At 50.4% G+C, this 110,869-nt stretch carries 97 protein-coding genes, 1 tRNA gene, 1 rRNA gene, 2 pseudogenes and 1 riboswitch (1 of these 102 running past the window's edge); of the genes and pseudogenes, 87 read left to right on the top strand and 14 right to left on the bottom strand.

What is annotated here, in order from left to right:
• The 6 genes from D3P08_RS21015 to D3P08_RS20995 form a co-directional block, all read left to right on the top strand.
• Positions 1-175 (top strand): 23S ribosomal RNA (locus tag D3P08_RS21015); the annotation flags it as partial.
• Between the two features lie 355 nt (positions 176-530).
• Positions 531-2,048: a spore germination protein gene (locus D3P08_RS21010; RefSeq protein WP_240647687.1), complete on the top strand. Its 1,518-nt coding sequence runs from the start codon at positions 531-533 to the stop codon at positions 2,046-2,048.
• A 6-nt stretch (positions 2,049-2,054) separates the two neighbouring features.
• Positions 2,055-3,227 (top strand): Ger(x)C family spore germination protein, encoded by a 1,173-nt coding sequence (locus tag D3P08_RS21005; protein WP_119602078.1) that lies wholly within the window; start codon positions 2,055-2,057, stop codon positions 3,225-3,227.
• Positions 3,224-3,466, top strand: coding sequence for a hypothetical protein (locus tag D3P08_RS27405; RefSeq protein ID WP_162848556.1), 243 nt, complete (start codon positions 3,224-3,226; stop codon positions 3,464-3,466). Before D3P08_RS21005 ends, D3P08_RS27405 begins: the two co-directional genes overlap by 4 nt.
• A 7-nt stretch (positions 3,467-3,473) precedes the next feature.
• Complete coding sequence (locus D3P08_RS21000; RefSeq protein WP_162848555.1) at positions 3,474-4,565, top strand: GerAB/ArcD/ProY family transporter; 1,092 nt, start codon at positions 3,474-3,476, stop codon at positions 4,563-4,565.
• Positions 4,566-4,672: 107 nt separating this feature from the next.
• Positions 4,673-4,763, top strand: a tRNA-Ser gene (locus D3P08_RS20995).
• 53 nt (positions 4,764-4,816) lie between these two features.
• On the opposite strand, the gene D3P08_RS20990 is transcribed toward D3P08_RS20995, so the two are convergent.
• Complete coding sequence (locus tag D3P08_RS20990) at positions 4,817-4,984, bottom strand: DUF4025 domain-containing protein (RefSeq protein WP_162848554.1); 168 nt, start codon at positions 4,982-4,984, stop codon at positions 4,817-4,819.
• A 136-nt stretch (positions 4,985-5,120) separates the two neighbouring features.
• Between D3P08_RS20990 and D3P08_RS20985 the strand changes: the two genes are divergently transcribed.
• Positions 5,121-5,336 carry a hypothetical protein gene (locus D3P08_RS20985; protein WP_119602075.1) on the top strand — a complete coding sequence of 72 codons (216 nt, stop codon included), beginning with the start codon at positions 5,121-5,123 and terminating at the stop codon, positions 5,334-5,336.
• Between the two features lie 58 nt (positions 5,337-5,394).
• On the opposite strand, the gene D3P08_RS20980 is transcribed toward D3P08_RS20985, so the two are convergent.
• The gene (locus tag D3P08_RS20980) at positions 5,395-6,687 is read right to left on the bottom strand and encodes an MFS transporter (protein ID WP_119602074.1); all 1,293 of its coding nucleotides are present in this window, start codon (positions 6,685-6,687) and stop codon (positions 5,395-5,397) included.
• A 310-nt stretch (positions 6,688-6,997) separates the two neighbouring features.
• Here D3P08_RS20980 and D3P08_RS20975 point away from each other — a divergent pair, with 310 nt between their 5' ends.
• From D3P08_RS20975 to metE, 10 genes are all read left to right on the top strand, one after another.
• Complete coding sequence (locus tag D3P08_RS20975; protein WP_119602073.1) at positions 6,998-7,372, top strand: hypothetical protein; 375 nt, start codon at positions 6,998-7,000, stop codon at positions 7,370-7,372.
• 199 nt (positions 7,373-7,571) lie between these two features.
• A complete protein-coding gene (locus D3P08_RS20970; RefSeq protein WP_119602090.1) occupies positions 7,572-8,804 on the top strand; it encodes an MFS transporter in 1,233 nt (410 codons plus the stop codon).
• A 36-nt stretch (positions 8,805-8,840) separates the two neighbouring features.
• The gene (locus D3P08_RS20965; RefSeq protein ID WP_119602072.1) at positions 8,841-9,335 is read left to right on the top strand and encodes a GNAT family N-acetyltransferase; all 495 of its coding nucleotides are present in this window, start codon (positions 8,841-8,843) and stop codon (positions 9,333-9,335) included.
• Positions 9,329-9,787 (top strand): SRPBCC family protein, encoded by a 459-nt coding sequence (locus D3P08_RS20960; RefSeq protein WP_119602071.1) that lies wholly within the window; start codon positions 9,329-9,331, stop codon positions 9,785-9,787. Before D3P08_RS20965 ends, D3P08_RS20960 begins: the two co-directional genes overlap by 7 nt.
• 47 nt (positions 9,788-9,834) lie before the next feature.
• On the top strand, positions 9,835-10,434 hold the full coding sequence (locus D3P08_RS20955; protein ID WP_119602070.1) for a rhomboid family intramembrane serine protease: 600 nt from the start codon (positions 9,835-9,837) through the stop codon (positions 10,432-10,434).
• 77 nt (positions 10,435-10,511) lie between these two features.
• Positions 10,512-11,501, top strand: a complete 990-nt coding sequence (locus D3P08_RS20950) for a diaminopimelate dehydrogenase (RefSeq protein ID WP_119602069.1) — start codon at positions 10,512-10,514, stop codon at positions 11,499-11,501.
• A gap of 281 nt (positions 11,502-11,782) precedes the next feature.
• The gene (gene gdhA, locus D3P08_RS20945; RefSeq protein WP_119602068.1) at positions 11,783-13,156 is read left to right on the top strand and encodes an NADP-specific glutamate dehydrogenase; all 1,374 of its coding nucleotides are present in this window, start codon (positions 11,783-11,785) and stop codon (positions 13,154-13,156) included.
• A 174-nt stretch (positions 13,157-13,330) separates the two neighbouring features.
• Positions 13,331-13,537: a cold-inducible protein YdjO-related protein gene (locus D3P08_RS20940; protein ID WP_338068733.1), complete on the top strand. Its 207-nt coding sequence runs from the start codon at positions 13,331-13,333 to the stop codon at positions 13,535-13,537.
• A gap of 31 nt (positions 13,538-13,568) precedes the next feature.
• Positions 13,569-14,471 (top strand): LysR family transcriptional regulator, encoded by a 903-nt coding sequence (locus D3P08_RS20935; RefSeq protein WP_119602067.1) that lies wholly within the window; start codon positions 13,569-13,571, stop codon positions 14,469-14,471.
• Positions 14,472-14,582: 111 nt separating this feature from the next.
• Complete coding sequence (metE, locus tag D3P08_RS20930; RefSeq protein ID WP_119602066.1) at positions 14,583-16,871, top strand: 5-methyltetrahydropteroyltriglutamate--homocysteine S-methyltransferase; 2,289 nt, start codon at positions 14,583-14,585, stop codon at positions 16,869-16,871.
• Positions 16,872-16,946: 75 nt separating this feature from the next.
• On the opposite strand, the gene pdxR is transcribed toward metE, so the two are convergent.
• The gene (pdxR, locus tag D3P08_RS20925; protein WP_119602065.1) at positions 16,947-18,371 is read right to left on the bottom strand and encodes a MocR-like pyridoxine biosynthesis transcription factor PdxR; all 1,425 of its coding nucleotides are present in this window, start codon (positions 18,369-18,371) and stop codon (positions 16,947-16,949) included.
• 114 nt (positions 18,372-18,485) lie between these two features.
• Here pdxR and D3P08_RS20920 point away from each other — a divergent pair, with 114 nt between their 5' ends.
• The 6 genes from D3P08_RS20920 to D3P08_RS20895 all read left to right on the top strand — a co-directional run bounded on the left by D3P08_RS20920 (position 18,486) and on the right by D3P08_RS20895 (position 27,300).
• Positions 18,486-19,478, top strand: coding sequence for an aldo/keto reductase (locus D3P08_RS20920; protein WP_119602064.1), 993 nt, complete (start codon positions 18,486-18,488; stop codon positions 19,476-19,478).
• 175 nt (positions 19,479-19,653) lie between these two features.
• Positions 19,654-20,541, top strand: coding sequence for an ABC transporter permease subunit (locus tag D3P08_RS20915; RefSeq protein WP_119602063.1), 888 nt, complete (start codon positions 19,654-19,656; stop codon positions 20,539-20,541).
• Positions 20,538-21,458 (top strand): ABC transporter permease, encoded by a 921-nt coding sequence (locus tag D3P08_RS20910; protein ID WP_119602062.1) that lies wholly within the window; start codon positions 20,538-20,540, stop codon positions 21,456-21,458. Before D3P08_RS20915 ends, D3P08_RS20910 begins: the two co-directional genes overlap by 4 nt.
• Positions 21,459-21,542: 84 nt before the next feature.
• Positions 21,543-22,808 carry an erythromycin esterase family protein gene (locus D3P08_RS20905; protein WP_119602061.1) on the top strand — a complete coding sequence of 422 codons (1,266 nt, stop codon included), beginning with the start codon at positions 21,543-21,545 and terminating at the stop codon, positions 22,806-22,808.
• Between the two features lie 199 nt (positions 22,809-23,007).
• Positions 23,008-25,392: a polyprenyl synthetase family protein gene (locus D3P08_RS20900; protein ID WP_119602088.1), complete on the top strand. Its 2,385-nt coding sequence runs from the start codon at positions 23,008-23,010 to the stop codon at positions 25,390-25,392.
• A gap of 552 nt (positions 25,393-25,944) precedes the next feature.
• Complete coding sequence (locus tag D3P08_RS20895; RefSeq protein WP_119602060.1) at positions 25,945-27,300, top strand: lytic polysaccharide monooxygenase; 1,356 nt, start codon at positions 25,945-25,947, stop codon at positions 27,298-27,300.
• Positions 27,301-27,432: 132 nt separating this feature from the next.
• On the opposite strand, the gene D3P08_RS20890 is transcribed toward D3P08_RS20895, so the two are convergent.
• The gene (locus D3P08_RS20890; protein ID WP_119602059.1) at positions 27,433-29,256 is read right to left on the bottom strand and encodes an APC family permease; all 1,824 of its coding nucleotides are present in this window, start codon (positions 29,254-29,256) and stop codon (positions 27,433-27,435) included.
• Positions 29,257-29,404: 148 nt separating this feature from the next.
• Positions 29,405-29,564, bottom strand: a riboswitch (cyclic di-AMP (ydaO/yuaA leader).
• A gap of 281 nt (positions 29,565-29,845) precedes the next feature.
• Here D3P08_RS20890 and D3P08_RS20885 point away from each other — a divergent pair.
• The 4 genes from D3P08_RS20885 to D3P08_RS20870 all read left to right on the top strand — a co-directional run bounded on the left by D3P08_RS20885 (position 29,846) and on the right by D3P08_RS20870 (position 33,466).
• Positions 29,846-30,700 (top strand): manganese catalase family protein, encoded by an 855-nt coding sequence (locus D3P08_RS20885; RefSeq protein WP_119602058.1) that lies wholly within the window; start codon positions 29,846-29,848, stop codon positions 30,698-30,700.
• Positions 30,701-30,876: 176 nt separating this feature from the next.
• Entirely contained in the window at positions 30,877-31,980 is a 1,104-nt protein-coding gene (locus D3P08_RS20880) for a glycosyltransferase (protein WP_119602057.1), read from the top strand.
• Entirely contained in the window at positions 31,977-32,570 is a 594-nt protein-coding gene (locus D3P08_RS20875) for a glycerol-3-phosphate acyltransferase (protein WP_119602056.1), read from the top strand. Before D3P08_RS20880 ends, D3P08_RS20875 begins: the two co-directional genes overlap by 4 nt.
• Positions 32,571-32,623: 53 nt before the next feature.
• Positions 32,624-33,466, top strand: coding sequence for a fumarylacetoacetate hydrolase family protein (locus D3P08_RS20870; RefSeq protein WP_240647684.1), 843 nt, complete (start codon positions 32,624-32,626; stop codon positions 33,464-33,466).
• Positions 33,467-33,510: 44 nt separating this feature from the next.
• On the opposite strand, the gene D3P08_RS27400 is transcribed toward D3P08_RS20870, so the two are convergent.
• Positions 33,511-33,687, bottom strand: a complete 177-nt coding sequence (locus D3P08_RS27400; RefSeq protein ID WP_162848553.1) for a hypothetical protein — start codon at positions 33,685-33,687, stop codon at positions 33,511-33,513.
• 401 nt (positions 33,688-34,088) lie between these two features.
• Between D3P08_RS27400 and D3P08_RS20865 the strand changes: the two genes are divergently transcribed.
• The 5 genes and pseudogenes from D3P08_RS20865 to D3P08_RS20845 all read left to right on the top strand — a co-directional run bounded on the left by D3P08_RS20865 (position 34,089) and on the right by D3P08_RS20845 (position 39,730).
• Positions 34,089-35,570, top strand: a complete 1,482-nt coding sequence (locus D3P08_RS20865; RefSeq protein WP_119602055.1) for an Lsa family ABC-F type ribosomal protection protein — start codon at positions 34,089-34,091, stop codon at positions 35,568-35,570.
• A 32-nt stretch (positions 35,571-35,602) separates the two neighbouring features.
• Positions 35,603-36,828, top strand: a pseudogene (locus tag D3P08_RS20860) (winged helix-turn-helix domain-containing protein).
• Between the two features lie 74 nt (positions 36,829-36,902).
• Positions 36,903-38,393 (top strand): aminoacyl-histidine dipeptidase, encoded by a 1,491-nt coding sequence (locus tag D3P08_RS20855; protein ID WP_119602054.1) that lies wholly within the window; start codon positions 36,903-36,905, stop codon positions 38,391-38,393.
• Between the two features lie 69 nt (positions 38,394-38,462).
• The gene (locus tag D3P08_RS20850) at positions 38,463-39,041 is read left to right on the top strand and encodes a hypothetical protein (protein ID WP_119602053.1); all 579 of its coding nucleotides are present in this window, start codon (positions 38,463-38,465) and stop codon (positions 39,039-39,041) included.
• A gap of 32 nt (positions 39,042-39,073) precedes the next feature.
• Positions 39,074-39,730, top strand: coding sequence for a hypothetical protein (locus tag D3P08_RS20845; RefSeq protein ID WP_119602052.1), 657 nt, complete (start codon positions 39,074-39,076; stop codon positions 39,728-39,730).
• 116 nt (positions 39,731-39,846) lie between these two features.
• Here the strand turns inward: D3P08_RS20845 and D3P08_RS20840 are convergent, their stop codons facing one another.
• Positions 39,847-40,686: a helix-turn-helix transcriptional regulator gene (locus D3P08_RS20840; protein ID WP_119602051.1), complete on the bottom strand. Its 840-nt coding sequence runs from the start codon at positions 40,684-40,686 to the stop codon at positions 39,847-39,849.
• 118 nt (positions 40,687-40,804) lie between these two features.
• Between D3P08_RS20840 and fabF the strand changes: the two genes are divergently transcribed.
• Positions 40,805-42,046: a beta-ketoacyl-ACP synthase II gene (gene fabF, locus D3P08_RS20835; RefSeq protein WP_119602050.1), complete on the top strand. Its 1,242-nt coding sequence runs from the start codon at positions 40,805-40,807 to the stop codon at positions 42,044-42,046.
• Positions 42,047-42,107: 61 nt separating this feature from the next.
• Positions 42,108-42,683 (top strand): DNA-3-methyladenine glycosylase I, encoded by a 576-nt coding sequence (locus tag D3P08_RS20830; protein ID WP_119602049.1) that lies wholly within the window; start codon positions 42,108-42,110, stop codon positions 42,681-42,683.
• A 38-nt stretch (positions 42,684-42,721) separates the two neighbouring features.
• Here the strand turns inward: D3P08_RS20830 and D3P08_RS20825 are convergent, their stop codons facing one another.
• On the bottom strand, positions 42,722-43,210 hold the full coding sequence (locus D3P08_RS20825; RefSeq protein WP_119602048.1) for a nucleoside deaminase: 489 nt from the start codon (positions 43,208-43,210) through the stop codon (positions 42,722-42,724).
• A gap of 185 nt (positions 43,211-43,395) precedes the next feature.
• Between D3P08_RS20825 and D3P08_RS20820 the strand changes: the two genes are divergently transcribed.
• The 3 genes from D3P08_RS20820 (at position 43,396) to D3P08_RS20810 (ending at position 45,430) form a co-directional block, all read left to right on the top strand.
• The gene (locus tag D3P08_RS20820) at positions 43,396-43,878 is read left to right on the top strand and encodes a hypothetical protein (RefSeq protein ID WP_119602047.1); all 483 of its coding nucleotides are present in this window, start codon (positions 43,396-43,398) and stop codon (positions 43,876-43,878) included.
• A 27-nt stretch (positions 43,879-43,905) separates the two neighbouring features.
• Complete coding sequence (locus D3P08_RS20815) at positions 43,906-44,571, top strand: PspA/IM30 family protein (protein WP_119602046.1); 666 nt, start codon at positions 43,906-43,908, stop codon at positions 44,569-44,571.
• Between the two features lie 151 nt (positions 44,572-44,722).
• Positions 44,723-45,430 carry a GDSL-type esterase/lipase family protein gene (locus D3P08_RS20810; RefSeq protein ID WP_240647681.1) on the top strand — a complete coding sequence of 236 codons (708 nt, stop codon included), beginning with the start codon at positions 44,723-44,725 and terminating at the stop codon, positions 45,428-45,430.
• A gap of 54 nt (positions 45,431-45,484) precedes the next feature.
• On the opposite strand, the gene D3P08_RS20805 is transcribed toward D3P08_RS20810, so the two are convergent.
• Together D3P08_RS20805 and D3P08_RS20800 are read right to left on the bottom strand one after the other, a co-directional pair.
• On the bottom strand, positions 45,485-47,959 hold the full coding sequence (locus D3P08_RS20805; RefSeq protein WP_119602044.1) for an FAD-dependent oxidoreductase: 2,475 nt from the start codon (positions 47,957-47,959) through the stop codon (positions 45,485-45,487).
• Between the two features lie 2 nt (positions 47,960-47,961).
• Complete coding sequence (locus D3P08_RS20800; protein WP_119602043.1) at positions 47,962-48,246, bottom strand: ArsR/SmtB family transcription factor; 285 nt, start codon at positions 48,244-48,246, stop codon at positions 47,962-47,964.
• A 232-nt stretch (positions 48,247-48,478) separates the two neighbouring features.
• On the opposite strand from D3P08_RS20800, the gene D3P08_RS20795 reads away from it, so the two are divergent.
• From D3P08_RS20795 to D3P08_RS20740, 12 genes are all read left to right on the top strand, one after another.
• Complete coding sequence (locus D3P08_RS20795; RefSeq protein WP_119602042.1) at positions 48,479-50,017, top strand: malate:quinone oxidoreductase; 1,539 nt, start codon at positions 48,479-48,481, stop codon at positions 50,015-50,017.
• Between the two features lie 85 nt (positions 50,018-50,102).
• Positions 50,103-50,894: an alpha/beta hydrolase gene (locus tag D3P08_RS20790; RefSeq protein ID WP_119602041.1), complete on the top strand. Its 792-nt coding sequence runs from the start codon at positions 50,103-50,105 to the stop codon at positions 50,892-50,894.
• Between the two features lie 38 nt (positions 50,895-50,932).
• On the top strand, positions 50,933-51,505 hold the full coding sequence (locus tag D3P08_RS20785) for an HAD-IIIA family hydrolase (RefSeq protein ID WP_119602040.1): 573 nt from the start codon (positions 50,933-50,935) through the stop codon (positions 51,503-51,505).
• 50 nt (positions 51,506-51,555) lie between these two features.
• Entirely contained in the window at positions 51,556-53,118 is a 1,563-nt protein-coding gene (locus D3P08_RS20780; protein WP_240647680.1) for an ABC transporter substrate-binding protein, read from the top strand.
• Positions 53,119-53,121: 3 nt separating this feature from the next.
• Positions 53,122-54,642, top strand: a complete 1,521-nt coding sequence (locus tag D3P08_RS20775; protein ID WP_119602039.1) for a response regulator — start codon at positions 53,122-53,124, stop codon at positions 54,640-54,642.
• Positions 54,639-56,399, top strand: a complete 1,761-nt coding sequence (locus D3P08_RS20770) for a sensor histidine kinase (RefSeq protein ID WP_119602038.1) — start codon at positions 54,639-54,641, stop codon at positions 56,397-56,399. The genes D3P08_RS20775 and D3P08_RS20770 overlap by 4 nt, the downstream gene beginning before the upstream one ends.
• A 206-nt stretch (positions 56,400-56,605) precedes the next feature.
• Positions 56,606-57,502, top strand: coding sequence for an AraC family transcriptional regulator (locus D3P08_RS20765; RefSeq protein WP_119602037.1), 897 nt, complete (start codon positions 56,606-56,608; stop codon positions 57,500-57,502).
• Positions 57,503-57,746: 244 nt separating this feature from the next.
• Positions 57,747-64,748, top strand: a complete 7,002-nt coding sequence (locus tag D3P08_RS20760) for a LamG-like jellyroll fold domain-containing protein (RefSeq protein ID WP_119602036.1) — start codon at positions 57,747-57,749, stop codon at positions 64,746-64,748.
• A 146-nt stretch (positions 64,749-64,894) separates the two neighbouring features.
• A complete protein-coding gene (locus tag D3P08_RS20755; protein ID WP_338068732.1) occupies positions 64,895-65,218 on the top strand; it encodes a PadR family transcriptional regulator in 324 nt (107 codons plus the stop codon).
• Positions 65,219-65,230: 12 nt separating this feature from the next.
• Entirely contained in the window at positions 65,231-65,875 is a 645-nt protein-coding gene (locus D3P08_RS20750; protein WP_119602034.1) for a hypothetical protein, read from the top strand.
• A gap of 23 nt (positions 65,876-65,898) precedes the next feature.
• The gene (locus D3P08_RS20745) at positions 65,899-66,519 is read left to right on the top strand and encodes a DedA family protein (RefSeq protein ID WP_119602033.1); all 621 of its coding nucleotides are present in this window, start codon (positions 65,899-65,901) and stop codon (positions 66,517-66,519) included.
• A gap of 95 nt (positions 66,520-66,614) precedes the next feature.
• Positions 66,615-66,923 carry a hypothetical protein gene (locus D3P08_RS20740; RefSeq protein ID WP_119602032.1) on the top strand — a complete coding sequence of 103 codons (309 nt, stop codon included), beginning with the start codon at positions 66,615-66,617 and terminating at the stop codon, positions 66,921-66,923.
• A 57-nt stretch (positions 66,924-66,980) separates the two neighbouring features.
• Here D3P08_RS20740 and D3P08_RS20735 read toward each other — a convergent pair whose 3' ends face one another.
• On the bottom strand, positions 66,981-67,577 hold the full coding sequence (locus D3P08_RS20735; RefSeq protein WP_119602031.1) for a TetR/AcrR family transcriptional regulator: 597 nt from the start codon (positions 67,575-67,577) through the stop codon (positions 66,981-66,983).
• Between the two features lie 130 nt (positions 67,578-67,707).
• Between D3P08_RS20735 and D3P08_RS20730 the strand changes: the two genes are divergently transcribed.
• Together D3P08_RS20730 and D3P08_RS20725 are read left to right on the top strand one after the other, a co-directional pair.
• A complete protein-coding gene (locus tag D3P08_RS20730; protein ID WP_119602030.1) occupies positions 67,708-68,358 on the top strand; it encodes a peroxiredoxin-like family protein in 651 nt (216 codons plus the stop codon).
• 66 nt (positions 68,359-68,424) lie between these two features.
• Positions 68,425-69,000 carry a histidine phosphatase family protein gene (locus D3P08_RS20725; protein ID WP_119602029.1) on the top strand — a complete coding sequence of 192 codons (576 nt, stop codon included), beginning with the start codon at positions 68,425-68,427 and terminating at the stop codon, positions 68,998-69,000.
• Between the two features lie 165 nt (positions 69,001-69,165).
• Here D3P08_RS20725 and D3P08_RS20720 read toward each other — a convergent pair whose 3' ends face one another.
• Positions 69,166-70,050: an AraC family transcriptional regulator gene (locus tag D3P08_RS20720; protein ID WP_119602028.1), complete on the bottom strand. Its 885-nt coding sequence runs from the start codon at positions 70,048-70,050 to the stop codon at positions 69,166-69,168.
• Positions 70,051-70,190: 140 nt separating this feature from the next.
• Between D3P08_RS20720 and D3P08_RS20715 the strand changes: the two genes are divergently transcribed.
• The 7 genes from D3P08_RS20715 (at position 70,191) to D3P08_RS20685 (ending at position 78,368) form a co-directional block, all read left to right on the top strand.
• Positions 70,191-71,573 (top strand): MATE family efflux transporter, encoded by a 1,383-nt coding sequence (locus tag D3P08_RS20715; RefSeq protein ID WP_240647679.1) that lies wholly within the window; start codon positions 70,191-70,193, stop codon positions 71,571-71,573.
• 153 nt (positions 71,574-71,726) lie between these two features.
• Complete coding sequence (locus D3P08_RS20710) at positions 71,727-73,859, top strand: methyl-accepting chemotaxis protein (protein ID WP_119602026.1); 2,133 nt, start codon at positions 71,727-71,729, stop codon at positions 73,857-73,859.
• A 126-nt stretch (positions 73,860-73,985) separates the two neighbouring features.
• Positions 73,986-74,837, top strand: a complete 852-nt coding sequence (locus D3P08_RS20705) for a DUF4358 domain-containing protein (RefSeq protein ID WP_119602025.1) — start codon at positions 73,986-73,988, stop codon at positions 74,835-74,837.
• A gap of 188 nt (positions 74,838-75,025) precedes the next feature.
• Positions 75,026-75,736 (top strand): FHA domain-containing protein, encoded by a 711-nt coding sequence (locus D3P08_RS20700; protein ID WP_240647678.1) that lies wholly within the window; start codon positions 75,026-75,028, stop codon positions 75,734-75,736.
• Positions 75,737-75,753: 17 nt separating this feature from the next.
• On the top strand, positions 75,754-77,046 hold the full coding sequence (gene murA / locus D3P08_RS20695) for a UDP-N-acetylglucosamine 1-carboxyvinyltransferase (RefSeq protein WP_119602024.1): 1,293 nt from the start codon (positions 75,754-75,756) through the stop codon (positions 77,044-77,046).
• Between the two features lie 51 nt (positions 77,047-77,097).
• Positions 77,098-77,502, top strand: a complete 405-nt coding sequence (locus tag D3P08_RS20690; protein WP_119602023.1) for an NUDIX hydrolase — start codon at positions 77,098-77,100, stop codon at positions 77,500-77,502.
• 35 nt (positions 77,503-77,537) lie between these two features.
• On the top strand, positions 77,538-78,368 hold the full coding sequence (locus D3P08_RS20685) for a class I SAM-dependent methyltransferase (protein ID WP_119602022.1): 831 nt from the start codon (positions 77,538-77,540) through the stop codon (positions 78,366-78,368).
• Between the two features lie 47 nt (positions 78,369-78,415).
• Here D3P08_RS20685 and D3P08_RS20680 read toward each other — a convergent pair whose 3' ends face one another.
• Complete coding sequence (locus D3P08_RS20680; RefSeq protein ID WP_119602021.1) at positions 78,416-79,627, bottom strand: MFS transporter; 1,212 nt, start codon at positions 79,625-79,627, stop codon at positions 78,416-78,418.
• A gap of 114 nt (positions 79,628-79,741) precedes the next feature.
• Between D3P08_RS20680 and D3P08_RS20675 the strand changes: the two genes are divergently transcribed.
• From D3P08_RS20675 to D3P08_RS20580, 22 genes and pseudogenes are all read left to right on the top strand, one after another.
• Positions 79,742-80,545, top strand: a complete 804-nt coding sequence (locus D3P08_RS20675) for an AraC family transcriptional regulator (RefSeq protein WP_119602020.1) — start codon at positions 79,742-79,744, stop codon at positions 80,543-80,545.
• Positions 80,546-80,822: 277 nt separating this feature from the next.
• Entirely contained in the window at positions 80,823-81,476 is a 654-nt protein-coding gene (locus tag D3P08_RS20670; RefSeq protein ID WP_119602019.1) for a FusB/FusC family EF-G-binding protein, read from the top strand.
• A 235-nt stretch (positions 81,477-81,711) separates the two neighbouring features.
• Entirely contained in the window at positions 81,712-83,211 is a 1,500-nt protein-coding gene (locus D3P08_RS20665; protein ID WP_240647677.1) for a glycoside hydrolase family 43 protein, read from the top strand.
• An 82-nt stretch (positions 83,212-83,293) separates the two neighbouring features.
• Positions 83,294-84,031, top strand: coding sequence for a WecB/TagA/CpsF family glycosyltransferase (locus D3P08_RS20660; RefSeq protein ID WP_119602084.1), 738 nt, complete (start codon positions 83,294-83,296; stop codon positions 84,029-84,031).
• Between the two features lie 62 nt (positions 84,032-84,093).
• On the top strand, positions 84,094-85,305 hold the full coding sequence (locus D3P08_RS20655; protein WP_162848552.1) for a phosphotransferase: 1,212 nt from the start codon (positions 84,094-84,096) through the stop codon (positions 85,303-85,305).
• 97 nt (positions 85,306-85,402) lie between these two features.
• Entirely contained in the window at positions 85,403-86,491 is a 1,089-nt protein-coding gene (locus D3P08_RS20650; RefSeq protein ID WP_119602016.1) for a DUF5667 domain-containing protein, read from the top strand.
• 139 nt (positions 86,492-86,630) lie between these two features.
• On the top strand, positions 86,631-87,479 hold the full coding sequence (locus D3P08_RS20645; protein WP_240647676.1) for a sugar phosphate isomerase/epimerase family protein: 849 nt from the start codon (positions 86,631-86,633) through the stop codon (positions 87,477-87,479).
• Between the two features lie 46 nt (positions 87,480-87,525).
• Positions 87,526-88,014 carry a tetratricopeptide repeat protein gene (locus D3P08_RS20640; protein WP_119602015.1) on the top strand — a complete coding sequence of 163 codons (489 nt, stop codon included), beginning with the start codon at positions 87,526-87,528 and terminating at the stop codon, positions 88,012-88,014.
• A 136-nt stretch (positions 88,015-88,150) separates the two neighbouring features.
• Positions 88,151-88,321: a hypothetical protein gene (locus tag D3P08_RS27395; RefSeq protein WP_162848551.1), complete on the top strand. Its 171-nt coding sequence runs from the start codon at positions 88,151-88,153 to the stop codon at positions 88,319-88,321.
• A 242-nt stretch (positions 88,322-88,563) separates the two neighbouring features.
• Complete coding sequence (locus D3P08_RS20635) at positions 88,564-90,591, top strand: serine hydrolase domain-containing protein (protein ID WP_147381834.1); 2,028 nt, start codon at positions 88,564-88,566, stop codon at positions 90,589-90,591.
• A gap of 90 nt (positions 90,592-90,681) precedes the next feature.
• Complete coding sequence (locus D3P08_RS20630) at positions 90,682-91,452, top strand: DUF695 domain-containing protein (protein ID WP_119602013.1); 771 nt, start codon at positions 90,682-90,684, stop codon at positions 91,450-91,452.
• Between the two features lie 187 nt (positions 91,453-91,639).
• Positions 91,640-92,119: a DUF2975 domain-containing protein gene (locus D3P08_RS20625; protein WP_119602012.1), complete on the top strand. Its 480-nt coding sequence runs from the start codon at positions 91,640-91,642 to the stop codon at positions 92,117-92,119.
• Positions 92,120-92,125: 6 nt separating this feature from the next.
• Positions 92,126-92,893, top strand: a complete 768-nt coding sequence (locus tag D3P08_RS20620; RefSeq protein WP_119602011.1) for a DUF817 domain-containing protein — start codon at positions 92,126-92,128, stop codon at positions 92,891-92,893.
• A gap of 63 nt (positions 92,894-92,956) precedes the next feature.
• On the top strand, positions 92,957-93,571 hold the full coding sequence (locus D3P08_RS20615; protein WP_119602010.1) for a LysE/ArgO family amino acid transporter: 615 nt from the start codon (positions 92,957-92,959) through the stop codon (positions 93,569-93,571).
• A 119-nt stretch (positions 93,572-93,690) separates the two neighbouring features.
• Positions 93,691-94,233: a sigma-70 family RNA polymerase sigma factor gene (locus D3P08_RS20610; protein ID WP_119602009.1), complete on the top strand. Its 543-nt coding sequence runs from the start codon at positions 93,691-93,693 to the stop codon at positions 94,231-94,233.
• A complete protein-coding gene (locus tag D3P08_RS20605; protein ID WP_162848549.1) occupies positions 94,209-95,468 on the top strand; it encodes a DUF4179 domain-containing protein in 1,260 nt (419 codons plus the stop codon). Before D3P08_RS20610 ends, D3P08_RS20605 begins: the two co-directional genes overlap by 25 nt.
• A gap of 199 nt (positions 95,469-95,667) precedes the next feature.
• A complete protein-coding gene (locus D3P08_RS20600; RefSeq protein ID WP_206098989.1) occupies positions 95,668-96,099 on the top strand; it encodes a DUF2975 domain-containing protein in 432 nt (143 codons plus the stop codon).
• Positions 96,100-96,109: 10 nt separating this feature from the next.
• Complete coding sequence (locus D3P08_RS20595) at positions 96,110-96,331, top strand: helix-turn-helix domain-containing protein (RefSeq protein ID WP_119602006.1); 222 nt, start codon at positions 96,110-96,112, stop codon at positions 96,329-96,331.
• Positions 96,332-96,503: 172 nt separating this feature from the next.
• Entirely contained in the window at positions 96,504-97,064 is a 561-nt protein-coding gene (locus D3P08_RS20590) for a GNAT family N-acetyltransferase (protein ID WP_162848548.1), read from the top strand.
• Positions 97,065-97,121: 57 nt separating this feature from the next.
• A pseudogene (locus tag D3P08_RS27760) lies at positions 97,122-97,541 on the top strand (GNAT family N-acetyltransferase); the annotation flags it as partial.
• A 39-nt stretch (positions 97,542-97,580) separates the two neighbouring features.
• Positions 97,581-98,756 carry an NAD(P)/FAD-dependent oxidoreductase gene (locus tag D3P08_RS20585; protein WP_170160267.1) on the top strand — a complete coding sequence of 392 codons (1,176 nt, stop codon included), beginning with the start codon at positions 97,581-97,583 and terminating at the stop codon, positions 98,754-98,756.
• Positions 98,757-98,855: 99 nt separating this feature from the next.
• Positions 98,856-100,256 (top strand): VWA domain-containing protein, encoded by a 1,401-nt coding sequence (locus tag D3P08_RS20580; RefSeq protein WP_119602003.1) that lies wholly within the window; start codon positions 98,856-98,858, stop codon positions 100,254-100,256.
• Between the two features lie 102 nt (positions 100,257-100,358).
• On the opposite strand, the gene D3P08_RS20575 is transcribed toward D3P08_RS20580, so the two are convergent.
• Positions 100,359-101,411: an oxidoreductase gene (locus D3P08_RS20575; protein ID WP_119602002.1), complete on the bottom strand. Its 1,053-nt coding sequence runs from the start codon at positions 101,409-101,411 to the stop codon at positions 100,359-100,361.
• A 155-nt stretch (positions 101,412-101,566) separates the two neighbouring features.
• Here D3P08_RS20575 and D3P08_RS20570 point away from each other — a divergent pair, with 155 nt between their 5' ends.
• The 3 genes from D3P08_RS20570 (at position 101,567) to D3P08_RS20560 (ending at position 105,888) form a co-directional block, all read left to right on the top strand.
• On the top strand, positions 101,567-101,995 hold the full coding sequence (locus D3P08_RS20570; RefSeq protein ID WP_119602001.1) for an Lrp/AsnC family transcriptional regulator: 429 nt from the start codon (positions 101,567-101,569) through the stop codon (positions 101,993-101,995).
• Between the two features lie 62 nt (positions 101,996-102,057).
• A complete protein-coding gene (locus tag D3P08_RS20565; protein WP_162848547.1) occupies positions 102,058-103,632 on the top strand; it encodes a DUF5050 domain-containing protein in 1,575 nt (524 codons plus the stop codon).
• Positions 103,633-103,806: 174 nt separating this feature from the next.
• Complete coding sequence (locus D3P08_RS20560) at positions 103,807-105,888, top strand: Ig-like domain-containing protein (RefSeq protein ID WP_119601999.1); 2,082 nt, start codon at positions 103,807-103,809, stop codon at positions 105,886-105,888.
• Between the two features lie 65 nt (positions 105,889-105,953).
• On the opposite strand, the gene D3P08_RS20555 is transcribed toward D3P08_RS20560, so the two are convergent.
• A complete protein-coding gene (locus tag D3P08_RS20555; RefSeq protein WP_119601998.1) occupies positions 105,954-106,310 on the bottom strand; it encodes a hypothetical protein in 357 nt (118 codons plus the stop codon).
• A gap of 194 nt (positions 106,311-106,504) precedes the next feature.
• Between D3P08_RS20555 and D3P08_RS20550 the strand changes: the two genes are divergently transcribed.
• The 4 genes from D3P08_RS20550 to D3P08_RS20535 all read left to right on the top strand — a co-directional run.
• A complete protein-coding gene (locus D3P08_RS20550) occupies positions 106,505-107,794 on the top strand; it encodes a LamG-like jellyroll fold domain-containing protein (protein ID WP_338068734.1) in 1,290 nt (429 codons plus the stop codon).
• A 165-nt stretch (positions 107,795-107,959) separates the two neighbouring features.
• On the top strand, positions 107,960-109,195 hold the full coding sequence (locus D3P08_RS20545) for an MFS transporter (protein ID WP_119601996.1): 1,236 nt from the start codon (positions 107,960-107,962) through the stop codon (positions 109,193-109,195).
• A gap of 487 nt (positions 109,196-109,682) precedes the next feature.
• Positions 109,683-110,501 (top strand): sugar phosphate isomerase/epimerase family protein, encoded by an 819-nt coding sequence (locus tag D3P08_RS20540; RefSeq protein WP_119601995.1) that lies wholly within the window; start codon positions 109,683-109,685, stop codon positions 110,499-110,501.
• A 16-nt stretch (positions 110,502-110,517) separates the two neighbouring features.
• Positions 110,518-110,869, top strand: the beginning of a protein-coding gene (locus D3P08_RS20535) for an FAD-dependent oxidoreductase (protein ID WP_119601994.1). Its footprint extends 1,223 nt past the window's final position; the window shows 352 of its 1,575 coding nt (coding positions 1-352); it begins with the start codon at positions 110,518-110,520; its stop codon lies beyond the right edge, outside the window.

Here is a 110,869-nt window from a genome sequence, read left to right as displayed (position 1 = left end):
GGGTAGCCAAGTACGGACGGGATAAGCGCTGAAAGCATCTAAGCGTGAAGCCCCCCTCAAGATGAGATTTCCCAATTCGTAAGACCCCTTGAAGACGACGAGGTTGATAGGTTCGGGGTGGAAGCACGGCAACGTGTGGAGCTGACGAATACTAATCGGTCGAGGGCTTATCCTAAGAAACCCCACAAAGTGAAGCGAATGCTTCGAGGATTATTCCTGATACTTTGCGGGGACCCCAATTACAAGCTAAAGTTCAGCAAACTTTCGTATCCAGTTTTCAAGGCGCAAATATCGCGATTTCTAGAAGCTTACCATAGAACGATATGGTAGGCTTTTTTGTTTTGAAATCAGGCAGTAATGTAACACTTCAGGCTGCATTTTCTAATAGTTCGGGGCATTATGGATACACTAAAAAAATGGCAATCGCACATGTCTGGAGGTGAAATGATTAGGTCATGAAACGATTTTGGAGAGAGCTTCATCCAAAACGCGGACAAGATGCGTCAGGCAGCGATACGGATTCTTTGAAAATGCTGCGCGAGGAGAAGGAACCGTTGTCTGTAAAATTAGAGGACAATAAAAGCAGGCTGGAGCATATCTTCACCGGGTGTTCCGATATTGTGTTCCGTCCGATCAAGTTAAACGCCGATACGGATGCCTTAATTGTCTACACGGAAGGAATCGTAGAGTCACAGCTAATAAATGACCATGTCCTACACCCTCTAATGCATTATTTCCAGGCTAAAGACATGTCAGCGGAGCCCAAAACGCTAGATCAGGCATGGATATCGTTGTCACAGGCCGAGCTCACTAGCCAATTAGGCGATGTGGTGTACGCCGTCCTGACTTCTAGCGCAGTAGTGCTGATTGAAGGCTACGCGCAAGCTGCGATGTACAGCGTGAAGGGCGGAACTAGACGCGGGGTCGAGGAACCGACAACGGAAGCGGTCGTCAGAGGCCCGAGAGAGGGATTTACGGAAAATCTGAGGGTGAATACGGCATTGCTGCGTTTTAAGATCAAATCGCCCGATTTGAAGACCGTCAGCTTTACAAAAGGCGAGCGGACACAAACGAGCATCGTATTATCCTATATCGACGGAATTATCGATCCCAAAATCGTGGAAGAGGTAACAAAAAGGCTTGAAGCTATCCAAATCGACGCTGTTCTGGAAAGCGGGTATATTGAAGAACTGATCGAGGACAGCCCGTATTCGCCTTTCCCGCAAATGCAGTACAGCGAGCGTCCCGATACGATTGCCGCGCAGCTCCTCGAGGGGAGATTTGCCATCTTCGTTGACGGCACCCCATTCGTGCTGGTAGCTCCCATCACCTTATGGCAGATGCTTCAGGCGAGTGAGGACTATTACGAGCGATATTATATATCGAACCTCCTTCGTTGGCTTCGAATCGTGTTTTTGTTCTTGGCGTTGTTCCTGCCGGGTTTGTACATAGCGGTGATTACGTTTCATCAAGACATGCTGCCGACCACTTTAATATTGAGCATTGCGGCGGCAAGGGAGTCGATCCCTTTTCCTGCGCTGGTCGAAGTGCTGATTATGGAATTATCCTTCGAGGCGCTGCGAGAGGCCGGTATTCGATTGCCCAAAACCGTAGGACAAGCGGTGAGCATACTTGGCGCGCTTGTCATTGGCCAAGCGGCCGTGGAAGCCGGAATCGTCTCCGCGCCGATGGTTATTATTGTCGCGGTTACCGGTGTCGCTTCCTTCACGATTCCACGGTTTAATCTGGCCATTTCAGTGCGACTGCTGCGATTTCCGATCTTTATTATGGCCGCCTTATTCGGCTTATTCGGCATGATCATCGCAAGCGTATGGATACTTGCGCATTTGTGTCATTTACGTTCCTTCGGCGTGCCATACTTGTCCGGAGTGACCCCTTACTCCAAGGATGACCAGAAGGATATCTTCATTCGACAGCCTTGGTGGAGAATGGTTCTACGGCCGGATTCGATTTCGAGTAAGGGGCGAAACGGCCGAAGGCGAATGAATGCTAGAGTCAAACCTAAAGACCCGAAAGAAAGCTGGTGAGCATCTATGCGCGTAAGTGTAATCGGCTGTCTGCTTCTCATCCTCATGCTTCTGACTGGCTGCTGGGATCGGATAGAAGTGAACGACGTTGCGTTTGTCATGGGCTCGGCGATTGATAAAGAAGGGGATAAATATAGAGCCACCATTCAAATCGCTCTCCCGGGTCAACTTGGGGGAAGCAAAGGCGGAGGAGGAGGCACTTCCGGCAAAGAGGGATGGTACATCGACTCGAGGACAGCGAAGACGGTTCGCCAAGCGAACAGCCTTCAGCAAAAAGGGATTTCACGCAGACTCAATTTTTCGCATCGACGAACGATCCTAGTCGGAGAGGAATTGGCACGTGAAGGAATCGAGCCCATCATGGATGTGCTTGCCCGCATTCCCCAAAACCGCTTAACGTCGCTCGTTATTGTAAGTAGAGGACCTGCAGTTCATGTGCTCGGAACAAAGACTTCGATCGAGATGTTCTCTTCCGAAAGTCTTCGGGAGTTAGCCATCGTATCAATGAAAGTTCCTCGTACGTTAAAAAACACGATCAACGTGATGCTAATGGAAGGTGTTGATCTGGTTCTTCCAGCAGTGAATGTTACGAAAACAAACACAGCACAAGGGGTCAAGTCTCAGCAAACGATTCGAATGGACGGCATAGCCGTATTTTCGGATAACAAGCTTGCCGGTTTTTTAGATGGAGAGGAAGCCGATGGCGTGCTGTGGGCTATGGGCCAGGCGAAAGAGCCGGAGGTGAGCATCCAGGCTCCGGACGGATCTGGGGAAATAACCGCGCAGTTCCTTCATTACCGCACCATTCTAGAGCCCCGTATTCAAGGCGATACCATCAGCTTTCGCATCATTGTGCATGCAATCGGAACGATTCTTGAGAATGAATCCAAGTACGAGCTTTCTAATCATTCCCATATCGAGGCATTTGAAGCTAAAATGAAGCAAAAAATCGAAAAGGATATCAAGAGCGGCATCCAAAAGATGCAGAAGCTTAAATCGGATGGGGTAGGCTTTGGTCGAATGCTGCATACAAAAAGGCCGGCCGTATGGAAAGCGTATAAGTCCAAATGGAGACAGCTGTACCCTGAAATAAGTATCGAAGCACATGCAGAAGTCGATATTGAAAATATTGGTTCGGTTACGAAGCCGTTCGCGCGAAAGGAGAAGGAAATAAAATGAATGTCGGACAACTGGCATCCTTTATTCTCTGCATCATGTGTTACCTGCTGATCGAGAGAAGGAATTTTGCGAAGACGAATACCGTCAACAAATATTTGGGGATTGGTATTTGCTCTGCAGCCTTCCTCATCTGGGCTTATCTCTCTTCATTCTTGCCGACCGTCTATCCAAGCGCTCTATTGGAGCAATTGGAGCCATTGGTTCCATTTGAGCCGATCAACGTATTTAGAGAGGGCTGAGATTTCTTTGCAGAAAATTACAAGTCGGCAAATTGTCATTATCGGCACCATCTATACGCTCGTTACGACGCTCATTACCGTTCCAACCCAAATGGTATATTATGCAAGGCAGCACGTGGGAATATCGCTTATCGTTTCAGCAGCAGTTGTTCTGTTTGGAATCTGGATGATAACAAAGGTTCTTGGACGATTTCCGAAGCAAGACTTGTTTCAAGCTTTGATCAATCGCTACCCAGTTGGAGGCAGGATAACGAGCGCCCTGTATGTCCTCTTTTTCTTCTATGTAGCGGTACGCGATCTTCGCTTAGTAACCGATTTTACAAATGTCGTGTTACTGCCTACGACGCCGCTTGGCGTTATTGCATTTCTCGTCATGATCTCCGCCGTATTTCTTGTATACGGCGGAGTGGAGGTGCTAGGGAGGGCAACAGAAATATACGGAATCCTGCTGCTCTTATTACTGTTGTCCATACCGTTTGTGCTTTTCGGTGAGTACGATATACAGTTTGCCAGGCCCTTTCTGGAATTTAATACGCCCGGGATATTAATCGGGAGCTGGTTCGTCCTTCCTTATCTCGGCGAAATTATTGGAATTGCGTTTATGTTCACGAACGGCAAGCTGCGTTTCAAACATGCCTCTCTTGGACTTTTGCTCGGAACGCTGGCAATGCTAACCCTTCTCGTGCAGTCTGTGCTCATTCTGGGCATTCCCATCATGTCCCGAATGCTGTATCCTACATATGAGCTAGTCCGTCAAATTAGGGTCACTGACTTTCTTGACCGGTTCGACCTGCCGATTGTTGGAATATGGTACCCGGCCATGATCGCAAAAATAGGCTATAGTATATTTATCGTCTGCAACGGCATCAAGCGGGTGGTGCCAGAATCGTCGGGACAACGTCTGGTTTACCCAGTCGGATTATTGATCTTTGTCTGCTCGATCTGGTTCTTCGAGAGCTCCATTCAGCTTTTTAATCTAAACCGTGTATGGCCAATGGTTGCTGTATGCTTCCTGCTTCTCATTCCAGCTGTATTGCTTGTTGCAATGAGGCCAAAGGAACTAACAAGCGGGGAAGATCATGAAAAAGGAGCCGGTTAGGCTCCTTGTTTCCGAAGGATGAAGTTAAGCATTTCCTCTGGATTTTATTTTATAATCGTGTTATATTATAAATCCGGCCGCAAAGAGACAAGCGGTTCGATCATCATAGAGAGGTGTCCGAGTGGTCGAAGGAGCACGATTGGAAATCGTGTATACGTTAACCGCGTATCGAGGGTTCGAATCCCTTCCTCTCTGCCAGAATACATATCGTATGATGAATCCCCCATGGAGAATGGGGGATTTTTGTTTTATTACTCCGAATAAGGTTCATTTTCGATTTTAATTTGTTTATCTGCCAGCTGGTGAATGCCGTCGCTTGTTCCTGCCGTATAGACATCCGAAAACTGCTCATGCGTCAGTTCGCTGCCTTGCAGCTGCTCTGCTTTATTCTCGCTTTGATTGGTTGCATTGGGTTCCACAAGGTTCACCTCCGTTTCAGTTTATTATGCCAATCCGCAAGGAAATTATCTTACGATTGACGTACCAATTCAGGGGAATAGCAACAGGATGACCGGTAAACAATAAGGGGTACATGAAAATGAAAGGAGCAGCAGGATGAGCCGCTTGCATGAAATTATTGATAACCACCAAAACTTGGACCAGCTGTTTGCGATCATGAAGCACTACGGGGTCAACGCGGAATTTATCTCCTCCGCGCTTGTCACGCAATTTGAAGAGACCATGGAGCAAAACAGCGATGACTCGGAAGAAACCGCAACGTACTCCCAAGCATTAGTCGATGATTTGAAGCAGTTCAATGCCCGATTCTAAATCCCATAGCTCAAAAGGCGCATTTACGGGCTCGCCTGCCCGGAAATGCGCCTTTGTGTTAGCTGACCTTTTGCGGCGGCTTGATTAAGAAAAACACCAGTCCGAGCGTCAGCAGCGATAAAGAGGAAACGGATATAAACACTAAGCGGTCCGATTGATCCATCATCCAGCCGAATAAAGGCGGACCGAATGCTACGCCTAAAAACCGCAAGCTATTATACAGCGAAGTAATCATACCGCGCTCGCTTTTCTTTACGGAGCCGGTAATCATCGTATTTAAGCAGGGGAGCAGCAGGCCTGTGCCGATGCTGCTTAACGTTAACAATCCGATAAAGACATAAATATTTTTAAAGAAAAAAATCGTTGCGGCAAGAGAGACGGTCATTGCGACTAACCCGATGTTCATCAGCAGCCTGATCAACCGGCCATTTTTTTTGATTAAGCTTCCCGTCGTATAGGAAGTGATCACCATTCCAAGCAGGGGAATGGACAATATCAAGCCTTTTATAACACCGTCAATCGAATAAGGTTCCTTCTCCAATATATTGGACAAATAGAACAGGACCCCGAATAAAATAAAAAGCCCAAGCGAGCCGGCAAAAAACGAGGTAATCAGCCAGCGTCCTTTTTCTTTAAAAATGATACCGATTTTATGGAGATAATCCTTCAGCTTCTGCTTGTGGTCATGCTTCGGCTCCTTAATTAAAAACATGACGGCCAGTAAGGATAACGCGCAGAAAACCGGAAAAGCAAAAAAGGATGCGTACCATACGATCAAAGCGAGGAGGGAGCCGATGATCGGACTTAGCACCTTCCCGGTTCCATTCGAGGCTTCGGTTAATCCAAGCGCTTTGCTCTCTGTCCCGCCGTCATACATATCTCCGACAAGCGCCATCGCGATCGGCGCGGTTCCTGCGGCCGCGATGCCTTGTATCGCCCTTGCGATAATGATGATCGTATAGGAATCCCAAATGGCCCCCATTCCGGCCAGAACGCCAGCGCCGCCGTAAATAATAAGCGCGGGTATAATGATGATTTTCCTGCCGAGCTGATCGGACAAGTAGCCAATGACCGGGATACAGACGCCTGCCGCCAGCGAAAAGATCGAAATGATCAAGCTGCTTTGGAATTTCGTGATGCCGAGCGCTTTTTGCATTTCGGGCAGCACTGGAACGAGCATGGAGTTGCCGAACACAAGCACCATGGGGATGGTGGCAATTGCGATGAATTCCCAAAGATGTCCCTTGGAGCTGCCTTTAGACTTTGTTTTTTGAGTAGACGTTTTAACTTCCCGAAGCTCCAGATCGCTTTGGAACGAGATATTCAGCTTTCGTGATTTGGTTTTTTCCACAAGCAAGAGCACCTCTTATCCATTAGGAAATGAAAACAGTGAACTGGCTTCTTCATTATTCGTCAACCGCCGCTAACGTATTCATTACAACAATGAGGCAGAAGAGGCTGCCACATATTTCGATCGCGATGAGGGGAAAATGGAATGAACGCAAACCGGTAAGGAAGGAGGCAGGCTCGTTATGTCGACTAACGAATCAGTGAAGCGTAAGGGCAATCCCGGCAATAATAAAGATTCAGAAGTAGCGGAATCCAAAAAAGGCAACAAGTAGGCTGCAGCCATCAAGTAATGGAAGAAAGGACAGCGTGACATGGCGGAAAAAAACATAATCGCCTTTTTTAAAAGGCGGGATGAGGCGGAGCAGGCCCTGAAACAAATCGAAGCGATCGGAGGCGTCGTTGACAGCTCGATTACGAATGTTGACGGTTATCCTGGCGATGGGGTAGATGAATCCTTTAATCCGTTAACAGGCGATTTCCCAGGTCTCGGGTTCTTGACGCTTGGAGGGGATTTTCAGAAGGATGCCGGCGTGCTTGCGGCGACAAGCGTAAGCGCAAGCGGACTTAGCTCGGGAGGTCCCGAAAATAAAGTGACGGGTTATAATTTTTGTCTGACGGTAGTCCTCGACGAACAAAGCTTTCATCAAGCGTTACAAATTGTGGAGACTGCAGGAGCAATCGTATAACACGGAATGATCAATCGAGGGACGCTCTTACTAGTTACCCGACTAGGAAAGCAGCGTTCTTTTTTTATTTGACAGCGCGTAATGGCGGGCGTACGATTACGAGTATCATTCATTATTACAATCATTAGGGGGGATAATATTGACCAATCATGCGCAGCTTCAAACGGCGGGGAGTAGGCTAGAAACGTTTGGCTATTTAATGGAGCAGAGAGATCGCGCGTATAAACGCACACTATGGACGGTTGTCTTCTCGCAATTATTCGGCGGAGCCGGACTGGCCGCCGGCGTCACGGTCGGGGCGCTGCTTGCGCAAGAAATGCTGGGCACCGAACGGTATGCCGGGCTCCCTGCGGCGTTGATTACGCTTGGCTCAGCTCTTACATCCTTCCTTGTCGGCCGTTTGTCGGGGAAGTTCGGGAGACGCAGCGGTCTTGCTGGAGGTTTTTTTGCCGGCGGCATTGGAGCTGCGGGCGTTGTATTATCCGCAGTAACGAATCATGCGATATTACTATTCTTATCGCTTCTCTTGTACGGGGCCGGCACGGCTTCCAATATGATCGCCAGATACGCCGGGACGGATCTGGCGAAACCGCATCAGCGGGCGACGGCGGTTAGTATCGCGATGGTATCGACAACGTTCGGGGCGGTGGCGGGGCCTAATCTCGTGGAGGTGACGGGAAGCTTTGCGGAATCGATCCATATCCCAACGTTAGCAGGGCCATTTCTGCTCGCTTCCGCCGCTTTCCTGCTGGCGGGAAGCATCCTGCTCTTGCTGCTCCGACCGGACCCGCTGTTCCTCGCAAAGCAAATTGCGGAGGCGGATCTTCAGCAAGCGCAGCGATCTGCGGCAGCGTTACCTCAAGCGGAATCGTCGAAAAGAGGTATCGTCTTAGGCGCTGCTGTCATGATTCTTACCCAAATCGTTATGGTCGCTATTATGACGATGACTCCCGTTCATATGAAGCATCATGGTCACGGACTTACAGAGGTTGGGCTCGTTATCGGGATTCATATCGGGGCGATGTATTTGCCATCGCTCGTAACCGGAATACTCATTGATAAGCTCGGTCGATTGGCAATGTCATGCGCAGCGGGCGTTATTTTGTTAGCAGCCGGGCTCTTGGCCGCGTTTGGACCTGCAGATTCAATGGTTTCCCTTATTACGGCCCTAGCGCTGCTTGGTCTAGGGTGGAATTTGGGCTTAATTAGCGGAACAGCCCTTATCGTCGATGCAACAACGCAAGCGACGCGAGCCAAAACGCAAGGCACGATAGATGTCCTGATTGCCTTGGCGGGGGCGTCAGGAGGGGCGATGTCCGGCGTTATCGCCGCAAATGCCAGTTATGAGGCGCTGGCTCTCATCGGCGGAACGATGTCGCTGCTATTAATCCCTGTCGTGATCTGGTCGACCTTTCGCAAACATTCTGTATAATAAGAAGCAGACTAGCATCTGGAGGGATAGGCAGCCGTGTTTATTAGACTACTGAAGTTCGCAGACAATGCGGCAATTGAGAACGTGATTAGAGAGTGCCTGATTGAATTTGGCGGCAATCGGGAGGGGCTGGCGTGGGCCGATGAAAGCATGAGCGATCTGTATGCTTATTATAATCAGCCAGGAAGGGCTTACTGGGTAATTGAACATGGCGGGGAAGTTGTCGGCGGATGCGGAATCGCGCCATTTGCGGATCTGGAAGACGTGTGCGAGCTTCAAAAAATGTATCTGCTGAAGGCGGTCAGAGGAAGCGGCATAGCGGCGAAGCTCTTGGATACGGCGCTAAGCTTCGCAGCGAAGCATTACGGCAAGTGCTACATAGAGACGTTATCGAATATGCATGCGGCTAACCGTTTTTATGTGAAACACGGTTTTGAGTCTTTACCTACACCGCTTGCAGGCTCTGAGCATTACGCATGCGATGTTTGGTATATCAAATCTTTAGGAAAGAGTGAAGCTACGCCATGTTAACGATGAAGGAAAGGCCTGTTGTGAAAGCGGAAATGTTGATAAGAAAGCCTGTTCAGCAAGTATTCGAAGCCTTTATCGATCCCGAAGTAACGACAAAGTTCTGGTTTACGAAAAGCAGCGGCAGACTTGAGGCAGGAAGCAAGGTTCGATGGGATTGGGAAATGTACGGCGTTCACGATGAGATTTTCGTGAAAGCTATAGAACCGAATAGAAGCATCCATGTCGAATTCTCCGATGGGACAACGGCGGAATGGAGCTTTAGGTCCATTGGAGAAATCGGTACGCATGTAACAATTACGAGCCAAGGATTTTCCGGCGACGGGGATTCAATTGTCAGTCAAGCGATTGACTCGATGGGCGGTTATACGATCGTGTTATGCGGTCTGAAGGCGCTTCTTGAGCATCAGGTTCAATTGAATCTCGTTGCGGATAAAGCGATGCCGTCCTTATAAACAAAAGAAACTTAACCCGGCGGGCAGACAGACAGGAGGACTTTTTTATGTTTTCGCGGAAAGAAAGCTTGGCGCAGTACATTCGGTTGTTCCCGGTCGTGAGCGTCATTCTTGTGATCAATATTTTATTATTTATTGCAATGGAGCTCTACGGTTCCTCTTCGGATGTATTGACGCTTCTGCGATTCGGCGCAATGACCAACTTTCCCGACAAGCCGGAATTATGGCATTATGTGAGCGCCGTTTTCCTGCATATCGGATTTATGCATCTGCTGATGAATGGAGCAGCCTTATATGTGTTTGGCGCTTCGCTTGAGAGGATTTTGGGGAAGTGGCGTTTTATTGCGTTATATTTAGTCTCCGGCGTTGCGGGAAACCTCGTAAGCGTAAATGCTCACCAAGAGCCTTATATCGGGGCTGGGGCATCCGGAGCAATCTACGGGGTTTATGCGGCTTATGTTTACTTTTCCATCTTTCATAAAACCGCATTCGGCGTTCATAATGCCAGAACGATTCAAACGATTGTTGTAATCGGTGTTATTCATTCGCTAATCGTTCCGAATGTTGACCTATCCGCCCATATAGGCGGTTTTTTCGGGGGGTTCATCATGACGACGCTTTTCTCGCTCTTTAACCGGAGAGAATAAAGCATTAGCTTGTATGTAACAAGGTATGTTAGCTATAATGGTTAAGGATTAAACACTTTTAGCTGGAGGAATCATCCATGACGCAATCGATCAAAGTCGGAATTGTAGGTTACGGTAATCTTGGACGCGGGGTTGTTCAAGCATTGCGCCAAAACAAGGATATGGAACTGGTCGCGATATTCACACGACGCGAGCCGGAGCAAATGAAAGGGGAAGCCGGAGACAATCTGCGCTTCGAACATATTTCTACGGTTGAACAATTTAAAGGCAGCATTGATGTCATGATCTTATGCGGCGGATCTGCGACCGATTTACCGGAGCAGACACCGTTCATCGCATCCATGTTTAATACGGTGGACAGCTTTGACACGCATGCCAAAATTCCAGAGTTTTTTGAATCGGTTCATGCAGCAGCGAAGAAAGCGGATACGCTCAGCGTTATTTCTACAGGCTGGGACCCGGGGTTATTCTCGCTGAACAGACTGCTTTCGGAAGCGATTCTGCCGGAGGGGAAAGAATATACGTTTTGGGGAAAAGGCGTCAGCCAAGGTCACTCGGACGCGATCAGACGCGTTCCTGGCGTAAAGGCCGGCGTTCAGTATACAGTACCGGTAGAAAGCGTGATCAATCGTATCCGGTCAGGCGAAACGCCTGAGCTTCAAACGAGAGAGAAGCATTTGCGCCAATGTTTTGTCGTTGCCGAAGAAGGCGCGAACCGGGATGAAATTACGCAAACGATCGTAAACATGCCGAATTATTTCGCCGATTACGACACAACCGTAACGTTTATTACCGAAGAAGAATTGAAAACCCAGCATCACGGCATGCCGCACGGCGGTTTCGTTATTCGCAGCGGCGTGACAGGTGAAGGGACGAAGCAAATTATCGAATTCGGGCTTAAGCTGGAGAGCAATCCTGAATTCACGGCTAGCGTTCTAGTCGCGTATGCAAGAGCTGCGTACAGACTTAAGAAGGATGGCTTGAGCGGAGCCAAAACCGTATTTGACATCCCGCTTGGCTATCTTTCGCCGAAGTCGGCAGACGAGCTTCGCAAAGAGCTGCTGTAATCGTACAAGAACAGATAGACCTCGCCATTGGCGGGGTCTTTTTGGCATGCAGCGAGATTACGAAGCAAGGCTGCTGCAAGGGTTCCAGGGCCTAGCAGCTTAATCGAATCTTTAATCTGTCATTCCATGTAAGGGTCGATAAAAGGTTTTAATCGGCTCTCTCGAAAAAATTTATTAGATTTCTTTATCGCTTTAAAGTACACTATAAAACATCCTTAGTGTAAAAAGTACAAACAATTGGGCGTTTTGTACAAATTAAAAATTGGAAGGAGATCATTGCTATGGAGTCTACATTAGCAAGCAGAGAAATTGATGCCGCGGAGTACGTGCAGCGTGTCTATGAATCTGTTGTCATGAAAAATCAGCACGAGACGGAATATCTTCAAGCGGTAAAAGAAATTCTCGACACGCTTTCGCCAATTCTTGCTGCGCATCCGGAGTATATTGAGAGCGGAATACTTGAGAGGATCGTAGAACCTGAACGCGTAGTGATGTTCCGTGTTCCTTGGGTCGACGACGCTGGACGCGTACAAGTGAACCGCGGCTATCGCGTTCAGTTTAACAGTGCGCTTGGACCTTATAAAGGCGGCCTTCGTTTCCACCCGTCCGTAAGCGCAAGCATCATCAAATTTTTGGGCTTCGAGCAAATCTTCAAAAATTCGTTGACAGGACAGCCGATCGGGGGAGGCAAAGGCGGCTCCGACTTCGATCCGAAGGGCAAATCCGATCAAGAGATTATGCGGTTTACTCAAAGCTTTATGACCGAGCTTTATAAATACTTGGGTCAGGACACGGATGTTCCGGCGGGGGATATCGGTGTTGGCGCCCGTGAGATCGGCTATATGTTCGGTCAATACAAACGGATCAGAGGGGCGCATGAAGCCGGCGTTCTGACAGGCAAAGGCATCGGGTACGGGGGAAGCCTGGCCCGTAAGGAAGCGACTGGATACGGCTGCGTATACTTTGTCAATGAGATGCTGCAAGCCAAAGGCTTAAGCTTCGAAGACAAAACCGTGATCGTGTCGGGATCGGGCAACGTGTCGATCTATGCCATGAAAAAGGCGCAGGAATTTGGCGCTCGCGTTGTGGCCTGCAGCGATTCCAACGGCTACATTTACGATCCGGAAGGCATTCAGCTGGATACGGTCATTCAACTCAAGGAAGTGGAGCGCAGACGGATCAGCGATTACGTGAAATTCCATCCGCATGCCGTATATACGGAAGGCTGCTCCGGCATCTGGTCGATCCCTTGCGACATTGCCCTTCCTTGCGCGACGCAAAACGAAATCGATGAGCAAGCGGCAAAGGTGCTGGTTCAAAACGGAGTAAAGGCGATCGGGGAAGGCGCAAACATGCCGTCTACGCTCGAAGCGATTCATATTTTCCATACGAACGGCGTTCTGTTCGGGCCTGCTAAAGCGGCAAATGCCGGAGGGGTTGCCGTGTCGTCCTTGGAAATGTCGCAAAACAGCATGCGGTTGGCATGGACCTTTGAAGAGGTGGACGCTAAGCTGCATATGATTATGAAAAACATTTACGAGAGCTGCGAAGCAGCAGCGAAGGAGTACGGGCATGAGGGCAACCTTCTAGTCGGCGCGAATATCGCGGGCTTTAAGAAGGTAGCGGATGCCATGATGGCGCAAGGCATCGTATAGGTCATTCGAATTCATTGACACTTCTGTCTTTCCATGATATGGTCGAGTCAAGGCATTCCGCTTTTGCGGGATGCCTTGATGCTTATCAATCCTATTTTGGCAGAAAAAAGGAGGATGCAACGATGGTAACAATTAGAAAGACCACAAAATTGCATACAAGGAGCTGGATCTACGATGAACCGTAGCATGTGGAACAGAATGACGTCTTATTCCGAAAGTCAGTTGACCGAAACCCCCGTATGGGAGTGCAGTAAACCGGATTGTCCCTGCTGGATGCGCAAGTCGCTTACCTTTGTCCGGCAGCCGAAGTGTCCGGCTTGCGGATCTGAAATGACGGAGAATAAGAGAATGCTGCCAAAGCTCCAAAATAATCCAAAATAGCGAGCCTAGCAGGAGGAAGGAGTTGTAGCCTTTGACGCTTCAGCAGCTGAAATACGTCATTGAAGTCGCGAATCGGGGGTCAATGAACGAGGCGGCCAAACGGCTGTTCATCTCTCAACCGAGCCTATCGAACGCGATTAAGGATCTGGAAGCCGAGATGCAAATTACGATCTTCGAGCGAACGAATAAAGGCATTACCTTATCCAAAGAAGGCGTCGAATTCCTCAGCTACGCCCGGCAGGTTGTCGAGCAAGCCGAGCTGCTCGAAAGCCGATACTTAAACGCGAAGCCGTCGATGCAGCATTTCTCCGTCTCCACCCAGCACTACGCGTTTGCGGTGAACGCGTTCGTGAAGCTGGTGAACGAGCATGGGCATGAAGAATACGAGCTTGCGCTGCGCGAGACGAAGACCTATGAAATCATCGAAGACGTAAAAAACATGCGAAGCGAAATCGGCATTCTCTATGTAAATGAATTCAACGGGAAGGTCATTCATAAGCTGCTGAAATCAGCCAATTTGCAATTCAACAGCTTATTTACGGCGAAACCGCATATTTTTATCAGCATCAAAAATCCGCTCGCCAAGCAGTCCGTCGTTACAATCGACCAGCTGCAGGATTATCCGTATCTATCCTTCGATCAAGGCGAATATAATTCGTTTCATTTCTCGGAGGAGATTTTAAGCACCCTGACGCATAAGAAGAGCATTCGGGTGAACGACCGCGCGACCTTGTTCAATCTTTTAATCGGCTTGAACGGCTACACGATTTCGACGGGCGTGCTAAGCGCCGACCTGAACGGCAACGAAATTATACCTGTGCCTCTCGCGATAGAAGAAGAGATTCACGTCGGCTGGATCTCGCACCGCAGCGTGCCGTTATCGTTGCTGGGGGCGGCATACATCGAAGCGCTGAAGGAAGCGATTGGCGAATAATTTCCTTATTATAGCTTTTGGCTATATCCAGATATAGTTATTTCGAGTTACGCTATACCTTCAAAACCGTGTTATCTTTCTTGTAACCATTCATATAAGGAGTGTTGCAAGATGGCAATTAGCGGTGTATTAGGGTATCCGCGTATCGGCGCGAATCGGGAATGGAAGAAAGCCCTTGAAGCGTTCTGGGCAGGCAAGCTTGATCAAACGGCGTTTCGCCAGACGTTGCGGGAGATTCGAATCCAACATCTGCGCAAGCAGCAGGAGAAAGGAATCGACGTCATACCGGTTAACGATTTCAGCTATTATGATCACATCCTGGATACCGCGGCGATGTTCGGCTTGATTCCGAAGCGGTTTGGATATGAGGGCGGTCCGGTGCCGCTTCATGTCTATTACGGAATGGCGCGGGGCACAAAGGATGCGGCGGCATGCGAAATGACGAAATGGTTCAACACGAACTACCATTATATCGTTCCCGAGCTGAACGGCGTCTCTCCGGCAGTTACGGAGAATAAACCGTTAATCGCGTACCGAGAAGCGAAGGCGGAGCTCGGCATCGAAGGAAGGCCGGTCATCGTTGGTCCGCTTACCTTCCTGAAGCTGTCCAAAGGTTATAAGCCGGAAGAAACCGATGAGTGGCTGAACCGGCTGCTTCCGCTTTATGTCCAGATTTTGAAGGAGCTCGCTCAAGAAGGAGTCGAGTGGGTTCAGATCGACGAGCCGATTCTCGTCACGAATGTAGATGCGGAGGATAGGAAAAGGCTTCAGCTTATTTACAATACGTTTAAGGCATCAGCGCCGGGCTTGAAAATCATGCTGCAAACGTACTTCGAATCCGCAGAAGATTATACGGATTTGGTTCGGCTGCCTGTCGATGGAATTGGCCTTGATTTTGTTCACGGATACGCGGGCAATATTCAGGCGATTCGATTGTTCGGCTTCCCCGCAGACAAGGTGCTTGGCGCCGGTGTCATCGACGGACGAGGCATTTGGAAGGCTTCCTTGCAAGAAAAGCTGGAGCTGCTGAAGGAGCTGGAAGGCCACGCCGCAAGCGACCAGTTGATCGTGCAAACCTCCTGCAGTCTGCTGCATGTCCCTGTTACAGTAATCGAGGAGAGACAGCTGCTGCCGGAGCTGAAGGGCGCTCTTGCGTTCGCGGACGAGAAGCTGGATGAGCTCGTTGTGCTGGTAAAGGGGTTGACGGCAGGTGAAGCTTCAATCGCTTCCGAGCTGGAAGCATGCGAGAAGTCGCTAAACGCATTGCGTCTTTCGGACGAACGGAACCGGACAGCCGTTCATCAAGCTGTTGCCGCTATAAACGCGCAAGAAGCAAGGCGCAAGCTTCCGTTCCAGGAGCGTTACTCCCTTCAACAGAAAACATGGCGTCTGCCGCTGCTCCCAACGACAACAATCGGGAGCTTCCCGCAGTCGGCCGAGGTGCGAAAGGCTCGTCAGCTATGGCGCAAGGGCGAGTGGAGCGGGGAGCGTTATACGGCGTTTATTCAAGAGCAGATCGACACGTGGATCAGGCTTCAGGAGGAAATCGGGCTGGATGTGCTGGTTCACGGTGAATTCGAGCGTACGGACATGGTGGAATTTTTCGGGGAAAAGCTGTCCGGATTTGCATTTACTCAGTTCGGATGGGTGCAGTCCTACGGCTCGCGCTGCGTGAAGCCTCCGATTATTTACGGAGACGTCGCGTTCGAAGCGCCGATGACGGTGAACGAGACCGCCTACGCGCAGTCGAAGACGGTACGTCCAGTGAAGGGTATGCTTACCGGACCGATCACCATTATGAACTGGTCGTTCGTTCGGGATGATCTGCCTCGCGAGCAAATCGCTTATCAGCTTGCGTACGCGCTGAGACAAGAGGTGGAGGCGCTTGAGCAAGCCGGTATCGGGATGATCCAAGTCGATGAGCCGGCAGTCCGCGAAGGGCTGCCGCTTAAAAAGTCGGACCAAGCGGATTACTTGGCGTGGGCGGTCAAAGCGTTCCGAATGACCACTTGCACGGTGAAGGATTCGACCCAAATTCACACGCATATGTGTTATTGCGAGTTCCATGACATGATCGCGTCCATTGAAGCAATGGATGCGGACGTTATCTCCATCGAGACCTCGCGAAGCCACGGCGAGCTGATCAGCAGCTTTGAGCATAATACGTATAAGCTAGGGATTGGGCTTGGCGTCTACGATATTCATAGTCCGCGCGTTCCCGAAATAGAGGAGATGACGGGCATGATCGATCGCGCTTTGCGCGTGCTCGATCCGAAGCTGTTCTGGATTAACCCGGATTGCGGACTGAAAACGCGAGGTTATGAAGAAACCGCCGCCTCGCTTCGGAATATGGTGGATGCGACGCGGATCGCTCGCCAGAAATATACGTTATTGGTTTGAGAGAAAGAATGTCGCTCTGCACCTCCAATGTTAGGACACCGCTAGCATTGGAGGTGCTTTTTTTATTTAATCTGTTCATTCGATTGAAGCGGCGAACGCTCGAATCCTTTGCACGCCTTCTTCGATCTGTTGCTCGGTTAAGTTGCCGTATCCTAATACAATCCCTTTTGTCTCAACAGGGAAAGGGGACGGCAGCTGGTAATCATCCGTCGTCTCAACAAGGAACCCGTAGTCCGCGGTTTCTTTCCACGGAAGCTGGGCGAGCCGCGCATCCGTGAATTGAACGAGCACATGCATGCCCGCCTCGTCCCCTAGAACAGAAATATGGGATCCAAATGCATCATAAAGCCGGTCTTTTAGCAGCATTCTTCGTTTTTTATACACTTTTTTCATCGCCAATACATGCCGCTCGAATTGACCGTCCGCGATGAAGCGGGCTAATGCTTTTTGAAGAACAAGCGGGGTATAGAGATTCAGCCTTTCTTTCATATCGGCGATATGCCTCGTCAGACCCGCAGGGATAATAAGAAATCCGGTTCTTAGGCTGGGCATCAGCGTTTTGCTGAAGGTCCCCGCATAGATGACCCGGGCAGGGGACAGCGTGTGCATAGGCGGAACGGGTATCCCACGCAATCGAAACTCGCTGTCATAATCATCCTCGATCAAGTAAGTATCCGCCTCTTCAGCCATGTGAATCGCCTTCTGCCGACGTTTTATGGAAAGAAGGCTGCCTGTCGGAAATTGATGCGAGGGTGTGATAAGCGCCAGATGGCCGGAAGCGAATCGGCTCAAGCGGTCTACATTCATTCCGTTCCGGTCGACCTCTACGGGGACGAGATTGTAACGCTGCTGCTGAAAGATGTCGCGCGTAAAGCCAATCGTCGGATTCTCAATATAAATGGAATGAAAACGGGAAGAAAGCGACTGTGCAAGAAGGGAGACGCCTTCCGTAGTGCCTGATACGACAAAGATTTGGTCTTCCGAGCATTGGATGCCTTTGGCGCGAAACAGATAATCCCTTAGCGCGGAGCGCAAGGCTTGATCGCCTCGGATATCCCCATAGCTCGAATGTTCCTCATTGATCGCTTCGCCCGCCGCTTTCAACGCTCTTGCCCAAGCGGAGGCCGGAAATAAGGTCTGATCCGGAATACCCGTCGCAAAATCAATGACAGACGTTTGCGGAGAAGCATTTGATTTCCCGTCCTCCCGCTTGGCAAGCTCCAGACGCGATTCAGCTGATGGAGCTGCTGAGACTACAAGCCCCTCCGCCACATACGTGCCTGAACCGACGCGCCCTTCCAAATAGCCTTCAGCCGTCAGCTGTTCATAGACTTCGACCACAACATTTCTGGCGATCCCCCATTCCTTCGCCAGCACGCGGGTAGGAAGAAGCCGCGTTCCGGCTTCCAGCCGCCCCGCCTGAATCATGGCCCGCAGCTGATCACAGAGCTGTCTTGTTGCGGATTGCGAAGACTGTCTGTCTATGGATATACCGTACATCATTCAGCCTCCAATACGAATTGGTTCTTAAAATCTAATCATTATTGGATCTAATCGAAGACCATTAATGACATTATAATGAAATCGAACCGATAAGAACAAGGAGGAAAGAGAATGAAGAAAACATTGGGACGAACGGATATTGAGGTAAGCGCGCTTGGGCTGGGCTGTTGGGCGATTGGCGGCCCCTTTACATTAGACGGCTTGCAGGACGGCTGGGGTCAGGTGGATGACCGGGAATCGATAGCTTCGATCCATGCCGCGATTGATGGAGGCGTCAACTTCTTCGATACGGCGGACGCTTACGGAACCGGTCACAGTGAAGAAGTGCTTGGTGAAGCCGTGCAAGGCCGAAGGCATAAAGTCGTGATTGCGACGAAATTCGGTTTTACAAACAATAAGGCGACGAAGGAAGTGTTCGGCCGTCACGACGTGTCGCCCGCTTACGTACGCGAAGCGCTAAGGCGTTCACTCCGCAGGCTTCGCACCGATTATATCGACCTCTATCAAATTCATGCCGGATCGCTTAGCTTCGAAGAATTGGAATCCGTAATCGATACGCTGAACAGCTTGCAGCAGGAAGGATGGATTCGCTCTTACGGTTGGAGCACCTACGACGCGCATCGCGCCGAGTTGTTTGCCGAAAAATCGGAAGGAGCGGCGATTCAACATGCGATGAACGTGCTGAGGGATGACCCGAAAATGGTGTCCGTCTACGAACGGCATGGATTAAGCGGCATTATTAATTCACCGCTCGCGATGGGCCTGCTAAGCGGCAAATTTAATCGGGACTCCTTCTTCGCCTCCGACGATGTCAGAGGAAGCGGGCATGAGTGGGTAGCCTACTTCAAGGACGGGCGTCCTGTCCCTCAGCTGCTAGAGAAGCTCGACGCCGTCAAAGAGATACTGACTGCCGATAATCGCAGCTTGGTCCAGGGGGCGCTAGCTTGGCTATGGGGCAGAAGCGAAGCGGCCATTCCGATTCCGGGGTTCAAAAACATTAAGCAAGTCAAAGAGTTGATAGGCGCAATTCCGCAAGGCCCCTTGTCTAAAGCGCAAATGGAAGAGATTAAGGAGCTTCTTAGCCTGGAAGCAACAGCGCAATAAGCAAGGTATCAGGCGAAGGAAGAGAAACGATCATAACCTTTAATCGAATTGACTGCCGAATGAGGCAGTCAATTTTGCTTTAATAAAATTGTAAAAATCTGGTCTTTTGAATCATTAAGGTTACCGCTATAATAGATTCATCCATTTCATAGAAAAACAGGAAAGGAAGCTTCTTATGCCGAAAGCCGCTCAACTGACTTTCATTGTTCCAGCCATCATCCTATTCATCTTCTTATTCGCCGTTATGCCCGTACTGCTTCATACCGACCCTGTAAGCGGCTCGTTCCAGCTTTCATGGAAAGCGGCGGCCGGTACGTTCACCGGCTATTTCTCAGGCATAGAGAACGGCGAATCATTCCGCTTCTATGCGGGTGAGAATGAATACTCCTTCTGGGAGTGGATCGGACCATTCTTTCTGAATTCCTTTTATTATGTTTCGGCGGCGGGGATTGCCGGAACGGCAATCGGCATATTTGCCGGTATCTATTTCGCTGTGTCAAAAGCCGGCTGGATGAAAGGGATTGTCGATTTTATCGGTTCGCTGCCGGATTTTGTTGTTGTGCTGCTGCTCCAATTCGGCATTGTTCTGATCGCCAGAGAAACAGGCGTGGTGCTGTTCGAAGTGGCTACGCTGAATTCCGATGAGCCGGCGGTTATGCTGCCGCTGATCGCGATGATAATCATCCCCGCCAATTATATGATTCGGAATGTCGCGATGCAGATGAGCCTTACACTGAAGGAGGATTACATCGGCAACGCCAAGGCGAGAGGACTCGGGCGAATGTACATTATATTTTTCCATGCGCTCCCGAACGTGCTTCCTTATATAAAAGGCGATTTGCATAAGCTGATGGGAATAATAATGGGCAATCTTTTTATCGTCGAATATTTGTTCAACAACAACGGCATCTCGATGTTAATTTTCACGAATGCGTTCAGCGGACATGGCTATCAATATGATATTGTCGTGAATGGCTTGCTGGCGTTTCTCGTGCTGTACGGCATCGGATATGCCATCATTCGAGCGTTCCTATTTGCTCTAGGGAAGGTGTTTCTGCGATGAACAAAACCTTGATTGCCGGTCTGTTACTAACAGGCGTTATGATTCTGGTCGCTTTGATTGGACCGCTGTTCGCGCCGTATGAGCTTGACGATCAAGTCAAAATCGAATATATCGTGGATGAGAACGGAGAAGGCTATGTAATCGCGCCGCCGGTTGCCCCGAGCGCCAAATATCCGCTTGGAACCGACCAAAACGGATACGATCTATTAACCAAGCTTCTGAACGGCGCTAAATATTCCATCTTCCTTTCAATCGGCATCGCGCTTGCGAGAGTGTTGATTGGCGGACTGATCGGCATGCTGCTCGGGTATTTCAGCAAAGAAAGCGCCCAAGCCAAGGGCGGTTCTTCCATTTGGTCGGTATTGAACGGTATCCCGATCTTCCTCATCGTATGGCTGATCATGATTGGCATATCCATTAACCCTCATGCTTCAGCTTTTGAAATGTCGATCATACTGGCAGCGGTGCTTCTCATTGTCGGCGTGCCTTCCGTCGCTACGACGGTCAAAGCCAAAACGATGGTCATTCGCGAGAAACAATTTGTAACCGCTTCGCAATCGCTTGGCGCCAGCGGCTGGAAGATCATTCGTTCCCATTTGTTCCCGCAAATGAAAGAAAGCTTTCTCATTCTTTTCGTGCAGGAGGTTATCCTTACATTGACGCTGTTCGGCCAATTGGCCCTCTTCCATATTTTTGTAGGCGGGACCACCATGTACCCCGATCCGACGGAGTATCACAGCCGCTCGAACGAATGGGCGGGGCTTATCGGCAGCGGGCGCATGAATTTCTATGTCAACACGTGGATTTTTTATATCCCGCTGGCCGCATACGCGTCTCTTATTATTGGCTTCCACCTCGTATCGAAAGGTTTGGAGAAGCGGTACGGCAAGATGTTCGCCAAATATTCGCATCTGTAATTCATCGCATAGAGAACGGCGTTTCGGGCAAACTGCATGTGTTGCGTAAGGCAATAAATGTCAGTCGTGAGGAGACGTCAGTGAATGGAAAGCAAGGTGCTGCAAACGATTAAGCACGCGGCGAAGCCGTATAAGGGACCGGATAGCGCGGAGGCTATTCTGAAGAAGGCTGGCAAGGCGAGATTTGTCCTGTTAGGAGAAGCCTCGCATGGCACATCGGAATATTATGTCGACCGCGCGGCATGGTCCAAACGGTTAATAACCGAATATGGATTTCGATTTATAGCGGTCGAAGGCGATTGGCCTTCCTGCTACACCTTAAATCGCTATGTCAAAGGGTATACCGATCCGGGAATCGGCGCGCGGGAAGCGTTACAAGATTTCGCGAGATGGCCGGCATGGATGTGGGCGAATCGAGAAGTGATGGAGCTCGCGGAATGGCTTCGTCAATATAATAAGGATAAGCCTGACGATGAGAAGGTTGGCTTCTACGGCATTGATGTATACAGCTTATGGGAATCCATGGAGGAGATTCTGAAGTACCTTGAAGCCAAGCCGGGCTCCGATATCGAAGCCGCAAAGCGCGCGTTTGAATGCTTTGAGCCGCATGGGCGGGATGAGCAGCGGTATGGGATTTCGGCTTCCTTCTACGGCGAAGGCTGCGAGGATGAAGTGGTCGAGCTGCTTCGGAAGCTGCAGGACAAATGGAAGGAAGCGGCCGCGAATGACCGGGAGGATGCGCTTAGCGCGGAGATGAATGCCCTTGCGGTGAAGGGCGGCGAAACCTACTACCGTACGATGATTAGGCATGATGCCGAATCGTGGAATGTCCGGGACCGCCATATGGTGGAAGCGCTGGAGAAGCTGATCGCTTTCCACGGAGAAGATGCGCAGGCCATTGTGTGGGAGCACAATACGCATATTGGCGATGCGAGATGGACGGACATGGTGGCGGAGGACATGGTGAATGTCGGCCAGCTGCTTCGGGAGAAATATGACGGCGAAGTGTTCGCGGTTGGATATGGCACGTACCATGGCAGCGTCATAGCGGGCAGAGCTTGGGGAAGCCCCGCAGAAGAAATGACAGTGCCGGAAGCGATCAAAAATAGCTGGGAAGAGCTGCTTCACCGTGACGGCGCGGAGAACAAGTGGCTACTGTTCGGTGATGACACGTCTGCTCTCGACGAGTTAACGCTTGGACATCGGGCGATCGGTGTCGTCTACCATCCGGAGTGGGAGCAGGGCAACTACGTGCCGACCGTCGTGTCGAAGCGTTATGATGCGTTTATCTACTTTGACCGGACGCGCGCCGTTACTCCGCTAAGGGAAGCGGCTGCCGCAAGATCTTAACGTCATAGGGCTGTTCGTCTATTTAACCTCATAAATGATTAATGCCGCGAAATGTTGGATAAGTCATTCGCGGCTTTTTCTTATTTATTTCCCGCAAAACAGTAACGGTCTGGCCGTTTTCACGTATAAAACAGGTGATCGAATTCCGGTTTTGATGTACGATGAACATATAAAAGAAGAATTTGAGGGAACCCATCTTATGACGAACACATTACAAATTAACGCGGATACATGGTATAGGCAAGCGGAACAAAAGGCGTCAAGCTATTATTCCTCGTTATATGCGCAGGTATCGGATAAGCGGTACATCGACTCCCTGACGACCGATATCAAGCAATGGGGGAAAGGCCGTTCCCGGAGTCAATCGTGGTTTTCCTTCTTGACACGCGGCGGGAGCAGACCGGATACGTTGCAATACCGCAAATATATCCGCTGGCTGAGCGAGCATGGCAAGCTGGACAATTATTTGGAACGAAGCGTTTCCTACATTTATATGAGAGACTTGGGTAAAGCGCTTGATACTCCCGCTACGCAAGCCCGCATTCGCCATATCGTAACGGACTTGAAGCGTAAGCTGAATCGTTCGCCTGAAGCGTCTGAGAAAGACCACCCTGAGTTTATGAGTCTTTCCGGCGTTTACCGATGGGCACAGAAGGAGGGCGTCGAAACCGCGATTATTTGGCTGATTCATAAGCTCAAAACCGTTTCGGCCGCTATTCCGGATGGAATGAGCGCGGAGCACGCTGTGCGCAAGCTGATTAAAATCATCGTGGGCGTTATCCTTCATGTTATGGAGGAAATGGACGATGCGGTATTGTCTGCGGAGCGTTCGCGCAGGTTGGACGAGGCGATCAGACTAGGCTATTCCTATGGTTTAACCTACCCTTTTATCGACGACTTGCTCGATTCGAACGTGCTGAAGCAGGAGGAGAAGGACCGTTATTCCGCGATGATTCGCGAGACGCTGCTGCATGGCGCCGTACCGGAGCTTCGCGAGTGGACCGGCTCGAACTTTGAACTGATGCGTTTTGTGCATGCGGAGCTTCGGGAAGCTTTCGAGTATATGAAAAAATATCAGCGTCCCGATACGCTGGAGACCTTCTGCGAGCAATCGTATGTATTCTTTCATTCCCAGCATTTGGACCGGATTAAACAGCTCTCCAATACGAGCTATTCAAACGAAGAGCTGTACTTGCCTATTATTCTGAAATCTTCTTCTTCCCGGATGATTGTGCGCTCCGTCATAAGCGCAGGAACGGACGAAGGTTTTGATCAGCATACGTTTTACTACGGCATCTACAATCAGCTTGCCGATGATTTTGCGGATCTGTTCGACGACTTGGAAGAAGGGGCTGTGACGCCTTACACGTATTATTTAACGTATCATCGCGAACGGAAGGACTTGATTAACCCGTTTGAAATGTATTGGGCCGTCATTTCTCACTTAATCCACGCCGTCTACCGTTCCGACGCCAAAACGCGAGACGTTATTCTAGACCGCGCGATCAATGGATTGAAACGATGCAAGCTTCGGCTTGGCGCCGATCAGTATAACGAATTGATGGGGATATTTGCGTCCGGCTTGTCGGATTTCAATCTGCTGATTCAACAAATGGTTCAAAAGGCGGATGATGTCGATTTCCTCGATAAACTGCTGCGCGACCAGATGGTCCATGCGCTTCGGAATGACCGACGCGAGAAGGAACAATTCTCGGAGACGCTCCGAACGGTTCAACAACAAATCAACGAACTGCTTCAGATTCCAACGCCAGTTGGAAGTCCGCCCATGAAGGCATCATTGATTGATGCCGCAAATTACAGTCTCGATGGCTCGGGCAAACGGCTGAGGCCGGTATTGGCTTGGGTTATGGGGGTAAAGGAATACGGTCTGTCGCCGTCCGGAATCGCACCGCTCCTTCGTTCCTTGGAGTATATGCATACCGCATCATTAATTTTCGACGATCTTCCGTCACAGGATAACGCCTCGACCCGAAGAGGGCGTCCAACCTTGCATCAGGTGCATAATAGCGCGACCGCAGAGCTTACCGGACTTTATTTGATCCAGAAGGCGTTCGGCGAACAGGCGTCGCTAGAATCCTTCGAACCGAAAGCCGTGCTGGCACTCATGCGGTACTCATCCCAAATTGCAGCGGATATGTGCGCGGGTCAAGCGATGGATTTGGAAGCAAGGGGAAAGGCACTAACGTTGGAAGAGATGAACACGATCTGCTATTACAAAACCGGGATGGCGTTCGAAGCTTCTCTTGTCATGCCGGCGATTCTTGCCCAGGTGAAGGAAGCGGAGATCGAAGCCTTGAAGAAGTTTGCGTATCATGCGGGCATCGCTTTTCAAATTAAGGATGACCTGCTTGACTCCACAGGAGATTCGGAGCTCCTCGGCAAGCCGGTCCGGCAGGACGTGGACAATAATAACTCGACATTTGTTACGATCCTTGGGCAGGAAGAGGCCGCTAAAGCGATGTGGGAGCATTACTGCATGGCAACCGAGGCATTAAAGCCGCTCCCTCGCGATACCGCCTTTCTTCAGCATTTATTGGACTACATGGTAAGCAGAGACCGATAAAAAGCGTCCTAATCGTACATGCTGTTTCGACATCGTTTTCCCGGCGCTCTTCAGCTCGCCGGGACTTTTTTCTTTAGCGGCAGACATAAATGAAGAGTTAGGCAATACACTTAGGACGTTGGGTACTGGGCCACGGACCCACTAAACTGACTGTCGAGAATGCTACTAATATCGTATATACAATGCTAGGCGCTTTCCCTTATGGTAGAATTACAATATTTTCCTCACATAAAATCCGAACCAGGATTCCCATCCGCCGCTAATCGTCCGGCTGCCGGACCGATTCATCACAGCGCCGTCCGCAACTCTTCCAGCTACTTTGAACCGCCTCATTACGTATGCATCACTTTTCGCTTCTCCGTTTTCAGCGTATATAAGCTCTTCCTGGAGTTTATATAAATCTATGACAGAAGGAGCTGGTGTTTATAGAGGGTAAACGTTGAGGGTTTCATGGACCAGTCGAAGAGAGGAGACACTTGTACTAACACTCCGCATAAGGGTAGGAGAAGGAGAACCAACTGCCAATTCCTATAAAATGGAGGTTATGTAAAGATGAATCAGCTCCGTATCGATTCCCGTATGTTTTACCGTATTATGCTTGCTAGCGGCGGTCTGCTGCTTATACTCGCTTGTATGTTTGCCTTTGCAAAGTCCGTATCTGCGCACGGCTATATCGATTCGCCGGCCAGCCGGGCCATATTATGTAAGAACGGGGTAAATACGAACTGCGGCAATATCGTCTATGAGCCGCAAAGCCTTGAAGGACTGAAAGGCTTCCCAGCCGCCGGGCCAGCCGACGGCAAAATCGCTAGCGCGGGACTTGCGGCATTCGCGCCTCTCGACGCTCAAACCTCCACACGCTGGAGCAAAGTGAACATGAGCAGCGGAACCAATACGTTTACATGGAAGTTCACGGCACGCCATGCCACAACAAGCTATCGTTACTTTATTACAAAACCAACCTGGAACCCTGACGCGCCGCTATCCCGCGCGCAATTCGATCTTACGCCGTTCTGTACGGTCCAGGGCAATGGACAGCAGCCGCCTGAGACGCTGTCTCACAGCTGCAATGTTCCTGCGAGATCCGGCTATCATGTCATTCTCGGCGTATGGGATATCGCCGATACGCAGAACGCTTGGTATATCGTCATCGACGCCCAATTCAGCGGCTCGAATCCTCCAGGCGATACGACGGCTCCATCCGCGCCTGCGAACGTAAGATCCAGCAATGTGGGCACGACTTCTCTCACGCTGGCCTGGAATGCTTCGACCGACAATATCGGCGTTACGGGCTATGAAGTATTCTCCGGGTCCAGCTCAACGCCAATCGCAACAACATCCGGCACAAGCGTTAACTTGACGAATCTGAATGCCGGAACGGCTTATAGCTTCACGGTAAAGGCTTACGATGCGGCAGGCAATCGATCGGCCGCCAGCGCAAGCCATCAAGTAACGACCAGTCCGCTGCCGACGAATGATACGACAGCGCCTTCCGCGCCAACAAACCTTCACGTCATGGGAACGCCAACTTCAAGCTCCGTCTCCCTGATGTGGAACCCGTCGACGGACAATGTCGGCGTTGCCGGCTACCGCATTTATCAAGGCTCGACCCTGGTCGCGACAGTCACGGGCACCGATCGTGTCGTAACCGGACTTAGCCCGAGCACGCAGTATACGTTCACCGTGCGCGCCTTTGACGCAGCCGGCAATGTCTCAGCCAACAGCAATGCCGTAACCGTGACGACGGCAGCGGGTCAGACCGGAGCAACGCCTTGGGCTCCGAATACCGCCTATGCGGTAGGGGATCTCGTCACTTATAACGGCGCGACATATAAGTGCCGCCAGGCGCACACTTCATTGACGGGGTGGGAGCCTAGCATCGTTCCCGCATTGTGGGAGCTGCAATAATGACGGTTCATTAAGTTGAAAAAGGGCTTTGCCAATAGGCAATAAGTAATTTGATTAGCTCCTCGATATCGTTTCAGGAAAAAGGACCTCATTTTCCGCTTTGCAGTGGAATTTGAGGTCCTTTCGCGTGCTTTATTTTTTCAGATGGTAGGGGACGGTTGTAATGATAATGTCCTTGCGGTAAAGCAAGTAAGTGCGAATCAAAAAGCTGGTCTGGTTGTGAAGCAAGTTATGCCAGCCTTTTTTCGGTATAAATTGCGGGATGACGACCGTCACCTGGTAGTTATTTTCGCTCGCTTTCCGATGAACCACATCGATAAATTTACTAAGCGGCTGAATAATGCTCCGGTATGGCGAATGCAGCGTGACAAGCCGAATATCCGGCATCCATTTGCTCCACTTCTCCTCGAAACGAGCTTCGTCTTCCCGCTCGAAGGGGATATAGACCGCGATAATTTGTTCGGCGGAAAGCGATCTTGCGTAATTCAACGAATGCTCCACGACATGCGTAATGCCGGATACCGGAACGATGATCACATTGCCCTCGATCGGAGTAACCGGCTCGCAGGTGGCCAATCGCAGCTGCTCGCCGACCGCTTCGTAATGCTTTTTAATGCGGTGAAACACATAGACGATGACCGGCAGGAATAGGAGGACGGTCCATACCTGAGCGAACTTTGTAATAAAAAACATCAGGGTTACGGTCAGACAAATAACGGCCCCTGTTGTATTAATGATCAGTTTGCCGACCCAGCCCTGCGGTTTCTCCCGAATCCACTTTACCATCATGCCGGACTGCGAAAGGGTGAAGGGGATAAACACGCCGACCGCGTAAAGCGGGATGAGCTGTTCGGTCTGACCTTGGAACACGATGATGAGCAGAATGGACAGCAAGCCTAGGCTAATAATGCCGTTCGAATAGCCGAGTCTATCGCCGCGCACCGTAAACATTCTCGGAATAAATTTATCCTTCGCCAAATTGACGGCAAGCAGCGGGAAGGCCGAATACCCCGTATTCGCTGCAAGGATCAGGATCAAAGCCGTTGCGCCTTGAATGAAAAAATACATTGCGTTGCGCCCGAATGTTTCTTCCGCAATTTGGGAGACGACCGTTACCTCGTGCATCGGCGAGATGCCATAATAATAGGCGAGAAATACGATGCCGGAAAACAGGACCGCCAGCAGAGCCCCCATCGCCATAAGCGTCCTGGACGCATTGTTCGGCGCCGGATCTTTGAAGTTCGGAATGGCGTTCGAAATCGCCTCAACACCGGTAAGCGCCGAGCTGCCCGATGCGAAAGCTTTCAGCAGCAGGAACAGGCTGATACCCGCAATCGGCGTGCCAACCGGCGTATGCAGCTCATGGGAGACTTCGCCCGTTGCGATCCGATAGATGCCGGTGCCGATTAGGATAAATAACGCGACCACGAACAAATAGACCGGATAAGCCAGTACCGATGCCGATTCGGTAACGCCCCTTAGGTTCAAAATCGTGAGCAGCAGGACGAAAACAACGGCGATCGGAACAGTGTATTCATGCAGCGAGGGAAAAGCGGATGTAATCGCGTCCGTCCCTGCCGAGACGCTGACGGCGACCGTTAGAATATAATCAACCAATAAGGAGCCGCCCGCGATCAGACCGGGATATACGCCGAGATTGTTTTTGGACACGACGTACGCGCCGCCGCCATGCGGGTAAGCGAAGATAATTTGCCGATAAGAAAGAATCAGTGCGCATAACAAGATCAATACGCCGATCCCGATCGGGACCGAGTACCAGAACGCTGCCGCGCTCACTGTCATTAAGACAAGTAAAATTTGTTCGGGTCCGTAAGCAACGGAAGATAAAGCATCGGAGGAAAGGATCGCGAGCGCCTTCTTTTTGTTCAGTTTTTGCTCGCCTAACTCCGTTGACTTCAACGGTCTGCCGATCAGAAGTCGTTTAAAGGCTGGCATACAGGTTTGCACTCCATTCTGAGAACAATTTTTCGCAGCACCGTTATTCTTTACGAAAAAGCCTGCCTTAAATTCTCATCGGACAGCACAAAAAAGCCGCAGGAAAGCTGGACCTTCCCGCGGCTTCTTCAAAAAAAGTTGCGCGATGAGTTCCTCTTTCGGGACGCTTACGAGGTTAGCTGACGGATTCAGGTTTGAAAGTAACCTTACACCTGATCTAAACGGATCAAGTGATTCACCCCAGGAATGGAAAGCCCATTCCGATGGTTCCCCCGCTTCTGGATTACAGAATTAAGCGATTAAGGAGTATTCCGTTGTATAGCGTGCTTACATTGATCAATCATACGCCTCGCAATCCGCACTGTAAAGAAACAAGGAAGCCGATAGCTGCTCAAAAACGAGGATTTGACATTCAAAATACCGCTTACATCGAGGCGAATCATGTTTAATCTTCTTAATGCTATCGTTCTCTCCGCGTTTCGCATTCGACGATAAAGCCGAGCATTGAGAAAAAGACTCGTTCGTTACGCATAAGTCGGCGTTCTTCAACAAATGGTATACCGTAGAACCAACTAAAGGAGGCATAGCCTTGTATTTCTACAAAGAAGACTTGATCAATATGATTGTGCCGGATAAACCGGATCCGGCGGCCGCTAAGGTTATCCAAGAAATACTTGGCGGCCACTATGGCGAAATGCGGACAATGATGCAGTTCTTTTTTCAAAGCAGCAATTTCAGAGGAAAAGCGACGCAATACCGCGATCTGATTCGCGGCATTTTTCTGGAAGAGATTGCGCATGTCGAGCTTGTTCAGAACACCATAAACCAGCTGCTCACCGGCAGCGGGGAAGAAATGCCGGGAAATGCTGGAGTTGACGGCGCGCCTCTTGACGACGCGGTGAAAAACGCGAACCCGCATCATTATATTGTCGGAGCGCAAAGCTCATTGCCGGTGGACGCCGGTGGCAATCCTTGGCTTGGCAATTATGTTTACAGCCATGGCAATTTGATTAGCGATTTGCTGGATAACCTGCTGCTCGAATCGACAGGCGTGCTGCAAAAGACCCGTATTTACGAGATGAGCACGAATAAAACGTTCCGCGAAACGCTCGCGTTCCTCATCGTTCGGGATAACGCGCATCAGAATGCTTATGCCAAAGCGCTTGAGACGCTCGGCGTTAACTGGGGCAGCTTATTCCCTGTGCCGAACTATGATATTAACAAATATCCGGAATGCCGCAAATACGTCGATATGGGCTTCCACAACGCGCAGTTTAATTTCCGGCTGGATCAGACGCGGATTGGAGAAATATTTAGCGGCAAATCGCCTAGCCGCAACGGCGGAGAGCTACAGGTTGTTCCGCCGCCGGAAGGTTACCCGCTGCCGTACAATGTCGAGCTGCCGAACGAGCACAGCCCTGGTTTAACCGATATGAACAGGTAATACGATTCGCGCGGCGTGTACGACAAAGCGTAGGTTCCCAATAAGCTGGGGCCTATGCTTTTTTTTGCGCCAAATATCCGCCATTTCCTTGCAATGATTCGTCGCTCATAGAAGGATCAAGGCGTATCATATAAATAGATTACAAGGAAGCCAATCACTCTGACGGGGGCGCTGGCATGGAGAAGATTCTAATCCTTATTGTGTTGATAATCGCCTGGACGGCCGGATGGATTCTGTTTCGCAGGAAGACGGTTTCCGTTAGCCGGGATGAAGCGCTAAAGCAGGGCAAGCTTTCGGTTATTATTCCAGCAAGAAACGAAGAACATAATCTCCCGAACCTTCTACAATCGCTTCGCGACCAAACCATTCAGCCGTTTGAAATTATTGTGGTGGATGACCACTCACTCGACCGTACGAAAGCGATCGCCGAGAGCTTTGGCGTAACCGTTATCGAAAGTCCCGAATTGCCTCCGGGATGGACGGGGAAGAACTGGGCCGTCTATAACGGCTATTTGGAGGCGACTGGCGACTTGATCGCGTTTTTGGATGCGGACGTCCGGCTTGCGCCGAATGCCTTGCAAGCGTTGCTCGAAGTGCGCGAGCGTACGGGAGGGGCAATCTCCGTCGTCCCTTATCATGAAACGAAACGGTTTTATGAACGGCTGGCGTTAATTCCGTGCCTGCTTGGGGTGTTTGCGTTTACTTCGCCGATGGAGCGGCAAAATCCGGATCAAGGCTTGTATGGGGCTTGTATCCTCGTGTCGAGGGAGCAATACGAACAAGCGGGCGGCCATATCGGAATTAAATCGGAGCTGCTGGATGACCTCAATCTTGGCGCCAAGTTTAAAGCCGCAGGCATTCCGGTCAACAATTATATCGGACACGGATTAGTCAGCTTTCGAATGTACCCCGGGGGCATACGAAGCGAGATCGAAGGCTTTAGCAAAGGAGCGGTTCTCAGCACGGGCAAGCTGAGCGGCTTGACGACACTGCTTGTGGCGATGTGGCTAATCGGACTCCTTGCGGCCGAGGCGGCGCCGTTTTTCTTAAATACAGCTTGGTGGAAGCCACTAACGGCAGGTTATGTGCTTTATACCGCGCAGATCTATTATTTCGTTCGTTACACCGGCCGATTCGGGATAGCGCTGCCGACGATTCATATGTTAAGCTCCGTTTTTTTTATCGGCATTATGATTTATTCTGTTATACAAGTGGTTTTCTTCGGCAAAGTGGCTTGGAAGGGGAGAAGCGTTGATGTCGGGGGGCGGGATATGTCATGATTATCCTGTGGACACTAATCGCGTTCATAAGCGGATCGCTAATGTTCTCCTACTGGCTCGGTCTTCTTGCAAAGCGAAATTTGAAGGAACAGGGAGACGGCAATCCCGGAGCGATGAATTTATGGAAAGCGGCCGGGTACCGTTATGGGCTCGCGGGCATCGCGCTTGATTTTCTGAAAGGATATTTGCCCATATTGATCATGATCCGGGCGGGCGACATTTCGGGCTATGCCGTTGTTTTGCCAAGCGCGGCCGCTCTTCTCGGCCATTCGTTCTCCCCGTTTTTGGGCTGGAGAGGAGGGAAAGCGATAGCGGTCAGCTTCGGCGTATGGAGCGCATTGACGAGCTTTGCTGCTTCGCTCGCTTACGCTATTCTACTTGTGCTGTTACTATTTCTCGGTCGCTGGATACGCAAAGGAAAACCGGCAACGCCCGTATCGGACGGCATGCAAGTGGTGGCTGGCATGGTCTTGTTAGCGGTCTATTTGCAAATGGCCGGATATCCGGCGCAGATTCTTATGTTCTGGCTGGCAAATGTTCTGGTTCTCCTCTATACGCATAGCAGAGAACTGGCGCATGTTCGCGGGTAGGGGCACAACAACGGAGCGGGGGATATACGACAAATGACGATGGAGGACTCAATGTGAAGCTGTTGCAATTTTACGATCTGCAAGACCCTAACCGGGTGCCGCGAGTTGGCATAATGGAGGAAGACGATCAGATTATCTCGTTTCAAAAAGGGCTTTCCGCAAAAGAAATCATTCGGCATCCCGACCGGTACCGGGCGGAGGATGGCGCCAAGCGCCGCAGGCTGGACGAGGTCAAGCTGCTGCCGCCGATTACAGATCCGGAGAAAATCATTTGTATCGGTTTAAACTATTATGATCATGTGCTGGAGTCGCAGATGGAGGTGCCGAAGGTGCCTGTCTTGTTCCCCAAATATAACAATTGCTTAGCCGGCCACGGGGACGAAATCGTGATCCCGAGCGAAGTGACGCAATGCGATTACGAGGTTGAGTTAGCGGTTGTCGTGGGGAAGACTGCCAAGCGGGTGCCCGTCGAGTCCGCCTTGGACTATGTTTATGGCTACACGATCTTAAACGACGTCAGCGCAAGGGATATCCAGCTGCATGAGCCGCAATGGACCCGCGGCAAAACGATCGACGGCTTTGCTCCGACCGGTCCATGGATCGTAACAGCCGATGAAATCAGCAATCCCGGACAGCTAGGCATCTCGTTAAAGCTTAATGGAGAGGCGATGCAGGCTTCGAATACGAAAGAACTGATTTTCGATATCCCTTACCTCATCTCATTCCTCTCGAGAACGTTGACGCTGCAGCCTGGCGATATTATTAGCACGGGGACGCCGCCAGGGGTAGGAATGGGGAGAAAGCCTCCGGTTTGGCTGAAGGACGGCGATGTCGTTGAAGCGACGGTTGAAGGGATTGGAACATTGCGGAATACATTCGCCGCGGAACGCGGATAAATGAAAACAGCTGCCGTCATGGCAGCCGTTTGTCTTTATTCCTTCTATTCCTTGCGGCTAACGAACTCGTTGGGAATGCTCGAACCGGACGGATTATTGTTTTTCGTCTGACTGAGACGTCCGTTCCGATACTCGCCGCCATGAACGTCATTTTCCCTCTGATCGTTGTTATCCGTTTGATTATGCTGGTTATGGTTATAATTTGCGTTGTCGTTACCCATTTGGCATAGCTCCCTTTTTTTTATTTCTGCGTACACTTTAGAGTGTGTACCCTGCCCGCAAAGTATACAGGATTTTCTTTTTTCAGATGTCAGACCCGGCCATTTGGTTGAAATTATCCAATTATCATGGTATGATACGGGTACTTTATCGAATGGGAGCTGAAAAGGAACATGGAGTAATTTTTCTTGCTGATCGATGGAACAAACAGGATCACGCGATCATTCCGCATGGATATTTCGCATGTTTGTTTTGTTATATGCAAGAAAGTTACAGGTTCCTTACACTCAGGTCTATATATCCGTACCAACGCCCGTAAGTGGCCGTTTGGTTCGCTGTATTTATTTGAGCTGCAAGAAGTAACTTTCTTGCAGCTCATTTTATTTACGCGGGAGGATATTTTATGTCATTAATAAATGTCACGAATCTCACTTTTGCTTACGACGGCAGTTACGATAACATTTTTGAGGATGTAAGCTTTCAGCTCGATACCGATTGGAAGCTCGGCTTTACGGGGAGAAACGGGCGGGGGAAGACGACCTTTCTAAACCTGCTTCTTGGCAAATACGAATACAGCGGACATATTTCCGCGAGCGTCAGCTTTGAATATTTTCCTTTCCCCGTCGGGAATAAGGAGAACCATACAATCGATGTGGTGGAGGACATCTATCCGGACTTTCAGCATTGGGAGCTGATGCGCGAACTGTCATGGCTGCAGGTGTCCGAGGATGTGCTGTACCGGCCGTTCGAATCCTTATCCAATGGAGAGCAGACGAAGGTGCTGCTAGCGGCATTGTTTTTGAAGGAAAACAGCTTTCTTCTCATCGATGAACCGACGAACCATTTAGACATGCACGCCCGCAAGCTGGTCAGCGATTACCTGAAATCGAAAAGCGGCTTTATTCTGGTATCGCACGACCGCGCTTTTCTCGATAATTGCGTGGACCACATTTTGTCCATCAACCGAACCAATATCGAGGTGCAGAAGGGCAATTTTTCGGACTGGTGGTTAAATAAGCAGCGGCAGGATGATTACGAGCTGGCAGAGAATGAAAAGCTGAAAAAAGATATTAAACGTCTGTCGGATGCGGCTAAGCGGACCAGCAATTGGTCGCATGAGGTAGAGAAAACGAAAAACGGCACACGCAATTCCGGTTCCAAAGTCGATAAAGGGTATGTCGGCCATAAAGCCGCGAAAATGATGAAGCGCTCCAAGTCCATCGAGCAGAGACAGCAATCCGCCATCGATGAGCGCTCCAAGCTGCTTAAAAACATTGAGGCCTCCGACAGCTTAAAAATTACGCAGCTGCCGTATCACAAGAGCCAGCTCGCCGAGCTGGACAACGTGTCGATCTATTACGGAGATAAGCTCGTATGCCGGGACATCGATTTTACGATCGAGCAGGGAGACCGAATCGCGCTTTCCGGCAAAAACGGCTCCGGTAAATCAAGCATTCTAAAGCTGATTTGCGGCGAGAACATTAGCCATACGGGGACATTCAGATTGGGAAGCCAGCTTAAAATCTCTTACGTATCCCAGGATACTTCGCATTTGCATGGCAATTTGACGGATTACGCGAGGGAGAACGGGATTGATGAAAGCTTGTTTAAAGCGATTTTGAGAAAGCTCGATTTCGCTAGAATCCAGTTTGAGAAGGATATGTCTTCGTTCAGCGGAGGCCAGAAGAAAAAAGTGCTGATCGCAAAAAGCCTATGCGAGAAAGTCCACTTGCACATCTGGGATGAACCGCTTAATTTTATCGACGTCATCTCCCGCATGCAGATCGAGGAGCTTCTTCTGGAATATGAGCCGACGATCCTGTTTGTGGAGCATGACCGTGAATTTTGCGCCAATATTGCGACCAAAGTCGTCGAACTCTCTTAACGAATATCCATGGAGACGGGAGCGGAGCCAGAATGAAGGCGATACCGGTATCGAAACGCGCGGTAAGGAGATATTTGCTCGATAAGCAGCTGCTGCTTGAGCCAATACCAAGTGTACAGGACTTCGGAGGGGATGAACAAGAACGCGTAATGGAGGTCATTCGGCAGCTGGAATGCGTACAGATCGATCCGGTATCCGCCGTTCGTCCGAATCAGCATTTGGTGCTGGCCGCGCGGTTGCCCGGTTATCAGCCTGGCGTCATGAATGAGCTGTTGCGAGAACGGAAGGTATTCGAATACTTTGCGAACGCCGCTTGCGTCATTCCGATGGCCGACTATCCGATTTTTGAGCCGACGCGGGCTGGCATGCGGGAGCGTACGGCGGCTTCGATCGAAGCGCTTCGTCCTGTCGTCGATCAAGTTCTGGGCAAATTGAGGGCGGAAGACCTTTGCCCGCCAAAGCATTCGAATCGGAAGAGCGGGTGCACGGCTATTGGGACAATGACCGGGCCAAAACAAAGGCGACCTCTCACGCGCTCAATCTGCTGATGGATGCCGCGCAGATCCGGATTGTCGGGAGAGAAGGCAATCAGCGGCTGTTTGACGTGACCGATCGCAGCGTGCCCGCAGAGCTGCTGTCATTGGCAGGCACGCTTGGCGAGGTTGAGGCCGGCCGGTTAATGACGCACAAGTATATGCGTGCGTATCGCATATTCGAACCGAGCGATGCGCGTTTCGGCTGGCAGCGGCTGAAGGCGGCCGAGCGGCGGGCCATTATGGAGCAAGGCGTGGCGGCTGGCGTCATTACGGCTTTGGCAATTGAGGAACTTGAACGTCCCTATTATATGCTAACCTCCGATTTAGACTGTCTAATTGAGCATCAGAGGCAAATCGACGGTGCGGGAGACCAGGCTGATGACGATGCACCTATTTCGTTTCTGCCGCCGCTGGACAATTTGTTATGGAGCCGTAAGAGGCTGGAGGATCTGTTCGGTTTCGAATACCGGTGGGAAATTTATACACCGGCCGTTAAGCGGAAGTACGGCTACTATGCGATGCCGATATTGGCCGGAGACCGCTTAATCGGCCGGATCGATCCGCGGCTTGACGAGAAGCAGAAGCATCTGAAGGTGGAGCTTCTGCAGATCGAGCCTGGTATCAAAATTTCGGACAAGCTTCGGTCAAGCCTTACAAGCGCGATCGAAGCATTCGCGAAATCTCACGGCGCGCAAAACTTCACGATCCCGGCATGGACCTGATTGGCTGAGTTGCGCGGCGCGCCAAAAAGGGAGATACTTACATAGTGAAAATTTGAGATCAGGAGGATGCAGCTATGAGCGACACGATAACGCGCGTCTATACGGGCGATAACAAAGTATTGCAATATTTCGAGGAGCTGTCCCAAATTCCCCGCGGCTCCGGCAACGAAAAGGCAATCAGCGACTTCATTGCCGATTTCGCGAGACAGCGAAGCTGTGAGGTTATTCAGGATGAACGCAACAATTTGATAATCCGCAAGCCGGCTTCGAACGGATATGAAGCGGCTCAGCCGGTCATTTTCCAAGGCCATCTTGATATGGTCTGCGAAAAAAATAAAGGAACGGCGCATGACTTTACCCGGGATCCGATCCGGTTCAAAATCGATGGCGACATGATCTATGCGGACGGAACGACGCTAGGCGCAGACAACGGCATAGCGGTTGCGGCAGCTATGGCGATTATCGATTCGCCTGAGCTCGAGCATCCGGAGCTGGAGATGATTCTGACGACAGAGGAAGAAACGACAATGGTCGGGGCGTTCCATCTTGACGCTTCTCCACTCAAAGGCCGCATGATGATCAACTTCGATTCCGACCGCGAAGGCATTCTGTTCGTAAGCAGCGCCGGCGGCATTAATCTTTATCATACGGTGCCGGCCGTATGGCAAGCACGGAGTGCGGCGGCGGGAGAGCCCTACACGATTCAAATACAGGGCCTAACCGGCGGACATTCGGGCGACGACATTATTCACGAGCGCGGCAACGCGAATAAGCTGCTTGGACGCGTGTTGAATGATCTTGTGCGCCATACCGACTTCGCTCTTGCTCGTGTAAGCGGCGGGATGAAGGTCAATGCGATTCCGCGCGAAGCGGAAGCCGTTGTTTATTTGACGGCGGAGGGCGTTGAAGCGGCGGCGACGCGCATCGAAGAGTTGAACCGTATGCTGAAGGACGAATTTCAGGTTAGCGACAAGGGCGTAACGGTCTCGCTCGAAGCCGGATTCCAAGCGGAGAACGAAGCGGGTGCGGTTCCAGCGGATAACGTATTGTCGGAGCAAACAAAGCTTGCCGTCATTCGCCTGCTGACTCTCATTCCGAACGGTGTGCTCAGCATGGACAAGGCGATTCCGAATCTCGTCCGTACATCCTCGAATCTTGGGGTGGTGACGACGAGCGGGGAGGAGATCGTCCTGCACAGCTTGTCGAGGAGCTCGCTGCGTTCGCAAGTTGACGACGTATTGCGGACGATGGAGACCTTGGCCGAGACGGCCGGGTGCGGCTTCCGGTATGACAGCTACTTCCCTGGCTGGCCGTACCGCGCGGATTCCAAGCTGCGCCCCGTGTTCGAGTCGGTGTACGAGCGGAAATTCGGCAAGCCGCTTGAGATCAAAGCGATCCATGCCGGACTGGAATGCGGCGTGCTAATCGAAAAAATGCCGGATCTCGACTGTGTGTCTTACGGTCCGAACCTGTTCGAGATTCATACGCCGCAGGAGCATCTCTCCATCTCATCGGTAGAACGGACTTGGGCATTTCTGCAAGACGTGCTGCGCGAGCTGAAATAAATCGTTTGTATGAATAGAGTCATATCCATATAATGGGTGTGACTCTATTTTTTTGAGGTGAAGCTTCGAATGGATTATTGGATATGTAACGGCACTCCGTTATTGTTGAATTATTTAGTGTATTTGTCGAATATCCTTCATAATCGAAGGGGGGCGGAAGTGAAGCTGTTCCCTTACGGCAGCATGGAGGAAGCAATCTTCTGGGATGAAGCATCCATACGACAGGCTTGGGCGATCAGCTTGGCGAAATATGCGGAAGGGGATTCAGCAGGAGAGGTGGATTCAGTCTTGCAAAGCAATCAGACTATCCATGAGACGTTATTTCCTGGCTCCATAGAAAAGGACAGCAAAGTGCTGCAGTCCTTTCTCGCTTGGTGGTGGTCCTATCCTTGCGGCGGGAAAAACGCGCTGGAGATGATGTCGGCCCCTCTCATACCGGTCTTAGGCGATGAAATCAGAGCCTTAATAAAGGAGAAACATTCAAATAAATCGATTCAGATGACGATTCAGTTTCTTTACAACCCTATCAGCGACGCAAGCCTTTCCTTGCGAGGGGACGGATATGTTATTGTCCCGCTGATCGAGCTGTCGGGCGGGAAGGGGAAAATTAGACAGCTGGCTTTTGATATTGTTAATGGCATTAATTAAGAGGGGAGTCGCCAATTGGGAGGGGGTTGGGTATGCCTATAAAGTATTTTAGATCGTTAATTATCTGTTTCCTTTGGGTTGTGCTTGCAGGCTGCGGAACAGAATATGGCCACTACCAAGACAATAACATGATCGGAACGGTGCAGCATGTGGATCTTGATCAAAATGTGATCGAAGTCGATATTTCCGAATGGAGCAAGCGAGATATCAGAGGCGGAATCGATGATTATGGCGTCGCGCTTTCGATCGAACAGACAGATCAATTGGTCATAAAGAATGAAGACGGGACAATGAGCGATATTGACCAGCTTAAGCTTGGACAGAAGGTACTCATTAACCCTCCCAAGACTAAAAACAACTCTAATTACGAGGCTAGGGAGGTTATGTTGATGGAGATGACCTTCAAAGAAAAGTATAAGACCCTACTGTCCAACAGGAAAGAAAGCTATAGAACGACCGTATGGGAGACGGAAGAACATCCGTTACAACCGGAAACGAGGGAAAAGCTGATGGGGCTCCTTTCCGAAAGTCCGATCGGCTTCGGAGCGTTTCCCTCGGGTTATGTCGTTGATTTTAAGAAGGAGCTCGAAATCGAGCAATTTCCTGTAATGCTTGTGTTCGATTATAAAGGACTCGTGTTTAAAACGTATGATGCTGATGAGTTGGCATCGTTTTTCGGCTCCCAGTAACATGAATCCAAGAGCTGGCTAGTCGAATCTGCCCGTCTAAAAACAAGCCATTCAGCGAAAGACAGAGGAATGCCGGTTCCTCTGTCTCTTATTATTCGAAGATAGAATCTATCGCGCTAACGCTCCATCATAAGCGATTTCATCTTCTCTTCGGTATTCGTATCCGGAGCCGGCGTGTAGATGCTGCAGCGGAGATCGGCGCTGCCGTGCACCTGGAGCGATGTCAGGTGAAACAGCATTTTGCCGGCCTTCGCGTGGCGAAACTCAAGCAGCATCTCCGGCGCGAAGCTCACGTCGCTCTTTTCCCAAATTCTTTGAAAATCGGGATGCTCTTCTCTCATCTCTTGCAAAAACTGCTCATACCACTCATCGTCTACGTACTGTCCGTAGTAAGCGCGGAACATGGCCAAAAAGCCATTGGTGAACTGCTCCCAGTTGACCGCAAGACGCCGCAATTCTCTCCGCGAGAAGACAAGCCGGATCAAATTCCGCTGCTCCGGAGGAATCTGATCAAAATCGATGAACACATGGGCGGCCGCTTCGTTCCATCCGACAATATGAGAGCGGCGATCGGAGATGATCGCCGGGCAGCACTTCAGATCTTGAATGATCCGGCGAAGAGAGGGGCTGATCTGCGGATTATCCTCCTTTGGCAGCCGAACGACAGGTCCCGATTCCAGCGCAAGCGAAAATACGTATTTCCGCTCATCCTCCGTAAGCTGAAGGGCAGTTGCGATACATTCGAGCACGAAAGCGGAAACTTTAATATCCCGGCCTTGCTCAAGCCAGGTGTACCAGGTTGAGCTTACGCCCGCGAGCTGAGCGACTTCCTCGCGTCGTAGTCCAGGCGTGCGCCGGCGTATTCCCTCAGGCAGGCCGACCGATGCGGGGGAGATTCGCGAACGGGCTTGCTTCAGAAATGCGGATAAGGCTTGCAGCCTTGTTTGACGATTCATGACGGGCGCCTCCATTCCGTTATACTGGTACTTATTATACTAGGATAGCCAACAACTTGTAATAGGATAAATGAAGTGGCAGGATAACATTATAACCAGAATAGGGGAGGAGCTAACAATGGAACGTGTCGTTATAACTGGGCTCGGAGCGGTCACGCCTCTTGGAAATCAAGTGGACCGTATGTGGGATAATCTCGTTCGGGGGGAGTCGGGCGTTAAGAGAATCGAGCATTTCGAGACGGAAGGCCAGAAGGTGAAAATCGCGGCGTTCGTCCATGACTTCGATGCGAAGGAGCTGTTCGGCGTCAAGGAGGCCCGCCGGATGGACCGGTTCAGTCAATTCGCGGTCGCCGCTGCCGAAGAAGCCGTTCAGGACGCAGGGCTTGACCTAAACACTCTGGACCGCGAGCGTGTCGGCGTCTATGTCGGATCCGGAATCGGCGGCATTCAAACTCTTGTCCATCAACATGAAACGCTGATGACAAGAGGAGCGGGCAAAGTCAGCCCGACGCTTGTTCCGATGATGATCTCGAATATGGCCGCTGCAATGATCAGCATTCGGTTAGGGGTGTACGGCCCGACGTTATCGCCTGTAACGGCTTGCTCGATTGGGAATACGGCGATTGGGGAGGCGTTCCACCGGATTGCGGCGGGCAGAACGGATATTATTCTGGCCGGCGGAGCGGAAGCGGCCATAACGGAGCTGTCTCTTGCCAGCTTCGCCAACGCGACGGCGCTATCGACCCGGAATGACGATCCGGCAGCGGCAAGCCGCCCGTTCGATCGTGACCGGGACGGCTTCGTTATGGGAGAAGGCGCAGGCATTCTCGTCCTGGAATCGCTAACGCACGCGCTGCGCCGCAACGCCCGCATTTATGCGGAGGTTATCGGTTATGGCGCTAGCTCGGATGCGTACCATATGGTCGCGACGCACCCGGAAGGGACGGGAGCTTTCCTGGCGATGAGAGAGGCTTTGCGGGATGCCGCCATTTCGCCGGAACAGGTGGACGTCATCAGCGCTCACGCCACGAGCACTGAGCTTGGCGACCGGTCGGAGACGGCCGCTATCAAAAGACTGTTCGGCGATGCCGCATACAAGGTGCCGGTAACCGCGAATAAATCAATGCTCGGCCACCTGCTAGGAGCGGCTGGCGGAGTAGAGGCGATTGCGCTTGTAAAAAGCCTGCAGGATGGCGTCATTCCGCCGACAATAAATTTGCGGCAACCCGATCCGGAATGCGATCTGGACTATGTTCCGAACGAAGCGCGCAGGGCAAATTTGCGGATCGGGATGTCCAATTCCTTCGGCTTCGGCGGGCACAATGCCGTAATCGTCATGCAAAAATTCGAGACAGCTTGACTTCCAGAACGTATGTTCTGTATATTAAAGGAAGTTGAAATGATGACGAGGAGAGCGGAAGATGGCTGCACGTTGCGCATGGGTTAATGATGATCCGATATATGCGGAGTATCATGACCGTGAGTGGGGAATCCCTGTCCATGAGGATCGGAAGTGGTTCGAATTTCTTGTATTGGAAGGCGCGCAGGCGGGACTCAGCTGGTATACGGTGCTGACGAAACGCGAGGAATACCGCCGTGCTTTCGATGGCTTCGACCCGGAGAAGGTCGCGCTTTATGACGATCAGAAAGTAGCGGAGCTGCTGGCGAATGAAGGCATCATCCGTAATCGCTTGAAGATCCGCTCGGCCATTAACAATGCGCAATGCTTCTTGAAGGTTCGCGAACAATTCGGCACCTTCGACGCGTACATTTGGCGATTTGTTGACGGCAACCCGATTGTGAATCATTGGCGGGATCGAACCGAAGTGCCGGCATCCACCCCTCAATCGGATGCGATGAGCAAGGACTTGAAGAAACGCGGTTTTACTTTCGTTGGGACGACCATATGTTACGCCCTGATGCAAGCCTGCGGCATGGTGCAGGATCATACGCTGGATTGCGATTTTGCGGGAATTCGTCAGCCCGCCGAGTCATAACGAAAAATAGCCGCTTTCCGCGGCTTTTTTCGTTGGATTTATGACTGCTGTCTTGACCGATGAAGTTTGCGGTGCAGCTCGCGGACTTGCTCGGCCAGCTCAGGTACGGGGCCGTCAATGACCGTATCGCGAATGACTTCTTGAATCGCAAGCGGTCGAACGCGCGATTCCGCCACTCCCAGCTCCCTCAGCCATTCCGTTAATTGTGCGGAGGAGCTGGCATAGACAATCCGCCCCAACCCGGCCCAGCCATGGGCCGCCGCGCACATCGGACAATGCTCTCCCGAGGTATAGACTGTCGCGCGCTGCCGCTCGGCCAACGGCATATTCTGCGCAGCCCAACGCGCAATCGCAAATTCCGGATGCTGCGTATGGTCGCCGCCTGCTACGTGATTGTGGTCCTCCATAAGCACTTCTCCGTCTTCCGATACCAATATCGAGCCAAACGGCTCGTCGCCGGCGTCAAGAGCCGCCTCTGCAAGCTCGACACAGCGTCGCAAATACTTTAAATCCTTTTCGTCGATCATCCTTACTCCCCCTTGATAACAAATGATGGTGTACAAGTATGCTAGCATAAAAACGCCGCCGATTAAAATGTTCAGCTTTTTTTTAGCTTGCTTTCATTTCCTGCTAAGCTCCAGTTCATTTTCCTTTCAGATTCGTTTTTTAAGATGGGCTTGTACGATAAAACAAGTCGGAAGGAGGTGGCAGCATGAAAAGGAATCGTACCATTTGGCTCACGGCTGCCGGTGTTGCCGGAGCCGCGCTCATTCTTGTGCTCGTCAAAGCGATGGCGGTGACGGGCCATACCAACTATATCTATATTCAGCATGGACCGGTCCGCGGAGGGCATGGCGGACTTTTCATTCGTCAAGTTGCCCAGCATCATTCCGCTGCAGTCTGGCTGGCGCCGGTATTGGCCGTAATGAAGGCGGCCGCGCTGACTGCGGCAATCTGGCTGTGGTCGAAAGCAAGGGGCATTCTCCGCTTCGTATGTGCGGTTGCGGCGGGCTTCGCGCTCATGAGCCTTTTGTCCCCGGTATGGGGCGTTCTTTTAATGGCCCTTTTGCTTATCATCCAATCGAAGAGCAAGCGCGATCCATCTTTTGACGGCACCTATTACGCCCATGTTAGGAATGCGCCGGTCGACAGAGGCAGCTTTCTAGATGAATGGGAACGCAATGCGATTAAATAAATCAATCCTGCTAAGGAGGACAACGCGATGGGAATAATCAAACGAGTAAAAGAAATAGTGGCGGCAGACATTCATTCCTTACTGGATAGATGCGAAGATCCGGAGAGCATGGCGAAGCTGTACCTGCGCCAAATCGAAGAGCAAATCGAAAAAATAAGCAGGGTCTACGCCGGTCAGCTGGCTGCTGAACAGGAATATCTTGTGCTGATCGAACAGACGGCGCAGATCGCCGCGAAGCGGATGCGGCAAGCCGAATTGGCGGTGGACCGCGAAGAGGAGCGTATTGCGGAAATGGCGATAGCGGACAAGCTTCAGCACGAGAAGCTGCTCCAGAGCTATGAGCAAAGACTTGCCGCGATCCGCAGCCAGCTGGCAGCGCTGAAGGACGAGATTGTCCGCTTGAAGGAGCTGCACCTTGACCTGCACAATCGACTGCATTTTCTTACGCTTAGAGCAAAGGCCGCACAGGCAATCGAAAGCGCAGCCGCTTATCCGGCTTATCGGACCGAACAAGCGATACGTGGATTCGATCGGCTGGAGGAGAAGGTGCGGAGGCTGGAAGCCGGGGCGTCAGTACGGCAATTGCTGCCGTATCCGGCTGGTGTTCCTATGGAACAGCTGGATCATCAAGAGGAGATACGGACCGAGCTGGAGCGGTTGAAAGCTGCTAGGAGCGGGAAGCAGGCGGGCTGATAAAGCAAAAACATAAGGCCTGATCCGTATACTTAAGCAAGAACCGTCCTGCGTGTGCAGGACGGTTCTTGACGTTGTACAAATTGCGCAAGTAAGATGTTCGTAATCCATTTGATGTGAAGAGTCTATGATTGCTCGGAGGGTATCCGCTGTGAATGACAAAAATGAAACAAGGAATACGGCCGTTATTCCAGTCCCTAAGCTGGAGGAGGATTGTTATGACTGGTGGGAGCGGCATGAGCATGTGCTGCGGATTCAGGAATCCGTTAATCCGGAGATCGTATTAATCGGCGATTCCATCACCCACTTCTGGGGAGGGGATCCGCACACCCCAGGGATTCAAGGCGCTCCAGATGCGTGGAACGCCGTTTTTGCTCCATATCGCGTCCTGAATTTAGGATTTGGCTGGGACCGGACGCAAAACGTGCTTTGGCGCCTTGACCATGGCGAGCTGAACGGCTTGTCTCCCCGTACTGTAATCATTTTGATCGGAACCAACAATACAAGCGAAACCGAGAACGCCCGGGCGAATCAGCCGCAAGAAATCGCGGAAGGGCTGCGCGCGATCTGCGACAAGGTTGAAGCTCTGGCCCCTGGGGCCCAAATCGTCGTGATGGCCGTGCTCCCGAGGGAACAATACCCAAACCATCCGCGCCGAGCCGTTATTGCGGAAATCAATTCGCACTATGCTGAAATCGCCAAGGAACGCCGCTATGCTTTCATCGATTTAGGTCCGCAGCTGCTGGAGCCGGACGGATCGTTATCCGTCGAAACCGCTCCCGATTTCTGCCACTTAACGGAGCGCGGATATCGCCGATGGGCTGATGCGCTTCGGCCGTTTTTGCAACATAATCGATAACTAACTGGACCCAGTAAAGCGGCCCGAACGCGAACATTCGGGCCGCTTTTTATATTATATAAACAAATTAATGCCGGATTGATCAGCTTTGCCGAGGTAATAACCAACGCCGCCTATTTTTACGCCGTCGATCAGCTCTTCTTTTTGTATGCCCATCACATCCATCGACATTTGGCAGGCGACAACCTCCACTCCTTGATCAATGGCGGATGCGATTAATTCCTCGAGGGAGGAGATGTTTTTACCCTTCATCACGCCGCGAATCATCTTAGCGCCCATACCCAGCATGTTCATCTTCGAAAGCGTAAGCTTCTTGCTGCCGCGCGGCATCATCATCCCGAACATGCGGCCGATAAATGTTTTCGCGACCGGAACCTTCTCCGGCTTTCTAATGACGTTCAAGCCCCAGAATGTAAAAAACATCGACACTTTTTTCCCGCTTGCCGCCGCTCCATTGGCGATAATGAAAGAGGCGATAGCTTTATCAAGATCGCCGCTGAACACAACCATCGAGCTGCCGTCGGAAGGAGGAGAAGCGGGCAGCGGAGCGGAAGGCGATTGAGGAACGCCTTTTCTTACATACGCTTCAATCATGCCGTTTTCCGCCTTGCCGACCTGGATCGCCTCGTTGCCGGACATGCGGGCCCATGCCTGAATGTCTTCGTAAAATCCCGGGTCGGATGCCGTTGCGCGCAATACTTGTCCATCCTCCAGCCGCTCCATTTTTTGTTTGACCTCGATAAGAGGACCCGGACAGGATAAGCCGCAAGCGTCCAATACGGCATCGGCATGGATGATCCGTTCTTGCTGCTCGGCTGCCGCTGCCGTCTGCTGCTGATGCGCCGTAACGGGTGATGCTTGGGCCGGCGATTTGCGCGCACCCGGTTGATAAGTCGCTATTTTATACGTTTTATAACCTCCGGCTAGATTGCGAACGCGAAACCCTTTCTGCTGCAGGATGCGAGAAGCGGTGTAGCCGCGCAATCCCACCTGGCAGTAAACCCAAATTTCCTTGCCTGGATCAAGTTCATGCAGGCGGTCTCGCAGCTCATCTACAGGGATGAGGATAGAGCCCGGAATGTGGCCGTTCTTATGCTCGATTTCGGAACGGACGTCAACGAGCGTCACCTTTTCGGGATCGATTGCTTTTAGATCCTCCGGCATGTAAACCTTCGTTCTGCCTGCAAGGATGTTCTCCGCCGTATACCCGGCCATATTGACAGGATCCTTGGCAGAGGAGTAGGGCGGCGCATACGTTAGCTCCAGCTCCGTCAAATCGTTCACCGTGCCGCGAAGCCGTATTACAGTCGCGATATCGTCCATTCGCTTGTCCACACCGTCTGGACCGACGGCCTGCGCGCCCAAGATGACGCCGGCGTGATCAAAAATCAGCTTTATGGTTAGGGGAACAGCACCCGGATAATAAGAGGCATGCGAGCTTGGATGCACGTAGGTGACGTGGTAAGGAATACCCAGCTGCTTCAGCGTTTTTTCGTTATTGCCGGTAGCGGCGCCTGTCAGCCCAAACACCTTGATGATCGACGTTCCTTGCGAGCCTTTGTACGTCGTTCCTAATCCGCAAATATTGTCCGCTGCGATACGTCCTTGTTTGTTAGCCGGGCCTGCAAGAGGGATTGCCGTCTTGCGGCCGCTTACGAAATCGGTTACTTCTATCGCGTCGCCGACGGCATACACGCCATCCAGATTGGTCTCCAGCCTTTCATTTACAACGATATGGCCTTTTGAAGTGAGCGCAAGTCCGCTGTCCTTTAAAAAGTCGGTGTCCGGCGTTACGCCGATCGCCAGCAAGACCATATCGGTCGTCAAAACCGTTCCGCTGGCCAGCTCAACCTGGATTTGATCACCGGTTTCCTTAAAGGCTTGCGCGCTGTCTGAAAATAGGAGGTTGACGCCATGGTCTTCCAGCTCTTTCGCAAGAACGTTGGACATCTCGGGGTCAAAAGGCGCGAGCAGCTGCCCGCCGGATTGCACCAATGTCACAACAAGACCGATTTCCTTCAGATTTTCGGCCATTTCCACGCCGATGAATCCGCCGCCTATCACGACCGTAGACTTTGCGCGCAAGTCGGTGACTTGATTTTTTATACGGTCTGTATCGGCCAAATTGCGTAATGTAAATATTTTCGTGCTTTCAATGCCTGGAAGAGCAGGGCGAATAGGCCGTGCCCCCGGCGACAAAATCAGATTGTCGTAACTCTCCTCATAAACGCCGCGCTCTTTGCTATTTACCCGCACGGTTTTGGAGACGGGGTCAACCCTAATCACTTCACTATTCGTACGGATGTCGAGGTTAAAGCGCTTGTGCATCGCTTCAGGCGTCTGTACGAGCAGCTTCGAGCGGTCCTTGATGGAATCTCCGATATAGTAGGGCAAGCCGCAATTGGCAAACGAAATGTGCTCATCTCTTTCAAACATGACAATATGCGCTTCCTCATCCAATCGGCGCAGCCTTGCGGCTGCCGAAGCGCCGCCGGCGACACCGCCCACGATTAACACTTTTTTGCTCATTCTTATTCCTCCCCGAAGAAAACCTTTATAATTTCTTTCACTCTCTCGTCGGCAATGGTGTAGTTGACTTCGAGTCCGTTGCGCTCCGTCGTGACGATTCCGAAATGACGGAGCTTCTGTAGATGCTGGGATACCGTAGACTGCGGCAGGTCGAGGCATTCCTGCATATAGCCAACGTTGCAGCGGCCCTTTTGGAGCAGTCCCTTCACAATACATAAGCGAACGGGATGTGCCAGCGCCTTTAACATGTCCGATGCTTCGTTGAAACGTTGAAAGTTGTTATCCACGATTGAACACCTCAATTCGATAAACGGTATATTGCAATATTACGATATAACGATCTATAAAGCAAGTTTTGTTATTGGCCTGATAAAAACTATCAATGAGGAATTTATTTAAATCTATAAATAATAGTGATACACTATACAATAAAGGTCATTTTTGATCCAGAAAGATGTGCGCCTATTCAGGAGAAATGGCATCTTTTCTGCAAATCATAAGATATAAGGACGGTTAATAATGAGTAATAAACAAACAAATTCAGACGTAATCTTGATCGGTGCCGGAGTCATGAGCGCAACCTTGGGGACTCTGCTGAAGGAGCTGGTGCCGGACTGGAAAATTACAGTGCTTGAGAAGCTGGCGGCAGCAGGCGAAGAGAGCTCCAACGAGTGGAATAATGCGGGAACGGGGCATTCTGCGTTGTGCGAGCTTAACTATACGGTCGAAAAATCGGATGGAACCGTTGATATCAGCAAAGCGATAAAAATTAACGAACAGTTCCAGCTTTCGAGACAATTTTGGTCTTATCTGGTGGAGAGCAAGCTCATTCGCAATCCTCAGGATTTTATTATGCCATTGCCGCATATGAGTTATGTGCGCGGGGAAGCGAACGTCAAGTTTTTGAAAAACCGTTATGAGGCGATGTCGAGAAGTCCTCTGTTCCAAGGAATGGAGTTTTCTGACGACCCGGCAAAGCTGGCCGAATGGATTCCGCTCATGATGAAAAACCGTAAACACGATGAGCCGATTGCGGCTACGAAAATCGATTCCGGAACCGATGTCAACTTCGGCGCGCTAACGCGAATGCTGTTCGAGCACTTGAAGAGCAAAAACGTTGAAATCAACTACAAACATAGCGTTAACAGCTTGAAGCGCACGAGCGACGGATTATGGAATTTGAAAGTGAAAAACTTGGCTACCGGTTCCGTTGAACAGCATACCGCCAAATTCGTCTTTATTGGGGCGGGGGGCGGAAGCTTGCATTTGCTTCAAAAGTCCGGAATTCCAGAGGGCAGGCATATCGGCGGCTTCCCGGTAAGCGGACTCTTTATGGTGTGCACGAACCCTCAGGTGGTAGAGCAGCATCACGCCAAGGTGTACGGCAAAGCGTCGGTTGGCGCGCCGCCAATGTCCGTGCCGCATCTTGACACAAGATATATCGATAACAAAAAGTCGCTGTTGTTCGGGCCGTTTGCCGGCTTCTCGCCGAAGTTTTTGAAGACGGGCTCCATGTTCGATCTGGTCACTTCGGTCAAACCGGATAATCTCATCACGATGCTGGCAGCAGGCGCCAAAAACATGGCTTTGACCAAATATCTGATTCAGCAGCTCATGCTTTCCAAAGAACAGCGCATGGAAGAATTGCGCGATTTTATCCCGGATGCAAGAAGCGAGGACTGGGATTTGGTCGTGGCAGGACAGCGCGTTCAGGTTATTAAAGACACAGTTGAGGGCGGCAAAGGCACGCTTCAATTCGGCACGGAGGTGGTCAGCGCGGCTGACGGCTCGATCGCCGCATTGCTGGGCGCTTCACCGGGCGCTTCAACGGCCGTCCACGTTATGCTTGAAGTGATTAAAAAATGCTTCCCGCAGCAGCTCAAAGAGTGGGAGCCGAAAATTAAAGAGATGATTCCTTCTTATGGCGTTTCGCTCGTGGAAAATCCGGGGCTTTTCCAGGAGCTGCTTGAGTCTACGGCTCAAACGCTGGGTCTTAACGAGACAGCGTCGTCACAGAAGGCAGGCGAACAGAAGAAAGTCCAACGGACAGTTTCTTAATAAGCGTTGCCAACCAGCAAGAGATACGAGAGCAGTTGCTTAAGCGGCTGCTCTTTGTTTTACACTTTTCGAAAGGAAGATGCTTATGATCCATCGATTGTGGCCGAATGAGGCACCTATGGCCAAGGGCAACGAAAGCGAGGATATACCGAGGTTGGAGCTGTTTCTTGTACCGGATTCCAAACCGACCGGGCTTGTCATCATTTGCCCGGGCGGCGGATATAGAACGCGGGCGGAGCATGAAGCTTATCCCATTGCAAGGTGGTTGAATGAGATTGGCGTTTCGGCAGCCGTTCTGCATTATCGGGTTCATCCGTATGGATACCCGGCGCCGCTGCTGGATGGCAAACGGGCCGTCCGGTATGCCCGTTATTACGCGGGCGAATGGAATGTCGATCCCGGCCGCATCGCGGTAATGGGCTTTTCGGCGGGAGGACATCTCGCCTCGACGGTGGGAACCCATTTCGATGAAGGCGACCCGATGTCCGACGATCCGATCGATCGGCACAGCAGCAGGCCGGATGGACTTATTTTATGCTATCCCGTGATTACCTTCACGGAGCCGTATACGCATGCCGGCTCAAGAGAAGCACAGCTGGGAAGCGAACCGGGGGAGAAGCTTATCCATGCATTATCGAGCGAGCTTCAAGTGAACGCGGATACGCCTCCAACCTTTCTGTGGCATACAGCGGAAGACAACTCCGTTCCTCCGGAGAATAGTCTATTGTTCGCCGGGGCTCTCAGCCGTCATGGCGTGCCCTTTGAGCTTCATATTTTCGAGCAAGGAAAGCACGGTATCGGACTTGCCCCTGAGCTGCCGGATACGGCATGCTGGGCGGATACTTGCAGACGCTGGTTGAAGCGGAGAGGATTTTAATCCTCAGGCTGCATGGATGCAATGAAGGAGGGATCAGGATGCGTGACCATAAACTTCATCTTCAAGCCGTTTTTATTGACCGGGACGGCACAATCGGCGGCAATGGGCATTTTATTCATCCGAAGGATTTTCGCTTATTCGAGGATGCGCAGCTGGCAATCGATCTGCTGAAGGCGGCTGGGCTTCAAGTCTTTGCCTTTACGAATCAATATCGAATTTCCCGGGGTGAAGCAACGATTCAGGAGTTTGAAGAACAATTTATTCGGTTCGGATTCGACCAAGCGTATATTTGTCCGCATGAGCAGGAATGCCAATGCAGAAAGCCGAAGCCGGGCATGTTATTGGACGCGGCGAAGCAGCATCGGCTTGACCTGACAAGATGCGTCGTTATCGGCGATGTTGGCGACACGGATATGCTGGCTGCCCATGCGGTAGGAGCAATTAAAATATTGGTAAAAACAGGATGGGGCGAAGCTTCCTTAACGACGTATAGACATAAATGGGAAGAAGCTCAACCTGATTACATAGCTGAAAATATACTGGACGCGGCAAAGTGGCTGTTAGGAATGGAAGATTCATATAGTGGAAGCCGGCTCAATCCTGTACAATGATGCTGTACGAGACCGTACGTATATTTGCCGGAAAGGGGCGCCCGAACGTAATGAAACCCGCAGGCTGGATGAGAAAAACGGCACTCCTAACGATAATACTTACGCTCTTCCTGTCCGCTTGCTCGGAACAGGCGCCAAACGCTGCGTTTACCAATGAAGCGGAAGATGAAGCTGCTGACGATATTATAGAATTGAAAGGGCTTACAATGGGGTCGGAGCCGGCAGGAGGGATGGAGACGTTCTACAAGCAGCTTGATGCGCTCACGGAGCGCGACTTGGGTCTGCGAATCCGGTTCGACTTTGTGCCGTGGGGCGATGAAAAAAATCAAATCAGCCGGGCCATAGCAGCCAAAGAATACGATCTGTATGTGGGAGGCGCGTGGTCTGACTATATTACGTTCGCCGCCAAAAATGCGTTTGCCGACCTTTCGCCTTACCTGCATGCCGTGCCGGAGCTGGTCGAGCATTACGAAGGGGTTTTGGATGAAATTTTAATCAATGGCAAGCTATATGGAATCCCTCAATATTTTAAGCCTGGCGGCGGGAGCGAGGGAATGCTCTACCGGGAAGATCTGCGAAAGCAGTGGGGACTGCCTGAAATCGTAAATCTGGCAACCGCCGAACAGTATATTTATAAAGCGAAAGAAGTTTACCCGGATGCGCCAATGATCAACGATAAGCGGTTCGCCGATAATCTGTGGACGCTGATCGCCGGATCCAAATATCATACGCTGGTAAAAGGGTATGCCGTGGCGGCTGTCGATGAGCCTTATATGGCAGTCAGCATGTACGACACCCCTGAGTATCGTCAGGTTCTGGAATATGCCAACAAATGGTTTAAGGACGGCGTCGTTGATCCGAACATTTTGGCCGCGCAAGGCAATTCGACCAGCGAAACGCTGGAGCTTATGAAGCGGGACAAAAAACCGATTGAATTCAACAATCATTTCGGCGCAGTAAGCATCGGTTACATAAGCGTGCTGAAAGAAACGCATCCCGACTTTGAATACGGCTGGTTCGATTATTACTTGCACAACGTTCCTAGCTACATGCCCTATCATTCCCTTGACAGAACCAGCGTGATCTCGGTCGGCGCTCATTCGAAGCATGTCGAGAAGGCGCTTCGGCTGATCGCCAAGGCGCATACCGACCAAACTTACTACAATCTGCTCCAGTATGGGGTTGAAGGCGAGCATTATAAAATCGACAGTGAAAACCGCATTTACTACGAGGGCATCCCTGCTGAAAACCGAAAGCCGGGCTGGACGGGGCTTAATGACGACACGATGAACATGCGAGCCAAACATCCGGGGGAGTGGCAGGAAATTCACGACCGCCTGCAGGCCGAAGGGAAAAGACTGGCTCAGTCGGGGGGCGAAAGCCCATATCGCGGATTCGTGTTCGATAACGCTGCCGTAACGGAGGAGCTCGCCAATTTGGAGAAGGTAAGGTCGCGTTATATCCAACCGCTAGCCGTTGGGATCGCTGATGACATTGACACCGAATGGAACAACGCTAGGGCTCAGCTTCGCGGCGCGGGGATGGATACATTCCTGCATGAGCTGCAGCAGCAGCTGGATGCTTTTGCCGAATCGCGATCGGGGGGAGGTTAGCGGATGAGAATACTTGTTGCCGATGATGACGATTATACGCGGGAAGGTCTCATCGAAGCCATCGACTGGTCGGACTATGGGATTGCACAGGTATACCAGGCACGAGATGGAGAAGAGGCGCTTCGTTTGGCGACGGTCCATCAGCCGGATATCGTATTAACCGATATTCGGATGCCGCGATTAAACGGAATCGAATTCGCGGAGAAGCTGGCTGTAGCGTCGCCTGACAGCAAGCTGTTATTTATGAGCGGTTATATGGAAGTCGATTATCTGAAAAGCGCGATTAAGCTGTCTGCCGTCGATTATATCGAGAAGCCGATCCGAATCCCGGAGCTGGAAAAGGCGATTCAAAAAACGGTAACCGCGATCCGTCAACTGAAGCTTCAAGATGAGCTAAACGGTCAGAAGCTTGAACTAGAGAAGTTCAAGCTAGCCAACATGCTGCGAACGAAAACCGGTCATGATGAGGAGATTAAGCGGTTATGCGAAGTGGCCGGGTTTCCAGCCGCCAATAGACAATATAGGGGGATGGCGATCCAGTTCGGAAAAGGGAGCAAGACCGAACGGGATCGGTTGACGGAGATTCACGATGTCTGGAAGCAGCAAGGGTTTCCGTCAATCGCTGAGCGGCTGGACACGAGAACTCTGCTCATCGTTACGGCATTCCAGCGTCAGGAAGAGGAACGGATCGCTTCGTTAGCTGCTGCGATGCTGCGGCAATTTCCCGATTTGACGATCGGGATTGGAGACCTGTCTGTAACGGGGTTAGACGGAGTTGCCGATAGCTGCAGATCAGCGCTTTCCGCCTTGCAGCATTCCTTTTACCGGCCTGAGCTTCGTTTGTTTTCGTCAGATCGGACGAAATCCGCGACCGCGGCGGTTCGTTCGGATGTTTTTGTAGAGTTTTCCCATTACTTGAAGAAGGAGCCGGAGAAGCTTTCGGCATGGGTCGATGCATTCTGCGACGAGCTGATCCGGGATGCGACTCTTAGCAGAGACAGCGTCCAATCGATGTTCGCGTCCTTCGCGCAAGCTATGCTTAGAGAGAAGAACGGAATATTAATCGGCTTTCATCAAATCTATCAGGCTCAGGACGCGAAGGACGTGATCGAACAAGCCGATTCGATCGAGGAAATTCGCCTGTTCATGCTTGAACTCTGCAGAGCTTATCAGGAGGAAGTCCAGAAGGCATCGCCTTATTCCCGAACGGTGCGCTCCGTCATGGACTATATTGCTTCCCATTACGGCGACGCGGATTTGGACATTCAGAGGATTGCCGACCAGCTACATATGTCTGCCGCCCATCTCGGAGCTTTGTTCAAGCAGGAGACAGGAACAACGATTAAACAATACATCAGCGATTACCGGTTAGAGCTTGCGAAGAAGCTGGTTCGGAACGAGCATTTCAAAATGAATGAAGTGGCTGAAAGATGCGGGTACGCAAGCGCAAGCTACTTTGCGAAGGTATTCAAGGCTGCTACCGACATGACCCCGGTTGAATATAGGAAGCTGACATCCGGATGAGGCTGGCGAAACGAATCAGAGATCTGTCCTTACGGAAAAAGCTGATTGTGCTATTGGCGGCAGTTGGCATTGGGCCTCTCGTCTTTACGTTTTTTTTGTCATATGGGGAGCTTCGCGATTCCGTGGTTAGCAATCAGCAATTCGCTGCTGATCAGAGCTTCACGCAATCGCTCTCGATGCTGTCCAGCAAATTTTCGCATATTGAAGAGATTTCTTCGATGATTATGATCGACGAAAAGCTAAATGACGTCTTCTCGAGAGATCCGGAGAGCATGGCCGTATGGGAGCAGCTAGCAGAGTTCGAGCACATTACCGAATACACGAACATTTTGCAAAATCATTCCGAGTACGACGGTATTGTATATTACATTGACGGACGGTTCGTTGTAACGGCCGAGGACGCGAAGATGTATCGCCCTCTCGACAGCGTCCAGAACGAGTCTTGGGCACAAAACGTGTTAAACGGCGGCGGGGAGTCCGTATGGGTGCTCGTTCGCGAAACGGACGAACGTGCGGTTTCCCACACCTACTTAACGCTTGGGAGAATATTATGGAACAGCGATAATTACTCGGAGCCGGTCGGCATCGTCACGATTCGAATGAACCCGGACATGCTCCGGCAGTACTTAACCGCTTCTATCCTGGATCAATTGGTTTATTTGGAGACCGACGGCGGGGAGCTCGTTGTGAGCAACCGGGAAGATAAGCTGGCATCCATGCGGCTGCCGCTTGATGTAGGGCAATCGAGCGAATTCGCTGAGATTTCGCTTCCATCCGGCGATTATTTGGCAAGAAGCATTCGAGTCGGCACGTCGAATCTTTATCTTCGTTCCGTCATATCGCAGCAAGCGTTATCGGAAGACATTAACGCCATTCGCAACCAGATGCTGGTAACGTATCTGTTGATCAGCGTTCTGCTGCTGCTCGTTATTTATCCGGTAACGCGCTCCATCACCTCCCGGATTTTCCTTCTGATGAACAAAATGATTCAAGTCCGACAAGGCAGGCTGAATACACTGGACATCGAGCCTCGGGAGGATGAGGTCGGACACTTGGTTTCCAGCTATAACTATATGATTAATAGCGTTAGGGAACTGATGAAGGAACAATTTAAGCTAGGCCAAGAAAAGCTTGGCGCGGAATTGAAGGCGCTGCAATCGCAAATCAACCCTCATTTTCTATACAATACGCTGGACATGATCGTATGGATGGCCAAGAAAGACGAGCGCCGCAACATTCAAGAGGTGATCTACGCGCTTTCGGATTACTACAAGCTTATTCTCGGTAAAGGCGAGGATTATGTCTCCGTTGAACACGAGCTGCTCTTATGTAAGCACTACATGGAGATTCAGCAAAAACGGTACAAAGGGCGAATCGCCTTCACCATCGATGTGGAAGAGGAAGCAAAGGCTTGTCTTCTGCCTAAAATTACGCTGCAGCCGCTTGTCGAAAACGCGATTGTCCATGGCATTTTGGAGAGCGACACCGGCAGCGGAACGATCATGATCAATGGAAAAATTATGAATGAACGCTTGAGAATTACGGTTGAAGACGATGGTCCCGGCATGAAGGAAGGCGGCGAACGCAGACGGCCTACTTATCAAGGAAGCGGGTACGGAACCAAAAATATCGAAAAGCGGCTTGAGCTTTACTTCGGAGAACCGAATGCTATCCGATTTGGAGACAAGCAGGGCGGACCAGGCGCGTGCGTTACGATTGATGTGCCTGCTGCGACGGTGATGCCGAAGATTACGTAAGCTCGCGGCAGCCGATCTATAATGGCCGAAGGGACAGCGATTATTCGCTGTCTTTTTTCGTTCCATTCGTTGGAATGAAAATGGCCGGACGATTTTCTTTTCTTTTCATTAAAAATTGCTAGCAATCTTGCAAAAGTGCGATAGGCTGATGAGAACCGCATTGCTACGATAAAGATAGACTTTTGATTGCAGCGGGGGGATGGATCATGAAACGGATGTTTGATGCGGTCGTCTTTGGAGGCGCAAAGCTGTTCTGGGATTACCGGCTTCACAATACCGGCCAATATAAGGGATATCAGCATTGGCATCAATGCTGTGAGGTTTTGTACGTACACGAAGGGACGGGACATGTCGTCATTGGCGGCCACACATTCCCGCTGCGGCGCGGCATGCTGTTTTTCTTTCAGCCTTATCAGCTGCATCATGTGTATGCGGATGTTAGCCCGGAGCAGCCCTACACGCGTACCATTTTCCATTTCGAACCACAGTTTATCGAATCTATGCTCCAGCCTTTCCCCAAACGCGGCCATCTATTTACGGCGCTTCTGCGCGGTTCTCGGCAATTGCAGGCAATCGACTTGTCTTCATCCGAAGCTGCTGTCGAACGCATTTACGACGATTATCACCATACAAGGAAGGATGAGAAAGCCGAAGACCCGGAGGAAATCGCGATGATGGTTCTTAGGCTGCTTGACGTTATCCTATCAAGCACTCCTTCCTATGCGAAGCTGTCCTATAAGGCTGAACGGCAATCGACGGGATATATCCAAGCAGCGATGCAATGGATCGATGAACACTATCACGAATCGTTCCATCTTGACGATCTTGCCGAAGCCATGCATTTGTCCAAGTTTTATTTGTCGAAGCTGTTCCATGAAGGAACGGGCAGCACGCTCAAGGAGTATGTCATTGCGAAACGTATCAGACAGGCATGCAGGCTGCTTGAGACAACGACAAAATCGGTCGAGATGGTCGGGCACGAGGTGGGCATTCCGAATCCGTCTTACTTCGTGCAATTGTTCAAGCAGGAGGTCGGCACGACACCGCTCAAGTACCGGACAAGATTTCAGCAATCGTTTAAAAAGCAGGAAGAAGCTAGGTAGCATTTCGTGTGTAGACGACAGTGCCAATAATTTAACATTTTTAAGCACGGTATTACCATTTTTACAGTCGTTCTCTCGGTAGAATTAGGGGCAACGGCAAAAAAGAATACCGTTCAGCTTGCGAGGAGGCCGTTACAAAATTCATGTTATACGATTTGCGGTTAATGGGGGTGAATGGCACGACAAATTGAAAGCGATTCCAATCAATCTGTTTCCATCGTATTGACAAACGGGAGGGGAAGGAATGTCGTATCGCTTGAATAAGTTTTTCAACAAAGCAGGGAAAGCGCGGAACTATGCGGGAAAGGTATTTATCAGCTTCTTAGCGGCTTCAATGATTATACAAACGGCCGGGGTGATGCCGGGCGCGGCCGTTCATGCGGCGGAAGAGACTGCGGCTAAAGACGGTGTATTGGACAAAATCATTTTCGGCAGAGCAGACTCTGAGATGGAGCATCAATTCGAAGGCGAATTGACGAGCGTCATCACCGGGCTCTTCGGTGAGCCGGCGCGGGTTTCGAATCCGCGTATTCCTGCTGAGGGGCAAGGCGGAGACCTGACGTTCACGATGAAGGTCGATCCGTATCTTCGCAACTATTTTACGTTAAAATTTTCGGGGGAAGAGTCATCCTCCGTGACGATGGTCAACATTAGCGGCGAGCAAGTCGGCTATGTCAGCAACGGAGATTACGATGCGATAAACAAAGGCTGGATGCTTCCGAACCGATTTTTATACAATACGATTCTGCTTCCGCTGGAATCCACTTACGGAAAAGAAACCGTCGAGATTACGTTGAAATCGTTTAACCCGTGGGGGAATATGACATCCAGCTCGCGGGGCTACTATAGCGCCTACACCCACACGCAGGCTTATATCGACGTCGACGGAGAAAAACAAGGCTATAAAATGAAACCCGGCCAAACGCCGGATACGATGGTCGTGCCGGATATGTCGGAAGCGGAGAAGCAGGCGCTGGTCGACACTTACGTAAGAGACCATGTCAACCTGTTCAACTCCTTGTCGGCTAAAGTGGACGGCAGCGCCGGCGGCAAAATGTCGATTATCCGTTATCAAGACGAGCTGATGTTTTACGCCAGCGCTCTGAAGTACAGCTGGTCGCCGGCGAAGACGCCGGAGGAGAAGCGGGCGGCGCTTCAGCGCATTTTCAAAACGATCGACAACCATGTCAAGGATTATTACGGCAATACGAGGCTGGTGCTGCGCGGCGGGCATCAAGGCGACTGGGGCGGCTATTATGGCGCGCTCGGAGAAGCGCTGTACATTGCGGAAAGCATCATCCATGACGATACGATCTATGGGGAAGACGCGTTTAACGCGTTTCTGGATGAGCCGTTCGTGACGGGGACGACTGAAGGCGAGTTCTCGCTCGCAGGCGTCGATTGGAACGGCGGAGAACTGACGCGCCGCGAGGCGTGGGAACGGGTGCTGAAGGCGAATTTCGATTTTGCCCGCGCGCGGCTTTCGTATATTTATAACCAAGTCTACTACACGTATGTAGGCGCTTGGGAAGCGCACGAGGGCTTGCGGCTGATCGGCTCAAGCTTCTATGAAGGCCGGGAGCGCAGCCGGCAAATGTTGCTGGAAGCCTTAGGGATCTCTCCCTTCCTAGGCGAAGAAGTGCTGGTCGGTCCGAACGGGGAAGAGCTGGATTTGTACCATTCATTGTTCTTGCACGATGGAACGGCTGTCTTCACGGACGATTTCACTCATATTGTCGGCAAAGGACTCGCGAAGAGCAAGCTGGACGCCAATGGTGAAGTCGTGAGAAGGCTGCCTTACGGCATGCATTATACCGGCCTGACGGAGGCGGGGCTGACGAGGGAGAACGGTTATGTCGCGAACTATGGCGAAGCCGCAAATTACCTTGTTACTTATTACTATAAAACGTTAGGTCATGCCGGGGACGAGGCGATGAATGACGAAATATTGAAAGCGGCGCTGCGATCGATCCATGCTCGCGGATTTGTCCGTTATTCGGATCTCGACAGCGAGGGAAGAAGGCTGGTAAGAACGGAAGCCGTAACCGACGAGCGGAACAGCGGGCTGCCGGGCTTCGCCGCATATGGCGCAAGAATCGGTCTTGGCATGGGCTTACAGTTCGCTTCGCTCGAGATGGCGATGGCTGAACGTGAGGAGCGCTACAGCGGTCCCGAATGGGACGACTATTGGCAGTACGCGCGGGAAGCGGTCGGCTTCGTACAGCAGCAGCTAGCGGATCGCCAGCTCATGCAAACGAAGGACTTCGGGCATCGAGGAACGATGAGCGGTCCTGACTACCGGCTCGCGGAGACGTATCATTATGTGACGGAAGGGCGGGCGGACTACGACCGATTTGCCGGCAGCGTTATGGCAGGCGTCGTACTCCCGCAGACGGATTTCGATTATTACAAGCCGGAAGAAATTGCCGCGCTAGGCGTCGATCCGGAAGATTACGAGCAGCTGGCTTTTGCAGACGTCGACAATTTGTATGTGTCGGTTAGAGACGGCGACTTCCGTATGTTCGGCTCGATGTTTTACAAGAACCGGGGGATGGCCGGCAACGGGCGGCTTCATGTCGTGAAGGATCAATATGATCATATCGTCCAGGTCGCCACCAATAACATTTTCCGTTATGAGGATTATTACTTGCGCGCGAGCAATATCGATTGGGACTTCCAGTCGGATCGCGCGACCAACTGGAGCGGGGCGCCGCAGGCGCTGGCCGGCGAACCGTCTCCGATTTCGTACCAGCCGGGTGTCGGCGAGGTGAACCGCGAAAATTTCGAAGCGGATACGCCTTATTCCGGTTATCCGGAGCTGAGTACGTCGAGATACGGCCAATATTTCATGATTTTTAACACGACTCGGGATGTATACGGAAACGAACGGACTTACGAAGTGGAATTGCCGGCGGACTTTGCGGGCAGCGAAGTGCTTGATCTTGTATCCGGCGAGCAGATTCCGGTTGTGGACGGCAAGGTGACCATCACGTCCAAAACGGCGATGGTCCTGAAGCTGACCTCGGCTATCGAGCTTGCGCCCAAGCCTTCTCACGTAGATTTCGTGCATGCGGTTGCCGGTAACGGCTACGCCGGCGTCTCCTGGAAGATGACATCCGGCGGAGCGTCGTACACAATTAAACGGTCCGAAACGGAGGACGGCGAATATGAGACGATAGCCGCTGGCATAACCGGCCATTATTACAAGGACTCTTCAGTCCAAAATGGTAAAACGTATTATTATAAAGTGTCTGCCGTGAATGAACATGGCGAAGGATGGGAGTCCTGGCGCGCCAAGGTCGAGCTGCCGGAGCCGGCATCCGGCAATGCCGATGCGGCGGCTTGGCGGGATGACCGGATCGGCGGCACATCGGGCAGCGCGGTTATCGACGGATCGACGATCGCGATCCGAGATGTCAATGGAAACGGCCTTGGCGAAGGGAAAGATTATATCGTTAGCGAGCGGGATATCACCGATTCGATCCATTATGTGAATCGGACCGCAACCGGCAGCAGCGCGATTAGCGCGAGGATCGACAGCGCGTCCGGCGAGGCAAGCGGACTTCTGCTGAGGGACCGGCTTTCGGCCGATAAGGCGCGCTATATTTACTTTGGCGCGGACGACGGCGGCAAACTGGTTCTGCAGACCCGAACCCGTAACTCCTTCCATCATTGGTGGGAGGTTGCGGCAAGTCCATACCGTGCCGGCATGGATGACTATTCCGCAGCCGAGTATCCGTACGTGAAGCTGATGCGGGATCATGATTCGCAGACCGTATACGCCTTCGTCTCCAAGGATGGCGCCGATTGGATCTACGTCGCGAAAGTGTCCGGGTTACTGACCTATGCGTACTACATTGGCGTAGCCGCGTCCGATTCGGCGCAGTTCAGCGAAGTAGCGGTGGAGGCCATTGCGAGCGGCAGCCTGTCACCCTATGCCGCGAAGCAAAAGGACGAAGTGACGCTGTATTGGAACAAGCCGAAGCAAGCTTCTTGGTTCCATGTATACCGCACTTATGACGAGGAAGCCAGCCGTTATGATCCGGTATTTAAGCCCGGCACTTCCGAATTGGCGGACGGCTCGCCCTGGGAAGAGGCGGCTTCGTGGTTAAGAGCGACATCATATAAGGAGTCGGGCTTCCGTTATGGAAGCGTATATTATAAAGTGCTGGCTGTTCATGGAGACGGCTCGCTGCAGCCGTTCTCGGAGACGGTGTCCGTGCATGCGGACCCGATCGAAGCGGTTATGGAGGATGCGGAAGGCTTGCCGGCCGCTGACTACACGAAATTGAGTTATTATTTGTTCCGTCAGGAGCTGAACCGGATTAAAGAGGAAATGGCGAAGCCTGATGCCAATGAGGAAGGGCTCATTGTTGCCGTTTATGAAGCGAAGGAAACGCTCGTATCGGTCCGTACGCTGCTGACGAAAGTTCAGGTGGAGCCTTCGATGGCCAGAGCTTCCGAGAAATTTTGGGGGAATGACGCCATTTCCGAGGAACAAAACGCCTGGTTCTTGTTCGATGAAAACCCGGATACGATAGCCCATAACCGCTCCTTCGTCAGCTGGGTCGACGTTGACTTTGGCGAAGATAATAAAAAAGTTATCGATACGTTCCGCTACCTGCCTCGAAGGACGCATGTAAGCCGAATTAACGGAACGCTCTTTAAAGGCTCGAATGACGGAGAACATTGGACGGATCTGTATAAAATTCCGAGCACATCCGCGTATGATTGGTACGCTGCGCCTAATCCCGATAAGACGCCATACCGGTATATCCGCATATATGACGACCATAACGGCTTTGTCAACTTTGAGGAAATCGAGCTGTTAGAAATTCCGACCGACAAGACGCTGCTCGGACACTTGCTGGCTGAAGCGTCGGCAGCGGCCGAGGCCGGCGTCTATACGGAGGAGTCCTTGCAGGCTCTCGAACAAGAAGCGGATGCCGCAAGGACGTTGTTCCACGACGCAAAAGCTACGCAAGCCGAAACGGATGCCGCAGACAGCAGCCTGATTGAAGCGCTCGAAAAATTGGTCTACATCGAAGGGGTGCCGGTGCTTAAACCGATCGCGGATCAATCCGTCATTGCGGATCATACGCTGACTTTCCGGATCGAAGCGGTGAACGCAACCGATGCCGAATTTCTGGTGCAGGATATGCCTGCCGGGGCGACGTTCGATTCCGGAACCCGCACCTTCAGCTGGACACCGGCGAAAGAACAAGGCGGCGTATACACCGTCACCTTTACGGTTTCTGCCGGCGGGCTGTCTTCGTCCAGAAAAGTCAAAATGACGGTCATAGGGCAACCGATTATCGGTTCCGACACCGCGGTGGACGTAACGGCGAAGACGCCTTTCACCTATGAGATTAATGCATCGGAGCCATCGGGCGCTGCGCTGGTCTATAGTGTAGAGAACTTGCCCGCAGGGGCAGGATTTGATGCAGAGAACGGTATTTTTACATGGGTTCCGAAGCAATCTGACTTTGGCGAGCACCCGGTGACGTTCACGGTGAGCAACGGAAGCTTCGCTGTTCGTCAGACCGTCAAGATGAATGTCCGTCTGCAGCTTCTGCCTGCGGCGGATTATACGAAAGGCAGCCACTACTTATACATGAAGGAAGCCTTGCGGATCGAAGCGGAGATGAAGGAGCCTGGAGCAGATAAGACGCTGCTGGCGGCACAGCTCGATCTTGCGGAGAAGCTGCTTGTTCATGTCTCGCTTTATAAGTTCGAAGGAAGTGTAGACAATGCGATCGGCACGAAGCATGGCGTCATCGAGGGGCTTGGACGATACGCGGAAGGGAAGCTAGGCCAGGCCATCCAATTGGACGGCACAAGCCACTACATTGCTTTGCCGCTGACACATCCGCTGGCTGCTTCCGATTCCATTACGATTGCAGCTTGGGTGAATTGGAAGGGCGGCAATCAGTGGCAGCGCATCTTCGATTTCGGCAATAACACGAATCAATATTTGTTCCTGACGCCGAGGTCGGGCTCGAATACCCTCCGGTTTGCCATGAAGAACGGAGGCGGCGAACAGATGGTCGAAACGTCGCAAATGCCTGCGAACGGATGGGTGCACGTCGCTGTAACCCTAGGCGGCGGTTCGGCTAAGCTGTATGTGAACGGCGTGCTCAAAGCCGAGAACAATAAGGTGACGATCAAGCCGAGCGATTTCCGCCCAAGCGTGAATTACATCGGCAAGAGCATGTGGGCGGCGGACCCGCTGTTCGGCGGCATGGTGGACGAATTCCGCATTTATAATTACGCATTAACCGCCGCGGACATTCAGTCGGCCATGAACGATGCGTCCGAAGAGTGGCGGGATAACACGTTAATTCCGGTACTGCTGGAAGAAGCCGGGGCCGTAGAATCCGACCTGTATACCGAGGAGAGCATGGAGCAACTTCAACGCGCGGCAACGGAAGCCCAATTTGTATTCGGCAATCCAGAGGCTTCGCAGGAAGAGCTAGATGCAGCTGCCGCAGGTTTGCTCAACGCACTGCATGGATTGCGGGAGGCGAATCTAACGGCAGCGACCGATCCTGTTATTCCAAACGGTAACAACGGATGGTACACATCACCTGTTACTGTTACATTGTCTCCGGCAGCAAGAGCGGCGTATAGTTTAGACGGCGGCAACACCTGGATCGCTTACGTTTCGCCAATACAGTTGAACGAAGAAGGAACGCATCAGCTGCTTTATCGTCGCGCCGGTCTTGCAGGCGATTCAAACAGCCTAGAGGTTAAGGTAGATCGGAATGCACCGGTCGTCACCATCAATGGAGAGCCTGCATACACGATCGATCAGGATATTAGGATGACGTGTACGGCCTCCGATGCCGGGTCAGGAATAATGGGAACGCCATGCAACGAGCCTATCCTGCAAGGAAAAGCCTATACGCTTGAGCCTGGCGAGCATACGGTTTCAGTAACAGCGGAAGATCAGTCGGGTCTTCTTACGACTGTTCGCCATACGTTCTCTGTCATTTCAACCTACGACACTCTGAAGGCTCTGGCGACTCGTTTCCTGCAGGAGACAGGGGATAAAGCGTGGGAGGCTGCAGCAAAGTCGTATAGCAAAAAGCTTGATCATGCAAAAGAAAAGGCTGAAAGCGGCAAGCTCGATGCCGCAAAGGGAATCATGGACGGATTTATTCATCAAGTGAGAGATCACGCCGGGAAGTTCGTTACGGAGGAACAAGCGGAAATCATCATTCGTTGGGCTCAAGCGGTTCAATAATAAAATCGTTTTTGGAAGGCCGGTTGCAAGGCAGCCGGCCTTCTTTTTTATTTATAAATGCTTCACAATGAAAAGTATATTGCAATGTTAAGTACTTTGGTTTATGATAACCATGTACTCAATATTATTTAGTAATTCATTTTGGGGTGAAGACATTGAATGCGGAGATGCTGAAAGGAACGATAGATCTTCTTATTTTGTCCGTGCTGAAGGACAGCGATAACTATGGTTATGAGATTTCGAAAGCCATTAAAGAACGAACGGACGGGAGATTTGAGATCCAGGAAGCGACATTGTATCTATCGTTGAAACGTTTGGAGAAGCAAGGGGCGGTATCCGCCTATTGGGGAGATCAAAGCCACGGAGGGCGGCGCAAATATTATACGATGACGGATAGCGGCCGCGAGCTTCTGCAGCAAGTTGTGGCCGACTGGAAGAATACGGCCGAAATCGTGAACCGATTCATTTAGGGAGGAGAAAACATGAACATTTTGATACGTAAAATTTTCAGCTTCGCGGAGCTAAGATACGGAATATTGCTGCTGCTGTCTATCGCCATTTGCGCCGTGACCTTTTCTATCGATGAATATTGGAACCCCGAAGATCAACTGTGGCTTTCCATTATGTATTATGTTTCATTCGCTGTAGCGACTCTATGGTGCGGCTTTAACTATGTCGGACATATTCGGCTGAACAGCGTCTATCAGAAGCAGCACGATATTGGCGCATATGTGGAGCAATTGGCAATAAGCGGGGAGGACAAACTGGAGCTCCGCAATTATTTGGAGGATTACGCAGCAGACCTCGAACAACGAGGAATGACAAGCGAGGAAGCGGCCAAGGAAGCGATAAACCAATTCAAGATTAAAGAATTTCTTACCATGTCCAAACATACGGCGCCGTTCGAAACGCATGGTCATCACTATTTGCTGGGATATGCGTTTCTGATGCTGGCGGCGGCCATCGTATTGACCGTTGCCGGTCATTACATCGAATCGCTTTCGCTGCCTATGGCGATCGCCACAACCGTGCTCACCGTATACGGGCTATGCTTAGGAGCTTTGTTCGTATGCTATAAAGTGTTCGATCGGTTTCTGTACCAGAAGCTTAAAAACTTCTTTTTATAAAATAATAAGCGGAGGAGTTAAAAATGGAACAATGGATTACGGAAATTATGGATGCTTACGGTTACCTCGGAATTTTATTGCTGATTGCTTTGGAAAATTTATTCCCGCCTATTCCTTCGGAGGTAATTTTAACCTTTGGCGGATTTATGACGACAACGACCGATTTGACGATATGGGGCGTTATCTTATTTGCGACCGCCGGCTCGGTTATCGGAGCGATTTGTTTATATGGCATCGGCAGACTGCTGTCGGCGGAACGACTGGAATCCATTGTGGTTCGTTACGGGAAAGTGCTGCGCCTAAAGCCGGAGGATATTCAGAAAGCGCAGGCTTGGTTCGACAAATACGGGGCGTGGGCTGTGTTCTTAGGCAGGCTGATCCCGCTCGTCCGCAGCTTGATTTCCATCCCGGCGGGCAGCGCAAAAATGAATCTGCTTCCGTTCTTTATCCTCACGACAATAGGGTCGCTCATTTGGAACATCGCCCTTGTTTACGTCGGCGCCGCCGTCGGCAGCTCTTGGGATACGATCGTTCACTATATGGATATCTATTCGAACATCGTTTACGTACTATTGGCGATGTGCATGGCGGCAATAGGATTTCTCTATATTCGCAAACGGCTGGTCAAAAATAACGGGCATTAATCCGGGTTCGGCATATAGCGGCAATTTGACTGGCGTCCGTATTTTTTGTTTAATTAGGGGAGCTATGTGGAGAACGTTATATTGGAGGCAGCTCAATGAGTCAACGCTATCGCATTACGCGGGAATTTCAAGAACATTTGTTAGAGAAGGCCATCTCCCTAGAGGAGTGCAAAGCTTATTTTGAATCCAAGCCTGATTTTATGTATTCTCCGGTGTTTACCGTAACGGGGAACGGCACGACGATGACGATCGACGGCGATTTCTTCATGTGGAGCTACGGGGAGCTAAAGATTCCTTTCCGCCATTATATGGGGGACGTATACGTAGCCGTGTCGAACGAAGCCGTTATTCCTAAAATGATTGAAGTTGCGAGTGAGTTGCGGGCTGACCTGACCGAGGGATAAGCAAAGTAAATTCTACGTGAACTGCACGATAAGGAGCCGCGCCCGCCGCGCGGCTCCTTATTGGCGACTGCAGAACTGCCGCAAATAGGAGGAGAAGGTAGCGGTGTTCATCCGCATATGCCTGTTGTCCCCCTCTAGCTTACTTAACATGATTCCGCCCTCCAATAAAGACAAGGCAAAAGAAGCTAACGAGTCCGCGTCCACATCCCTTCCGAACTCGCCCGAATGTATGCCTTCCTGAATGATCCGCTTCATCCAATCCAGCGCTCCCGTCATGCTCCGATACGCTCTTTGACGCAGCTCCGGATTCGTGTCGTCGCATTCCACGGCCGTATTCTGCAGAGGACATCCGCCTGGAAACGGGGGATGATGAACTACATCCTCGTATACTTTAAAAAAGGCTAGCAATCGTCCGGATGCGGATTCTTCCTGTTCGACTGCGCGAGTAAAAGCGGAGCCGACAATTCCGGCCGCGTAATCGAAGCCTTCTAACGCGATTTCCTCTTTGCTTCCGAAATGGCGGTACAAGCCGCCTTTTTTAATGCCGGTGGCGGCAATAATATCATTCATCGACGAGCCGGAGTAGCCTTGGCGATTAAAGAGCTCGGCCGATTTTTCGATGATATGCTGCTTGGTTCGTTCCCCTTTTTTCATAGAGGTCTCCTTTTTCACGTTTGTTTGCTTTCTCATTATAACAAGATTTTCAAGTAATGGTTGCCATATGTTGGATATCTGGTATGATAAAAGATACCGAAAGGTATCTTTTTGTGGGGAGAGATGCATGATGGCCATCTATAAACAGTTAGAAGAGGCGAAAAAGTCTTTTACAGCGCGCGTGTCTGAAAAGGGGCAAACGAATGTTTTTCGGCATATCGAGGAGCAGAAGGCAAGTAGCGGGTTTGGTTTAAAGGCGGGGGATATAGCGCCTCATTTTTCGTTACCAAACGCACTCGGGAAATCCGTCACTCTGCACGACGAGCTTCGAAAAGGTCCCGTTATTTTGATCTTCTACCGGGGAGCTTGGTGTCCGTACTGTAATATTCAGCTTCGAGCCTTTCAAAATCTGCTGCAGGACTTTCATGACCGCGGCTGCCAGCTCATCGCCGTCTCTCCTCAAAGCCCGGATCATACCCTTTCGCAAGCTGAAAAAGAAGGACTTGCCTATCACGTGCTCAGCGATTCGAACGGGCGCGCGGCTGAAAGCTATAACCTATTATTTGAATTGCCGGATTACCTGCAAATGACCTTTACCCAAGAATTTAGGCTCGACCTGACGGAATTCAATCAATCGGAGCGATGGGTGCTGCCTGTTCCGGCGACTTACATCATCGATCAAGAGGGGATCGTCCGATACGCGTCGGTAGATCCGGATTTTATGAGGAGGGCGGAACCGCAGGACGTCTTGAAAGAGTTAGACCGGCTGTCGTTTGCTTGAAACTTTTTCCATTGCGCAGCGTCTAAAGAGGTGAAGTCAAGTCCACAATGCAAGGAGACTTGTGAATTGAAAACGATCTACATGGTACGCCACGGCGAATCTCCCTACTCTGAAGGGACTGAACGGACAAGAGGATTAACGCCAAAAGGAATGCTGGACGCTCAAAAGGTAACAGAAATACTGAAGGATGAAGGGATCGAGGCGATCATTTCGAGTCCTTATACGAGAGCTGTCTTAACGCTTGAAGGGTTAGCGAAGCATTTAAACGTCGAGATTGAAACCTATGAGGAGCTTCGAGAAAGGCACTTCGGGGACGATCATGCCCCCATGAGGGATGACGACTTTATGAAGGCATTCGAACAAAGCTTCTTGGATTTTGATTTCTCATTGCCGGGAGGAGAATCGAACAAGGCTTGCCAAGCACGGGCTGTCGCCGTCCTCATGAAAATCCTGCATGAAAATCAAGGCGAAAAGATTGCGATCGGCACGCACGGCAATGTCATGACGCTCATGATGAACCATTTCTGCTCGGATTACGGCTGGGAGTTTCTGAATCAAACAACGAAACCCGATATATATAAAATGCAATTTGATAACGAGCTCGGTTTAATAGAAGTGACGAGATTATGGCCTATTGGATGAATCTTTTTCAAGTTAACATAATGAAAATTATGTATTCGTTTTCCGATTTTAATCTGCAGCCTGCAAATAAAAGGAGTCCGGAACAATGCCGGACTCCATTATTTTTGCGTAATTGATGATGCTCAACGATTGCATCGAGAATAGGTGCTGTTCGCGCTTCATCTATCAGCTTGCCGTAAAACGCTGACGGTACTGGCGCGGCGACATCCCCTCATAACGGGTAAAGCAGGTTGCGAAGTAGGCCGATTGATTGAAGCCCACTTCTTCGGCGACGCGCGAGATGGACAGGTCCGTCTGCAGAAGCAGCATCTTCGCTTGTTGGATGCGGAAGCGCAGCAAATAATCGAACGGCGAGCAGCCGAATTCGCGCTTCATGCAGCGGGCGATGTAGACGGGGTGAAAGTTGATGCTTTCACCAAGCGACTGCGCTGTAATGTCCTCCCGGTAATGCTGGCGTAAATACGATGCGGCTTTCTCCGCGCATGCAAGCGCAGGCGTCGGCGAACGGGCCTCGACGGAGGCGGAGATCAAATCGACAACCTCCTGAAAGACAAGCTGCTGCTTCCATCGCACGCCATGTATATGGTCGTTGATGCTCATCTGCGCGAGTTGGATAAGCTTGCTTTCCAGCAGCGTCAGGTTGGCCGGTTTGGCGAATTGCGGCAGCCGCTTCACGAACGTTCGCGGAGCGAATTGTTCGGCAGCCGGGATCGGCTCCGCCGAGTCGCTCAGCTGCATGGGCGTCAGAGGAGTCTCGACGCAGACCCAGTCGCCCAACGTGCGAAAGTGAGCCCAATAATACTCCGTATCCTCCTCGCATGCTCTCGTCGAATAATGCTCCGCATCCGGCCTCAGAATGAGCATGTGACCTGCGCGAACCTCGTATTGCCGGTCTTCCTCTCCCATGTACAGGCAGCCTTTCATGACGACGATCAAATCGAAGACGCCAATCGCTTTCCGGCTGGGATGACGGTGCCCGGGAGGCATCGTATAGTGACCGCCGATTATGTAATGGGGGAGCGGCGGTATCGTTAACTCGATCAGGCTCAAGACAATCCCTCCACGACAGGTTTATATGTTGAAAGTTTCGGTTGAAAAATTGAACCAACTTTTTCAGTATACCATCTATAATGCAAGAAGAAATAGAGCGGACGGCAGCCGTGCGCATTCATGCATTGGAGGATGGGAACTTGACAGAAAAAGCTAAAAAGCTGACGCTATGGGCGCTTGCATGGCCTATATTTATCGAGTTGTTTCTGCAGTTTTTGCTGGGAGCCGCGGATACGCTGATGGTCAGCCGCATATCCGACGACGCAGTTGCGGTGGTTGGATTTTCAAATCAATTATTTTCGGCCGTCACGACGCTGTTCGTAACGGTGGCGAGCGGAGCGGGCATTCTCATCGCGCAGAAGCTTGGCGCCCGGAAAAGCGAAGACGCCAGAACGATCGGCATCATGTCGCTGACGGTCAGCTGTACCATTGGTCTTGCGCTCAGCGTTGTGCTCTATCTGTTCCCGAAGCAGATTTCGTCTTGGCTGCAGCTGCCGGATGAGCTTCTTCCGCTCGCCGAGACGTATGTCTCCATCGTTGGCGGGGGAATGGTGCTAGTAGCGGTCATGTCAGCGCTCAGCACGGCTATTCGCAATACCGGCAACACGAAGGGGCCGATGTTTATAGCGATCGGGATGAACGTTGTGCACGTCGTAATGAATTACGGGTTTATTTTTGGGGAGCTTGGTTTTCCGGAATGGGGCTTGAAAGGGGTCGCTTTATCGACCGTCATCAGCCGGCTGTTAGCGGTGCTCGTGCTGCTGTTTATGTTCCTGCACGCGTTCGTGCGTCCTATCCGGCTCCGCGACCTGAAGCAATTCGACCGGGGATTGTTCGGTGAAATTATGCGCATCGGCTGGCCGCTTGGGGTGAATATGTCCTGCTGGGTATTTTCTCAGATGGCAATCTACGCGTACATCGCAATGATCGGATCTTCCGAGCTTGCGGCCCGCACGTATATGAACACATTGGAATCCTTCTGTTTCATGCTTGGTTATTCGATCGCTCTCGCGCTTCAGATCCAAATTGCCCATCTGTTCGGAGCAGGGCGAATGCGTGAGGCTTACAAAACGGCGTATCGCGCGCTCGGGATCGGTCTTAGCATCGTTATCGTCAATGCCGCGATTATTTATATGATCGGTAAACCGGTTTTGGGACTGTTCACAAAGGACGAAGCCATCATTGCGTTCGGCGTATCCTTGCTTGGCCTCAATATTTTGCTTCAGCCCGGCAAAATGCTTAATATGGCGATTCAGAATGCCTTGAATGCTGTCGGGGATACCCGGTTTACCATGTGGATTTCGCTTGGCTCGCTTTCAATTATCGCCTCAGGGGTCTCGTATTGGCTCGGCATCGGACTCGGCTGGGGGCTGACCGGCATCTATATTGCGATGATCCTGGACGAATATGTTCGCGGGACGCTGGCCCTGATCCGGTGGCGGGGACGCAAGAAGCTGCGTGAAGCAGCTGGCGAGATGTCGGAGGGGAACGTTTCCGCAAGCGGTATTCGATTAGAAGCATGAGATTTGCAAATCGCCGAGAAACCCGCGTCTCACTAATGACGCGGGTTTCTTTTTTTTAAATCTTAAAAGTTTGTGTAGAAAAATCTTATCGATCTATGCTTTCGATCCGATAAAGAAAAAGCCGAATATTTCAGTCATCAGGAGGAAGAATGCATGAACATGAAAAAAGTGGCTTTTGCCATCCTAAGACCGGCGTCTCGGTTACTTAACGCGTTGAAGTACACGCAGAAATTTTTGGTAATCGGCGTGATTATCCTTGCTTCATTAAGCACATTCGGTTTCATGGTGCTAAGCGGAGACGCGGCGGAAATAAAGGACGCGAAAGCCCGTAAGGACGGTCTTGCGTACATACATGAAATTACTGGATTTATGAGCAGCGTCCAAAAACACCGGGCCATTGCTAACCAGGTAATTAGCGGCAATGAAGCCGCTCAAGAGCAATTGACTGCGGTACAGGCGGAAGCCGATGCATTTTTGGAGGCAATCGAATTAGCTTCAGCGGGATACGCGTCTCGTTTTTGCAATCCGGAGGACCTTGAAGAACTGAACGAACAGTGGACAAGCATCAAAAAAGGCGTGAGTACCTTCACGTCACCTCAAAATTATGAGACACATGTCGCCTTGATCGAAGATATCATGACCTTCATTCGCCATGCATCGGACGAGTCCAAGGTAACGCTGGCCGTCATCCTTGAGCGCAGCTATATGGTTGACAACATTGTTCATAATCTCCCGCAGTTAGCGGAGCAATTGGGCAAAGCCCGCGCATTGGGCGTCGGCGCTGCGACGAGAGGCAGCTTCGCTCCGAGCGAGAAGGAGCAGCTGTTCCCTCAAGTCGGAATGATCGAAACCGCCTTTGAAAGCGTGAATGAAAATATGAGGGAAGCAGGATTGGTCGGCGAGGACAAATCGGAGCCTATCCGAGATGATGTCTACGCGATGAATCTCGCTGTTAATAAGTTTTTGGAGCTGCTGCACACCAAGATGCTTTCTTCGGAGAAGGATGTTACCGTTTCTTCCAGCGACTACTTAGCGGTTTCGAATGGAGCGATCGATTCCGTCTACGCCGTTATGGATAAACAAATGATTATTCTCACGGAGCTGTTCGAGGCGCGAGAGAAAAATTTAATTCAACAAATTGAGCTATACATCGCTATTTTTCTTGCAACCATTCTCCTATTGACCTATCTCTTTATTGCTTTCTCTCATTCGGTGAAGAAAGTTGTGTCAAGCCTCGCTCAAGCGGCATCCACTATGGCAGCGGGGGACTTGACGGTACAGGTTAAGCTCGAAACCAGAGACGAACTCGCATTAGTCGGCGAGTCGTTTAATCAAATGTCGCAATCGATGCGAGAGATGATTCGAACGACTGCCCAGGTGTCCGAGGAAGTGGCATCCGCATCCGGACAACTAAGCGCTGCTGCGGAAGGGACGGTGTCGATGAGCGCCGAAAACGCAACTGCGGTTCAACAAGTTGCAACTGGTATGGAGTCTCAGCTTAAAGGGGCCGAAGAAACGGGCAGAGCGATGGAGGAGATGTCAATCGGCATTCAGCGCATCGCCGAGTTCGCCTCCGATGTTGCCGAAAATTCGGCTGCAGCCGAGCAAGAAGCGAGAAATGGCAGCAGCTCGATTGATCATGCAATTCGCCAAATGAACACGATCCATGAGGCTACGGAAGCAACCTCAAAAATGATCCATTCCTTGGGCGAGCAGTCCAAAAGAATCGAAAATATTATTGAAGTGATCGGCGAAATTGCTCAGCAAACGAACCTCCTTTCGCTTAACGCTTCCATTGAAGCTGCGCGGGCTGGGGAACACGGAAGAGGCTTTGCGGTTGTGGCAAGCGAGGTGAAAAAGCTGGCGGAGCAGTCCAAGAAGTCGGCGGAAGAAATTGCTGCGATTACCGGAAACATTCGAGCGTCAATCGTGGACGCGATTCAAGCGATGGACGGAGGCTATCGCGAAGTGAAGGCCGGCACTTCTATCATTCAAGATGCGGGTATTGTTTTCGAACGAATCGCCGCTTCCATTCACCAAGTAGCGGGGCAAATTCAAGAAATTTCCTCCTCCTCCGAGCAGATTTCGGCAGGTACGGAGGAGGTAACCGCCGCGATGCTGAATATCGTTGACATTTCGCAAGTCTCCTCCGGCAAAACGCAGGAAATGACTGCCATATCAGAAGAGCAGCTGGCGACGATGGAGGAAATCTCCAACTCGGCTGCAGATTTAAATAAGCTGGCCACTCAGCTCAAAACGATAGTTGACAAATTCAAGCTGGATTAATATTCGCCAGCCAGAAGCCGGTCCCGCGCATATTTAAGACGCACGGTACCGGCTTTTTATGATGCAACATTTGGGTTCTTACTGTCGTCTAGTTTCAAGACTACATAGACTAGGGAGAGAACAACATTGATCAACAACAAGAGATTACTTCAAACAGCGGCAGCATTGACGCTCGCGCTGTCATTATTCGCCGCGGGCTGCAGCAATGGCAATCAGGGAGACAGCCCTGATTTGGAACCGGGCGAAAGTCCGTCAGCCGCCACAGAGACAAGCACTGCACCATCACCGTCCCCGGATACGCCGACTGCGGAGCCTTCAGCAGAAGCAGATCAACTCGATGGCGCATCTCCATCCCCAACGGCTCCTGAGGCAAGCGCAGCTCCATCCGCGGAGACGAAGCCGGCTGACGAAGACGCCGTGAAACCGGCTGCCAAGCCGACAAGTAAACCGACAGTCAAACCAACGGCCAAACCGACAGCGAAACCGGTTCAACCAACTCCAAAGCCAACGGTCAACCCAGCGGAGAAGCCGGGCACGGCGAAGCCAAGCGCAAAGCCTACTGAACAGCCAACCGTTGCGCCAGAAGAGACGGTCAGCGCAGCTGACATCATGGATAAAATATTGACCGATGTTGAGATGCCTCGGCTGATTTCCGTAACAGGAGAGCGCGTGAAGGATTCGTATTATTTCAACCCGGATGAGCTGATCTCTGAAGGCGTCTACAATCAGGCGATGATGAACACAAAAGCGACAGAGGTTGTAGTTGTCAAGCTGAAATCCGAGGAGCATTTCGATGCGGTCGAAGAGGGACTGACGAAGCGCGCGGAGGACATCATCGAAACGTTTTCGACTTACTTGCCGGACCAACACGAGGACGCCAAAAGTTATCAAATCGTGCGTCATGGCAAGTATGTGTTGCTTTCGATTTCGCATGACCAGAAGGCCGTCAAAGCGGCGTTCGACAGCTTTTTTCAATAAGAATGAATCATGAACTTCCTGAACGAGGGAGTTCTTTATTTTTTCGGAGAACAAATCGAAGTAATTGAAATGTGAGCGAGCCGTCAGTGTCTCGGGGTTTTATTCCCTCGCTGTTTACGTTACGATTAACCGTGGAATCATTTCCCGTAAACCTTGCCAGCTTGTTATTTAAAACGGAGGGAACGTTTGTGGATCATATTGCAGAAAATTTCGCTAATTTATATATCATTCGAGGAGAGCCTCACCGTCCGGGCACTTGCGTGAATTTGAGCGCGGATGAGACGCTGGTAGGCCGGGTATCCAACTTGTTGACGCCGGACTTGGCCTTTACGAATGCGTTTATTTCCCGGAAGCACTTTATTATCCGCAAGGAAATGGACAAGGCGGTGCTGTACGATTTAGGGAGCCGCCACGGTACGGAGATTAACGGCGTGCAGCTTACGCCGCATACGCCTTATTTATTGAATAACTTTGATATTATCAGACTCGCGAAAGGGATGACCGTCCTTCACTTTTCCTATATGTTCGCCGAGCAAACGCTTGAAATCGAACCGCTCAGCATCACTAGGCGGCTGGATGTTCCAGAGCTGCCGCTGATGATACACTGGGAGAAGAGAGAATGTGTGGTCGACGGCAAGCGGATCCCGATGTCCGAAAAGGAATATTTGCTTATTCGTGTGCTTCATGAGAACGCGCAGCGGCTTGTTCCGCTTGAGGAAATTAAAGCCCGGGTTTGGCCGGAACGGTTAACGGGTGAAGAGGGCGTACCGGATGTCACCCTCGATGAGTTAAACGCGCTGATCTACAGGGTTCGCAAAAAGTACGGCAAAGACACCTTTCTCATAAGCGCAGTGCGGGGCAGCGGCTACGTGCTGGAGTCGGAATTAAAATCGTCATAACGAAAGGGATATCACGCATGAAATATATACAGATGGAATATTCCGGTCCGTTGAACGGCAAGGCGCACATAGCGGGAGCGAAGAACAGCTCTCTTGCTTTGCTTGCAGCCGCCGCTCTGGCGGACGACATCGTTACGCTCGAGGGCATCCCCCGGATCGACGATGTCCGTGTCATTGCGGCGATTGGACAGGATATCGGCATGGACGTGAACCAGGAAGAGGGACATATCGTCATGGATCCGCGCTGGATCCATAGCGCGGAGATTGACCCGCGCAAGGCTTCAAGCTACAGGGCTTCCTATTATTTTGCAGGCGCTTTGTTGTCCAAATTTGGCAAAGTGACGATCGGGTATCCGGGCGGAGACAATTTCGTTGCTAGACCGATCGACCAGCACTTGAAAGTGTTTCAAGCGTTAGGAGCTCGGGTTGAGATTTTCAATGACTATTACACTGTCGAAGCCGCTGAGTTAAGAGGCGCTGACATTTATTTCGACACCATTACTTCCGGCGCGACGATTAATGCGATGCTTGCGGCTGTACGCGCGAAAGGTCGAACGATTCTGCGAAACGCGGCTGTAGATCCGGAAGTGGTCGATACGGCGGCTTTCTTGAACCGCCTTGGCGCTCGCATCTATGGCGCAGGAACGGATTCTATCCGCATTGAAGGCGTTCCTTATTTGAACGGCGGGAAGCATACGGTTATTCCCGATCGGCTGATAGCCGGATCATTTCTAATGGCGGCCGGGGTCAATGGAGGAGAGGTGACCGTGACGGACGTCATCCCCGAGCATCTTGGAGCTTGTCTTGCCAAGCTTGAGGAGATCGGAATGGAAGTGGAGCGAGGCGAGAATTACATTACGGCTTACGGTACAGGCTCGATTAAAGCGACGCGCGTTCGAACAGGCATGTATCCAGGCTTCGCCACCGATTTGCAGCAGCCGATGACGGCGCTCCTGCTTCAGGCGAAAGGCAAAAGCATTATAACCGACCGCGTCTTCCCGAAGCGGTTCGCTCACGTGCCGCAGCTCAGGCGGCTTGGCGCGGAGATTGAACTGCGGAAAGAGAGTGCCTTCATCCGCGGCGGAATGCCGCTGCGAGGCGGCTGGGCGCATGCTACGGATGTGCGCGCCGGAACCTGCTTGCTCCTCGCCGGTTTAGCGGCCGAAGGCAGCACATATATTACAGGCGTCGAACACATTGAACGCGGCTACGAGGATGTGATCGGCAGCTTTCAAGCGATCGGGGCTAAACTTTCGATGCGCGAGCTGGATGCTCGGGAGCTTCCTGGACGGATGCCTGTGCAAAGGTAAAACGCCGTAATCCGATCGTGCTATGACCAAACTTTTCCGGAGGTGGTTGGGATGGTTCCCAAACATATCGTTTCTGCGGCAGCCATTGTGTTAAATGAGCGCAACGAAATTTTACTAATTAAAGGCCCTAAGAGAGGGTGGGAAATGCCGGGCGGCATTGTAGAAGAAGGCGAGTCGTTGAAAGACGCGGCAATTCGGGAAACGAAGGAAGAGAGCGGGATAGACATCGAGGTCATCAAGTTTTGCGGCGTATTTCAAAATGTAAGCAGATGTATTTGCAACACTTTGTTTTTGGGCAGACCGGTCGGGGGAAAATTAACGACGACTCCTGAGTCTTTAGAGGTTGGGTATTTTCCGGTGGATGAAGCGCTGGAGATGATAACATGGAACACCTTTAGACAGAGAATCGAGCTTTGCCTGCAGGAAGAACGCCAGCCGTTTTATGTCGAGTTTTGAATAGAGGTTCGTTCAGCATAAAGGAGGAGCTGTCGGTGCAGGAGAGGCGTTCGACTTATAGGATTCAGCATGCCAGTCTTGGTTTCGAGTCTGAAATGAAACGGTTGGAAAATCAAGCGCATATGGGTTGGAGCAAAGAATTTCGAAATATGAAATGGTACGGGTTAGGGGATGGGATGGAGGTGCTTGAGCTTGGAAGCGGTCCCGCTTATTTTACGGAGCAATTGGTCAGGAATCTTCCACAAAGTCAGGTCACTGCACTGGAAATAGACAAACTGCTGATCACTAAAGCGGAACAAATGCTGTCCGATATCCCTGATTCTAGATTGCGTTTCGTGGAGGCATCCGTATATGAGACAGGCCTTCCGGATCACGCATTCGATTTTGCCGTTGCCAGACTGCTCTTTTTACATTTGTATCACCCCTTGGACGCAGCGAAGGAAATCTTCCGAGTCCTAAAGCCTGGCGGCAAATTCGTTATCATTGACGTTGACGACGGCATATTTGGCGCTATCCATCCAGAGCCGGAGTCTTTGCAAACGATTTTAGGGAAAATCGCAGAGTATATCGCTTCCCGGGGCGGTAACCGGTATTTGGGAAGGACAATTCCTCGGCTCATGCAAGAGGCAGGTTTTATAGATATTGAACTCGACGCGACCCTGCAGCACAGCGATATTCATGGGCTAGAGGGGTTCAAAGAGCAATTCAACATTCAATTATTTAAACGTTTTTTGGATATAGGGGTTTTGGAGGCTGCTGAGTTTGAGCATTTGCAAGTGGCAGCCGACGCGTTACATACCTCTCCGGATGCATTTGCTATGATGAGCTTTGTTATGGGCTATGGGACGAAACCAATAAATAGATAAGAGGCGGCATTAGCCGCCTTTTCATATTGCATCATATTGAAGCGAACTCATGCTTTCTCCGCCATTTTTGAATCCTTCGGTAATAATATCGCGAATACCCCAAGCAGCGGGAGGTAAGAGCATATTTGGATGATCTTCTCAACGCTGTAAACATCCATCAGCCATCCGAGTACGACAGAACCAAGCCCGGCCATCCCGAACGATAAACCGAAGAACAGACCCGCGATCGTGCCAACCTTCCCCGGCAGCATCTCTTGTGCGTAAACGATAATAACGGGGAAGCTTGACATCAGAATAGCTCCAATAGCGATACATAGAAAAACTGAGCCTGCAGGGCTGGAGAAAGGAAGCCAGATGGCAAAAGGCGCTGTTCCCAAAATCGAGAACCAGATCATTTGTTTGCGGCCATAGCGGTCTGCCAGCCTTCCGCCAAGCAGGGTGCCGATCATTCCGGCGAATTGTAATGCAAAGAGGGGAAGCTGGGCGTTCTCCACCTGAAGATGATAACGTTCCAAGAAATAGAACGAGTAATAACCGGTCATGCTTGACAAATAGACGAACTTGGAAAACAACAGAACAATGAGCAGGCTGATTACGGACCAGACAAATAATTTGGACCGGTTATCCGCCCTGTCGGATAGTTGGGCTTGAGCAGCTCGGCTTTGCTGCCCGACCTGCTCCCCGTACCAGCGACTGACATACCATTGTATGAGTATTCCAGCCGCCGCCAGCAGCGTAAACCATAGGAAGCCTAATTGGCCTTGCGGGGCGATGATGTATGCCATCATGAGCGGGGCAAGCGCCTGTCCGGTGTTACCGCCAACTTGAAAGACCGATTGGGCGAAGCCTTTTCCTTTTCCTGCCGCCAAGTGGGCAACACGGGAGGATTCCGGGTGGAGGATTGAGGAACCGATGCCGATGCAAGCCGCAGCGGCAATCAACATCCACAATTGAGTCGAGATAGCAAAACCGACCATGCCGATTAGCGTAAATACCATTCCAATAGGCAGAAGAGCCGGCATCGGTCTCCGATCCGTATAAGCGCCTACCAAAGGCTGAAGGATAGAGGCTGCCAGATTCAGCGTAAAGGCGACCCAACCGATTTGGACAAAGCTGAGCTGCATTGATTTCTGAAAGAGGGGGAATACAGCGGGCACTACATTTTGCATCGCATCATTCAGCAGATGAGCCATACTGACACTTAACAGCATCAGATTAGCTCCTTGTCTGACCGACCCGGCTATTGCTGTGCTTGACATGAAACATCACCTTTTTCTTTTTGAACATCATATCAAGGCGTCATTGGGAGTGTCGCCGCAATTATTGCTTTGTACACAAGCAATATTTGCTATAATGAGTCGAGGTGATAGCCGGTGATCATTCAACTCTCAACCCCAAGGCTGGAGCTGTGGCGGATAGACGGACAATTTTCGAATCAGCCGCATGTTCATGACCATGATTTTCAAATCACGATTCCGCTATATGGTCAATGCGAATTTACGCTTGAAAACCGTCCGTACAGCTTAATGAACGGAGGAGGGCTCGTCCAGCATCCGAAAGAAAAGCATTATTTCGAAATCGATGCGAGCTCGGGCGTCCTTATCTTTAAACTGAATCAAAACGGCTTGAGGCATCACTCTTTGCAAGAGCATACTGAATTCGCCATTTCACAGCAGTTTGACGTCAGCTTCATGACGGAGAAGTTTCGTAAGTGGTCAAGCGTCCTTCTTTCGTGCGATCCTTCGGATTTGCTTGTCCAGGAGGAGCTGGAGTCAGAAATATTATATTTCCTACTCGATAAGATGGACGGCTCTCATAAGCATATAGCCGAATCCTTCGCACTGCGCGTACCTTGCGCTGATCTTCATATGTCAAATGCACTTGATTATATCCATGCGTATTACAAGACGGATGTTCGAATCGATACGCTGGCTGCATTAGCGATTAGAAGCAGATATCATTTTATTCGTTCCTTTAAGGAGTTAACCGGATTAACGCCCTACCAATATGTGCTTCAGCTGCGCATCGAGGAGGCTAAACGACTGCTGAAAGCGACTAAACTAACAGTGACGGAGATTAGCTTCAGCCTTGGTTTTTCCAGCGTGAGCCAATTTCAAAGATTGTTCGCGAAAGCCAGCGGCGCTACGCCTTCCGATTTCCGAAGAGCTTGCCGGTAAGTGGAATTCGGGTAATTTTATTTTTAAAAATTGTTTACCTTCACTTCCGCAACGAATTTGATATAATAGACACATTCTGAAAAACGGGAAGTGATACTCATGGCAATCCGAGATTGCCGGATTGGCAAAGTCTCATGCAAAGCCTGAAGGTAGAGGCGATACTTTGCATGGGCGGGACTGTGATTTACTAATGTCGCCCGAATAAGCAGCTATCGTTTCTAATACTTGGCTTTGCACCTTATTTTCTTGCCAAAATAAAAATAAGGGGCTGACGTCCATGTGTGAACCATTTATTAGAAACCATCAATATAACGTGATCAAAAACCAGGCCGATTCCGTGCTTCGGGCTCTCCGTTCGGTCGGCGATCCGAAAATTTTGGAATCCGTCCGTTTTACCGCGCAGTCCAAAGTGACGGAGATGTTTCCGGATATATTGGACAATCGTCGGACGATGCTGGAGACGGTATCGGAGCTCAAGACGGCAGAAGATTTTTTGAAGTACAAGCAATCGCTGGAGCCCTATTTGGCCGAATTTCCGCGCATTACCGAGCAGCAGATCCGGAAGCTTTTTCCGAAAAACAAAAAGCTGAAGCTGCCCGATCTCGCGCAAACCGATTTCCGCCAAATTTCTTATTTAAGCTGGACCGATGTATCGACCAATAAAATGTTCATCGTGTACCATACAGGCGAACAATTTGTCGGCGTAGAAGGCAGGTTCACAGCAACGAATAAGAAGAGCTACTGTTTTGTCTGCAACCGGTACGAGGAGTTGGCTTTATTTTCGGCCATTACCAAAAAAAGACCGGCCAACGCCAGTTCAGACTATTACAAGTCGGTCGGCAACTATTTGTGCATGAATGGCAGCGACTGCAACAAAAATATTACCGATGTTTCTACTCTTGAAAGATTCATTAACTCGGTTCTTGGATAGGTTCCGGAGTACCATACAGCGCAATAGATAGGGACGGCTTCCGCCGTCTCTTTTTGCTGTTATCGGAATGCACGCAAGCTCGAACGGCAAGGTCAGCGATTAATATGCCTTAGGTATTTTATCCACTATAGCGTTGCGAAAAAAGACATGATATCTCTGCTAATTATTGGGGTGTTACCGGAAAATTGTATAAGGTAATATTTAATCGTGCATGTATAGAACCTGTCATGATGAGGTGATTCAATTGAAATACCATAATCCAGTCATTAAAGGATTTTATCCAGACCCTAGCGTTTGTAAGGTTAACGACACGTATTATCTTGTCTGCAGTTCGATGCAGTATTTTCCGGGTGTGCCGCTGTTCGAAAGCAAAGATTTGATCAATTGGACGCAGATTGGGCATTGTCTAACGAGAAAAAGTCAAATTCAGCTCGACAAAGTGAACAGCTCGGGCGGCGTTTTTGCCCCGACTCTTCGTTACAACAACGGTCGGTTCTACATGACCACCACAAACGATACAACACGTCAAAATTTCTTCATTTGGACGGACGATATTTACGGAGAATGGTCTGAACCGATCTATGTGGATCAGGGCGGAATTGATCCGGATTTATATTTTGAAGACAATAAAACGTATTTTATGAGCAACGGGACCGACGATCTGGGCATCGGCGGCATCGTCCAGTGCCAGATCGACATCGAAACGGGCCGTAAGTTAACGCCAAGCCGTTCCATTTGGCAGGGGACAGGCGGCCGTTTTCTTGAGGCTCCGCATCTCTATAAGATTAACGGCTGGTATTATTTGCTCGCCGCAGAGGGAGGAACCGAATTCGGCCATATGGCGACCTATGCCCGTGGAGCTTCGCCGTCCGGACCGTTCGAGGCCTATCCGCATAATCCCGTATTAACGAACCGGAACTTAGGCGGGTATGAAGTGCAAGCTGTCGGTCACGGCGATCTTGTTCAAGACGAATTCGGAAGCTGGTGGCTGCTTCATCTTGGATTCCGCCAGATTGGGCAGTGGATTCCATATCATCACCTAGGTCGAGAAGTATTCCTAACTCCGGTTACGTTCGGCGTGGACGGCTGGTTTACGGCAGGCCATAACGGTACGACCTTATCAAGCTTTGAATTGGATCATCTCCCCAATGACGTTAATCAGCAAGAGAAAAAGTGTTATACCTTTGAGAATACGGAATGGGAGAAGGACTGGTGTTATCTCCGTCATCCGCAGCATGATCATTACGCCCTTGAGGACAACAAGCTAGTGCTTACGGGCACCGGGGTTACGCTCGACCAGGCGGGTTCTCCAACCTTCATCGGTATACGCCAAAAAGACTTTAACGCCGTCATCTCATGCGATGTAAGCCTTTCGAACGGTGAAGCCGGCATTACGCTCTATATGGATGAGAACCATCATTACGACTTTGCGATCCGCAAAGTAAGCAGCGGCTATGAGGTTATTGAGCGTCTTAATGTAGGCGATATCAAGGCAATCGTAAACGCAATAGATGTAAAGCAGGTTAACCGCGCTTCCTTGGTCATTCAAGCCAGCCATACCAGATACCGTTTCCTGCTGCAAGTCGACGGAGAGGAAATAGAGCTCGGCACCGCGCAAACGAAATATCTTTCCTCCGAGGTTGCGGGAGGCTTCACGGGTGTCATTATAGGATTGTATGCTTACGGTGAAGCGTGCTCCGCAGAATTCTCTCATTTTAAATGCGAATATTTGTAGTTCGAACGAAGGGGAGGGCCATGCGGTTCTCCTCTTTTTATGCTAAAATATAGCAACGATAACTTGAAGGTGGGCATTGTTGGTGGATAATTACGCTAGCATTATGGGGATTTCGTTTCCTAAAATCACGTTAGACAGAACCGTGGAAGTTCTTAGCGAAGCCATACAACAGGATCATTCAGATCTTTTCCATGTTATTACTGTTAATCCCGAAATCACAATGGCTTGTCAGAATGATAACCAACTGCGCTCCATCGTCAATGAGGCGGGATTAATTACTGCCGACGGCATCGGAATTGTCATGATTTCACGCTTTAAAGGCGGAAATCTTCCTGAGCGCGTGACTGGTTATGATACTCTGTTAAGGCTGCTAGATTCGGGGAATCGGGAAAAATGGTCATTCTATTTTCTTGGCGCTGACGCAGTAACAAATGAAAAAGCATGTGAAGCTATTCGTGCCAAATACCCAAACCTAATCATTTCGGGTCGACATCACGGCTTCTTTACGATGGATGAAGAGATCGACATTGTCAATGAAATCCATTCATTAAAACCTGATGTTCTAGTCGTTGCCCTAGGAGCTCCTTATGCGGAAAAGTGGATTCATAAGTACAAATCCAAGCTTAATGCGAAGGTTGCCATTGGAGTTGGGGGAAGCCTTGATGTTATTGCCGGAAAAGTAAAAGAAACGCCTGATCGATGGAAGAAGTTCAATGTGGAGTGGCTGTACAGGTTGATTCAACAACCGGCAAGATGGAGGAGACAATTAATTTTACCGCGTTTTGCGATTCGGGCGTTATTTTATCGAGAACGTAAATAATGATTCGATTAACCCACTTGTTCAATAAGAGTGGGTTTTCGTATGAAACGAAAAGGGGGCCTATGGATCAAGAGATGGAATTGCCCGTTAAAATAACGATCAAAAATTACACCAAGATTGATTTTGGGAAGAAACGCGATCGGATTTACGATTGTGTCAAAACGATTTTAAAGGATGAATTGGAGTCCTTGCATGTCACATGCGACGATGTTGGTTACAAAACTCCTAATTTCACGACTGCCGGACTCTATCGATTGCATGGTAAAGGCATCCTCCACAATAACGAGGAGAAGTCATGGAAAATCATGATTAAAGTGATTAAACCGGATAGCGGCGAGAAAAATCTTGCCCGGCATCACAATTACTGGCGAAGAGAGGCACTTGTGCTTGAATCGGGGATTCTGCAAGAGCTTCCGGATTCGATTCAGGCTGCTGCATGTTATTTGGTAGAGGAGTCTCCGGACGGTACGCTATGGCTATGGATGGAGTATATGGATGGCGAGTATGCAGCGACGATGGAGCAGTTTTCATTTATCGCTCGCCAGCTAGGACTTTTTAATGGAGCGTATGTTACCGGGGAAAAGGCGCTTCCTGCCTATGATTGGATATGCAAGGGCTGGCTTCGGTCGTGGACGACGGCAAGCCGGCTGTATTCGCCTAATGTGGAAGCATACATAAATAGCATTGCCAAGGGTGATTGTCGCGCGAAATGGGAGTGGTACGAAGAAATCATCCGGAAGCTGGATGCTGCGTTGGATTCGCTGCAACTGCTTCCGCGGGTACTGGCGCATCAGGATTTGAGCCAAATGAATATGCTCCTTCATACAAGCGATACCGGGGAACAAAAGCTCGCATTGATCGATTGGCAATTTATGAGCATCTCCGGTTTGGGCGAAGATTTGGGCAAGCTGTTTGGGGTGAATATGAGCCTCGGTATTATCCAGCCAGACCAGTATGATGAGTTTCAAACAACTATTTACCAGTCCTATCTCGAAGGCTTGCATGCAGCAGGCTGGCACGGTGACGATCGTGTCGTCCGGTATGGCTTTTGTTTAAGTATGGCGTTAAGAAGCGTCTGGGAGATTCCTCAATTCTTCTCTATCCTGTCCCAGTCGGGGAATGAGCCGCAAAATAAAGATTTGGCAGACCGTCTCGCTCGGCTTGAGAAAATCATAACAATCCAGCAGAGCATGGATCAGGAAGCGGAATGGCTAAAAAGCGAACTTAGTCCTCAACTAACGACTCGAGGAATTAAAAAACGCCCAGAAGAATAAAGAAATTGCTGCAACCCCCCTAAAAATATTCATCCTCTCGTATATTTAAGTAAATGCCGCTGCAGCGCACATTACAACGAGATAGGATGATGATAGGATGCGTACAAGAAAAGACATTAAAGGATTTGTGGCAAAAAGCACGATTATTAGCGTACTGGCATTGTCGGTTGGGACAGGCTCCGCTTTTGCGGACGAAGCTGAACTGCAGACAACGGTTTCTGTTGATCAAGCAGCGACAATAAGCGTACAAGATAACCAATCGTTAAACGAACAAGAAGCGCCGGCTCTTGTGCCGGGAGACTTCTTCTACTTTGTAAAAACAATTTATGAACGAATTCAGCTCTCGCTCGCATCTAACGATATGGAAGAAGCGATTCTGCTTGCGAAATTTGCGCAAGAACGGTTAGCGGAGTCAGCTGTTCTGCTCGCGGAAGGCAAAGCGGAAGAAGCGGAAGAGGCGTTACAGCTTTCGCTAGCACAACAGCAGCAAGCGATTGATACAGCCGCAAACGTAACCGATTCAACGGCGCCAACATCACCAGCTGCTTCAACGTCAGAAGATAAAGCACAACAATCTGCAGATGCGCCTGCGGCTTCCGCTTCTGAAAATACGACTGTTACGGATACAGCGGCTGAGAATACAACGGTTGCTGTTACAGACTCAGACGACGGAACTGTCGAAGATGAGAAAGTAGATGTCGAGCCAGCTCAAGCCGACCAATTGAAGGGCTCGCTCAAGCACAATATTGTGGCTCTTGCAGCTGCTTTGGATAAGGTGAAAAACCCGCAGGCCAAGCAGTCCTTATTGAAAAATATTACGAAGTCGTTTGCTCACCTGGAGAAGAAGCTTACCAAGTTTAACGGTGAAACGGAAGCGCAGGTGGCTGCTTCTGAAGAAGCTGGATCTGCAAGTACGACCGAGGACAGCCTAGAAACGACAGCTTCTTCGGATGTTAAAGCAGAGGCTTCCCAAAGCGAAGTAATCAACGCATCACCTGCAACCCAGGTTACCGAAGTTGACAAGAAAGCATCTGAATCCAACAAATCTGCAAAAGCCAATAAACAAAACTCGAATAAAGCGAAGGAAAAGCAATCGGAGAAAAACAACAACAAATCTAATCATTCGAATCCGAATGCCGGCAAGGGCAAATCTGAAGGACAAGGCCATAATAAAGAAGGAAAATAATACAGACAAGACTGCCGAGCTGCGGCAGTCTTGTTTTTTCGTATCCCGCCTACTAGATAGACATAAAGATCAAATGACAGATATGGTATACTTAGGCATATCATTGTTGCATGAACTGTTATTTAGGGAGAAGGAAAGGATGGAAGCTATGTCAGTTGGGATTTTGGCACACTTGCAAGGAAAGATGCCTTTTAAAGAGCTGGCGGCAAAAACCGCAGCTAACGGATTTTCCTATGTTCAGTTGGCTTTGGCCAAAGCGATTTCTGATGTCGATTCTAGTCTTAACAAGCTGAGTCCCGGTATGGCCCAGGAGGTAGGCGGGGCATTTGCGGAGAAGGGTGTTCGAATCGCAGTTCTTGGCTGCTATGCAAGTCTGGTTGATCTTAATGACGATGTATACCGTCACAATGTAGACCGTTTCAAAGAACATTTGCGCAATGCGAGGCACTTCGGAGCGCCGATTGTGGCGACAGAGGTTGGAGGCGCGACTGATCCGGACCGGCGTGCCGAGCATCATGAGCGATTAAACCGGGCGATGGAGGAAATCGTCGAAGAAGCGGAGCGATGGGGTGTGACGGTTGGGTTGGAAGCGGCCCAGGGTCATCTCATCGACTCCGCGGAGACGCTGGCTGAGACGTTGGAGCGGTTCCCGTCCTCTTGCGTCGGCGTTGTGCTGGATCCCTGCAATTTGATGAATCCTGCGCGTTTCGATAACCAAGACCATACGATACGGGAAGCTTTCCGATTGCTTGGCCCTCGAGTTGTCAGCACACACGCGAAGGATTTGCGCCGTGAACCGAACGGGAGCTTGAAGGAAACCGCTGCGGGGTTGGGGGAGCTGAACTACCCGTTATTTTTCGAATTGTTGGAGCGGTATAAGCCGCATGGATTTGTGACGCTTGAAGCGGTCAGCGAGCCGCAAATGCAGGAGGCCGCTCGCTTCGTCCGGGCAGGCAGATCTGCCGCGAGAAATCATCAACATACCTAATTTCCGAAAAGCCGAATGATTCAATAGCGAAAAGGATTGGTGCTCTTTGGATGTAAATCCTTACAATCATGCAATAAAGCTGAGGGAATCGGGGCAGCACGATGAAGCCAAAAGCATTTTTTTAGAACTAGCCGATCTGGACCCGCTTAACGCGTCCGTATGGTATCAGCTTGCATGGGTTCATGACGCTATGGGACTGGAACAAGAAGCGGTGCCTTATTATCAGAAAGCATTAGATCTGGGCTTGCCCGAGGATGAACGAAAAGGAGCATTATTGGGGCTAGGAAGCACCTACCGGACTTTGGGAATGTATGAACAGTCTAAAAATGTTTATATCCAAGCTATTCATGAATTCCCAGAGCAGAGAGAGTTTCAAGTATTTCACGCAATGGTCCTCTACAATCTCAAGCAATTTGGAAAAGCAATGGAGATCTTGTTAACCCAGTTATCTGAAACAAGCGAGCATGAAGGCATCCAGCAATATAAAAGAGCGATTTTATTTTATGCGGACAAGTTAGATCACGTGTGGAGTTAGTGGATGTGCGCCGAATAATGCCGCTCAAATTTGCTTCATTGCTGTGAAGATGTCCGTATGTGAATAATCCGCTGTCATTTTGTTTACTGTAAGGTTATGGCATTTAGCCTTACTAAAAAAACAGGAGGATTGAGTCATGCCGTCAAGCAGGAACCATCAGGGAGCGCATGGGATCGGACAAGCTGAAGAGCAATTGAACAATCAAATGGAGGCTGCCGCTGAAATACAAGGCGAATCCGAGCTGGATCGCAATATTGAACAAGCCGCCAGGCAGCCATACAAAGCGTCTGAAGAGGAAGCAGAATAATATTTAATTGTTAGAAGGATTAAAACAGTAAATGGTTTTAACAAATGGCGTTCAAGTTGATTTTTCAATTTGATTCGCCATTTTTTATTTTCCGCCCTTTTTGCATTGCGTTCTCCTATCGATTCAATTGTAACCCTGGGAAAGGTACTCGACCCTAGACCAGCCATAATTAGACTTAAGGACGGCGACCAGCAAGGAGAAAAAATGTAAAATCTACCTGTAAAATAAAGGAGGATGATGATGTGAAGTGGAAGCAGTTGACTGCAGGAGTGATCGCAGTAACTACACTCGTACACCCGGGAGTGGTGATGGCCAAGGAAAATGTTGTTCAGGAGGACAGGCTTCTTGTAACCACGATCAATGCTCAAAAAGTAAAAGCGTTTCTCGACCGTTTCTTCCATTCGGAAGCGGTTAAAAGGGAAGCAAGCGCGGTTTCTGTATCGATTGTTAAAGACGGCTTTGTTTTAGCGGAAGAGGGGTATGGCGTAACGGATAAAGCATCCGGTCAACATGTGGATGCTTCTGATACAACTTTCCGAGTTGGTTCCGTCTCGAAGGTGTTTACCGTGATCGCGCTCATGCAGCTCGTCGATCAAGGCAAAGTAAGCCTCGACGACAATATCGAGAAGTTTCTGGACGGGTACAAAATTCGCAACCCGTTCGGTACGCCGGTTACTGTCGAAATGCTGCTAACACACTCCACGGGCTTTGAGGTTCGTGATCCTACGGAGGAAAACGTATTATTTGATCCCGCTAAACAGCCGATTACACTAAAGGAATCTGTTTTTTCTATCTTTCCGCCTGTTATTAGAGAACCAGGCACTTCTTACATGTACGATAATTTTGCCACCCAGCTTGTCGGTTACATCGTTCAGGAGGTAAGCGGCGAACCGTTTTCCGATTACATGGATAAGCACATTTTTGCGCCGCTTGGCATGGCCTCAAGCAGCTTCGATCCTTCCGGAGAGCTTTCGAGCAGGCTCCCGGTCACGTACAGCGCGGATGATGAGCGCCTGCCCGAGTATAGGCTTTCACCGGAAGTGCTGCCGGAGGGCAGCATGATGACAACGGCGGCCGATATGTCACGTTTTATGAATGCTTACCTGAACGGCGGCAAGACTTCAGATGGTAAAGCTATTCTTTCTTCAGCCTCCTTACAGGCTATGTCGACGTTCCATTTGAGCATACATCCTGAAGTGCCGGATATGGCATACGGCTTCGAAGCTCCGGCGCCGCTTTCCGCTGCAAATGGGAAGGATGTAATCGCGAAAGGAGGAAGCATTCCTGGGTTCGAGTCGTACATGTTTATGCTGCCGAACGAGAAAACAGCGGTGTTCATTTCAGCTGCTACGGAGTCGGATTTGACACTACGATTTTTTGAAGCTTTCATGGATGAATTTTATCCCGGTGACGCATCATTCGGAGATCCGGCATACAAGCCGCAAAAACAAGAGCAGCTCAGACGTTTTGAAGGAATTTATAGGGATCTGCGCATCTCCTTTATGCTTACGAGTATTAAAGCGAGCGCTGACGGAGTCTTACTCGTCGGCGATACTGCGGGAGAGTGGAAGACAATGAAACAGATCGGGGAGCTTCTGTTCGTGGACGAAGAGGGCCATCCGCTTGCTTTTGAAGAGGATGCGAATGGCCGCATCGTCTACGTGAAATACAGCAATCCTGGGAGCTATGCCGCCAAGCTGCCGGAAGGGCCAAGGTATGCGGATGTGCCGTCCGATCACCCATACGCTGCCTATATTTACGGGCTCCAGTCGCTGGGAGTCTCGGCAGGAGAGTCGGAAGGCCGGTTCGGAACGGAGGAGCTGGTGACACGGGAAATGTTTATTCACCATCTCATTCGTCAGTTCAATCTTCCTCTATCAACGCAAACGCCGGCATTCAACGATGTTGCGGATTCTTCTTACAAAGAAGAAATCCAGACAGCCGCTGAGCTTCAATTGGTAACGGGAACTGGAAATGGAAGGTTTGAGCCTCACCGCACGATAACACGTGAAGAAGCGGCGGTTATCGTCCTTAGGCTTTTGCAAATATCCGGCTACCAGCCGAAAGAAAGCGAGACGGAGCTTGTACCTGGCACGTCGCAATGGGCAGAGCAGGCTGTTAAAACGTTGATCGACTTACGTATACACGGGATCGAAGTGACGAAGGAGAAAAGCCAGTACAATTATGGCTCGAAACGCGCGCTTACCAAGCAAGAGCTCGCCGCTATTCAATATTTGTTAATGCTGCCTGAGAAATCATTACTTTCATAAATGAATGGGAAGCCGCTCTATAATGGAGCGGCTTTTTAAGATTGGATTTCTATGGTAATATGAGGAATATCCTCTTAAGGCGGTGCAGAAATGTCGGACAATTGGAATACATACATGACCTATATCGATCATAAACCAGCATCATTCTTGTTAGATTTAGACCCTTGGGGGAGCGGGGAGTATGATCATTTCATCCATTTATATCAGCTTCGGCTCGTTTTAAATGAACCAACGGATGAAGGCCTTACGACCAACGAAGAGGCGTCTGATTTGTATGCGATAGAGGACGCCATCCATGATGTATTGAGCGGTCATTATTTGTTTGTCGGAAGAATTACAACGGATGGCAGGAGAGATTTTTTTTACTACACGGATTCGGACGATGGCAGTGAGTTAAAGAGGCTTGCCGCCAAGCATATTGTAAGCCACAAGTATAGCGTGGACCGAGTTGAAGAACAGAGCCCAAGATCTTTCTACGAGCAATTTCTTTATCCGGATCAGCTTTCTTGGAAACGGATGCTTAATAGACAATTGGTGGATAAATTGACCGAGCTCGGTGATGATTTGAGAAAGCCTCGGCCCGTCAATCACTGGATCTACTTTAGCTCCGAGGAGTCTTGCCGGCTCTTCATGAAGAAGGTTCAAAAAGAGGGTTTTCAGATTGAAGAGCAGAACCGTCAACAGGATCGGTATTCGCTTAGAATTTCCAGAAAAGACGAAGTTCAACTTCATGCCATTAACGAGGTCACCGATTTTTTAGTCCACGCAGCGCAGGAATGCAATGGGGATTACGACGGTTGGGAAACGCAGGTCATCGAGCAAAAGAGTATTCTAGGCGGATTAAAAAAGATGTTCCGGTGAAAGGTTAGTTTAAATGCTTCTGAAATCATACTTCGTTAAAAACCGCGGAAACGCGGTTTTTTTTGTTAAGAAGTGATGTCAGATGAAATAACAATCAATATATATTTATTTGCGTCTAAAATATATTGTAATTCAATAAATCCTGTGCTAAACTCAACTTGAAAATTACGAGTGTGAGGTGCCGGGGATGAAACAAGGAACAACTCTCTTTTTGAAAATAACGATAATAGTCATTGGATTGGCGGCATTGGCTGTTTGTATCTGGGTATTGCCTGGCATCGCCAGCAGAGATGCGGAAGCGCATCCCGAAACGGCGTACTTGCAGTATCCTTTTCTAATAAGCGCGTATGTATTGGCTATTCCGTTTTTAGCAGGCTTATATCAGACTTTGAAGCTTTTAAACGAGATCGACCGGAACAGAGCGTTCTCGGAATACGCTGTTAAAGCGTTGTGGCGTATTAAAAATAACGCCGCTCTAGTCAGTCTCATCATCGCAGCTGCCGTCTTGTACGTCATGGCAGGCATGGGAGGAGACAGGACGGGGGTTATCATGCTGGGCTTCATCGGCCTATTCGCTTCCAGCGTTGTTGCCGTTTTTGCCGCTCTTCTTCAAAAGGTGCTGCAAGATGCCATCGCCATTCAAGCGGAAAATGAATTGACGGTCTGATGCCCGATGAAACCTATCCTGCAACTGCTGCATTTTGGCTATCATCAGGCGATGAGCTGCATTTTTCCTGTTGCGATCTTTGGAACGTTATTTCTGTCCAGCGCAATTGAGATCCCCTTCCTTCACCGGTACGATGCTATACTAATCATCCTGCTCCTCGTTCAGTACATCATGTACCGCAGCGGATTAGAAACTTGGGATGAGATAAAGGTCATCTGTGTGTTCCATCTTATTGGTTTGCTGCTCGAGATATACAAGATTAAGATGGGTTCATGGTCATACCCTGAGCCGGGTTATACGAAGCTGCTCGGCGTTCCGCTCTACAGCGGCTTCATGTACGCGAGCGTTGCAAGCTTTATGTGCCAGGTGTGGCGCCGGTTAAAGATGGATATGACCGGCTGGCCGGGGCTCGTTCCAGCTGGATTACTTGGGGGCGCCATCTATTTAAACTTTTTCACTCATCATTTTATCCCGGATTTCCGTTGGTGGCTGACGGCGCTCGTCGTCATTGTCTTTTGGAAAACATGGATCCTATTCCGGGTTCGAGAGACGACGTACCGCATGCCTCTGACCGTCGCATTTTTCCTTGTCGGCTTCTTTATTTGGCTGGCGGAGAACATCGCGACCTTCTTCAACGCTTGGAAGTACCCGGATCAGCATCTTGGCTGGCAGATGGTCAGCTTCAGCAAAATCAGTTCATGGTTTCTGCTGGTGATCATAAGCGTCATCATTGTGGCCCAGCTCAAGCACGTGAAGGCCAGCCGGAAAAACTAGTTTACTTGCGAATCAAGTTATGATAAATTCTTGGGACAACTTAGAATGAGGAGAACTTGATTTATGCTTACCGCAATTATTCAGGGGATCATTTTGGCGGCCGGCCTTATTCTGCCGTTAGGCGTACAAAATGTTTTTGTATTCAATCAAGGCGTGACCCAGCCTAAATTTTACCGGGCGCTTCCCGTGATCGTAACTGCCGCTCTTTGCGACACGGCTTTGATTGCTTTTGCCGTTCTTGGGGTATCTGTCATCCTATTCGCTGTCCCGGCTGTCAAGACGATATTATTTGCGGCAGGTATCGCCTTTCTACTCTATATGGGGTTTGTCACTTGGAGAAGCAAGCCGAATAACAGCGCTTCTAGAGACGAAGCTTTGTCTCCTCGAAGGCAAATCGCTTTCGCCGCATCGGTCTCGTTACTGAATCCTCACGCTATTCTCGATACGGTCGGGGTCATCGGAACGAGCTCCGTATCTTATCACGGGCAGGAGAGGCTGGCCTTTGCGCTTGCCTGTATTTTGGTGTCCTGGATCTGGTTTTTCATGCTTGCCATCGTCGGGAGACAAGTGGGTAAATTAGATAAATCCGGCCGGTTTATTCTTGTGCTGAATAAATGTTCAGCAGTTATTATGTGGGGAACCGCTGTTTATCTCATCTCGCTTATCCTTCGCTTTTGAACCTTATTGCAGCTGGTCACAATGATCGGCTGCTTTTTTTATGAATCTAACACGATTTGAAACCTTGTTGACGTTCCCTGCATCTAACATACGTCGAAACGAAAGGGAGGAGGGGTGCGATGGATATTGCAGGAGATGTGAAGCAAGCTCAAAAAGGGAACTTGCACGCCTTTGAGCGCTTGATTCAAACCAACAAGCTGATCATGTACCAAGTGGCCAAAACGATCCTTACGAACGATTCGGACTGTGCGGACGCTATCCAGGAAGCGATACTGAAGGCATTTGAGAAAATCAAGACGTTAAGAGAACCGGGCTATTTCAGAACCTGGCTGCTCCGTATTGTAATCAATGAGTGCAACTATATTCACCGGCAAAATAAAAAAGTGATTGAGATTCATGAGCGGATGGCGCCCTTAACCTCATCCGAGGAGAACGGCTATGAGAAGGTTGAATTGGAGCAGTTATTAGAGTCATTGCCTTCTGAGGAAGGCAGCCTTCTGAAGCTTTATCACATCGAAGATATCTCAATCAAGGATTTGGCCGAAATCTATCAGAAGCCAGAGAACACCATTAAGACCTGGCTGCGCCGGGCACGCGAGAATGCACGCAGCATATGGGAGGAGCAGGAGGGATATCAATGGAAAAGTGGGAGCAGGAATTAATAAAGCAGGTCAACACGCCTTTGCCTGAACATGTCGATCAACGGATCCATCTTACCTTAAACCATTTAAAACAAAATCATAAAAAGCCTACTAAGCTCCGTTACATAGCTGCTGCGGCGGCAGCATCCCTAGCGATTTCATTAGGTCTGTCGGCAGTGAATCCGAATTTTGCGGAGGCCATGAGGTCGCTGCCTCTCATTGGTTCCGTCTTCGAGCTGGTCGGTCACGACGGACTGAAAAGAGGAAGCCAGCTCCGCTTGGCGGCAGAAATAGGCCAAGAGGTTCAGATTGGCGAACAAAGGGTTACCCTTACGGAGAGCCTCTACGACGGCTCCAGCATTCATCTCGGCTTGGTCATCCATCCGCCGATTGACGAAAACGAACCTACCTCGATCGTGAACGATATCGTCTTTACAATCGATCACAAGCGGCCGTCTAATCTTGGTTACGGGTTCAGTATGGAAAAGCTAAAAGACGGCACATTTGCGGGAACCTTAAGTATTGATGTGGAGGAGCGGCTGCCTGATCAGTTTTTGCTCAGCCTATTATCTTCCGATGAGACCAAGACCTATGCTGAAATTCCTATCGAACGGCAAGGAGGGTATCAATCCTTTACGATCGACGAGACAAGAGTCTGGAATGCGATTGAAGTGAATTACGAATCGATTACTTTATTCCCGACGTCCACTCAATTAGCTCTTCTGTTCAGAAACACCTCATCTCCGTTTTGGGAGATCCAGGTGTCTGACGATCGGGGACGTCGTCTGCGGCCAACTGGCGGCCGCGGCAGCTCACATAAAGAAAGCGGCTCGTATACCTACTCGTTTGAGCCGCTTGAGACGATTCCGAAGCAATTGACAATCAAACCATACTTTAGCAGTATCGACACATCGAACAAAACGCGCGCAGTATGGAAGGGGGTGCCGGTCACCCTTTCACAAGGAATGGCGGGATCGGTCACCGTCCTCGATCAGGAACTCGTCAATAACAGCTTAACGATTACGTATGAAATTGCGGGAGAAGGCGTTTTCGAGCAAGCCCGTCACATCTGGCTTGAGGATAGCAAAGACATTCCGATCCATAGCGATCGTCCGCCAATACGAATTCAAGGCACCGATTCCTATCAATTGACCTTTTCCAACATATCAAATACCGATTCCATTTCGATTTGCACCCCACAGATCAACATTCATTACCTGCAGGATCTCGAAGTCACTGTAGATTTGAAAAGCTGAACGAGTATTGGAGCAGCTGCCGGCCGGCGGTTGCTTCTTTTTGCTGTTTTAGGATAAAAAAACAACAACGATATATTTTATTACGATCTAAATATATTGCAAAACGATAAATATTGTGCTAAAGTCAATATGAAATCAAACAAGTGAGGTGCTTAGCGTGAAACGAGAGACGCTGTTTTTAAAGCTAACTGTTATCCTAATGGGGATTCCGATTCTGGCCGTGTGCATTTTTGCGCTGCCGAGGATCGCAAACGAAGCAGCGGATTATTTTTCGGCTTATTGGGTGTTCCCTGTAATAACCATCATGTATGTATCCGTCATTCCGTTTTTTGCCGCCCTGTATCAAGCATTTAAGCTTTTAACCTTGATTGACAAGAGTAACGCGTTCTCAGAGCTGTCGGTAAAAGCATTAAAAAATATCAAATACTGCGCCTTCGCAATAAGCGTGTTGTACGTGGCGTCCGAGCCATTCCTCTATCTTATGGCGGAGAAGGATGACGCCCCAGGTCTCATTGTCATCGGGATGGTTATTATTTTTGCGTCATTGGTCATCGGAGTTTTTGCCGCTGTTCTCCAGAAGCTGCTCAAGAACGCCATCGCTATAAAATCAGAAAATGATTTGACGATCTGAGGTGAAAAACATGGCTATTATTATTAATATTGATGTGATGTTAGCGAAGAGGAAAATGAGTGTGACGGAGCTTTCCGAGCGGGTCGGCATTACGATGGCGAATCTTTCGATTTTGAAAAATGGAAAAGCGAAAGCCATTCGACTGTCGACGCTAGAGGCGATTTGTAAGGCTTTGGATTGTCAGCCCGGCGATCTGTTAGAGTATAGAATGGATGAAGACTCGCAAGATTGACGAAGACATTCGTGAAAAACAGGAGGCAGAAGCTGTGGCGGCTGCTCCCTGTTTTTTTGCTGTTACAGCCGCTTGCCGTTAGGCTAACTGCTGGCGATTCTGTTTTTTGGCATGATACAATGATGGGGATGTGCAAAGATTCTTAATAAAGTGGTGAACAGCACTGTTAGCTTTGGACTATTGGATAACCGAAGAATGGAATGAGTCGCAGTGGCTTGCTGCAGAGCGAATCTATGAGCAAGCTTTCCCGCATGGCGGCAGGAAAAACCGCGACATCATTCGCCGCATGTTTGAAAAACGAATGTGCCAGCTGCATACGATTGCCCATGAATCCGAAATCGTTGGGATGGCGCTAACCGGAATCGATAAACAGGTCGGAGCATTGCTGATCGATTATATCGCGATTCGCGAGGATGTTAGGGGCAGCGGTTACGGCAGACTTTTGCTCAACCGCATTAAGGAGTGGGCGCAGTCGGCTGCCAGCTGCAGAGGGATCATCGTCGAAGTGGAAGCCGAAAGGACGGAGGAGAATAGCCGGCGAATCCATTTCTGGGAAAGCTGCGGATTTCATCTCACCGACTATCTCCATCATTATATATGGGTTCCGGAGCCCTATCGGGCGATGGTTATGAGCTTCGAAGAGAGTAACCGTCTGCCGCATGACGGGAAGCTGCTGTTCCGCAGCATCACGAAATTCCATGAAAGAGCGTATCGGCGTTCGAACGGACAATGAAGGGGCGGCTAGACGGAGAAAAGGAGGGGACAAGCCATTAAGCTACTATTTCCACGCGTGAATACCGCAGAAGAGATCGAAGAGGTCGCACGATTGGCGTCGGCCATCTGGCGCGAATATTATGTATCCATCATTTCGGACGAACAGATCCATTATATGGTTGGCAATTTTCAATCGTCTTCAGCGATAACGGATCACATTCAAGCGCAAGGGTATGAATATTTTTTTATTCGGCTCGATCGCTCTACAGTCGGTTATTTAGCGGTTAAACAAGAAGCAGGGAAGCTCTTTCTCAGCAAGTTCTATATCTTGAAAGAGCACAGGGGCCGAGGTTATGCGAGTAAAGCGATGGACTTCCTGGAGGAGCTGTGCAAAAAACGGAGTCTTTCCCATATCTGGCTGACGGTCAATCGGCATAATGAATCCAGCATTGCCGTTTATAGTAAGAAGGGCTTTCGGATCGTACGGGAACAAATCGCAGAAATCGGGAACGGGTTCGTCATGGATGATTACATCATGGAGAAAGACGTTTCAGCGTCAAGCGTAAAAAGCGTCATTGTCATAGGCGCCGGTATCTTGGGTGCGTCTACGGCATACCAGCTGGCGAAAATGGGGGCGAAAGTCCTAATCATAGACCGACAGGACCAGGGACAGGCGACCGATGCCGCAGCAGGCATTATTTGTCCTTGGTTGTCGCAGAGGCGGAATAAGGCCTGGTACCGGTTAGCGAAGGCCGGCGCAAGCTTTTACCCTGGATTAATCGAGGAGCTTACAAAGGAAGGCGAAACCGAAACAGGCTATGCCAAGGTAGGAGCTCTTAGCATACATGAGGATATGGCGAAAATCGCCAAGCTTGAAGAGCGGGCGCAGCAGCGCAAACCGGATGCACCGGAAATCGGCGAGATCACCCGCCTAGATCCGCAAGAAACGATCGCGCGGTTTCCTTTGCTCGCAGATGGCCATCATTCCGTACATATAAGCGGCGCCGCCCGCGTCGACGGCCGAGCGCTGCGCGATGCTCTCGTTCGGTCCGCGCAAAGGCACGGGGCTGCATTCATTCGCGGGGATGCTGAAATACGTTATGAATCGCACCGAGTCATTGGGGCTGCTGCCGGAGGCGAGTTTTTCAAAGCAGACGCGGTTATCGTGTGCGCAGGCGCTTGGGCCCGGCAGCTTCTTCAGCCTTTGGGCATTGCGTTCAAGGTTGGTTATCAGAAAGCGCAAATTATGCATGTACAGGCTGCAGATCAGTACGAGACTGGCAGCTGGCCGGTCGTTATGCCGCCATCCGATCAATATTTGCTTGCGTTTGAAGACTGGAGGATCGTAATCGGAGCAACTCATGAAGATGATATAGACGGCTATGATACTCGAATAACTGCGGGCGGCATGCAGGAAATTTTGAATAAAGGGATGATGGCTGCGCCTGGCTTGAAGAACGCCTCATTCCGAGAGGTTAGAGTCGGATTCCGTCCCCATACACCTGGATACTTGCCGGTAATCGGCCAATTTCCGGGATGGGAGGGACTCTACTCTGCCAACGGTCTTGGAGCGAGCGGCTTAACGACGGGCCCTTTCATCGGCTGCCAATTAGCCAAGCTGGCGCTTGGCATGGAACCTGATTTTGATTTGAACGACTACGATATTCGAAATGCAATCGAAGGAGAAGAGGCAGGACTTAAGACGGATTAGGAAGAAAATGGTTAACGGGACTTATTTCCCTATCCTTCCATATTTGGGCCGTGTTACGATAATGGCTGTTACACTCCATTTTGGAAGGGGATTATTGTTTTGTACAGCGTAAGTAAAGTCATAGTTGCCGCATGCCTTATTGGTGCGATGCTCATTGCAGGCTGCTCCAAAAATGATGAGCCGGATGCAGAAAAACCCACGATTTCAGAATCGCCAACGCCTGAGCAGTTGTCATCAGCAAACGAGGACAAACAGCTGCAAGAGCCTGATCAGCTGGAATCTTTCCTCGCTGAGTGGGAGAAATTGCCGCCTATACCGTCAACAATTACCGAATTTATCGAATATCCGGTGGGACGTTTTAAAGGGATCGAGGAAGTGGAAGGGAATGCTGAGGTAGAAGCGTTTTTGGCGGAGCTTCCTGTTTTGCCTGTAGATGCAAGCACTAGGGATGTGGAGCTCTATTTTACTTATATATACAGCTTATTCAAGCCTGATCTTCCCGACCCGCGGGATATCTCCGTCGAATACGATAAGTCGCTCCCGGACGGCGCAGATCCAATTACGCCCGAGCTTCAGAAGGACGCTTATAATGTAGAAATTGTGCTGGATGCAAGCGGCAGCATGGCGGAGACAATTGACGGGCAAACCCGGATGGAGCTGGCTAAAGAGGCGATCGCTGCATTTCTTTCCTCATTGCCGGAAGGCGCAAATGTCGGTCTTCGCGTATATGGCCATAAAGGAACCGGCTCGAATAAAGACCGTGAGCTGTCCTGCGCGGCCAACGAACTGGTTTACGAGGTGAAGCCGTACGACAGGCCGGAGCTCGACGACGCTTTAGACAGCTTCAAGCCGGCGGGATGGACGCCGCTCAGCAAAGCGATTGAGCTTGCCAATTCGGATTTATCCGAATTCGAGGGCGACAACAACCGCAATATTCTATATATCGTAAGCGACGGCATTGAAACATGCGGAGGCGATCCGGTGAGGTCGGCGGAGCTGCTGAAGCAATCCGATGTGAATCCGATTGTCAACATTATCGGGTTCGATGTCGACGATGAAGGGCAGAAGCAGCTGAAGGAAGTAGCAGAAGCGGCGGGCGGAACCTATACAGACGTCAATAATCAGGATGAGCTGAAGGCGCAGTTCGAACAAAGCCGCGAGGAAGCGTTGAAATGGCACAATTGGTATTTGGAAAGCAGAGGAAAAGCCTTGGAAACGAGAGGCGATCATTTTGATCAAATCATCGATTGGCGAGACGAATTTACCGATAAGATGAACGTTTCCTACGGAGCATATTTGGATTCCATCAACTTTTTGTCAGGCGCTGACAAGATTAACGGGGACCAAAGAGACGTCATGCTCGATTATTACGGGCAGTTAAGAGATCATGAGATGGACGAATATGAAAGAGTCAGCGATGAGCTCTTTGAACTGCAAGATCTAGAGTTCGAAGAGGCTTATAAACGAATCGAGGAAATTTTTGGCTCCAAGCAGCAATAGGCGGATTACATGCAGCTGCATAAACGATGGACATATTTTAAGGGAAGGCCGCTTAGCAGCGGCCTTATTTTTTATTCGAATACCCGGATAGGGAATATCGGCTTATAGCAGATTTTTTAAATGAATATTCGAGTTATAGGGGATAAGCGGCTGTCCGTTTCGAATTCGATGCACAAAATCTGCATTGGCCAGCAGCGGACGACCGAAAGCGGCCAAATCAATTACGCCCGAGCGAATGGCATCCGCAGCCGAATCGGCCGATAAACCGCCAACGCCAATCACGGTCCCGTCCCAGCGTTTGCGCACAAGCTCGTGCAGCGTTAGACCGTTCGACAACGGCTCTGCAAACGTGTTAGTCGAAGGGTGGAGGATGCGCAGACCTGCCCCGCGGAACATTTCGAGGTACGCCGCGACGTCCTCTTCGGGATCCGGCCAACGGTAGGACGGCTGGTCATCTTTAAGCTCGGAGAAGCGTACAACAACACGGTCCATACCCGCGGCATCGCCAACGGCTGCGAGCACTTCCTTCAGAAGCGTCAAACGGCCTTTACGGTCTCCGCCATAACGGTCGGTTCGGAGATTTGTGACCTCGGCAGCGAACTGGTCGATTAAGTAGCCATGCGCGCCATGAATTTCGACGCCGTCGAACCCCGCTTCCATTGCATTCCTTGCCGCTTGCCGAAACTGAAGCACAACCTCTCGAATCTCATCGATTGTCATCGCCACAGGGATGGCATAGGGCTTGCGAAGCCGATGAACCAGCCCCTCGGCTTGCAATGCTGAAGGTGCATGGGGGGCTGCGCCGCCGATTAAATCAGGATGGGTCAGTCTGCCGACATGCCACAGCTGCGCAATAATCGTGCCGTTATGTTCATGTACCGCATCTGTCACTTTCCGCCATGCGTTTACCTGCTCCTTCGCATAGATTCCAGGCACTCCGTAAGTTCCTTTTCCGCGGAAAGTTGGGGTTATTCCTTCCGTGATGATCAGCCCGATTCCATCCTTCGCGCGCCGGCGATAATACGCGACAACCTCTTCGCCCACTGTCCCCTTGGCATCATCCGCAAATCCGCGGGTCATAGGCGCCATCACAATCCGGTTCCGAAGCTGCCAGTTTCCAATACGCACAGGCTGCAGCAACTCGTTCGTCTTCATCGTACATCATCCTTTGACTTTATCTATTTTCTTGGTTTAATTTTATATAATGAGGAAAGGAAGAACCATAGAAGATACAAGGTTAATCTGGCAAGATGGCTTAAAAACCTATTTATTTCGTGGGATGTAACTTAAAAATAAAGGAGGGTGTATGAATGGACGAATTAGACAAACAAATATTGGTGGCGCTGCAGGAGCAAGGCCGAATCTCAATGACAGACTTAGGCAGAACGGTCTCCTTGTCGCAGCCCGCCGTAACCGAAAGAGTGCGGCGCTTGGAAGAGAAAGGCATTATCGACCACTATCGCGCCGTCATCTCGCCGGAAAAAATAAACAAATCAATCTCCGCGTTTGTTCTGTTCTATACCAAAAACTGTGATTCATTTGTTGAATACTGCCGAGAGGCAAAGGATGTGATAGAGCTGCATCGGATCAGCGGACATCAATATAATTTCCTCGTCAAGATTGTTACGGAATCTCTGCAGTCACTAGAGCTCGCGATTAACAAGCTAGGCGCTTATGGCGACTCGACGACACTGATTGTCCTCTCATCGCCGATTAAGCAGGATCTTCTGATTCCTTAAATGAATACATGCAACTTTCTTCCTGCTATTGGCGTTTGAGTAAGAAAAAGGAGGTGCCGCGCATGATGAGAAAAAGATGGATAAGCCGTGCTTTTTTGATTTCTATTTGCATAAGTTTACTGGTGCCTGCGGGACCAATAAAGGCTGCTGACTCCAATGTAAAGGTTACGCTGCCGACATTTGACGTAAAGCTGAACGGGCATACGGTCGAAAATCAGTACCGTCAATACCCCTTGTTGGTTTACCGCGGTATCACATACTTTCCAATGACATGGGACGATACGAGATTGCTAGGGCTTGAGGCGACCTGGACGCAAGAATCCGGCCTAAACATAAAGCAAAGCCCGGTATCTACATCGTATGCGCCTTACAAGACGAGTAAAAGCAACGCGAGTGCTTATAACGCGAATATTGCCGCATCGGTCATCACGGTCAATGGCAAGGCGATAAACAATACAAAGGAAAAATATCCTTTATTGACCTTCCGGAACGTTACCTATTTTCCGCTGACCTGGCGATTCGCGCATGACGAATTTGGTTGGGACTACAAGTGGGATGCCGCAAGCGGGCTGAGCATTACGTCTCATAATCCGCAGCTGCAGCCGGCAGGCCTGCCCGCGTATGCAGTCGATAACGATATCGCCGTTTTTAACGGGTATTATTATTTCGTTCAAATGACAGGTACGAAGAACCATATTTACCGTGCTCCCATCAATCAGCCTTCTGCCAAGGAGGAGATTTATTCTTATAGCCTCGAAGGTTCCGATGAAGCATGGAATCCGGTGAAAGTAACCTTCCAAGTCCGCGATAACGCGCTGTGGTTTCGTTATCATCTAGGCGGAGGCGTGTCGGGCTCTGACCAGTACGTAAAAATAAACGACAACGGTAAAGCGGAGCTTCTGCATGATGGATATTTGGATTTTCGTGAAACGCCTTACGGCACGTTGATCGTCCGTCTCGGCTCATCCGCTTTTGAAGGCGGCAACTTATATTTATCCTTGCAAGGGGAACAGAAGAAAGTCGGGGATTCCGATTTAATGTATGCGGTTACGCGCAGCGGCAGCAGCTGGTCGCTAGCAGGCGGCGACACCTCCTACATCGCTGTCAACGGTAACGATGCGTATGTGCTGGCTTCACGTAATGAAGCCGATGCGAATAGCATTTATAGAATTAACCTAAAAACCAATAAAACGGAGAAGATCGTGAGCTCTGGCGTTAGCTTTTTCCAGGTTGCCGAGAATAGGCTCTACTACGTGAAAGATAGGGACAAAGCTTTATATTCGTCAAACCTGGACGGAACGAAGGAAAGAAAGCTGTCCGACAACGCCGCAGCTTGGTTTGGTCTAGTAGACGGAAATCTCTTTTACACAACGGAAAAAAATGCAAACCAGTTTGAACTGTACAAGATTGATTTGAACGGGGAAGACACGCTTGTATGGGCTTCGCCGATTACTGGCGTTCAGGTATCGAATAACAAGCTGATATGCCGGATTAGCGGGAGCGATAACGTCATTCTGTTGGATGGCTCAGGCCGGTTACGGTTAAAAGTTGAAGAGCCGATTTCCCGTATTTTCACGTCAGATAAGGAGCTGCTGCTCTACAGCGCGAAACTGAATGGGCTTGCGATTATTCGTTAAAAAACATAGCAAAATAACGGAAGTTTTCGCGATTTATGACTAGTTTTGGAAAGGACATTCATCGACAGAAACATTTTCCTTCATGGCTGCGTTATATAGGTGAATTCGCTGGCCCGCGTACTTACGGTCATATCCGCGGTGCCGGCAGAAATCCCTTGGGAGGACTGGGCAAACATGAAGAAAACCGCTTTCAGAAAAATCGCTCTTGCCTTACTCGCGTTTACGTTGCTGCTTGGACTCGCCGTCCCGTCCGCGGGTGCGGCGACGCTAACGACGGAGGAGAAGTTCCAAATTCTGAAGCAGCACGGCATTATGACCGGCTTCGAGGACGGGTCATCCCGTCTGCACGAATCCATGTCCCGCGAACAATTCGCAGCCGTGCTTTACAGGCTTTTAGAATTGCCTTCTTCCAATTCGACTCCTCGCTTTTCAGACGTGCTTAAGAACCGTTGGTCATTTACGGCGGTCCAAGCGGTGCGGAACGCGGGCATTATGGAAGGCAAAGGGAATAACCGGTTCGAGCCGACCGCTCCGGTAAAGGTCGAGGAGCTGGCCGTCGTGCTGCTGAAGGTTAATAACGGCACGCCGAACACGAACATCAGCTTCCAAGGCAAGGTATCGGCCTGGGCGAAGGGGGCGGTCGCTACCGCACTCGTCAAAGGCTGGATCGCGCCTATGAGCGATTACACGGTCAAAGCAACTCGAGGCGTGCTCGTAGAAGCGATATACGCGGTCTATATAGGTTCTGGCACCGCGCTAGACGTGAGATCGGTCGAAGGACTGAACGTCCAGACGGTAAGGGTCAACCTGAAGGCAAAAGCAGGCTCGGCGGATGTTAATCGCTTCTCGCTTCGCGACGATCTCGGCAATGCCGTTCCTATTCTTTATTCGACGGTTAGCGCAGACGGAATGTCGGTATTGCTCACGACTGGTTATCAGTTAGAGAACCGTACCCACTATTTAACGATCGACGGCAGCGTCTGGACGTACACATCGACCAAATCGGATATGACGAAGCCGACGATAACCGCGTTCGACCGGATCACGGCCCGCGTCTATACGTTGACGTTCTCCGAGCCGGTAGATAACGGGACAGCTACGAATCCGTCGAACTATTCGTTCTCTGGAGGGCTCAAATTAACGTCTGTGCAGCTCTCCTCGGATAAGAGACAGGTTACGATCACCACTTCGAACCAGTCGGACAATACCCGGTATTGGTTGACCGTCAAGAACATTAAGGATCTTGCCGGCAATGTGATGGACACCCGATCGGATTTGTCCATTATCGGCAGCAACGACGCGACAAAGCCGACGATTATCGAATCGGAGTTTAAAGTGAATGCAGACGCTTCATTAACCATCAAATTCAGCGAGAAGGTGAATCGGGATATTGCCGTACAGACCGCGCGTTACAGCATCCCTGGCTTATCGGTCCTATCCGCGAGCCTGGATAACGAAGGACGCACCGTCACGCTGCGCACATCCGCACAGCAGGACAAAACGGTTTACAACCTGACTGTTTCCGGCATTCCCGATCTGGCAGGCAACATCATGGACACGAAATCGGGTCTTTTGTTCGGGGGAATTTCGAATCCGGTCCTGCCGGTTAAGCTGCAAAGTATTGCCGCGGTCAATGAGAACACCATCGAGGTAACGTTCGACAGAGACATTACAGATTCGGACATTGGTTCACTAGTCGTCACTATTCTGAAAGACAACGGAGCGAACGTGTCCATGTCCGGCTGGAGCAAATACGCCGTTCGCAAATCAGGAGCAAATAAAGTCGTATCCGTCCAATTCCGTACAGGAACCGATCCGAACCCGGCATTATTCCAGCCAGGCCATGTGTATTCAGCGAGAGTAACCGGCGTGTCTTCGCTCCTCACGCAGGACGGCGCGAATGATACGACATTCGCGGGAACTGTCGCCGCGAATGAGATTCCTTATGCGAAACAGGTCGTTGTCGTTAACCGTTCGACGATCAAGGTCCTCTTCAGCGAACCGGTCAAAAACGTAAATGAGCCATACTTCGTGTTAAATGAACAAGGAGGATCTGCCGTCGGCATCTCTCACGATGAATTGAACAACACGGGAGCGGTCGTCACGGAGGTGACGCTGAAGCTGTCGAAGGATATGACGCCTGGGCAAGTCTACGTGCTTACGTTCAAGCCGGGCATTACCGACGCAGCCGGCTTCAACGGATGGAAGACGAAAAACGGCAATGAGGATTACAGTATTCTTTTCACCGGCATTTAAGGAGAAAAACGAGAGCAGCCACCCTTTTGGAGTGGCTGCTTTTTTTGCCCGTACGAGGAGTGCGATTATAGCGTATGATGGGAGTCGAACCATTGGGTGATGCGTTTTATTTTGTTAAAGCCTAAATAGGAATACCGGATCGTCACTTCTTGGAGCGGCTCCTCGTCGTATCGGACGACGATACCATAATGGATGGGTGTTGACCGTTGCGGGGTAGAACTCGCCAGAGCGGACTGAATTTCTTGACCGGACAACTGCGGTTCGATTGAAGCGTGTGCCCCCTTATCATCCGTATAAACTGTCATACCTGTGTTGTCCAAAGGATCGGAGCGCTGATACCATACGACAGCTGCGACCAAAACTGCAATTAGAAAAACACCAACGATAAAAATAAGCCGCATCGGCATATTGAGTTGCTTCAAGGCGATGCCTCCAGTCCAAATTATTCCATATAATAACATAATACCATACTCATGTTCATCACACGATGCCTAGCTGATCTTCTCGTTCGCAACCGCCGGTTGAGTTCCCTGCATATCGCTCTCTACAAATGGGTGATACCTTTTCTGGAAGTTTTTGCTTACAATGAACTTATCGGAAAGAATGGAAAGGCGGGATTCGTATTTATAACACAAGAAATCTATGTGAGCGTATCGGAAAGCTTAGAAGGCAAAAAGGCATGACGCAGGAGCAACTAGCAGAACGGATCGGGATTACGCCGCAGTCGGTGAGCAAGTGGGAGAATGGGTTGTCTTGTCCGGACGTGGCCGTGCTGCCCATCTTGTCTGACGTATTTCAAGTAACGATCGACGAATTGTTCGGCAGCCATTTCGCTGGAATTCGGCGCGGACTTGCAGCCGAGTACTTATTCCATGGGGATGCCCAGGATAGCAGCGGGTGCGGCCGTCACGGAATAGTCGTGGGCGCCGCCTTATGCAAAAATCGGTTCGATAAACCGAATAGCGCGTATTATTTTGATGGAGTAGATGACTATATCGTCGTAGATCCGGCGCCGGAGTTGAAGCAGGACGCCTTCTCGCTGTCCGTCTGGTGCCGCTATGACATGAACGCTGATTTAACAGGCTGGAACCGTGCCATCGTGTCTCAAGAGGGTCCTCACGCACGGTCGTTCCAGCTCAGCACTAGAGAAAATGTTATTGTCTTTCACCGGTTTTTGCAGGAGCCCGATCTCGCGATGGAGAGGCCGCTTGCCAAAGACTTCTGGTACCATATCGCAGTCACCTACGAGGCCGGGACGTTCAAGCTGTATCGGAACGGCAGGCTCATCACCGAGCAGCCAGGCACATTTTCGGTAAATCGTGAGGAGCCGCTGTACATAGGCCGTAAGTCGTCGAATGAACCCGCTTTCTTCTTCCATGGGAGCATTGACGATCTGAAGCTGTACAATCGGGCGATTACCGCTGATGAGGTGGAGGAGCTCTATTTGGAGAATGGGTGGGTGCCGGAGAAGGAGCCTCAAGCGTCCGTCATATCGGAAGAGAATATTCCCGTTCTGGAAGGCGTCGAAGATCTATCGATCAACGTCAACCCGACAGATATACAAGCGGCCGTAGACTGGTATGTCAAGCATCTTGGATTTGTTCCGCTCCATTCACCCTCTAAGGATGAGCTAGCCTTCTTAAAATTGAACAAAGGACCGAATCTAATCGTTCGGTGTACGGACATCCATGACCAGGCGATGGAACTGGAGTCGGATAAGGAAAATGCAAGGAAGCCAGCGCCTTTCATTTTTGCATCGAAGCGGAATATCGAGCGGCTTCGTGAACAGCTTATTGAGGCTGGCGCGCAGAATCTGGATCTAAAGGACGCAGGCTTTGGATACTTCTTACACTTCCGGGATCCATTCGGGCATAATTGGTGTATTCTTCGCGAAAAAATAGGGTAGAGCAGCCCGATATTTTGATATAATCAATTCGATATATTCCAGCGTGATCTCTATTCATATTCCTGGAGGGTGATATCAATAGCAATCATGTTGAGGCTGCCGGTTACACAATCGGCGGCCTTGCCGACTTCAATCGAACGATAAAGCTCACAGGAGGATGTTCACTTGGCAACTACTTTTTTTCCGCGGTTGAAAGGCAACAGCAGAGGCTGTCTCGCTTTCGAGCCGTTATTTTTGATTCCATATAGCATGTTTGCGACGTATGCAACCATCTATATGAGCAAGCTAGGACTTAGCGAGACTCAGATCGGGTGGGTCACGACGTTGTCTTTGGCGGTACAAGTGTTTTCGTCGTTTATTAGCGGGTACTTGACCGACAGGATGGGACGTAAGGCAGCGCTTTTAACCTTTGATATCATTAGCTGGTCTGTAGGAACGCTGCTATGGGCCTTCTCGCAAAACATCTGTTTTTTTGTTGCGGCCGCTTTAATAAACGGCTTCCAACGCGTACCCCATACGGCCTTCTACTGTTTGCTCGTCGAGGACACGGAACCGAAGGAACGGACTTACGTTTTTACTCTGCTGCAGGTGATTGGCGTAATTGGCGGACTGTTTGCTCCGCTTGGCGGGCTCATTGTTCACCATTACGGAATGGTAACGGGCGTTCGTATCATGTATGTCATAGCGTTCATTCTTATGACCGCTCAATTCCTCGGCCGCCATTACACGACCCATGAGACAGAGATGGGGCTTCGAAAGAAAAGGGAGGCTAGCGAGCTTGGGCTGAAAAATAGCTTGCGGGACTATGCCGGAACGATGCGGGCGGTGTTAGCCGACCGCGGCCTGCTTCTCATGTTCGGTGTCTACATTCTATTCAACTTCCAAATGACGGTTAAGGGCACTTATCTATCGTTATATCTTGCAGATGACCTTGGCGTGGCAGAGGATCTCATTTCGATTGTGCCCGCTGTTTCTTCGGTTGTGATGCTGCTTGTTCTTTGGCTCGTGATGCCGCGAATTCCGGAACGTCTCACGAATCGCACCATGCTGTGGGGGTTCGTCATATCGGCGGTTTCGAACGGCATACTTGCGCTAACGCCGACAGGCGCGATGGGCTGGATCGCTTTAAGCACAGTATTAGCTGCGGGCGCAACGATGATTACCGCACCTTATCTAGAAGCAGCCGTCGCCAACGCGATTGACGACGAGAAGCGCGCGAAGATGTTCGCCATACTGTCCGTTCTGGTGCTGCTTGTCGTCTCACCGTCCGGCATCATCGGCGGCTTTGCGTATTCGCTGGATCCGACGCTGCCGATCTGGCTGACGACAGGCGCTTTCATATTGAGCATTCCGCTGCTTATCGCAGGAGAGAGAGGGAAGAAAAAGAAGGGGCTGGAGTAACACGGTAATTGACAGGAAGGCAGCCGACAAGATCAGGTGGCTGCCATTTGCTCACTTAACTCTACTTCTGTTTTTGTACGCCAGTTCTTCCTTGATCGTTCGGGTTGTTGGACCGTGCCGGGCTATTTTGAGGATTGTTTTTATCCGGTTTCACTTTCGTGCTCATGGTGCGATTCACCTCCCATCTCATACCATTAAAGAGTATTTCTCCAATTTGCTGTCCTTATTAACAAAATGTTTTCATTCCATATCGTAGAAAAATACAGCGACGGCCGATTAAAAGAATCGGCTGTCTTTTTTTTTGGAGTTTTCCGTTTTCCGCGTCTCCTGCCTACGATGACTCGCCTGCTCAGTGCATATCCGCATCAAGTTACCAAAAATGGTCATCGCTGTACCCTATTTCTGCAGGAGCGCAGCTTTTACAATGAGGGGGAAGGCAGGGATATAGCAAAGGATGTACATAATGGATGACGGAGGGAGATGCTGAATGGAGCTTTCGCTTAGTATGTGGAGCGTTCACCGTACAGTGCGGGAGAAGGGGTGGACGGTGCTGGACTTTCTCTCCTTTTGCAAGGATGAGGGGATCCGGCAGGTTGAGCTGCTGGATGTGTTCTGGAAGGACGTTAAGACCGAGCTTCCGCAGGCGCTTGCCTATGTTGCCGAGCATGGAATCAAGGTGACAAGCTACGCCGTAGGAAATGACTTTGTCAAATCAACGCGGGAGGAGCGTGCGAAAGAGGAGCAGGTCATTACGAACGCGTTCCCCATTGCCAAGGCGCTCGGAACCTCGATTATCCGCGTATTCTCCGGGAACTTAAGCGGAATCGCGAGCTTTGAAGAGGCGCTTGACTGGATCGTCGACGGTCTGGGCTCGGCTGCAAAAAAGGCGGAGGCGGAAGGGCTGGTGCTATGTCTGGAAAATCATGGCCAGCTGGCGGGAAGCGGTCTTCAAGTGCAGACGATTATCGACAGGGTAAGCTCTCCATCGCTTCGCTCCACATTCGATACGGGCAACTTCCTATTGGTGGATGAGAACCCGTCAGCCGCTCTGGATATTCTTCTGCCTTATGTCGCGCATGTACATTTGAAAGATTTCGTTCGGCGGGAAGACGGCCGCTACAAGTCGCTCGGAGGCAAAGCCTTCGAAGGCGCTAACCTGGGGCTTGGCGATGTTGAGGTGAAATCCATCTTGGACAGGCTCGCTTCCCATGGCTATAGAGGCGCGATCGTTCTTGAATATGAAGGGGTCGGAAGCGAAGCGGACGGCATCCGCGCGAGCTTCGACTACTTTGCAACGATTACTTAATACAAGGAGATTTGCCATGATACGTACAAGAGAAGCCGACATCGTCATCATCGGAGGAAGCACCGGCGGCATCGCCGCCGCTCTGGCCGCGGCGAAGTCGGGGAAAACCGTCATCTTGACGGAGGAAACGGAGTGGATCGGCGGTCAGTTGACCAGTCAGGCCGTTCCTCCCGATGAGCATCCATGGATCGAATCCTTCGGCTGTACGAGAAGCTACCGCAGCTTTCGTGAAGGAATCCGCTCGTATTACCGGGACAACTTTCCGCTTACTGAGGAAGCGCGCCGGAATGGGCGGCTTAATCCAGGCGGCGGTTCGGTCAGCCGCCTGTGTCATGAGCCGCGAGCGGCGCTTGCCGTGCTGGAGAGCC

The organism is Paenibacillus nanensis, from assembly GCF_003583765.1.
Classification (GTDB): Bacteria; Bacillota; Bacilli; order Paenibacillales; family Paenibacillaceae; genus Pristimantibacillus; species Pristimantibacillus nanensis.
The sequence above is the reverse complement of the archived record's forward strand: the minus strand, read 5'-3'. Positions and strand labels throughout refer to the sequence as shown.

What these genes read in the sequence shown, in the direction of transcription:
- D3P08_RS21010 (WP_240647687.1), top strand. Translation starts at nt 531, where the DNA reads ATGCTGCGCGAGGAGAAGGAACCGTTGTCTGTAAAATTAGAGGACAAT.
- D3P08_RS21005 (WP_119602078.1), top strand. Translation starts at nt 2,055, where the DNA reads ATGCGCGTAAGTGTAATCGGCTGTCTGCTTCTCATCCTCATGCTTCTG.
- D3P08_RS27405 (WP_162848556.1), top strand. Translation starts at nt 3,224, where the DNA reads ATGAATGTCGGACAACTGGCATCCTTTATTCTCTGCATCATGTGTTAC.
- D3P08_RS20985 (WP_119602075.1), top strand. Translation starts at nt 5,121, where the DNA reads ATGAGCCGCTTGCATGAAATTATTGATAACCACCAAAACTTGGACCAG.
- D3P08_RS20975 (WP_119602073.1), top strand. Translation starts at nt 6,998, where the DNA reads ATGGCGGAAAAAAACATAATCGCCTTTTTTAAAAGGCGGGATGAGGCG.
- D3P08_RS20970 (WP_119602090.1), top strand. Translation starts at nt 7,572, where the DNA reads ATGGAGCAGAGAGATCGCGCGTATAAACGCACACTATGGACGGTTGTC.
- D3P08_RS20960 (WP_119602071.1), top strand. Translation starts at nt 9,329, where the DNA reads ATGTTAACGATGAAGGAAAGGCCTGTTGTGAAAGCGGAAATGTTGATA.
- D3P08_RS20955 (WP_119602070.1), top strand. Translation starts at nt 9,835, where the DNA reads ATGTTTTCGCGGAAAGAAAGCTTGGCGCAGTACATTCGGTTGTTCCCG.
- D3P08_RS20950 (WP_119602069.1), top strand. Translation starts at nt 10,512, where the DNA reads ATGACGCAATCGATCAAAGTCGGAATTGTAGGTTACGGTAATCTTGGA.
- gdhA (WP_119602068.1), top strand. Translation starts at nt 11,783, where the DNA reads ATGGAGTCTACATTAGCAAGCAGAGAAATTGATGCCGCGGAGTACGTG.
- D3P08_RS20940 (WP_338068733.1), top strand. Translation starts at nt 13,331, where the DNA reads ATGAACCGTAGCATGTGGAACAGAATGACGTCTTATTCCGAAAGTCAG.
- metE (WP_119602066.1), top strand. Translation starts at nt 14,583, where the DNA reads ATGGCAATTAGCGGTGTATTAGGGTATCCGCGTATCGGCGCGAATCGG.
- pdxR (WP_119602065.1), bottom strand. Translation starts at nt 18,371, where the DNA reads ATGTACGGTATATCCATAGACAGACAGTCTTCGCAATCCGCAACAAGA.
- D3P08_RS20920 (WP_119602064.1), top strand. Translation starts at nt 18,486, where the DNA reads ATGAAGAAAACATTGGGACGAACGGATATTGAGGTAAGCGCGCTTGGG.
- D3P08_RS20915 (WP_119602063.1), top strand. Translation starts at nt 19,654, where the DNA reads ATGCCGAAAGCCGCTCAACTGACTTTCATTGTTCCAGCCATCATCCTA.
- D3P08_RS20910 (WP_119602062.1), top strand. Translation starts at nt 20,538, where the DNA reads ATGAACAAAACCTTGATTGCCGGTCTGTTACTAACAGGCGTTATGATT.
- D3P08_RS20905 (WP_119602061.1), top strand. Translation starts at nt 21,543, where the DNA reads ATGGAAAGCAAGGTGCTGCAAACGATTAAGCACGCGGCGAAGCCGTAT.
- D3P08_RS20900 (WP_119602088.1), top strand. Translation starts at nt 23,008, where the DNA reads ATGACGAACACATTACAAATTAACGCGGATACATGGTATAGGCAAGCG.
- D3P08_RS20895 (WP_119602060.1), top strand. Translation starts at nt 25,945, where the DNA reads ATGAATCAGCTCCGTATCGATTCCCGTATGTTTTACCGTATTATGCTT.
- D3P08_RS20890 (WP_119602059.1), bottom strand. Translation starts at nt 29,256, where the DNA reads ATGCCAGCCTTTAAACGACTTCTGATCGGCAGACCGTTGAAGTCAACG.
- D3P08_RS20880 (WP_119602057.1), top strand. Translation starts at nt 30,877, where the DNA reads ATGGAGAAGATTCTAATCCTTATTGTGTTGATAATCGCCTGGACGGCC.
- D3P08_RS20875 (WP_119602056.1), top strand. Translation starts at nt 31,977, where the DNA reads ATGATTATCCTGTGGACACTAATCGCGTTCATAAGCGGATCGCTAATG.
- D3P08_RS27400 (WP_162848553.1), bottom strand. Translation starts at nt 33,687, where the DNA reads ATGGGTAACGACAACGCAAATTATAACCATAACCAGCATAATCAAACG.
- D3P08_RS20865 (WP_119602055.1), top strand. Translation starts at nt 34,089, where the DNA reads ATGTCATTAATAAATGTCACGAATCTCACTTTTGCTTACGACGGCAGT.
- D3P08_RS20855 (WP_119602054.1), top strand. Translation starts at nt 36,903, where the DNA reads ATGAGCGACACGATAACGCGCGTCTATACGGGCGATAACAAAGTATTG.
- D3P08_RS20850 (WP_119602053.1), top strand. Translation starts at nt 38,463, where the DNA reads ATGGATTATTGGATATGTAACGGCACTCCGTTATTGTTGAATTATTTA.
- D3P08_RS20845 (WP_119602052.1), top strand. Translation starts at nt 39,074, where the DNA reads ATGCCTATAAAGTATTTTAGATCGTTAATTATCTGTTTCCTTTGGGTT.
- D3P08_RS20840 (WP_119602051.1), bottom strand. Translation starts at nt 40,686, where the DNA reads ATGAATCGTCAAACAAGGCTGCAAGCCTTATCCGCATTTCTGAAGCAA.
- fabF (WP_119602050.1), top strand. Translation starts at nt 40,805, where the DNA reads ATGGAACGTGTCGTTATAACTGGGCTCGGAGCGGTCACGCCTCTTGGA.
- D3P08_RS20830 (WP_119602049.1), top strand. Translation starts at nt 42,108, where the DNA reads ATGGCTGCACGTTGCGCATGGGTTAATGATGATCCGATATATGCGGAG.
- D3P08_RS20825 (WP_119602048.1), bottom strand. Translation starts at nt 43,210, where the DNA reads ATGATCGACGAAAAGGATTTAAAGTATTTGCGACGCTGTGTCGAGCTT.
- D3P08_RS20820 (WP_119602047.1), top strand. Translation starts at nt 43,396, where the DNA reads ATGAAAAGGAATCGTACCATTTGGCTCACGGCTGCCGGTGTTGCCGGA.
- D3P08_RS20815 (WP_119602046.1), top strand. Translation starts at nt 43,906, where the DNA reads ATGGGAATAATCAAACGAGTAAAAGAAATAGTGGCGGCAGACATTCAT.
- D3P08_RS20805 (WP_119602044.1), bottom strand. Translation starts at nt 47,959, where the DNA reads ATGAGCAAAAAAGTGTTAATCGTGGGCGGTGTCGCCGGCGGCGCTTCG.
- D3P08_RS20795 (WP_119602042.1), top strand. Translation starts at nt 48,479, where the DNA reads ATGAGTAATAAACAAACAAATTCAGACGTAATCTTGATCGGTGCCGGA.
- D3P08_RS20790 (WP_119602041.1), top strand. Translation starts at nt 50,103, where the DNA reads ATGATCCATCGATTGTGGCCGAATGAGGCACCTATGGCCAAGGGCAAC.
- D3P08_RS20785 (WP_119602040.1), top strand. Translation starts at nt 50,933, where the DNA reads ATGCGTGACCATAAACTTCATCTTCAAGCCGTTTTTATTGACCGGGAC.
- D3P08_RS20780 (WP_240647680.1), top strand. Translation starts at nt 51,556, where the DNA reads ATGAAACCCGCAGGCTGGATGAGAAAAACGGCACTCCTAACGATAATA.
- D3P08_RS20775 (WP_119602039.1), top strand. Translation starts at nt 53,122, where the DNA reads ATGAGAATACTTGTTGCCGATGATGACGATTATACGCGGGAAGGTCTC.
- D3P08_RS20770 (WP_119602038.1), top strand. Translation starts at nt 54,639, where the DNA reads ATGAGGCTGGCGAAACGAATCAGAGATCTGTCCTTACGGAAAAAGCTG.
- D3P08_RS20765 (WP_119602037.1), top strand. Translation starts at nt 56,606, where the DNA reads ATGAAACGGATGTTTGATGCGGTCGTCTTTGGAGGCGCAAAGCTGTTC.
- D3P08_RS20760 (WP_119602036.1), top strand. Translation starts at nt 57,747, where the DNA reads ATGTCGTATCGCTTGAATAAGTTTTTCAACAAAGCAGGGAAAGCGCGG.
- D3P08_RS20750 (WP_119602034.1), top strand. Translation starts at nt 65,231, where the DNA reads ATGAACATTTTGATACGTAAAATTTTCAGCTTCGCGGAGCTAAGATAC.
- D3P08_RS20745 (WP_119602033.1), top strand. Translation starts at nt 65,899, where the DNA reads ATGGAACAATGGATTACGGAAATTATGGATGCTTACGGTTACCTCGGA.
- D3P08_RS20740 (WP_119602032.1), top strand. Translation starts at nt 66,615, where the DNA reads ATGAGTCAACGCTATCGCATTACGCGGGAATTTCAAGAACATTTGTTA.
- D3P08_RS20735 (WP_119602031.1), bottom strand. Translation starts at nt 67,577, where the DNA reads ATGAAAAAAGGGGAACGAACCAAGCAGCATATCATCGAAAAATCGGCC.
- D3P08_RS20730 (WP_119602030.1), top strand. Translation starts at nt 67,708, where the DNA reads ATGGCCATCTATAAACAGTTAGAAGAGGCGAAAAAGTCTTTTACAGCG.
- D3P08_RS20710 (WP_119602026.1), top strand. Translation starts at nt 71,727, where the DNA reads ATGAACATGAAAAAAGTGGCTTTTGCCATCCTAAGACCGGCGTCTCGG.
- murA (WP_119602024.1), top strand. Translation starts at nt 75,754, where the DNA reads ATGAAATATATACAGATGGAATATTCCGGTCCGTTGAACGGCAAGGCG.
- D3P08_RS20690 (WP_119602023.1), top strand. Translation starts at nt 77,098, where the DNA reads ATGGTTCCCAAACATATCGTTTCTGCGGCAGCCATTGTGTTAAATGAG.
- D3P08_RS20680 (WP_119602021.1), bottom strand. Translation starts at nt 79,627, where the DNA reads ATGTCAAGCACAGCAATAGCCGGGTCGGTCAGACAAGGAGCTAATCTG.
- D3P08_RS20670 (WP_119602019.1), top strand. Translation starts at nt 80,823, where the DNA reads ATGTGTGAACCATTTATTAGAAACCATCAATATAACGTGATCAAAAAC.
- D3P08_RS20655 (WP_162848552.1), top strand. Translation starts at nt 84,094, where the DNA reads ATGGATCAAGAGATGGAATTGCCCGTTAAAATAACGATCAAAAATTAC.
- D3P08_RS20650 (WP_119602016.1), top strand. Translation starts at nt 85,403, where the DNA reads ATGCGTACAAGAAAAGACATTAAAGGATTTGTGGCAAAAAGCACGATT.
- D3P08_RS20645 (WP_240647676.1), top strand. Translation starts at nt 86,631, where the DNA reads ATGGAAGCTATGTCAGTTGGGATTTTGGCACACTTGCAAGGAAAGATG.
- D3P08_RS27395 (WP_162848551.1), top strand. Translation starts at nt 88,151, where the DNA reads ATGCCGTCAAGCAGGAACCATCAGGGAGCGCATGGGATCGGACAAGCT.
- D3P08_RS20630 (WP_119602013.1), top strand. Translation starts at nt 90,682, where the DNA reads ATGTCGGACAATTGGAATACATACATGACCTATATCGATCATAAACCA.
- D3P08_RS20625 (WP_119602012.1), top strand. Translation starts at nt 91,640, where the DNA reads ATGAAACAAGGAACAACTCTCTTTTTGAAAATAACGATAATAGTCATT.
- D3P08_RS20620 (WP_119602011.1), top strand. Translation starts at nt 92,126, where the DNA reads ATGAAACCTATCCTGCAACTGCTGCATTTTGGCTATCATCAGGCGATG.
- D3P08_RS20615 (WP_119602010.1), top strand. Translation starts at nt 92,957, where the DNA reads ATGCTTACCGCAATTATTCAGGGGATCATTTTGGCGGCCGGCCTTATT.
- D3P08_RS20610 (WP_119602009.1), top strand. Translation starts at nt 93,691, where the DNA reads ATGGATATTGCAGGAGATGTGAAGCAAGCTCAAAAAGGGAACTTGCAC.
- D3P08_RS20605 (WP_162848549.1), top strand. Translation starts at nt 94,209, where the DNA reads ATGGAAAAGTGGGAGCAGGAATTAATAAAGCAGGTCAACACGCCTTTG.
- D3P08_RS20600 (WP_206098989.1), top strand. Translation starts at nt 95,668, where the DNA reads ATGGGGATTCCGATTCTGGCCGTGTGCATTTTTGCGCTGCCGAGGATC.
- D3P08_RS20595 (WP_119602006.1), top strand. Translation starts at nt 96,110, where the DNA reads ATGGCTATTATTATTAATATTGATGTGATGTTAGCGAAGAGGAAAATG.
- D3P08_RS20585 (WP_170160267.1), top strand. Translation starts at nt 97,581, where the DNA reads ATGGAGAAAGACGTTTCAGCGTCAAGCGTAAAAAGCGTCATTGTCATA.
- D3P08_RS20575 (WP_119602002.1), bottom strand. Translation starts at nt 101,411, where the DNA reads ATGAAGACGAACGAGTTGCTGCAGCCTGTGCGTATTGGAAACTGGCAG.
- D3P08_RS20570 (WP_119602001.1), top strand. Translation starts at nt 101,567, where the DNA reads ATGGACGAATTAGACAAACAAATATTGGTGGCGCTGCAGGAGCAAGGC.
- D3P08_RS20565 (WP_162848547.1), top strand. Translation starts at nt 102,058, where the DNA reads ATGATGAGAAAAAGATGGATAAGCCGTGCTTTTTTGATTTCTATTTGC.
- D3P08_RS20560 (WP_119601999.1), top strand. Translation starts at nt 103,807, where the DNA reads ATGAAGAAAACCGCTTTCAGAAAAATCGCTCTTGCCTTACTCGCGTTT.
- D3P08_RS20540 (WP_119601995.1), top strand. Translation starts at nt 109,683, where the DNA reads ATGGAGCTTTCGCTTAGTATGTGGAGCGTTCACCGTACAGTGCGGGAG.